A 104433-nucleotide genomic window follows, 5' to 3' on the forward strand; every position below is an offset into this window, starting at 1 on the left:
AGCTAAAGACATATCTGCTGCAACCAATGCGTTAGAGGCACCCATTGCATTTCGCTTAACGCACGGTACTTCTACAAGACCTGCTACAGGATCACACACGAGACCTAGCATGTTCTTAAGTGCAATCGCAAATGCATGAGAAGACTGTTCTGGTGTTCCACCCATAAGTTCCACGATTGCTGCAGCAGCCATCCCTGTTGCCGAACCAACTTCGGCCTGACAGCCTCCTGCAGCACCTGAGATGGAAGCATTATTTGCTACAACAAATCCAAATGCACCAGAAGTAAAGAGGTATCTTACCATCTGCTCTTCCGTAGGGTTTACTTTCTCACGTATCGCAAATAGCGTTCCGGGTACGACACCAGCTGATCCTGCTGTTGGCGTCGCGCAGATGGTTCCCATTGCCGCATTCACTTCGTTTGTTGCGATCGCTTTACTCACCGCATCAAGCATCGTATGACCTGACAAAGAGTTTCCAGATTTCATATAGTCTTGAAGAAGGACTGCATCTCCACCGGTTAATCCAGAATGAGAGCGAACGTCTTCTGTAATCCCACGTTCAACGGCCTGCTCCATGACAACGAGATTATTTTTCATTTGATTGTATACTTCTTCCCGCGTACTTCCTCTAAAGTCCATTTCCTGTTCAATCATAATTTCTGAAATTGGCTTATTTTTCGATTGTGCTAGTTCTACTAATTCTGCTACGTTACGAAACATACCCATTCCTCCTTTTTGCCTTAATCGCTAATTTTTGCGACTTGAATAATATTCGGTAACGACTCCACTTCATCTAACACAATTTGTGGAATGTTCTGATCAACTTCAATCGTCATTAGAGCTTCTTTCCCTTTTTCTTTACGAGATACATTCATGTGACCAATATTTATTTCATGTTTGGCTAACGTATTTGATACGCCTGCGATTGCTCCAAAACGGTCATTATGAACGACGAGTATGGCTGGACTATTCCCAGAAAGACCTAGCGCAAATCCATTCAGCTCTATGACCTCTATTTTACCTCCACCGATAGAAATGCCAACAAGCTCAAGTTCCCCCTTTTCATCTGAGAGATGAATACGGGCTGTATTCGGGTGATCGGTAATGGCATCTTCCTCTGTAAAACGAACTTTGATTTTCTTTTCCTTTGCGATTGTAAGCGCATTCACGATTCTCTCGTCGTAAGTGTCAAAATCGAGCACGCCACCGATCAGTGCTACATCTGTACCATGACCTTTATAAGTTCTAGCAAAAGAGCCGTATAGTGAAACTGTGATCGCCTTAGGCTCACGACCAAACAAATGCCTTGCCACACGACCAATTCTAGCTGCTCCAGCCGTATGGGAGCTTGAAGGACCAATCATAACAGGTCCAATAATATCAAATACACTGCGAAACTTCACGTTGCCGCCACCTCTCTGCTTGCTTTATTTAACAAAAGGAGTTCTATACAGAAAAAGAAAACCTGGCTAATGCCACGTTTCTTTTTCTGCAACTATTTCATCATTTTACTCCACGGCCATAATATACGCATAAATCGGTTGTTTGCCTTCATGAAGTTCCACTTCAACTTCTTCAAACTGTTCCTCAATATAGGCTACGAGGTTTTCTGCTTCTTCTGGCTCTGCGTCTTCCCCGTATATAACCGTTACAATTTCATCGTCTTCTGTAATCATCGAAGATAGAAGCGACTTCGCAACTTCCAGACGATCTTTTTCGGAAACGACGATTTTACCATCAGCAATTCCCATAAAATCGTCTTTCGCAATATCGATTCCGTCAATCTTTGTGTCACGCACCGCAAACGTAACTTGACCAGATTTGACCGCTGAAAGGCTTTCTTTCATCGCACTTTCGTTCGCCTCAGGATCCACAGAAGGGTTAAAGCCAAGGAGACTCGAAATGCCCTGTGGAACCGTTTTGGAAGGAATGACAATCACATTCTCATCCACAACTGAAGCAGCCTGCTGTGCCGTCATCACAATATTACTATTGTTAGGCAAGATGATAATGTTCTCAGCGTACACTTCTTCGATTGCTTTAATGATGTCTTCTGTGCTTGGATTCATCGTCTGTCCGCCTGGGATCACGAAATTAGCGCCAAGACTTTCAAAAAGCGCAGCAATTCCTTCGCCCATCGAAACCGTAATAATCCCGTATTTCTTACGTTCAGCTGGTTTCTCTTTCTGCTCTGGTCGCTCTTCTTTTACGATGGTTGAGTGCTGCTCGCGCATGTTCTCAATCTTAATTTTGATTAAGCTCCCGTAATTCTGTGCATACGTCATAATATTTCCGGGATATTCTGTATGCATATGTACTTTAACGAGATCATCATCAGAGACAACTAACAAAGAATCACCGTGCTTATCAAGTTCATTTCGAAATGCCTCTTCATCATATGGCGATGTAGCCAGCTTATCTTCTTCAAATTGAACCATAAACTCCGTACAGTAACCGAATTCAATATCCTCTGTCTTCATATGACCCTGTGCACTTTTGTGGTGCTCAGCGCGCACAAGCTCATCCATCTTCTCTTCATCAACGGAAGAATCAGGCGTTTCTTTTCCTTCTAGAACAGCTAGAAACCCTTCATAGATAAGCAAGAGTCCCTGACCGCCAGAATCAACTACGCCAACTTCTTTTAATACAGGAAGCAGATCGGGCGTGCGGTTTAAAGATTCTTTTCCTTCTTTCACAACAACCTGCATTAGCTCGACGACATCTGAAATTTTCTTGGCAGACTTCACCGCTTTACGAGCAGCATCCTTTGCAACGGTAAGAATTGTGCCTTCTACTGGCTTCATAACCGCTTTATAGGCAGAATCCACACCATTCTCAAGTGCAGCAGCTAATTCTACGCTTGTAATTTCAGACTTCCCTTCAATTGCCTTAGAAAACCCGCGAAAAAGCTGAGAAAGAATAACGCCAGAATTTCCACGCGCTCCCATTAATAAGCCTCTTGCAAAAAGAGAAGCAACGTCTCCTACTTTATCTGAGCTGCTGGACTTTACTTCAGCTGCTCCTGATGTAATCGTTAAGTTCATATTCGTACCAGTATCTCCATCTGGCACAGGGAAAACATTCAGCGCATCTACCATTTTGGCATTTTTTGAAAGGTTGTTTGCCCCTTCAAGGACCATATGCGCAAAACGCTTCCCATCAATCTTTTGAATCGTCACAGACTTTTCCTCCTAACTCCACTTAAGGGTTTGTCACTCTAACCCCTTGGACGTAGATGTTTACTGAATCAACTGATAGCCCGAGCATTTGATCAAGCTGGTATTTTACTTTCGTTTGGACATTGTGAGCCACTTCCGAAATTTTTGTGCCGTAGCTGACGATAATGTACATATCAATGTTAAGCTCATCTTCATCTTTTCGAACGACAATTCCTCTGCTAAAGTTATCTTTCCCCAACAGCTCAGTGATGCCGTCTTTTAATTGCTTTTGCGAAGCCATTCCAACGATACCATAACAATCAATTGCTGCGCCACCTGCAATTGCAGCAACTACTTCCGTCGAAATATCAATTTGTCCGTATTGGGTTTTCATTTCAATTGCCATTATATTTCCTCCCTTAGCGATTTAAGAATAAACCATTTGACTACTTTATCCTAAATAAAGAATGTGTTCATAAAATTATAAAGTAAAATAAATCCTTTGCAGAGCTAACGTTATTTTACTACAATATCACGTATAATAAAAGTTCATCATTAAAAACCTCTATTGTGATAAGCTTTTACTGTTAAGTTTTTTTCTTGATAAGACGTGTTAAACATCTTGCATTCACTAAACCTACATGATACTATAGTGGAGGATTTATCCTGCACTTTTTGTGCAATGTAGGACAGTAAGGAGGTAGAAACAATGGCTAAATGTGCAATCACTGGACGCAAGACTTCGTTTGGTAACAAGCGTTCTCACGCGTTGAATACAACAAAACGTAAATTTGGTGCTAACCTTCAAAAGGTACGCATCATGGTAGATGGTAAACCTAAGAAAGTTTATGTATCTGCTCGTGCTCTTAAATCAGGCAAAATCGAACGCGCATAGTAAACGTAAAAAAGCACCCACTATTGGGTGCTTTTTTTCATTTCTGCTACTCATTTTTTTTGAAGGACCCGAGCACTGCTCTCACAAAACCACCGAGAAATTTTGGCAATTTAATCGTATAAAACTTCATATTTCCCCCTCCTCAGAAAGTCAAAGATGGACCCCAGGATGAACAATATGAGAATATAAGATGCATTACTATTATATTCGCCGAAATCGAAATAGTACCTAAACCTGCTCGGCGTCCGAACTTCTTACCACCAATAGTATGCCGCTACTAAATGAATAAGACCCAATTTCCTCAACCAGTTCATTGCTAATACAAAGACTTGATCCCCATGAAATGTGCCTTTCTTCAAGTGGATAACGGTAACCAATTAACGTTAACCCCGTCACTTCCGGAGTAAAAGAAAGGAAAGACATATAAGGAAAACGATCGTCCTTTTGAGCGGAGTAAGTGCCTGGTTCTTTCATTTCTAACCGATTTAATTTATCTTCTATCGTAAGTTGTACGTTTGCTTTCACGCCTTTGATGAGCATTTGAACGTTCATCCAGCTATGATCAAGCCTTCCGCCGGTGACGCCAAACATTGTAATCGCCTCTGGTTTTTCATTGATCGCCCAATCAAGTGCAATTTCAAGATCTGTGTGGTCTTTTTCAGATGGATAAACGGTGAAGGGTAAATCATGCGTTTCCATCCATTTACGTTCTTCTACGCTCACGGAATCAAAATCCCCAAATCCATGTTCAGGAATAACACCATTTTTCAAGAGAGTATAGACACCGCGATCCACACCAATCCATCTAACGTCTTTTTCATTTAGAAGATGAGCAGGGAGGTCTTTTTCCGGTCCCCCTGCTACGATATAAATGTGCTTTGACTTCATCATTTATGCACCAGTTTTGGTGCTTGATGAGAGAGCAAAGCAAGCACGATAATGGAGACGGCAGCTGTGGGGAGTAAATAAGACGCGTTATAAAGGAATGAATATAAAGCCACCGGCGTCCCTTCTGGCGCCATATCGCCGAACCAGATGACACCAGATATAAAATGACTGACCAATCGAAGTAATGACCCCGTTAAGCATCCGAGAACGATCATTGCCAGGCGCTTTCTTTTTGGTGCCTCCGCTCGCACGCTAAAAATCCCTGCCATTCCTACAACCATGAAGGCGATCGGGTAATCTAGTAAAAATTGAATGGGGTGTACATAAAAGGGCGGGACAATTAGAGGTTGCAAAATACCAACTAAAAGTCCTGTCGTTAATCCGGCACCTAACCCCCTTCGATAAGCGATTAGAAATATGGGTACCATCGCAAGCGATACAGAGCCACCATTTGGCCAAAGTCTAATTGACAATAAATCTAGTATCACCCCAACGGCAGCCATTAAAGCGATTTCTACAAGCAAAAGCAGTCGATTATCTTTCTTCATGAACCCTAATTCCTCCAAACCTGGGTAAACCCTTATTAAAAAACAGCGGGAAGAGCCCCGCTGTTTTATGATTGCCGAATCTGATCAATGGCTAATTTGCGATCAGTTTGATTATAAATAGCTGATCCTGCAACGAGAACGGTAGCCCCTGCTTCAATACATGCGCGCGCCGTTTCAGCATTCACACCGCCGTCTACTTCAATTTCAGGTGTAACGCCTAATGAATCGGCAAGCTGTCTCGTCTCGGTAATCTTAGAAAGCACCCGTTCAATAAACGCTTGTCCTCCAAAACCAGGATTTACTGTCATCAAAAGGACAAGGTCAACATCTTCAATGACGTGTTTAATCGCATCGACAGGTGTTGCTGGGTTAATGACAACGCCCGCTTTCACACCTTTACTTTTTATTAGCTGAATCGTACGGTGAAGATGCGGACATGCTTCAGCGTGGACGGTGAGAATATCTGCGCCAGCTTCCGCAAATTCTTCAATGTACTGATCAGGATTTTCAATCATAAGATGAACATCTAAAGGCAGGGACGTGACCGGGCGAAGCGCGCGTACAATCGGTGCACCGATTGTAATGTTCGGAACAAAATGTCCGTCCATAACGTCAACGTGAATGTAGTCAGCTCCAGCTGCTTCAACATCTTTCACTTCCTCACCTAATCGAGCAAAATCTGAAGCTAGAATAGAAGGGGCGATTTTTATCATGTTAATACCTCCGTTTTTGATCCTTTATTTCTTGAAAAAAAGAAGAATAATGGTCGTAGCGATACGCCTTAATCTCTTCTTTCTCTACTGCAGTCTTAACCGCGCAACCTGGTTCTGATTGATGAGTACATGCTCGAAACTTACATTCGCTACTTTTCTCTTGTATTTCGGGAAAATAAAGCCATAGATCGTCTGCTTCAATCCCTCTAAAGTCAAGTGAACTAAAACCAGGCGTGTCAGCGACAAGGCCCGATCCAAAAGGAATGAGTTCAACATGTCTCGTCGTATGCTTTCCTCGACCAAGATGTGTAGAGATATCACTTGTGTCAAGCTCAAGGTCAGGGTTAATGGCATTTAAGAGGGAGGACTTCCCCACTCCAGATTGTCCCGCAAACACCGTAACTTTTTCTTGAAAATACGGTTCAATTTCTGCTACGCCCGAAAGACTCTGAGCTGACGAAACAATCACATCGTACCCTACATCCCGGTAATCATCCGCATAGGCCATGATTTCATTTTCTTCAGCATTTGAAACAAGATCGATCTTCGATATGCAGATGATCGGTCGAATATCACTTGCTTCAATATGAACAAGAAATTTATCAAGAAGCTGCGTATTAAAGGTTGGTTGAGTAGCTGAAAAAACAAGAAATGCTTGATCAACATTGGCTATTGGAGGACGAACTAACTCATTTTCTCTTTCTTTAATCTCAAGAACATAGCCGTCGGTTTTATTTTCTGCTTCATACACAACATAATCGCCTACAAGAGGGGTAATCTTTCGCTTTCTAAAATTCCCTCTCCCTCTACACTGATAAATTTCTTTATTCAATTCATCCTGCACGTAATAAAAGCCGCTTAACGCTTTAATGATTCTTCCATCTGCCATGTAGGACTCCTTACTCATTTTTTCCATATTTTTGTTTTGCTTCTTCGTACGTAATGGTTTTCGAGTTTTCTTTCTTTTCTTTGCCATCCACAAAGGTTTTATACGAAGCTTCCTCGCCAGGGTAGATCGTTAAATCGAAGTTAATTTCTTTTGTTTCTGTAATGGTTTCTGAGATTTCTTCCCCTTCTGTTGTCGAATCGGTATAAAGAATTTCAATTAAATGTTCTTCACCCTTTTTCACATCGACCTTAAAGGAGTTTGGAACAACAATCGCCTCATCTTCAGGTGATGGTTCTGGCTCAGGTTGTGGTTCTGGGTCCGGCTCAGGTTCTGGTTCTGGTTCTGGCTCGGGCTCTGGACCTTTCGATAAGGTTATCGTAATCTCATCACCTTTTCTAACTTCAGCTGCAATACTTGGCGATTGTGAGAGGACGGTACCTTCGTCTACTGAGTCACTAAATTCCGACTCATCATAAGAGAGCGTTAATTTCTTTTCTTGCGCATATTCCTCTACTTCCTCTTTCGTTCTACCTGTTAAATCTTCTAGGTTGAATGGAGGGTCTCCTAAACTAAACCAAATGACAATTGTATCCTCTGTTGGCAGAACCATTTTGCCAGCTTCAGGACTTTGATCAAAAATTTCACCTTCAGGAGTATCACGGTATTCCTCTTCGAATTTGATATTTTTGAATCCCTGTTCTTTTAATAAAGCTTCCACTTCATCTTTTTGTTTCCCTATATAATCGCCGAGCTCTGTTTTTTCAGCCCCCATACTCACATAAAGGGTAACTGTACTATCTTCTTTCACCATTGTTCCAGAAGTCGGATCCTGATTGATAACATCATCTTCCTCTACTTCTTCACTAAACTGCTCTTCTTTCTTTACATCAAGATTTTGTTCTATTAATGCGGATCTTGCTTCCTCGTATTCCATTCCCGTTACGTCCGGAACTTCCACATCACTCACATAGAAGAGGTCAGGCATAAATGTAAAAGCTAGTGCACCTGCGCCGCCAAGAAGCAAAAGGATGAGTAGCACAATGGAAACAATCTTCCCTGTCTTCTTTTTCTTTTTAGGCGGTGGATTGCTAGATTCATCATTTTGAACAGGTTGTTGAGGCATCGTATTTTCTGTCACACTTTGATGATCTGGAATGACAGGAGTGAGGATTTTTGTCGCTTCCTCATCATCCGGTTCAGGCGGTTTTTCATAAACTTTTGTCGGGTCAAGGGCCATGTCCAGCGCTTCATACATTTCTTGAGCACTTTGATAGCGTTGGACTGGCTCTTTCGCCATCGCCTTCATAATAATATGCTCAACATTTTTTGGTAAAGATGTATTAATTAGACTAGGCTTTGGAAAGCGATCTTGTAGGTGCTTTAGGGCTACAGATACGGGGGAATCACCTGAAAAAGGAAGTACTCCCGTTACCATTTCGTATAGCACAACACCAAGAGAATAAATATCTGATCGTTCATTTGCTAGTGCTCCCCGCGCCTGTTCCGGTGAAAAGTAATGAACAGAGCCAAGAACCGAATTCGTGTGTGTAATCGTTGCAGAAGTCATCGCCATGGCGATTCCAAAATCCGTTACCTTCGCATCTCCGTACTCATCAATCAGAATATTATGAGGCTTAATATCCCGATGAATAATGTGATTCTCATGGGCATGCTCAATCGCAGATGTCATTTGTTTCATAATATCTAGCGCTTCTTCAATGGGCAGAGCGCCTCGATCACGAATCTTTTGCTTCAGCGTTGTTCCTGCAACATATTCCATAACGATGTAGTAAAAGTCTTCTTCTTCCCCAACGTCATAGATTGACACAACATTCGGATGTGCGAGGCTCGTAGCTGATTCAGCTTCGCGACGAAATCGCTTGATAAAATCATCATCTTGTGAGAATTCAGGACGAAGCAATTTAACAGCAACGGTCCTATCTAGAATTAAATCTAAAGCTCGATAGACGATAGCCATCCCGCCGTCACCAATCACTTCAAGCAGTTTGTAACGTCCATTAATATGCTTCCCTAGCATGAGGATTCACTTCCAGAAGCTGAAGAGTTTTCAATAATCGCAACCGTAATGTTGTCCTCTCCACCTGCTTCGTTTGCTAATCGAATAAGCTCTGTTGCCTTCTCTTTAAGAGATCGGTCAGAATTCATCACTTTTTCCAAATCACGATCAGCAACTTTATTCGTTAATCCATCGGAGCAAAAAAGGGCTGCATGATGTTCATCCCATTCGAACGTATGAATATCTACTTTCACATCCTCATCAGTTCCTAGCGCACGTAAAAGAACGTTTTTTCGTGGATGATCTTCCGCCTCTTCTTCAGAGAGCTGCCCGCTTTTGACAAGTTCATTCACAAGAGAATGGTCACTCGTTTTTTGATCGAGTACCCGATCTCCGAATAGATAGGCACGACTATCGCCAACGTGACCGATTGTAATAAATTCATCCGTACAAACAGCGGCGACAAGTGTGGTTCCCATCCCGGCATATTCCGGTTTTTCTTTAGAAAAGCCAAGGATGGTTTCGTTTGCTTTACGGATGGTATGTAGAAGCCATGCTTCCGCTCTTCCCGGGCGAAATCCAGCTTTTTCTTCTTTCCAACATATTTCCATGGATTCAACTGCTAGTGCGCTTGCCACGTCACCTGCCTGATGACCGCCCATTCCATCTGCTACAATCACAAGGTATTCATCAAGATGATTGTGGAGAAATGTTGTGCTATCTTCATTGTATGCCCTTACCTGGCCTTGATCTGTCAATGCGATTGCTTGCATGTGATTACCCCGTCTCCTCTTATCACAAGAATGCGGGAAGAACCGCCTACTAAGAGGCGATTCACCAGCACCCAGCATTATTTTTTAACTAGACATGCGATATAAAATCCATCCGTGCCAAAATAATGTGGTAGAAGCTGTAGCTGTCCACCTTCACAGTACTCTGCTACTTTCTCAGGCAACCGGTTGGAAAGTGTTTGATCTAACTTAAATTCAGGATGTTCTTCCAAGAATTGTTTTACCACTTCCTGGTTTTCCGCTCCTTCTATTGTACACGTACTGTAAACCAATTTTCCACCTGGTTTTAAAAGAGAGGCCTGAGCTTCAAGTATCCCTTTTTGCACAACTGTAATGCGCTCAATATCTTCTTCTTTCTTGGACCATTTAATATCGGGCTTTCTTCTTAGTACACCGAAACCAGTACATGGGGCATCAACAAGAATGCGGTCAAACGATTTCGCTTTAAATCGCTCTCCTACATTCCGACTATCAAGCGTTTCCGCTTCAATGGCACGTAAGCTCAAACGCTGTGCCTGTTTCTTAATTAACTTCACTTTATGGGCATGAAGGTCAAGCGAATTCACGTGTCCTGAGCCGTTTAATCGTTCCGCAATGTGAGTTGATTTGCCACCTGGTGCCGCACACGCATCAAGAACTTTCTGACCTGGATCAACGCCTAGTGCTCGTGCTACCAGCATTGAACTTTCATCTTGAATCGTTAAATCACCACGTTTGTATACTTCTGTATCAAGAACTTTCCCCTGAATAACTTTAATCGCATCCTTGGATAAACTTCCTTCGACAGCCTCTACGCCTTCTTTTGAAAGATCGTCGATCGCTTGATTAACCGAAGTTCGTGTCACATTCACACGAGCCGTTACATAAGGAGCAAGCAGGTTCTCTTCGCACATCGCTTCCGTTGCTTCAACACCGAGCTGATCAATCCAACGCTGTACAAGCCAAAGGGGGTGGCTCTTTGAAATAGAGATGCGTTCTGCCACATCTTCAATGGCTTCAGGATCTTTCAGACCTTTTCGTTGTGTATTGCGGAGAACTCCGTTTACCATCCCACTAATCCCTTTATGACCACGTTTTTTAGCGATTTCAACCGCTTCATGAATGATCGCACGATCCGGTACTCGATCAAGATATACCATTTGATAAAGCGAAAGTTGCAAGAGCGAAATAACCCATGTCTGCATTCTCTTTCGATTTGTTAGAAAATCATCTAGGTAGAAATCTAGTGTATTCTTTCGCTGGATTGTACCGTAAACAATTTCAGTTAACAATCCTGTATCTTTACGACTTAGCTGATGCTTTTTAATCGTTTCGTTTAATAAAAGGTTGCTATACGCCTGGTTTTTATTAATCTTTTCAATTACATCAAGTGCTGCTTCTCTTACATTTGCCATACTATTCACCAAATCTCTCATTTTTCTCGAATGTTCTACCTTGTAAATACTGCGCAGAGGTCATGCGTTTCTTCCCTGCTGGTTGGATTTCCGTTAACTTAATGGCTGTTGTATTTCCAGTCGCTACAACAGGACCGTCCGCATCTGTGTAAAGAACAGATCCTGGTTCAGCTTTTTCAGCACTTTCCATTTTCTCTCCCCACCAAATTTTCATTACCTTGCCATTATATTGTGTAAACGCAACAGGCCAAGGATGTAAACCACGGATCTGGTTATAAATTTCTTCACCTGTCTTTGTCCAGTCAATTTTCTCCTGCTCACGCTTAATATTCGGAGCAAACGTTGCCTCTTCGTCATTTTGCTTCACTGGCGTTAACTCATGATTAAGAAGCTTTGGCAACGTTTCTTTCAAAAGTGCTGATCCAGATACGCTTAATTTATCATGAAGGCTTCCGGTATGGTCGCGTTCTTCAATTGGAACGATGGACTGAGTTAAAATATCACCCGCATCTAATTTTTCTACCATATACATGATGGTAATGCCCGTTTCTTTTTTGCCTTGGAGGATCGAATAATGAATCGGTGCACCGCCGCGAAGTTCTGGTAACAATGACGCGTGTACGTTAATGCAGCCGTGCTTCGGTGCCTCGAGAAGTTGATTCGGAAGGATTTGTCCAAAAGCAGCTGTTACAATTAAATCTGGTTTTAAATCCAGAATCGGCTGAAGTTGAGCAGGATCTTTCACTCTCTCGGGCTGGAGCACAGGGAGGCCGTGTTTTTCAGCGGCGACCTTAACAGGCGGTGGCGTGAGCACTCTTTTTCTACCTTTCGGACGATCAGGCTGCGTTACAACACCAACGATGGTGTAACCTTCTTCTACCAACATATCAAGTACGGGAACTGAAAAATCAGGCGTGCCCATAAAAACAATTTTAGTCATTACTTTCACGCTCTCCTTCCTGTTCAGGATCAACATAACGAATGACTTTCTCAGTAAACAATACGCCATGAAGGTGATCAATTTCATGTTGAATCGCTCTTGCAAAGAAGCCCTCGGCTTTCAATTTAAATTCTCTCCCAAAACGATTTTGCGCTTTTAATGTAACCGTATAAGGGCGCTCGACTTCCCCAAATAACCCTGGAAAGCTTAAGCAACCTTCAAGGTCGACTTCTTTCCCAGAAGTTTTTATAATCTTGGGGTTGATTAGTTCTAATGCCTCTTCTTCTCTGGTATCAACAACGGCAACCTGTTTGCGAATACCGATTTGCGGTGCAGCAAGACCAACGCCCTCTGCTGCGTACATTGTTTCAAACATATCATCGAGTAGCTGATGCAATTCCTTATCGAATTCCTCTACTGGATGGCATTCAACTTCAAGCACCTCATTTGGATGCATCACAATTTCTCTCATAGCCATGCGTATTCTCCCTTTCACTACATCATCATATAAGGTTGTGTATCAATGGATATCTGTAATCCTCCACGACTTATTTCCTTTGAAAAATGCTTTTGAATTTCTTTTAAATAATGCGTTAAATTCGGTTCAGTTTTGTATTTTATCATGCATTGATACCGATATCTATCTTTGATCCGTGGGATCGGTGAGGCTACAGGACCTAACACTACACTTTGTTTTGATAAGTGTTCCTTTAAATAAGCTGCAATTTTCTCTGTCACATCAACCGTTTTGGTTAACTCTTCATGCGAAACATTCACCATAGCAAGAAAATAAAAAGGCGGATAACCAAATTGTTTTCGAGTGACCATTTCACGCTGATAAAAAGACTGATAGTCGTGTTCGGCAGCCATTTCAATGCTGTAATGTTCTGGGGTATAGGATTGCACAATCACTTCACCTGGTAGCAAATGACGTCCTGCGCGTCCACTTACTTGCGTTAGCAGTTGGAACGTCTTCTCTGAAGCTCGGAAGTCAGGGATATGGAGCATCGCATCTCCTGCTAAAACGCCAACGAGAGTGACGTTTGGAAAATCAAGGCCTTTCGCGATCATCTGAGTACCGAGTAAAATATCGGCTTTTCCTTCTCCGAATTGATTTAAGAGCTTCTCGTGAGAGCCTTTTCGTCTTGTTGTATCAACATCCATTCGGACTACCCTTGCTTCCGGAAGGATTTTAGTCAATTCCTCTTCTACTCGCTGTGTTCCGGTACCAAAAAAGCGAATGTGTTCACTTTCACACTCCGGACACTGAGTGGGAAATCGTTCTTCATGACCACAATAGTGACATCGCATCGTTCCATTGATTTTGTGATACGTTAAACTAATGTCACAGTGAGGGCATTCTGCCACATAACCACAGTCTCGGCACATCACGAAAGTGGAATAACCTCGCCGATTTAAAAAGAGCACGGTTTGCTCTTTCTTTTCTAGCCGGTCTTTCAACTTATCGTAAAGGTCGTTTGAAAACATTGATCTGTTCCCCGCTCGTAGTTCTTCTCGCATATCAACGATCGCTACAGCTGGCATCGCCTGTTTGTTTACTCTATCTAACAATTCAAGAAGCGTATAGACGCCTTTCGAGGCACGTGCATATGACTCGAGTAATGGCGTAGCACTGCCAAGCACAACGGGACATTGATAATGCTCGCCGCGCTTAATAGCCACATCTCTCGCATGATAGCGTGGGTTTTCTTCTTGTTTGTAGCTACTTTCATGTTCTTCATCAATAATGATAATGCCGAGGTTTGTAAACGGTGCAAATACCGCTGAACGTGCCCCAACAACTACTTTCACTTCTTTCCGATGAATTTTTCTCCATTCATCATACTTTTCTCCCCGTGAAAGCCCGCTATGTAACACGGCTACTTCAGAACCGAATCGACTTTTAAACCTGGTCACCATTTGTGGTGTTAATGAGATTTCGGGAACAAGCACAATCGCTTCTTTTCCCTGCTCGAGGACGCGATGAATGGACTGCAAATAAATTTCTGTCTTCCCGCTCCCGGTTACGCCGTGAATGAGAAACGTCTCATGATGATGTTCGTTAATACTTGTCAGGATCGGTCTCATCGCTTGTTCTTGAAGATCGGTTAACTCTAGGGCCGTTGAAGGAATAAATTCACGGCCCTTATATGGATCACGGTAGAGCTCAACTTCTTCTTCTTTTAATATTCCTTTTGAGACGAGTGATTTGATCGTTGACCGAGTTGTATCAAGCATGTCCATAAGCTCTTTATAAGAAACAGAGCCTTCTTGCTCGATAAAATGCGTGATGATTTCCTGCTGCTTCAAAGCACGATTCCCCATCTTTTCCTTTTCAGCTTGAAGCTCGTCCTTTTGAAGTGCCGCCGATAATGAGAGAATGGTTTTAGGAGCTGTTTTCTCTTTTACATCGTACCGCACTTCAAGTTCATCATTTTTGATTGCGCGGTTTAATTCTTTATGGCTGAAATGCGAAAGAAAATCGTCCCACTTTATCCCGTTAGAAGAAGAAACCATCTTATACCACTGAGCCTCTTCATTCACACGATTTCCAAGAACAACGGTTTTCGTTACATTGGCTTTCATTGCTGCAGGCAACATTGCCTGCAGGGCTGAAACCGCGTAACAAAGCGTTTTTTCCGTCAACCAGAACCCGAGATCAAGTAATTCTTGTGTTAAGATAGGGGTAACATCTTTTACTTCACTTAATTCTTTTAATTTAGCATGCTCCGAATCATTCGCTACTGATATAACAAATCCCTGGATTTTTCGCGGTCCAAAAGGAACAACGACCCTCATTCCAGGTTCAATCATTTCTTCCCATTCTTTTGGAATCGCATAATCAAACAGGCGATCAGTTTGATTCGCCGGTACATCGACTATGACTTTCGCAATCATGAACGAGTCACGTCCAATCGCTTCACTTCATCGAGAATGCGATTCGCTGCTTCATGCTTTGATTGCAGCGGCAGTTCAACGCGCTCGCCATCTCGGTGGAGTAACGTCATGACATTTGTATCTTTATCAAAACCTGCACCTTCTGCTTTAATATTATTTGCACAAATCAAATCCAAATTTTTCTTTACGAGTTTCTTTTGTGCATATTCGTCTAACCGCTCTGACTCTGCTGCAAACCCAACAAGAATTTGATTTTTCTTTTGCTGGCCAAGCGTCCATAGTATATCTTTCGTCCGCTCCATCTCAATCACCATCTCACCTTCAGATTTCTTCACTTTTTCAGAAGCAATCTCAGCAGGTCGATAGTCAGCTACGGCTGCTGCTTTTATGACAATATCAGCCGTCTCAGCTGCATGTAGAACAGAGTCAAACATTTCTTCAGCTGTTATAACATCAATTCGCTTCACCCCTTGAGGTGTCGGGAGTGTTACTGGACCTGCCACTAGGGTAACTTCAGCGCCGCGTTTCGCAGCCTCTTCCGCCAATGCAAAACCCATTTTTCCAGAAGAGTAATTTGTAAAATAGCGAACAGGATCAACCGGTTCTCGCGTAGGGCCTGCCGTGACGACAACTTTTTTCCCAGCCAAATCGTTCGTATCGTCTTTAAAATACGTTTCTAACGTTGACAGGATATCTTCAGGCTCCGCCATACGTCCTTTACCGACATAGCCACATGCAAGTAACCCTTCTCCAGGCTCAAGGAAATGACAGCCGAACGAGCGGAGTACGTCCATATTTTTCTTAACAGCAGGATGGTCGTACATGTGAACATTCATTGCTGGCGCTACCCATACAGGAGCTTCGGTAGCAAGTAACGTCGTTGACATCATATCGTCCGCGATCCCATTCGCAAGCTTACCAATGATGTTTGCTGTAGCAGGCGCGATCAGCACGAGGTCTGCCCAGTCCGCTACGTCAATATGGGCCACTGATGTTGGGTCCTTTTCTTCAAAGGTATCCTTATAAATATCATTTCTGGAAAGCGTTTGAAACGTTAATGGTGTAACAAATTCAGTAGCTGATTTGGTCATTAACACCTTCACTTCCGCACCCGTTTGATAGAGCTTACTTGTAAGAGCGGCTGCTTTAAATACAGCAATCCCACCACTGACACAAAGCAATATCTTCTTTCCCTTTAGACTCATAAGTTTCACCTTCCGTCCAAATAGTTAACATAATATTAATATAGTTAATACAATGAGATGCATCGTCAATTCAAGAAAAAAATAACAACCTATTCTCATAGGTTGTTACGTCTCACTCAGTCTTCTATCATGCCGTCTGCAAGTAGTTTGCCATCAAGTACTTCTTCAAGTGCTTTCCCTACAGCCTTAACGGACTGTGGACGATCCACATAAACATTACCGGTTTGTTGAATCGTACGTGCGCGCTTTGCAGAAAGTGTAGCCAGTGTGTACTTTGAATCAATGCGGTCCATTAGTGAGTCAATCGATGGGTATAAAATCATTATTAAACCTCCGTTACATTCTTATATTTATGGGCAAGACGATCACGTCTTAAGTGCTCTGCTGTAATAATAGCACGAATTCGCTCACAAGCTAATTCTACTTGATCATTTTCAACGATATAATCGTATTCATCAATCAATTCGATCTCTTCTTTCGCAACACCCATACGGTTATCAATTAAATCATTTGATTCCGTACCGCGGTTAACAATGCGATTCCTGAGCTCCGTTAAACTAGGTGGCATTAAGAAGATAAAAGCACCTTCTGGAAAATGCTTGCGAACTTGCTTCGCTCCTTGCACTTCAATTTCAAGCAACACGTCTTTCCCGGACTGCAAGGTTTCTTCTACATAGTCAACAGGCGTACCATAGTAATTCCCAACATAGTGGGCATACTCAAGCAGCTTGTTATTTTCGATCATATCCTCAAATTCTTCATGAGATTTAAAGAAATAATCGACGCCGTTCACTTCCCCTTCACGCGGTTTGCGCGTCGTAACAGAAATGGAATACTGTACTTCGTCCGCATTATGCATGAAAGCTTTTCTTACTGTTCCTTTTCCAACACCAGAAGGGCCAGAAAGAACAATTAACAATCCACGTTCTTTTTCCATACTAACCTCCACTTTATAGATGCTACTCGTCAGAAAGCTCGTCTTTGTTCACGAGACGTTGTGCCACTGTTTCAGGCTGGACTGCCGACAGAATGACGTGGTCACTATCAGAAATAATGACAGCACGCGTTCTTCTACCATATGTTGCGTCAACAAGCATATTGCGGTCCCTTGCAACAGTAATAATTCGTTTGATTGGTGCCGACTCTGGACTAACAATTGAAACAATTCGATTCGCATTCACAATGTTACCGAATCCGATATTGATTAATTTAATACTCATGGTCGTTCCTCCCAGGAATCACGATTCTATTTTTACACCAGTAAGGTGATTTTAAACAAAGCGCTCAGGCTATTCAATATTTTGAACCTGTTCACGAACCTTTTCCACTTCGCTCTTAAGATCAACCACATGCTGACTGATCTTATGGTGTTGAGACTTGGAACCGATCGTATTCAGCTCCCTATTGATTTCCTGCACTAAGAAATCAAGTTTCCTTCCTACGACACCATCATTACTAAGAATATCATGGAATTGGTCGAGATGACTATGGAGCCTAATGATTTCTTCATCGATACTTGCTTTATCGGCAAGATACGATACTTCTGTTAGGATTCGGGCTTCATCAAGGGCTTCTAATTCTTTAAATCCTTCGAGTTTTGTGCGTATCCGTGCTTCAAATGCTGAAGTTACTTCTTTTGAAAGGGTTGAAATGGAAGTTAAAATCTTTTTCATTTCTTGAAGCTTATTCCTTATATCTTGCTCAAGGGCTTCCCCTTCAATCTGTCGCATTTCAACTAGTCGATCAACAGCTAAATTTAACGTAGCAAATACCACATGCTCCAACTGATCAAGCTGTTCCTCTTTCTCTGTTACTTGATAAACATCCATATTCAAAAGTGTAGAAGCAGACAAATCATCTTGCAAATCATATCGTTCAGAGGCTTGTTTTAAAATCGTTATGTATTGGTCGAGCAGCTTCCAATCCACCTTCACGTCCGATGAACGAAAACCAGCTCCCTCAATGGTTAAATATAGTTCAACTTTTCCTCGCATAATGTTGCGCTGAATGGATTTCTTCATCTTACTTTCAAGATGAAGGAGTGCTTTTGGCATGCGAAATGTACCATCGAAGTAACGATGGTTAACGGATTTTATTTCTACCGTTATTTGAATATCCTCACTCTCGTGCGATGCTCTTCCAAATCCGGTCATACTCTTAACCATATTATCACATCCAATAGCTATTCTAACCAATTGTACCACTTCATCAAACTGAAACAAAGGGATATCTCTTTCTTATCATCAATCTTAAATAGAAAAAACAGAGGGTGATTACCCTCTGCTGCGCTGTCTTCTAAATAGGGTGGTACCTGCTAATAGGAAAGTTGGAATGCTAGAAAAGACTAAAATAAGCATCCATTCTCTCATTGAAAGATAAGTTGTATGGAAAATCGGCTGAAGCGGTTCATAATAGATGACCGCAAGTAATAACCCAATGGATGAGAGAACTGCAAGTACAAGGGCTTTATTTTCAAAAGGGTTTCGATGAAAAATCGATCGTTCACTTCGACAGTCAAATACATGAATTAATTGAGCAAGTACGAGTGTAGAGAATGCAACCGTTTGTGCTTGGACAAGGTCATTCGGATTCTCACTGTAGCAAATCATAAAGGCGGCAAGTGTACAGGCACCGATCATGATACCACGAGAGATGATTTTCCATCCCAATCCCCTCGCAAAAACGCCCTCTTTCGGCTTACGCGGATCTCTTCTCATCACGTTCCCTTCTGCAGGATCAAGTCCAAGAGCCATAGCTGGCAATCCGTCAGTAACAAGATTTACCCACAGAATTTGGATCGGTACGAGCGGAAGCGGTAGCATCAGCAAGATCGCAAAAAGCATCACAAGAATTTCTCCAACGTTCGAAGCTAACAAATAGCGAATGAATTTCCGAATATTTTCATAGATGTTTCGTCCTTCTTCCACTGCCGCTCTTATCGTTGCAAAATTGTCGTCGCTTAATATGAGCGAGGATGATTCTTTCGCCACGTCTGTTCCTGTCATCCCCATTGAAATGCCAATATTTGATGCTTTGATCGCCGGTGCATCATTCACCCCATCACCGGTCATCGCAACAATATGTCCTCTATTTTGGAGAGCTTTAACAATTTTCAATTTATGTTCCGGCGATACGCGAGCAAAAACGTAGATGTCTTCCACCTGATTTTCTAGTTCTTCCACGCTTAATGAAGAGAGCTTACTTCCTTCCATTACTTTGCCCCGTTCAGGAAGAATACCGAGGTTGTGGGCAATTGCTTTTGCCGTCGTTACATGATCGCCTGTTATCATAATCGTCTTGATTCCTGCCCTTTTACAATCAGCTACGGCTTGCTTCACCTCTTCACGTGGAGGGTCAATCATCCCTTCTAAACCAACAAAAGTTAAACGAGATTCAGCTTGTACGCTATGAAGCATATTGTCTTCATTCTGGATTGGTTTAAACGCTACGGCGATCGTTCTTAAAGCTAATTCCCCAAACGCATTTAGTTGCTCTTGTATTTCTCGTTCATAGCTTTTACGGAGCGGCGCTTTTTTCTCACTCCATAACACAGATTCACACTGCTTTAGAACAATATCAGGTGCACCTTTTGCGATGACATATCGTTTCCCCATTGAATCTTCCACTACAATACTCATCATTTTCCGATTAGAGTCAAAGGGAAACTCCTGAATGATCGTAAATTCCTCTTCCCTCACATCTTCCGTTAAACCAGCCTTCATTGCAGCGGCAACGAGGGCTCCTTCGGTTGGATCACCATCAAGAACATATTCTCCGCTTTTCTCCATTACTCTCGCATTGCTACAAAGCAAACCAAATGTAAGGAGCTGTTTCAGCGATCGTTCTTCATCAGAATATACGCGAGTATTGCCTTTAAAAAAGTCACCATAAGGAGAGTAACCAGAACCAGTGACATCCCACGTCTCTCCGCCTGCCCACAGCTTTGTGACCATCATTTTATTCTGCGTGAGTGTTCCTGTTTTATCTGAACAAATAACGGTCGCACATCCGAGTGTTTCGACAGATGGAAGTTTTCGAACGATGGCTTTTCGTTTACTCATTTTCTGCATGCCGATCGCAAGGGCAATCGTCACGATTGCGGGTAATCCTTCAGGGATCGCTGCGACAGCGAGTGACACACCCGCTAAAAACATGCTATAGACATCGCGCCCCTGAATAATCCCCAGGACCACAACCAATGCCGTTAAAAGAAGCGCTGCAGCAATTAAAATTTTTCCAAGCTGCTCCAATCGATTTTGGAGTGGGGTTTCCATCGTCTCAGCGGATTGAATGAGGTGAGCAATTTTCCCCATTTCCGTCTTCATCCCAGTTGCTGTTACGACTCCAACGCCCTTCCCTTTTGTTACGAGTGTTCCCATAAAGCCCATGTTTTGCTGATCCCCCGGACCAGGTTGTTCCTCTCGGATTGGCTCAGGATGCTTGTTTACAGGTAAAGACTCACCTGTTAGTGCTGATTCTTCGATCTGCAATCCCTGACAAGTGAACAGACGTAAATCAGCCCCAATCCGATCTCCGCTCTCAATGCGAACAATATCCCCTACAACTGCATCTAATGCAGGGATGTTCGTCCACTCACCATCACGAAGCACCTTCATCTTTGGCGACGATAACTGTTTTAATGCCTGAAGCGATTTTTCTGCTTTCCGTTCTTGTACAAATCCAAGAATCCCGTTCATGAGTATGATCAGGATAATGGCGATCGCATCAAGATACTCTCCAAGTAATCCCGATATTAGCGTAGCCGCAAGGAGGACGACGACCATAAAGTCTTTGAATTGAGCTAAAAACATTAAGATCATTGATGGTCGTTCTGCTTCATCTAATTGATTTAGTCCAAAAATTTTTCTTCTTCTCTCTACTTCCTCGGAACTAACTCCCCCCTCGCTTGTCTCCAATTCCTCCAATACTTCTCCCTTTGTCATGTTATACCAGTTCATAAATCTACACCCCGATCCTGCACGTAATGTCGCTAATAATTCAACTATATTCAGACAAGCTCAAAAAAATGCTATACTAAGAATAATGTCTAGTGATAGGAATGTAGGTGAACGATATGTCTTTTGACGGTATGGTAATGAGAGCCGTTGCACATGAAACGAATGAACAACTAAAAGGTGGGCGCGTGACAAAAATCTATCAGCCCTATGCGACTGATCTATTACTCGTGATTCGTTCTGGTGGTAAAAACCATCAGCTGCTTTTATCAGCGAATCCCTCTTATGCTCGAATTCAAATTACGCAGGAATCTTATGCGAATCCAAAAGAACCACCAATGTTCTGCATGCTGCTTCGTAAGCATTTAGAAGGTAGTATTGTGGAAGAAATTAAACAAATTGAAAATGAACGTATTATCCACGTTACGTTTAAAGCTCGAAATGATCTTGGCGACTTAACGACAAGAACATTAGTTGCTGAAATTATGGGCCGTCATAGTAACGTGATTCTATTAAATGAATCAAACATGATTTTAGATAGTATTAAACACCTTTCTCCGTCTGTAAACAGACACCGAACGGTACTTCCAGGGCAGGACTATATCGCTCCACCTGCGCAAAACAAAGTTTCGCCTTTTGGCTTAACGAGAGATGATTTTTTAAGGCAAATTGATTTTAATGCAGGAAAATTGAGTCAGCAGCTCGTACAAGCTTTTGGTGGACTTTCACCGCTCATTGCAAACGAAGTGATCCATAGAGCCGGCCTTGCAAATCGCTCAACGCTACCTGAAGCTTTCTTCGATGTGTTTCAAAAACTAGAGCACCACGACTACGCGCCGCAAATGGTAACAAGCTCAAAGGAGTTCTTTTCAGTAGTTGAGCTTACCCACTTAGCTGGGGAAAAAAGAGCATTTGAATCCGCTAGTGAACTGCTCGACCGTTTCTATTATGGGAAAGCCGATCGTGATCGAGTGAAACAGCAGTCAAATGATCTCGAACGTTTTCTATCGAATGAATTAAAGAAAAACGAGAAAAAAATTAAGAAGCTATCACGTACGGTCGAACAAGCTCAGGAAGCTGACACGTACCAATTGCTTGGCGAGCTGTTAACAGCAAATATGCATCTGGTAAAACGAGGCGATAAGCAAGTAGAAGTTCAAAACTATTATGATGAAAACGGCGGAACGGTTCTGATTGAACTTAATCCACAAAAGACGCCGTCTGAAAACGCTCAAGCTTATTTTAAACGCTATAATAAAGCAAAGAATTCCATTTCCGTTCTTGAAGAGCAGATTACGATGGCTCATCAAGAAATTGCATATCTTGAACAGCTCATTCAGCAGCTAACTTCTGCATCACCTCGAGATATAGAGGAAATTCGAGAAGAACTTGAAGAAGAAGGTTACATTAAAAAGCGACGCAAAAAGAAAAAATCAAAACCAACAAAACCTCAGCTTGATGTTTACCTTTCTTCTGACGGAACCGAAATTCTTGTTGGTAAGAATAATAAACAAAATGAGTATTTAACGAACAAACTGGCCGCTCGAAGCGAAACGTGGCTGCATACAAAAGATATTCCTGGATCACACGTTGTGATTCGAAGTAAGGAGTATACAGAAGAGACGCTACTTGAAGCTGCTAATCTCGCTGCCTACTTCAGTAAAGCAAGTGAGTCTGGTTCTGTTCCAGTTGATTACACGGAAGTGCGTCACGTAAAAAAACCTAATGGTGCAAAACCCGGTTTCGTGACGTATGACCAGCAAAACACGTTATATGTAACACCTGATCAGGATCTTGTTTTTAGGATGAAGAAGTAAGTAAAAGGTTCCCGCTAAATTTAGCGGGAACCTTTTTTATAACGATGCAACTGTAATAATGGCTAAACCATCCAGCACTTCAACATGTTTTGTTTCCTTTGCACCTAGACCTTTTAGCTTTTCACTTAACTGATCTGGTGAGTAGCGGTGCCTTTTCGTTGAAACATTTGACCATTTTAGCAAAGAAGTTTGTTCAAAACCGCTCATATGATGCTTTTTTGCATATGAGAAGGCTGCCATTTGGTCCATTTGTACAGACGGATTTAACATCACAACCTTCCCGCCTTCTTTTGTTACGCGAATCATCTCTTTCATGCCAGCTTCAGGCTCAGGTAAAAGAAACATCACACACGTTGAAAGCGAGAGATCAAACGTGTTGTCTTCAAAAGTAAGGTTGCATGCGTCACCTTCTGAAAAGTGACTTTTATTCGACCGATTCAAAAAGAAAAAATTCTGTTTGCTTGCCTTCACCATTTCAGATGATAAATCAACACCAGTCAGCATACTCGCTTCCTCAACTCCACGAAGAAGAAGTCTTCCTGTTCCACACCCTACATCGAGTACGGATTTTTCTTCCCATGATCCGGAAGCTTGTTTTAATTCATCGTGAACAGCTCCTAGCCATTTGGTTCGAGCCATATCATCAAAAAAGGATACGAGTGAATCGAACTCTTCTCCCTGCATTTTTCTCATCTTACCCCTCCTAAACGGAGAGATCTTTCAACTGCTCCAACCATTCTGTTGAGGATGGGTTATCGCGCCAGTGAAGCAGTGATTGAACCTCTCTTTCTTCAATCATACCTGTTTCTACGGCACATGTTAATAATTCATCGAAATTGGTAAGCGTATCCCAGGCAATTTCCGCGCTCGCAAACTGCTCTGTTCCTTTTTTCATTCCATATGTAAAGATGGCGGCTACACCAAGCACGTTAGCACCAGCAGCTTCTAATTGTTTCACAGCATCGATCGCACTGCCTCCTGTTGAAACCAAATCTTCAATCACAACAACCTTTTGTCCTTTCTCTACTTTTCCTTCAATCACATTTCCTTTTCCATGACCTTTTGCACTTCCGCGGACGTATACCATCGGAAGATCAAGTAGGTCGCTTACCCAGGCAGCGTGAGGAATCCCAGCAGTTGCTGTCCCGGCAATCACTTCTACATCAGCGTATTTTTCTTTCACCATAGCGACAAGCCCACGCGCAATTTCCTTTCTTATTTTTGGAAAAGAGAGGGTTAACCGGTTATCACAGTAAATTGGTGATAATAAACCTGATGACCACGTAAAAGGGTTATTTGGCTGAAGGCTGACGGCTTCAATTTCCAAAAGTGCTTTAGCGATTGATTTCATGTGACTTCCTCCACTCTGATTTTAAGATGTCATATGCCGATAAAGGGTTTTTCGCTCCTGTGATACTACGTCCGACCACAATAAAATCACTTCCTAAAGAACGTGCTTTCCGTGGAGAGCAGACGCGATTTTGATCACCAGCCAGATCACCTTCTAATCGAATCCCTGGTGTTACCGTTAAGAACGATTCTCCGCATGCTTCTTTGATCATTGGAACCTCAAGAGCTGAACTGACAACACCATCAAGTCCGCTTTCCTTCGCAAGCTCTGCAAGAGACACAACACTATTCTTCATATCTGTTGCAATATGGAGTTCGCTTCGAAGCATTTCTTCTGAAGTACTCGTTAATTGCGTGACACCGATGCATAAAGGCCGTTTTTGTCCGCCGCGAGTACCAGCTTCTAGCCCTTCCAACGCCGCCTGCATCATCCGTGATCCTCCGCTTGCATGTACGTTAATTAAGTCAACACCTAGACCAGCAAGACCCTTCATCGCTTTATTTACTGTATTTGGAATATCATGTAGTTTCAAATCGAGGAATACGTGATGACCTCGCTGTTTTAATTCATCTACAAGCTTAGGTCCGTATTGATAAAATGCTTCCATACCCACTTTTACAAAAAGCTTCTCTCCTTCAAATTGCTTAAGGAAATCATTTAGCTCTTCCTTTTCCGAAAAATCTAGTGCGAGGATGATTGAAGATCCCATGACTTTTTCCAGCTCCTTCCTGTCAGCTCAGAAATATGGTGGACACCTAATTCATCCAACAAAGCAGGTAACGCATCAATAATACTAGGACAAGTGAATGGATCCACGAAGTTTGCCGTACCAACCGCAACAGCGCTCGCTCCTGCGAGAAAATATTCGATTACATCCTCCGCCGACTGCACCCCACCCATTCCAATAATCGGAATGTTGACTTGCTGACTCACTTGATGAATCATCCGAATCGCCACAGGTTTAATCGCCGGACCTGATAATCCTCCCGCTCCATTTGCAAGGATCGGCTTACCTGATTTTAAATCAATTCGCATACCGAGAAGTGTGTTGATCATCGTTAACCCATCAGCGCCCGCACGCTCAACGACTTTTGCCATCTGCACAATATCTGTCACGTTTGGCGAGAGTTTGACGTAAACAGGAACCGATGACACGTCTTTCACTGCTTTCGTGACCTCAAATGCCGTTTCAGGCACCGTTCCAAATGCGAGACCGCCTTCTTTCACATTTGGACAAGAAATATTCAACTCAAGCGCATGTACGTTCTCGGCTGTTGAGATTCGCTCTGCAACAGCCACGTAGTCTTCTATCGTCGATCCAGCCACATTCGCAATAATTGGCACGTTATAGTTCGATAGCCACGGTAACTCCTCTGTCATCACACGCTCAAGTCCTGGGTTTTGAAGACCAATCGCATTTAACATCCCTGATGTTGTTTCTGCGACGCGAGGGGTTGGATTACCGAAGCGCGGCTCATGCGTTGTCGCCTTCACCATAATCGCTCCAAGCTGATCCAGGCTATAAAACTGACTATACTCTTTACCAAATCCAAAGCAGCCTGATGCTGGCATGATCGGATTTTTTAGATCTAAGCCCGGAAGCTCTACTCGTAATCGGCTCATAGAACAACCTCCCCCGCTTGAAATACTGGCCCATCACTGCACACTTTACGATAAGCAAAGCCTGTTTCGTCTCCCTGTACGTGACAAACACATGCGAGACATGCACCAATCCCACACCCCATTCGTTGTTCAAGTGAGAGGTAAACACCTTTTTTGGCACGGTAATTTTCTAGTGCTTTTAACATTGGTGATGGTCCGCAGGCGAAAAGGTAGTCAGCGTTCATATCAATCTGGTTTGTTACAAATCCTTCTTCGCCATATGTTCCATCTGCCGTTGTGATTGTAACAGGGCCATATGCTTTAAATTTTTCTTCGTAGAAAACGACTGAACTTGTTTGAAAGCCGTGTACATGCTTTACTTTCACCCCGCGTTTTGTTAATTCTTGTGAAAGGTAATAGAGGGGGGGAACACCGATACCGCCTCCCACAAGTAGAGCTGTTTCGCCCTCCATTGTCCTCTCAATTGGAAAACCATTCCCGAGTGGTCCAAGGAGGTCAACTTCGACCCCTGGTACCATCTCCGCTAATACTTTTGTTCCTTTTCCTTCTGCACGATAAATCATTGTTAATTCATGCTGGTTAGGATCGACATGACAAATACTGATTGGGCGTCTTAGCAATGGATCTGAACCGAATCCCGTTTTAACATGAACAAATTGTCCAGGCTGGAAGCTTTCATCGATCTCCTTGTGAAAAACAACCGCTTCATAAATCGAAGCTGCTATTTCTTTTTGAGAAACAAGCTCGGTTTTTAACTGCTTCATGAACGAACCACTTCTTTTTCATGAAACTTCGGCATGCTTGTGCTCGTAAACGTCATCGTCTCTATGACCCGTAGCAACGCTTTTGCTGTATCAAGTGACGTGAAGCAGACAACGCCGTTTTCCACTGACTCGCGTCGAATACGGAAGCCGTCACGCGCAGGCTGCTTTCCTCTTGTGAGTGTATTAATGACAAATTGCGCTTGCCCTTCCCGAATGACGTGTAATAAATTCGGCTTTTCAGCTCCAATTTTATTCACCACTGTTACAGGAATTCCGAGTTCTCGAATGATGTGAGCTGTTCCTTCTGTCGCAAGAATGTGGTAGCCGATCGCATTGAAACGCTTCACAATATCGATCGCTTCTTCTTTATCTTTGTCCGCGATTGTGAATAACACTGAGCCGTGCGTTGGAATCTTCATACCGGAAGCAACTAGCCCTTTATACAGAGCTTTCTCCAGTGTGTAATCGCGACCCATTACTTCGCCTGTTGATTTCATTTCTGGTCCAAGCGTAATATCCACGCGACGCAATTTCGCAAAAGAGAAGACCGGTACTTTTACATACACATCGTCTCGTTCCGTTCCATACCCTGTTTCGTAACCAAGAGAAGGAAGTGATGCTCCTAAAATGACTTTCGTTGCGAGATTCGCCATTGGTACCCCTGTGATTTTACTTAAGAATGGCACGGTTCGACTTGATCGCGGATTAACTTCAAGCACATATACCTGCTCATTTTGAATGACATATTGGATATTAAGGAGTCCTTTAATTTTCAGTCCTCTCGCAAGCGTGATTGTTTGATCAATGAGCGTTTGTTTCACTTCATTTGATAAGCTTTGCGGAGGATACACCGCAATCGAATCCCCCGAGTGAATTCCTGCTCTCTCAATGTGTTCCATAATGCCTGGAATAAACACCGTTTTTCCGTCAGAGATCGCATCAACTTCAATTTCTTTCCCCATCAAATAGCGATCGATTAACACTGGGTGCTGTGGATTTACTTTAACCGCATTTTCCATGTAATGAAGCAGTTCGCTTTCCTTATACACAATTTCCATTGCTCTGCCGCCGAGTACATAGGATGGACGAACAAGGACAGGATAGCCAATTCGCTCAGCAATTGTGACAGCTTGATCAACGGATGTTGCTGTCTTTCCTTCTGGTTGCGGGATGTTTAGCTCAGCCATCGCCATTTCGAATTTATCTCGGTTCTCAGCGCGATCCATATCTTCTAAGGATGTTCCAAGAATTTTCACTCCTCGCGCTGCTAGTTCGTCTGCAAGATTAATCGCCGTCTGTCCTCCGAACTGAACTACAACACCTTTAGGCTTTTCAAGATCAATCACATGCATCACGTCTTCAACAGTTAGCGGTTCAAAATAAAGCTTATCTGAGATGCTGAAATCCGTCGATACGGTCTCCGGGTTATTGTTAATAATGATGGCTTCATATCCAGCTTCTCGAATTGCCCAAACGCTGTGTACAGTTGCGTAGTCAAACTCAATTCCCTGACCGATTCGGATTGGACCGGAACCTAGAACGAGCACACTCTCTTTCGATGTTTCGAGTGATTCATTTTCATCTTCATAAGTCGAGTAGTAATAAGGCGTTTCCGATTCAAATTCACCCGCACACGTATCAACCATTTTATAAACGGGACGGATCGCTTCTTGCGTTCTCAATTCATAAATTTCAAGCTCTGTCTGATTCCAGAGTGTGGCAATAATGTGATCTGTGAATCCTTTTTTCTTTGCTTCAAGCAAAAGGTCGAGACTTCCTTTGTTCTCTTTCAGCTTGTGTTCAAGCTCAATAATCCCTTGAATTTTCACGAGGAAGTAATGGTCAATTTTGCTCCAGTCGTGAATTTCTTTTATCGTTTTCCCTCTTCTAAATGCTTCTGCTACAACGAAAATGCGTTCATCATCTGCGAAGCGAATCCTTTTCTCCAACGTTTCGTCATCAAGGTTCACTAACTCTGGAATGGATAAATGGCTGACATTTGACTCTAGTGAGCGCACTGCTTTTAATAGCGACTCTTCTAACGTACGTCCGATCGCCATTACCTCACCCGTTGCCTTCATTTGCGTTCCTAGCTTACGATTCGCACTTTCAAATTTATCAAACGGCCATCTTGGAATCTTGGATACGACATAGTCTAAAGCTGGTTCGAAGCTTGCATATGTTTTTCCTGTAACCGGGTTTTTCATTTCTGCAAGAGATAGACCTACTGCGATTTTCGCTGCAAGTTTCGCAATTGGATAGCCCGTTGCTTTAGATGCAAGTGCCGAGGAACGGCTAACTCTTGGATTTACCTCAATGATGTAATATTGGAAACTGTAAGGATCAAGAGCAAGCTGAATGTTACAGCCCCCCTCAATTTTTAATGCACGAATCACTTTTAGCGCAACGTTCCGTAGCATCTGATAGTCTCGATCAGATAGCGTCTGACTCGGCGCTACGACGATGGAGTCCCCTGTATGAATCCCGACAGGATCGATGTTCTCCATGTTACACACTACAATCGCTTGATCCTGACCGTCACGCATCACTTCATACTCCACTTCTTTAAATCCAGCAATGCTTTTCTCGAGCAGACATTGGGTCACAGGGCTGTATTTCAGTCCACTTGAAACAATTTCTTCTAGCTCTTCATCATTGTTTACAATTCCCCCGCCTGTTCCTCCGAGCGTATAAGCAGGACGTACGATCACCGGGTATCCAATTCGATTCACAAATTGATAGGCTTCTTCGAGATTATGAATAATATCACTTTCTGGTACTGGCTCGTTTAGCTCATTCATGAGCGTTCGAAACAGATCACGATCTTCTGCCTGCTGAATCGCATCAAGTTTCGTACCCAAGAGTTCTACTTCATAGTCTTGTAAAACGCCCGCTTCTGATAATTCCATTGCCATATTTAGTCCAGTTTGCCCTCCAAGCGTTGCAAGAAGAGCATCTGGTCGTTCTTTTCGAATGATTCGGCTAACAAAATCAAGGGTAAGAGGTTCGATGTACACTTCGTCTGCGATCGTTGTATCCGTCATGATTGTCGCTGGATTCGAGTTTACTAGAATAACTTCATATCCTTCTTCTTTTAATGCCTGACATGCTTGCGTTCCTGCATAGTCAAATTCTGCGGCTTGCCCGATGACAATCGGTCCTGATCCGATCACAAGGATTTTCTGAATATCTGTACGTTTAGGCATATGTTTTTTCCCCCTTGAATGTTGTAATCATCGCGATAAAGTCGTCAAAAAGTTCATTGGAATCTTCAGGGCCAGGTGATGCTTCTGGATGATACTGCACACTGAAAGCTGCATACTCCTTATGTTTAACTCCTTCAATGGAGCCATCGTTTACTGCAACATGTGTGACAACTAACTCCGTATCCTCTAACGTTTCAGCCGCAATTGTATAGCCGTGATTTTGCGAAGTAATCGCCACGCGTTTTGTTGTTAAATCCATAACGGGGTGATTGGATCCTCTATGCCCGAACTTCATTTTTTCTGAATCAGCTCCACATGCAAGAGCAAATAGCTGGTGACCAAGACAAATGCCAAAGAGCGGAATTTTGCCAAGAATGCCGTGAATCATCTCTACAGCCTCGGGAACGTCTTTCGGGTCCCCAGGACCGTTACTAAGCATCACGCCATCAGGGTTTAGGCGAAGAATTTCTTCCGCTGATGTATTGTATGGGACGACTACCACATCACATTTCCGCCTTGTTAATTCTCTAAGTATGCCGTGCTTCATCCCAAAATCAACAAGAACGATGCGGAATCCACGACCTGGACTTGCATATGGTGCTTTGATGGATACTTGCTGTACTTGGTCTCTTTTCAATGGCGTATCTCTTAGGTCACGTGCAATTTTCTCTGGATCAACATCCATGCTACACATTTTTCCTTTTAGCGTTCCATTTGAGCGGATCAGCTTTGTCAGCTTCCTTGTATCAATGCCTTCAAGTCCAGGAATCCCTTTTACACGAAGCAGTTCATCCAGCGTCATTTCATTTCTCCAGTAACTCGGCACTTCCGTTGCTTCTTTCACAATAAGTCCGTGTACAGATGGGTTAATCGATTCGAAATCATCTCGGTTAATGCCGTAGTTTCCGATTAACGGATACGTAAGCGTAACGATTTGAGCACAGTAAGAAGGATCCGATAATATTTCCTGATAGCCAGTCATGCCAGTGTTAAAAACAACCTCGCCGCTTTTCTCTATGTCACTACCAAATGCTTTTCCTACAAAAATAGATCCATCTTCTAATATCAGCTGTCTTTTCATCATTGATCGCTCCCTTTTTCAAACACGATTTTGCCATTTACAAATGTGGCGGTCGGCCATCCTTTACACGTCCATCCAGTAAAAGGAGTGTTCTTTCCTTTGGAGATAAATAACTCTGGATTAATGTCCTCTTGCTCTGTCAAATTGATGATTGTCATATCAGCTAATGCACCTATATCGAGAGTGCCGTATTCAAGTCCAAAGGCATGCGCTGGTTTTACCGTTAGCCAATCAACAAGCTGCTTTAAGGTAAAGATCTCTTTCTCAACAAAATAGGTGTATAACAGCGGAAAAGCCGTTTCCAGTCCCACGATGCCAAATGGCGCTTTTTCCATTGACTGTGCTTTTTCATCCTTAGAGTGAGGGGCATGATCCGTTGCAATGAAATCAATAGTGCCGTCGAGCAGACCTTCAATAAGTGCCTCTCGATCTTCTTTTGAGCGAAGAGGCGGGTTCATTTTGTAATGCGTATCAAGTCCTGGTATATCATCTTCTGATAAAAGAAGATGATGTGGCGTGACTTCAGCTGTTACGTTAATGCCAGCCCGCTTCGCATCACGAACGGTACGAACAGACTCCTTCGTACTAATGTGGCAAACATGATAATGTACGCCTGCTGCTTCAGCAAGCAGAACATCTCTTGCAATATGTACCGCTTCACAAACAGACGGAATGCCGTTTAGTCCATTCACTTTTGAGAAATGACCCTCATGCACGCTTCCTCCGTTGATCAACGTATTTTCTTCGCAGTGGGCAACAATTGCTAGGTTACTAGCTGCCGCACGCTTCATGGCTTCTAGCATCATTCCAGCGTTTTGAACCCCAACCCCATCGTCTGTTAAGGCAAACGCGCCGTGTGTTTTTAACCCTTCAAAATTTGTCAGCTCTTCGCCTAGCTGTCTGGTTGTAATCGCTCCATATGGCAACACGCGAACGCTTGCGGTTTCTTTGATTCGATTCATTAACTTTTGCATCGTTTCTTCATTGTCAGGCACGGGCCTCGTATTCGGCATCGCCGCAATTGTTGTAAATCCACCTTTTGCCGCTGCTTTGGTTCCAGTCTCAATCGTTTCTTTATGCTCGCCGCCAGGTTCTCTTAGATGCACGTGAAGATCAACGAGACCTGGAGCTAAGAGATTCCCTTTTGCATCAAATGTTTGGTGCGCTTCTACTTCAATCTTTTTTGCGATTGTTTCAATTCGTCCATCCTCATTGATAAGAACATCCCGCTCGATCAAATCTCCAGCTTCGTTTAGTAGTCTCGCATTTTGGATTAACATTACACGACCATTCCTTTCTTAGTAGGTTGCAGAACCAGGTTCAAGCAGGCCATTCGTACATAAACACCGTTTTCCATTTGTTTAAAAATTCTTGAGCGTTCACATTCCACTAATGAGTTATCAATTTCAACGCCTCGATTGACTGGCGCAGGATGCATAATAATGCTATGTTTTTTCATACGTTTTTCTCGCTCTACTGTAAGCCCAAATGTCTGAAGGTAAGAATCTGTCTCGCTTCTCCTTTCATGACGCTCATTTTGAATGCGCAGTAGCATGAGCACATCCGCCTGTTCAACCGCTTCATCCATTGTGAGGTATGGGGTTTCATTCATTGTTTCATCTTGCCATTCACGTGGCCCTGAAAAACTCACTTTTGCGCCTAGCCTACTTAACACGTTAGCATTTGACCTCGCTACCCTGCTGTGCTTTATATCACCAGCGATTACGACGTTAAGCCCTTCAAATCGCTTGAACTCTTGACGAATCGTTAGGAGATCTAGCAGCGATTGAGTTGGGTGATGCCCGCACCCATCGCCTGCATTAATGATGGACATGGACGTTTTCTCAAGTAGCGGTTCAAAATACTTCTCCTCTTTGTGCCTAACGACGACAGCGCTTGCTCCGATCGATTCAAGTGTTTTAATGGTGTCGTAGAGCGTCTCCCCTTTTTGAACGCTTGATGATGACGTTTCAAAATTCAACACCTCATAGCCAAGTTTCTTCTCTGCTACCTCAAAGCTAAACCTTGTTCTGGTTGAGGGCTCGAAGAAAAGATTCGCGATAAACACTGGCTCCTGTCTTTGAATACTTTTTCCATTCTTGAAACGCTCAGCCTGCAGTAAAATTTCATGAATTTCATCTAATGTAAGAGAGGTCATATCAAGTAAATGCTTCACATCACTCACTCCATTTCGCTATTATTTTCCTCAAAAAAAAGCACCCTGAGCGTTGTCAGGGTGCAGAAGGATAGACGCGTTTTGAGTAAACGCATCTCTTTCCCACCCTTTTAGGTCTCTCTGTACCTTTTTAAAGGATGATGCTATGCAGCTGGTTCGTTATTTTCAAGATCTTCTTCAAACATTTTCTCAACCGATTGCTGTGAGCTTCCGCCAGGCAAAATGAGGTTCAGCGTAATACCAATGATGGTCGCAAGCGCCATTCCTGCAATTTGCAGATTATCACTGACCTGGATGAAGGCACCACCTACACCGATGACTAGGATTACGGAGGAGATAATCAAGTTGCGCTTTTCACCGAGATCAATTTTGTTATCAATCAGCATGCGTAGTCCAGATGAAGCAATAATTCCGAAGAGAAGGATTGAGACTCCGCCCATCACAGCAGTCGGAATCGTTGAGATAAGGGCGGTTACTTTTCCTACAAACCCGAACATGAGCGCAAGGACAGCAGCTCCTCCGATGACAAACACGCTGAATACTCGTGTAATCGCAAGCACGCCAATGTTCTCCCCATACGTCGTATTCGGTGGTCCGCCAAGGCAAGAGGCGATCATTGTTGCAACTCCATCTCCAAGGATGGAACGATGAAGTCCTGGCGTTTTCAAGAAATTTTTACCGGCTACTTTACTTAAAACCATTTGATCGCCAATGTGTTCAGCTATTGTGACGACTGCAATGGGTACCATGATGAACAGGATTTCCCATGAGAAGACATCAACCGGGTTGTAATCCGCAAACGGAATAATGAAGTCGGGCATTTGAAAGAAGGAAGCTTCTTTGACTGGTGTGAGATCAACGATGCCCATAAAGTAAGCAAATGTATATCCTGATGCAATACCGATCAAGATCGGGATCAGGCTGAAAAACCCTCTTAAAAACATTGAAGCAAGAATCGTAACACCTAGCGTAACAAGTGCAACGGTAAAGTGCGTACCGCTATAGGCTTCTGTTGCCGGGTTATTCATTGCCATGTCGATCGCCGTTCCTGCAAGACCAAGTCCGATAACCATGATGACCGGGCCTACGACGATCGGTGGAAGAAGCTTTAACAGCCAGTTTAACCCAAGTGCTCGAATGCCAATGGCAACTAATCCGTAAACAATTCCTGCAAAAAAGCTTCCAATCATGGCTCCTTCAGGTCCGTGTAAGGATACCGCTGATATGATCGGTGCGATAAAAGCGAATGATGAGCCTAGGTAAGCTGGAATTCTTCCTTTTGTGATTGCGAGGTACGCGAGTGTACCAAGCCCACTTGAAACAAGAGCGACGGCCGGATCAAGTCCGACGAGGAATGGAACTAATATCGTTGCGCCAAACATGGCGAATAAATGCTGTAAGCTTAATGTGAGCCAGCTTGATGGTTTTGGAACGTCTCGAATACCTAGTACTTGTTTCATGATGTTTTCCTCCTTGATTGTGCGTGTCCCGGCCATGCTTATAAAAAAACTCCTTGCATGGCCGCAAGGAGGTACACGCGTATCCTAACGGAACGCGGTTCCTCCCTTGGCCGTCTCTCTGGACGGAATTAAAGGGAGCACGATTTATGATTGTGTTAAGCTTACTTGATCAAAGTCGTCTACTTCTGTAAGGGCAACTTCAATGATTTCTTCTTTTGATGTTGGTACGTTTTTCCCTACATAATCAGGCCGGATCGGTAATTCTCGATGTCCGCGATCCACTAGCACAGCTAGTTGAATTTGTGATGGACGACCGAGATCCATTAAGGCGTCCATAGCTGCACGAACGGTTCTGCCGGTATAAAGGACGTCATCAATGAGTATGACTTTCTGATCACTCACATCTTTTGAGATGCTTGTGCCTTTAATTAGCGGGTCCTGATCTTCATTTTTGTGAGTTAAGTCATCACGGTACATCGTGATGTCCACTTCTCCTACTGAAATCGCTGAGCCTTCGATTTGCTCAATTCGTTCAGCTAACCTCTCAGCTAAATAGATGCCTCGAGTTTTAATTCCAACAAGCATTGTATTTTCAATGCCTTTATTGCGCTCAAGTATTTCATGCGCAATTCGTGTGAGCGCTCTTCGAATCGCCTGATCATCAAGCAAGATTCGCTTGTTTTCCATCATGATCGCCCCTCTCTCTATCTCGTTCTTAAGTAGTAAAAAACCCTTTTGCCATGAGGGCAAAAGGGTTTTGGGCATACAAATGTAGCGTTGCGCAGCCGATTTTCCTTTGCAGCCTCACGGGACTGTCGTTAAAGGGTATGCTGTTGTCTATAAAGAGTATCGCAAAGATCTCTCCTAATGTCAACCTTAATCTTGTCTAAGTCTCTTTAATAAGCGTTCAATATCCTCTGGAATAGGCGCGGAGAATTCAAGCCATTCTTCTGTTACAGGGTGACGGAAGCCAAGTACACCTGCATGGAGCGCTTGCCCGTCAATTGGCAGTGACTTTCTTCTCGGACCATATTTCGGGTCGCCTGCCACCGGATGATCGATGTACTTCATATGCACGCGAATTTGATGCGTTCGACCTGTCTCCAGCTTGCATTCAACATACGTATACTGTTTATAACGTTCAAGCACGCGAAAATGCGTAACAGCATCACGGCTATGCTCATCAGTTACTGTCATTTTTTGACGATCTTGTTTATCTCGCCCAATTGGCGCATCAATTGTACCTACATCGTGCTGGATATTGCCATGTACAATGGCTGTATAAAGTCTATTCACTGTTTTAGCTTGAAGTTGCTTTACAAGTGATTCATGTGCTTTATCGTTTTTCGCAACCATTAACAAGCCTGATGTATCTTTATCAATTCGGTGTACAATTCCTGGTCGAACTACCCCATTGATTCCACTTAAGTCATTTACTTGATACATAAGTCCGTTTACGAGCGTGCCGCTTGCGTGACCAGGTGCGGGATGGACAACCATGCCACGAGGTTTATTCACGACAAGAACATCTGCATCTTCATAAACGATTTCCAGGTTTAAGTTCTCTGCAACAATTTCTAATTCTTCAGGTTCTGGAACAGAAACTTCAATTTCATCACCTGGAGTTGCTTTATAATTACCTTTCACTGCTTCACCATTTACTTGAATGTTTTTTTCTTTAATCCAGGTTTGAACCTGGCTACGTGACCAGTCACTCTCATAAGAAGTAATGAGCTTATCAATTCGCTCACCTTTTTCTTCTTCTGCTACTTTAAATGTGAATTTTTCCATTAGTTTTCCCCTTTAGCCTGCTTACTTTCAAAAATAGTGCCGATAAAAATGAGAATAACCCCTACCACAAGGGAGGCATCGGCAACGTTAAAGATCGGAAAATCATAAGAGAAGATAAAGGTGTTCACAAAATCCACTACTTCTCCACGAAGGGCTCGATCAATAAAGTTCCCTATTGCGCCACCAAGTATGAGCGCGAGGGTTACACTAACGAAACGGCTATGTTTATACTGTCTCATATAATAGATAACCGCTCCAATAACGAAAATGGTAATGATATAAAAGAAAATCATCTGTCCTTGAAGGATTCCGAAGGCTGCGCCCCGGTTTCGATGAGATGTGAGAGATAGAAAACCATCGATTAATGTAATGTTTTCACCATATTCCATATACTTCACAACAAGCCATTTCGTCCACTGATCAAGTACAATGATGCCAATGGCTATGAGATATTTCCACACGAGCGCTCCTCCGATCAAATGTTACTTCCTATGAAAGTTTAGCACAGCTTGCTTCAGCAGACAATCGAAACTGAAGTTGCCATATTAAAAAGACGCTTTGCAGTGCAAAGCGTCTTTTCGTTTACTATCACGATTCGTAATGATTTTTAACAGTTTCAGCACAGCTAGCACAAAGAGTTGGGTACTCACTATCAGCACCAACATCCGTTTTCACTTGCCAGCAGCGCTCACACGTTTCTCCTTCAGCAGGTGAAACAGAAATCGCTAGTTCTTCATATACTTTCGCTTCTGTTGGAGCCTCAGCCTTCGTACCGGCAACTGTTGCTCCAGATACGATAAAGAGCTTCTCAAGATTTGTTACGCCTTCAAGCAACTCTTTCGCACCCTTATCAGCGTAAATATGAAGTTGAGCTGTTAATGATTTACCAATGACTTTCTCGTTACGCGCTTCTTCTAATGCCTTAAGCACTTCATCACGAAGTTCCATGACATGATCCCATTTTTGCTCAAGATCTGCAGTGCCTTCAAAGTTTTTCACTTCCGGCATATCAGAAAGCTGTACAAACTCTTCCTTCTCACCAGGAACATACTGCCAAACTTCCTCAGCTGTATGCGGGATAATTGGAGAAAGAAGTTTTGTTAACGCTACAGCCGTCTGATAAAGAACGGTTTGAATTGCACGGCGCTTTGGATGATCTTCATGCTCGATATAAAGCGTATCTTTCGCAATATCAAGGTAAAACGAACTCATTTCAATCGTGAAGAAGTTATGAATCGTATTATAAACCGTTAAGAATTGATACTCATCGTAAGCTTTCTTCACTTTTGAAACTAAGTTGTTCAGCTTAACTAGCATATACTGATCGAGCTCACCAAGATCTTCATACGCCACCTGATGCTGCGATGGGTCAAACCCTTCTAGGTTACCGAGCATAAAGCGGAACGTGTTACGAATCTTACGGTATACTTCAGCTACTTGTTTTAAAATATCATCTGATACGCGTACGTCAGCCTGATAATCAGCAGAAGATACCCATAGACGAAGAATATCCGCTCCTAATTGCTTCATCACATCGTTTGGTACCATTGTGTTTCCAAGGGATTTACTCATTTTCTTTCCTTCACCATCAAGGATAAAACCGTGACTTAGTACAGCTTTATAAGGTGCTTTACCTGTTACAGCTACAGCTGTAGAAAGGGATGAGTTAAACCAACCGCGATACTGGTCAGAGCCTTCAAGATACAAATCAGCAGGGCGAGCGAGATCACTTCGCTCTTCAAGAACCGCCTGATGAGATGAACCTGAATCAAACCAAACGTCCATGATATCCATTTCCTTGCGGAATTCACTGTTCGGACTGTGCTCAGAAGTAAATCCTTCAGGGAGAAGGTCTTTAGCATCCCACTCGAACCAGATGTTAGATCCGTGTTCACGGAATAGGTCTGATACGTGAGCAATTGTTTCATCTGTAATGATTGGCTCATTATTTTCGCCATAAAATACCGGAATCGGCACGCCCCATGCACGTTGACGAGAGATACACCAATCTTCCCGATCTTTCACCATGTTATGAAGGCGAATCTCGCCCCATGAAGGGAACCATTTCACATCGGCTACCGCTTGAAGTAGTTCAGGACGGAATTCCTTAATAGAAGCAAACCATTGTTCTGTTGCACGGAAGATGATCGGCTTCTTCGTACGCCAATCGTGCGGATAGGAGTGCGTGAAGAACGTAAGCTTTACAAGTGCGCCTGCTTCTTCAAGCTTCTCTGTAATCGGCTTATTCGCTTTATCATAGAACATACCTTCAAATCCAGGAGCTTCATCTGTAAAGACACCTTTTTCATCAACTGGACAAAGAATGTCTAACTTATACTTTCTTCCAATCAAGTAGTCATCTTCCCCGTGTCCTGGAGCCGTGTGAACGCAACCTGTACCTGCGTCAAGTGTGACATGATCACCAAGAATAACGAGAGACTCACGGTCATAGAACGGATGCTGAGCTGTTACGTATTCAAGCTCACTACCTTTCACGCGATTTACTTCACTGACGTTCGTCCACTCAAACTCTTCTTTTAACTGATCAACGAGTTCTGTTGCTACGACGTATTTTGTGCCATCAGCATTCACAACGCTGTACTCAAACTTCTCATTTAACGCAATCGCAAGGTTAGATGGGATCGTCCACGGTGTGGTTGTCCAGATGATAAATTTCTCATCTCCTGCAAGCACGCCTTTACCGTCTTTTACATCAAATGCAACATAGATGGAAGGAGAGCGCTTATCATGGTACTCAATTTCTGCTTCTGCTAATGCAGATTCAGATGTCGGAGACCAATAAACGGTTTTCTTATCTTTGTAGATATAACCGCGCTTCGCCATTTCACCGAACACTTTAATTTGCTGCGCTTCGTAACCTTTATGAAGCGTGATGTACGGGTTATCCCAATCGCCTCGGACACCAAGACGCTTAAACTGTTCACGCTGGCGATCCACTTGTTTTAATGCATACCCTTCACATTTCTTTCTAAATTCAGCTACCGTTAACTTTTTACGATCAACGCCTTTTTTTGTTAAAGCCTGCTCAATTGGAAGGCCGTGCGTATCCCAACCAGGAACGTAAGGAGCATTGAAACCGTTCATTGATTTATAGCGAACGATCATATCTTTCAACACTTTGTTTTCAGCGTGGCCCATATGAATGTCACCATTGGCATATGGAGGGCCATCGTGTAGCACAAACAAAGGACGATCTTTCGTTCTTTCCTGTACTTTTTCATAAAGATTGATGTTTTCCCATTCTTTTTGCATGTCAGGCTCTTTATTTGGTAAATTTCCTCTCATCGGAAATTTTGTCTTTGGCATTAAGAGCGTTTCTTTAAAGCTCATGAGGTTTCCTCCTTCAACTTATAACGACCAACATCCGTAGCGCGAATATCCCTGGCATCTCTTCCATCAAATGCAAAAAAACCTTCTCGTCCCCGAATAGGGACGAGAAGGTTTTTCCCGTGGTACCACCCAAATTAAGCTTTGCGCTCACTTTGCATTCGTAACGTGAATGATTCGCCGAGGCTTACTTATTGTTCAGCACGGGACTCCGGGATGATTTTCCCTAATTGCTTAACACCGGCTCCCACCATTCCCGGCTCGCTTTGTTAAGTAAGAATCAGGTACTCTTCCCTTCTTCGTCGATCGTTATTGCTATTACTAGAAGTATAGTGTAAATAAAATTAAGAAGTCAAGGAAATGACAAAAAAATAAATAAGTGCATTACGCTTTTTCTTCGATTTGTTCTTGCTGCTCTTCTTCCTCTTCTTCAAATCGAGCAACGAGACCATCCCAGTCTTCGTTATTAAGCATTTCAAGTTGTGCCTCAACTAGCATCCGGAAACGCGTGCGATAGACGGCTGCTTGTTTTTTCAGCTCTTCATTATCCATTGAAATCTTACGTGCTTTTGCAAGTGAATCATTAATAATACGATCCGCATTTTTTTCTGCTTCTTTTACAATAAGCTGAGATTCTTTTTTAGCATTTTGTCTAACTTCTTCTGCTGATTCTTGTGCAACTAAGATCGACTTGTTTAACGTTTCTTCCAGGTTAGAGAAATGTCCTAGTCGTTCTTCTAATAGTTTCACTCTCTCATTCAGTTCTTTCTTTTCTCTGATCACTGTTTCATAATCTTTAATTACCTGATCGAGAAATTCATTGACTTCATCTTCATCATAACCGCGGAATCCGCGAGTAAACTCTTTGTTATGAATATCTAATGGTGTTAAAGGCAATTCAGCCACCTCCGATTTACTCTCTTTTCATATACCCGGCTTAATCTTATTTCGACAGCGATTTGGATATTCCTTCTATTTGTGACAAACTATTTACGAATGTGATAGGTAATTCGCCATTTATCTCGCTTCGTTTTTCCATCAATGGAGACGATTTTACTTCTACCTGAACCTCTAAGAGACAAGTAATCTCCCTCTTTCACTTCGGCTGAAGGTTGACTCACAATCTTCCAGTTTAATTTCGCTCGATCATGTTCAATCATTGTACTTACTTTCCCTCTTGAAAGATTGTAAACTTCCGCTAGAACAGTATCTAATCTAAGACTTGTTACTGTACCAGCCTGTTCGTCCCATTCTGCCTCAGGTAAATGTAAAAACTCAAGTGAAATTTCTACTGGAGAAAGAGAAGCCTTACCAGCTTGCGTAAGGTTCAATTTCACGAAGTCTGCAATTTCCTTTGCTACAATAAGGTGAGCAACACTATCATTTATCATGATATCCCCAAATTTTTCACGTTTTATCCCTAGACCCATCATGGCTCCAAGTAAATCCGGGTGAGTCAATGATACGAACTTAGCTGGGTATGTAATTTCAAATGCTGTTATGTCGAAATCTTCACTTGAAGGCTCAAAGTAAGGTGGAACAAGAAGAGCCCTTTGACGTTCTGACCCTTCTACTCCCCCTGAGAAAAACACTCCCACATCAGGATGATTTCCTATGATTTGGTTCACCATATCCTGCTCTCTAGGATCTAGAAAATCGGTTAATCTGGGCGCATATCTTTCCTGAACCTCATCTTGCCATTGCAATACGCGATCAACAAATGTCCGTTCCTCAGGACGGTAATGCTCATAAATCGACATTAACTTACGAAACTAAAGAGAGCTGCAATTCCGTACTGAACGAATTGAAGCGCAAAAATCGCGACAATCGGTGAAATATCAAGCATGCCACCGATTGGTGGAATGAAACGACGAAATGGTGCAAGGTACGGTTCTGCAATCGAAGCAATCATCTGGCCAATGGAAGATTCTCTTGCATTTGGGATCCACGACATAAAGATGTAGATAATGAGAATCCACGTATAAATTTGTACTGCTGAAATTAAGATTGAAGCTATGTTCAAACTTTTCACCCTTTCTTACTTACTCGTCTTCATAAATTTCATCTGTGATGTTTCCTGAAATCTCAACGTTATCCGGTGTACATAAAAATGTTTCCGGACCGAGCTTTTGAATATCGCCACCAACAGCATAGACAGTTCCGCTTAAAAAGTCCACGATCCGTCTTGCCTGATCCTGCGGAATACGTTGCAAATTCATAACAACGGACTTCCGATTTTTCACATGATCTGCAATATCCTGAGCTTCAGCATACACTCTAGGCTCTACTAGCACAACTCTTGAGTTCTTATGAACGCTTTGGAGACTGACAACATTTTGCTTACTTTTGCGACTTGCCCTGGTCACTTCAGGTTCTTCTTCCTCCATATAGTCTTCGTGCTCCTGCTGCTCATCCAATTCTATGGTTTCATCATCAAGTTCAAAGAACTGTTTGAATTTTGTCTTAATACCCAATTCCCTGCACCTCCTGGAGAGCTTAATTTATTTTTCATTACCGACAAGTGACGAGCCAATCCGAACGTAGGTTGCGCCTTCTTCAACAGCAATTTCATAATCGTTCGACATCCCCATTGAAAGCTCCTTGCACGGAGCATGATGGAGTGAGAGCGTTTGAATCTGTTCTGCAAGCTCCCGAAGTTGTTTAAAGACAGCTCGAATTTCGTCTGGATTATTTGTATGGGGAGCCATCGTCATTAACCCTATTACTTTAATCGAAGAAAACTCTTGTAGCGATTCAATAAAAGGAATGGTAGCATCTAGTGATAGACCATGTTTCGATTCTTCTCCAGACACGTTTACCTGTACAAAACAGTTTATTTCTTTTTCGGCTCTCTTGTGTATTTCTTTAGCCAGAGAGCGACGATCAAGTGAGTGTATATAGTCTACGAAAGGAAGGACTTCTTTTACTTTACGAGATTGTAGTGTTCCAATAAAGTGCCAGGAAGGCGTAGATCCAAAGACTTCTACTTTCTTTAAAAGCCCTTCATCTCGACTTTCCCCAAGATGTGTTAACCCTGCATCAAGCGCTTCCTTTGTACGCTCTACGCTCACGTATTTTGTCACAGCTACCACATTTATACGTTCAGGATCGCGGCCAGACCTCTCCGCTGCTTCATTTATTTGTTTTTTTATTGTAGCTAGACTTTCCCTTACATTCACGTTAATGCTATACCTCCCCGAGTCCTATGTATGCCATCATTCTTCCTGTTTTCCCTTCTTCTCTTCGGTGAGAGAAAAACAGATTGCTACAACTTGTGCAGTAATTACTAATAGATAGATGACTCGTTTGAACACCAGCTTTAAGGAGTAATTCCCGATTAACTGATTTTAAATCAAGCTGATATTTCCCATTAGACGTCTGTTCGAACAGTGAGTCTGTATTTAAGCGTAACGCTTTAACATGATTGATCACGCCATCATTCACTTCGTAACAGCATTTCCCAATCGATGGCCCAATTACTGCAAAAATATCCTCTGGCTTTATGCCATCTTGCTTCCATGCTTCCATCATCTCTCCAGCAATATTCTTCGTCGTTCCTTTCCAACCTGCGTGGGCAAGTCCAACGCGATTCGCCTTTGGAGCATAAAAATATAATGGAACGCAGTCGGCATAAAGAGCCGTTAGAAGAATATCCCGATCATCAGTATATAGTCCGTCAACATCTGGAACCGCATCGAGATGATCTGTTGCTCCCCGTCCTTTATCCTTTGAAGTTATTTTAACAAGTGCCGCACCATGTATTTGTTCTCCTACGACCCACTTGCTTAGTGGTTGTCCAATATCGTTAGCAAGTCTCTGTCGATTTGCCAGCACATCTTTTGCATCATCAGGTACGTGAAATCCGAGATTCAAGCTAGAAAACGGAGTCTGGCTAACTCCGTTTCTGCGAGTCGAAAAACCAGCAATCGGTTGATCTTTCCGCTCAGCTTGACCTGGAAATTTCAGTTCCAGTGAAGTTTCCTTCATTGTTGCTTGAAATGGTTCTTTCGCCACAGTTGCACCCCTTTATACCATGATACAGTTTATACCTTATTTTATCATAATATGTTGGTGCTAAGGGATATAGATTGTTACATCTTTCTTACCTTACGATTCTTTCTGAAACGATTCGCCATCAGCCGTATCGTGATGTCGTACTAAAATCACATCCGAACCAATTTTTACAATGTTTCGCCAGGGAATAACGACATCGCTTTCTCTCGCAAATAACCCCATCATCTTTCCCGCTCCCGGAATCACAATCGCTTCTATTTTACCAGTAGTTAAATTAATTTCCAGATCAGCGATGTGACCAAGTTTTCGTCCATTTGATACGTTCACAACATCTTTAACCTGAAATTCAGAAATTTTTATCATGACGCACCCACCTTTCAACTCATTATATGAAATGCAGGCAAAAGAAAAGACCTGTTTCTCAGGTCTCATTCTAACTTTGAATATTTTTATTCATTTGATGGATTGCTGCCTTTTCAAGTCGAGATACTTGAGCTTGCGATATCCCAATTTCATCTGCTACTTCCATTTGGGTTTTTCCCTGGAAAAAGCGCATTTGTAAAATCATATTTTCCCGCTGATTCAATCGAGTCATCGCTTCTTTAAGCGCAATATCTTCCAGCCACTGGATATCCTTTTGCTTGTCATCACTAATTTGATCCATTACAAAGATTGGATCACCGCCATCATTATAGATGGGTTCAAATAATGAAACTGGATCTTGAATAGCGTCAAGGGCAAAGACCACTTCTTCTTTTGTTACCCCGAGCTCTTTTGCAATTTCGGTAGGATTCGGTTCTTTCGAGTTCTTCGTCATTAATTTATCTCTAATCTGGAGAGACTTATAGGCGATATCTCGTAATGATCGCGAGACCCGAATCGGGTTATTATCACGAAGATACCGACGAATTTCACCGATGATCATCGGCACTGCATAAGTAGAGAATTTCACGTTTTGCCCTAAATCAAAGTTATCTATGGATTTCATCAGGCCAATGCACCCTACCTGAAAGAGATCATCCACATATTCTCCTCGATTATTGAATCGCTGGATCACGCTTAGAACTAGCCTTAAATTTCCGTTAACTAATTCTTCACGTGCTGAGATATCCCCTTCCTGCATCTGCTTAAAAAGCACTCTCATCTTCTCATTTTTAAGCACAGGAAGTTTGGAGGTATCTACTCCACAAATCTCGACTTTATTTCGTGTCAACTCATTCCCTCCTCATCGGAGATGCTGTCAAAGTAAAGTATCTCCGCGAGTGGGAATTTTATGCATCTATTCTCTCAACATGCTTAGACCATTTTATTAAACTCTTTTCGAAGTCGCTTAATGATGCGCTTTTCGAGCCTAGAAATATAAGATTGAGAAATGCCAAGAAGGTCAGCTACATCTTTTTGCGTTTTCTCTTCCTCCCCGGCTAGACCAAACCTAAGTTCCATGATTTGTTTTTCTCTTGGATTAAGCGCTTCTAACGCTTTGACAAGGAGGCGCCGATCTACTCGCGCTTCAATCCCTCTCGTAATAATATCTTCATCCGTTCCTAGAACGTCAGATAGAAGCAATTCATTTCCATCCCAATCCACATTCAACGGCTCATCAAACGAGACTTCAGACCGAATTTTGTTGTTTCGTCTTAGAAACATTAAAATTTCATTCTCAATGCACCTTGACGCATAGGTGGCAAGCTTAATCTTTTTCTCAGGGTTAAATGTATTAACGGCTTTAATTAAGCCAATTGTCCCTATACTAATTAAATCTTCGATGTTGATTCCTGTGTTTTCAAACTTTCGTGCGATATACACAACCAGACGAAGATTCCGTTCAATTAAAATCGATCTTGCAGCTTTATCTCCTTTTGGTAATTGGATTAATAAATGTGCTTCTTCATCTTTCGATAGAGGAGGAGGTAGTGCTTCGCTTCCTCCTATGTAGTAAATTTCATCAGGTTTAATCCCTAGTTTCATTAGAATCCGCTGCCACCAGAGAACAACCTTAATTCTGAATTTCCCCATCCAAAACTCCTCCTTGATCGTCTTATAGTGATTTCTATGACGCAGTCGCCTTATGTCCTGTCAGCATTTTCGGATGAAGTATACACGTATAATCTTTTTCCCCAGAAATGGTATGAAAGCTTAGCCCAACAAGAACTTTTTTTATTGTGAATGACCGACCTTCTAATGAGATCATCACTTCATCCGGCTTTACAGCACACAAGAATTGGTGATCTTGTCCGACTGCTCGAAACGGAACGATCCGTAGCCTGTGTTCCCAACGTTCCCCCTCTCCCTCTTCTTGAAATTCAGTAATGTTTTTTGCTTTTTTAATGAATGCAGGTGAAAAATTTGATTCATGAACGGTCATGTCAAGAATCATCACCGGAGAGCCGCTTAATGGATCCTGCAGCTGATTGCCACTATCAATGAGACCCGTAGCTGATATATTCACCTCATCAATTCGAATGGTAACGTTTGCTAATTGATCAAAATGAATGCGTGCCGTTTCAAGGTTCTCAACTCTTTTCTTCGAAAAAAGCCAAACAAGCGGGAATCCTATCAGGACAAATGACCAGCTCACCGGATCTCCAAATCCCGTGCTCTTTGTCGCAATCGCACCATTAACGACCGTCATGTCCTGCTGAAAAAAGTAATGTGCTCCCATCATTCCCCCACCGATCATAAATGTCACAAAATAAAAGAGCAGCCAGCACTGAAAGAAACTACGAAATCGAGTAAATCCAAACGTCATGTATACGATCAAGACAGAGTAAAGCAATTTCATCAATGGCTGTGTCATAAAGCTTAAAGACGGAACAAAAAGAAAAAGAACGTAAAAAGAAGCAACCAATGCACCTGTCGCAAGTCTTCTTTTCTTAACACTTTTTTTTAGCAGTATCCCAGTTAGCGCGAGTAGCAAGTAATCAAAACAAAAATTCAAAAGCCAAATCACATCAAGGTATACTGCCACAGAGTGCCTCCCCCCTTGCGATTTTGATACTAAGTATAGACTAATTTGACAGATAAACCTGTCAGATTGTGCCGGTTAGGGTGAGGTTATTTTGGATAATTATCACTAGTTTTGTCAGCCATCATCTCGCTCTTAAAACTAGAAAAAGTCGTCCTTTTCAGGACGACTTTGATTAGATCGATTGATTTTCATAAGCTCCAACAGTTACTTCGACCCCAGAAGACGTTGGATGGAGCACCTCACATTGATACGTTGGAAAATGTTTTGCTAACGTTTGTTGAAGATACTCTGAAGAGCCACTTGGAGCAAAGACAATGAGTGTAGGTCCAGCTCCACTTAACGCAGCACCATATCCTCCATGACTGATAGCCATTTCATGGACTTGTTCAAGGTCCGGTACAAGGTGCTTTCGGTATGGCTGATGAAAAAGATCATGCGCCATTAATTTACCAGCTAACTTCCAATCGTTTTGGAGGGCTGCTCCAACAAAAAGATTGGCAATGCTACTCGCTTCCACAGCTTCTTCATAAGGTAGCATATTCGGAAGCACCGAGCGAGAATCCGTCGTTTTCAACTTATGGTTTGGAATTAAGGCGATCATTTCTAAATCCATTACCTTATGTGAGATCGTCTCTAAACCCTCTTGCCCTGTAGCAATGACTAAACCACCATAAAGAGAGGCAGCAACATTATCGGCATGACCTTCAAAAACTGTTGCAATTTGAACTTTCTCTTCAAGAGTAAGTCGGAGGTCCATTGCATAATTTGCTATTTCTACAGCGGCTACAATGGCTGCAGCACTACTACCAAGACCTCTTTCCAAAGGTAATTCGCTCCTCATCGTGACAGCGTGAGGCATCGGTTCTTTACCTTTTCCATACTTTCGTTCAATTTCTTCAATCGTTTGATAAATCATGTTTTCTTTTCCAGATGGAAAGCGATCATCAAAATCAATATAGTGAAAAGACCATTCTGACGAAGGTTCAATTTTTACGTATAAATGGCGGTCAATCGCTAGACCAATGGAATCAAACCCTGGTCCAAGGTTTGACGTACTTCCTGGAACTTTCAAGTATAAACATTCGTCTATGATCAATGGCTGACACATCCCTTAAGTTCTTCAAGAAACGCTGTTTTATTTGCTGCGACTACACGTGGTTTTGCAACCACATTGTCCATCGCCGTTGCAGGGTCTTTCAATCCATTACCAGTTAAAACAGCAACAACTTTTGCACCTTTCTTAATTTCACCTGTTGCCACTTGCTTCATCACGCCTGCAACGGAAGCACATGAAGCTGGTTCTGCGAAGACGCCTTCTTTTTTTGCAAGTTCTTGATAGGCAGAGAGAATTTCTTCATCCGTGACGCTATCGATCTTCCCCTTCGATTCAATAACAGCCTCTTCAGCCAAGTGCCAGCTAGCGGGATTTCCGATACGGATCGCCGTAGCAATCGTTTCTGGATTCGGAATAATTTTCTTTTGCACAATTGCCGCAGATCCTTCCGCTTCAAATCCACGCATTTGCGGGCGCCTTTCTTCTGAAACATATTCTTTAAATCCTTTCCAATAAGCAGAAATGTTACCGGCATTCCCCACAGGAATCGCGAGCACATCAGGAGCCTCACCGAGCTGGTCACATACTTCAAAAGCTGCTGTTTTTTGTCCTTCTAAACGATAAGGATTAACAGAATTTACGAGCGCAATAGGCTCTGTTTCAGCTATATCGCGAACCATTTTTAAGGCTTCATCGAAATTTCCATCAATCTCAAATATCTCTGCGCCATAGATCATAGCCTGAGCTAGCTTTCCAAGCGCTACTTTCCCTTTTGGAATAACGATGATACAACGCAAGCCTGCTCTTGCGCCGTATGCTGCCGCCGCTGCCGCGGTATTACCAGTTGAGGCACAAATGATGGCATCGCTACCTTCCTCTTTCGCTTTAGCAACAGCCATAACCATACCACGGTCTTTAAAGGATCCAGTTGGGTTCGCCCCTTCAATTTTGACGTAAAGTGAAATGCCCAGTTCGTCTGACAGCTGATCAAGCTTTAACAGAGGGGTATTCCCTTCGTTTAAAGTGAGTTGCGGCGTTTCCTTAGTCAGAGGTAAATACTCTTTATAATGCTTAATTAGTCCGTTCCAGCTCATTACATCCCCTCCACACGATAGCGACTCTTCACTTCTACAACAACATCAAGATCTCTTAATCGATTATGAACATCTTCAAATGCTCTTTGATTTGTTTCATGGGTGATGATTACAAGCTCAGCTGTTCCTTTATTGACTACAGGTTCCTGAATCAACTTTTCTAAACTTAGTCCGCGATCCTGGAAGAGGTGAGAAATTTTAGAGAAAGCACCCGGTTCATCTTTAACAATTAAGCGAATAAAATGTTTACTTTTGATCTGCTCGTCTTCTTTAAGCTTGCGATCATGTTGAGGAAGGATCACACTTTTTCCATTCACACCTAGTCTCATATTTTTAATAACTGCAACGAGATCCGATACAACCGCCGTTGCAGTTGGTAATTGTCCAGCCCCCGGACCATAGAACATCGTTTCACCAACCGCTTCACCGTAGACATAAACTGCATTATATTCATCGTTTACGGAAGCTAAGGGGTGCCTTGAAGGAAGCAACGTTGGTTGTACGGATAACTCGATGGAACCATCTGTTGAACTAGCAATTCCTAATAGTTTAATGGTGTAACCTAATTTCTTACTGTACGCAATATCATCTTCATCTACGCGAGTGATGCCTTCTACCTTGACATCATCTAAGCCGACTTTCATTGAAAATCCGAGCGTTCCTAGAATGACCATTTTCCTGGCCGCATCTAGCCCCTCTACATCTGCCGTAGGATCTGCTTCAGCAAAGCCTAGATCCTGCGCTTCTTTCAACACGCTCTCGTATGGGACATTGTTTTTTGTCATCTTGGTTAAGATGTAGTTTGTTGTTCCATTCACAATTCCCATTAGTTTTGTAATACGGTCAGAGGATAACCCTTCTACTAAACTTCTAAGAATCGGAATTCCGCCTGCTACACTAGCTTCATAGAAAAGATCACTTTCATTTTCTACTGCGGCACTTAGTAATTCTCTTCCGTGAATGGCCATTAAATCTTTATTTGCAGTGACAACGTGTTTGTGATTTTGTAGGGAAGCAAGAATGAATTCTTTCGCTTGATCAATTCCACCAATCACTTCAATCACAACATCAACTTCAGGATTATTGATGACTTCTTCTGGATCCAGTGTTAGTACACTGTCATCCAAATCGACGCTTCTTTCTTTATCCATATCCCTTACCAGGACTTTGGCTACTTTTACCTGACAGCCCACTCGCTGTTGCAATTCCTTTTGATGGGAGTCAATCATATGTACCACACCACTACCAACAGTTCCTAATCCTAATAATCCAACTGATACGCAATCCTTCATATTCTCTCCACTCCTTTTGTCCTTCTGGTGAGGACACTTGTTTTTATATAATGGACATTATACGTGTGATTGCCCATGAACACAACACCATTTTCAGAAAAAATATAATTTTATCTATGTTAACAAAAGTGAGAAGAAGAAAGCAACTGTCTATTTCTTATCGTAGACGCTAGGATTCGGATCCTATGCTTTTGAAGAAATCAAAGGGTGTTTATGAAAGAAAAAACTAAATCGCTCCAAAAAAAAACCAGCTCTAAAAGAGCTGGTTTTCATAATTAGCGACGGTTTCGTTTACGATTACGCAAGAACGTAGGGATGTCCAATGTGTCATTGGATTCGTCAGCGCGCGCGCCAAATTTAGATGGTTCAGGCTGTACTTCTTCTTCTTCATGCTTAGGTTGCTGAATCGGAGCGCTTTGCTTCGACTGAGCTGAAGGACGTGGAACCGTCTTTTTCTTGTTTTCATTCTCGTCAAATCCTGTCGCAATGACAGTAACGAGAATTTCGTCTTTTAAATCTTCATTAATAACAGAACCGAAAATCATGTTCACATTCTCATCAGATGCAGAAGAAACGATATCAGCCGCTTCGTTCACTTCATAAAGACTCAAGTTAGATCCACCCGTAATGTTCATTAGAACACCTTTGGCACCATCAATCGATGTTTCAAGAAGTGGACTGGATATAGCCTTCTTGGCAGCCTCAGAAGCGCGATTTTCCCCAGTTGCAATACCGATACCCATTAGTGCAGAACCTCGTTCTGTCATGATGGTCTTAACATCGGCAAAGTCAAGGTTAATGAGTCCTGGTACGGCAATAAGGTCAGAAATACCTTGAACACCCTGACGAAGAACGTTGTCCGCTTCACGGAACGCTTCAAGCATTGGCGTATTCTTGTCTACGATTTCGAGTAGACGATCGTTAGGGATAACAATTAACGTATCGACTTTTTCTTTCAGCATGGCAATACCAGTTACAGCTTGTGTTGAACGTTTCTTACCTTCAAAGGTAAACGGGCGTGTTACAACACCTACGGTTAAAGCGCCAAGCTCTTTTGCGATTTCAGCAATAACGGGTGCTGCTCCAGTACCTGTTCCGCCACCCATTCCTGCCGTGACAAATACCATATCCGCACCGCTTAATGCTTCCTGGATCTGTTCTTTGCTTTCTTCAGCAGCTTTCTTACCAATCTCAGGATTAGCTCCAGCTCCAAGACCTCTTGTTAATTTACCACCAATTTGCATCTTCACCTCTGCCTTTGCAAGGTTTAATGCCTGTGCATCCGTGTTAACGGCAATAAATTCAACACCTTGTACACCATTTTCAATCATACGATTTACAGCGTTGCTTCCGCCTCCGCCGACACCGATTACTTTTATCTGTGCTAATTGTTCCATATTCATATCAAACTCTAACATCTCAGGTCCTCCTAATCTTGTAATAGCCCTTTATTCAACAAATAGATTAAAGAAATTCTTCACTTTCTCTTTCATACCTGGTGAAGAAGATTTCTCACCTGGTTGAGGTTCGGCTTTTGTTCTACGCTTGGGCTTCACTTCTTCTTCAGGGTTAAGTGATGCTGCCACTTCTTTGCCCTGAATCTTCACGTTTTTATACGTGAATTGGATAAGACCAATGCCAGTTGTATATTGCGGTTCGCGTACGCCGATATAGTCAGGGACAGCAACACGTACGTTATGCTGCAGAATTTCACGAGCAAGTTCTAGTACGCCATCCATCCCGACCATACCACCGGTTAGAACAAATCCGCCCGGCAATTCACGAATTCCCATTCGCTTAATTTCGTCTTCAATCAATTCTAACATCTCTTCGATCCGAGGTTCTATAATATGAGCTAATTCGTACTGATTAAATTCTTGTTCAGCCGAACTGCCAATAGTCGATACAGTGAAAGCTTCCTCTTCTGAAGCAAGATCAACGAAAGCATTGCCGTGCTTAATCTTAATCCGCTCAGCTTCTTCAGTCGTTGTTCTAAGTCCTATCGAAATATCTTTTGTTACATGATCGCCACCAATTTGTAGAACAGATGTGGCTTTCAGGTTCCCTTCTTCAAAGATGGAAATCGTAGTAGAACCAGCGCCCATGTTAACGAGAGCTACGCCTAAATTACGCTCATCTTTTGATAAAGCCATTGATCCACATGCAAGCGGTTGTAGACAAATATCAGCAATTTCAAGACCCGCTTTTTCCACGCATCTTAACAAATTATGTAATACTGTTTTAGAACCTGTAATGATTGTCCCTTCCATTTCCAGGCGAACACCAATCATACCACGCGGATCCGTAATGCCATCCAGTCCATCGACAACGAACTGCCCTGGAATGACATCAATAATTTCTCGCTCAGGAGGGATAGAAACAACCTGTGCTGCATCAATTACTCTAGCAATATCTTCATCATGAATTTCACGATCCTCACTTGATACCGCCACTACCCCATGACAGGGCTGTAGCTGAACGTGATTGCCGTTAATCCCCACAATCACAGAACGAACTGATAAACCTACCATTCTTTCTGCGTTTTCTACTGCCTGTTTAATTGAACGAACAGTTTCATCTATATCCACAATCGATCCTTTGCGAATTCCATCGGAAGGCGCACTGCCAACTCCTAGAATATTTAAAGAATCGTTCGTCATCTGGCCAATGATTACTTTCACATTGGATGTACCGATGTCTAGACTCACATAAATCTCATTGCTGTTCATTCTCCTGGCACCTCCTTCAAAATGCTACCATGTTCAGGTATTAATAGTTTCTCTATAATAGGGTTGAAAAAATGTCCAACACCTTTATATACACAACATTGATTTGATTTAAACTTCCTCAAGTCTTGCGTCATGAAGTCCCGGGAAGAATGTGATATAAGGACTCTATTCCACAAATCCGGTTATTTCCCTTCTTTTATACGAGAATTACTCTTATTTTTTTGGGTAACAAACCCCTACTCTCCTCGCTTACTTTCTATTATTAAGAGGAGTCAGTCTAAAGCAGTGCGTAAGTATTAGTCTACACCATGTGAAAGCAGTAGAAAAGTCACTGTTTCACGTATTTAAAAGAAATTCGTTGTTTTCTTCCATTCTGCTATGTTATTTAGTGGTTTTCTGTGCGATACCCTGCTTATAACCGTTCGTTGATGAAGCTGATTCCCTGTCCATTAGAACAAGTATTATCAAACATTTTTATGAAGTCTCTTTTTTCTTTTCCTCATCCGCTGGAGCACCTTCGTATGGCTCAAGCCAACTCCCCTCATTCAAATAAAGGATTCCTTTGGCTTTCCCTTTCAACTTCTCAACGATTAAAGGGTAACTATTCATCTTCTCAGCAAAATCCGCAATGCTTGTTTTCACTTCATAGCCATCCGTCATATAGAGTGTTAAGTTAAACGCTTTATCTCCGTCTGGTGTGTAGTGAATCTCGGAAATACGATTAATAATACTTAAGTTTACCTTTCGAAGCTCACCAGCCATATCAGATAACTCTGTACTTTGATTCCACTGCATCAAAATCGGAGCGCTTACTGGTGTGTCCCCTTTAGGAAGTGAATCAAGAATCGCCCCTGATTGTAGAATAGGGAAATATTGACTTCCCTTTTTCAAGTAAGCGACACGCGCATTCTCAACTACCTCCACTTTTGCTGTCACAGGGAAATGTCTTGTAACAGTGACATCCGCAATCTCTTTCGACTGCTCTATCTTCTCCTCAACTTTCTCTTTGTTTAAATTCCAAAAGCTTACGCTATTATCAAGCTCGCTCAATTGAATGATTTCTTTATCAGAAACGTAATTGTTGCCAGAAACTTCAACGTTCCGAATATGACTTAAGGAAGATTGGAAGTATATGATCAGCAAAATTAAAAAGAAAAAGATTGATAGATATACGACCAACCTTCGATTAGCGCGCTGCTTCCGTTGCGCTTTCAGTGTGGGGATCCGGTCTTCAATTGTTACAACTTTGCGATCTTCCATTGTCTTGCCTCCGTCTCCGGTAATTGAACTTCTGTCTACCCTTAAGATGTAAAAATGCTTATCATGGCAACCGAACGGCATGATCCAGCAGTTAGTTCTTATTTCAATCATTATAGCATAAGTTTGACGCTTATTATCCACTTGAAGGAAATTCATCCCAGAGAAATATTATGATGCTTCTATAAGGAACTTTATCTTTTATCTATAAGGATTCCTCTACGAAAAGTGCCTAAATACAGTAAAGAAAAAAGCGCTCAGATATGAGCGCTTTAAGGCCGTCGTTTCCATTTAAAACTTTGCGTAACGACTTATATTTAGTAAAACCCCCATCGCAACAAGCATCAGGGTTAACGAAGAGCCACCATAGCTCAGAAAAGGTAAAGTAATCCCAGTTACTGGCATTAAGCCAGTTACAACACCGATATTAATCATCACTTGAATCGCAAGCATCCCAATTATCCCCACTGCCAGAAGACTTCCAAACAAATCCGGTGCCCGTAAAGCTATACGTATTCCTCTCCAAAGAAGGAGAGCAAACAATAGTATGACAAAGGTTCCGCCGATAAACCCCAGTTCTTCTGATAGAATAGCAAAGATAAAGTCCGTTTGCGGTTCTGGTAAATAATAAAACTTCTGTCTACTCTGTCCAAGACCAAGTCCCATTAAACCACCGGGACCAATCGCATAAAGAGACTGAATAATTTGGAAGCCGCTACCTAATGGGTCACTCCACGGATCCAGATAAGAAGTAATCCTAGCAATTCGGTATGGTGCAGACAATATCAGCACTGCAAAACCTGCTAAACCGAGCATGCCTAGCCAAACGAAATGGGCGATTCTTGCACCTGATATAAAGATCATGACAACACACGTTCCAACCATCACCGCACCTGTACCAAGGTCCGGTTGAAGCATAATCATACCAAAAGCAATAAAAACAAGACCAAGCGATGGAACTAGACCCTTTTTAAATGATGTGATTCGCTTCTGATTTTCAGATAAGAATTTTGCAAGAAATGCAATCATCGCAAGCTTAGTAAACTCAGACGGTTGAATCGAAAACGCACCAACGCCAAGCCAGCTTCTCGCTCCTCCTCGAACGAGGCCCACGCCAGGAATAAGGACCAGGATGAGCAGAATGAAGCAGATCAGCACCCCTACTTTAGACCACGTCCGCCACGTCCAATATTCTACGTTCATAACGAAGAACATGGCAGCCACACCTACCCCTGCAAAAAGAAGCTGTCTTTTTGCAAAGAAAAACGCATCGTCAAATTTATAGGAGGCCCACACGGCGCTTGCGCTGTAAACCATGATTAATCCAATTGCTAACAGGACGAGTGTTGCAGTTAAAAAGACCAGGTCTGGCGTTGATTTGGTTTTCGGCAATAGACCCACACTCCGTTACGTCGATTTTACCTAACCGAACTTACCGGATAAGCAAGACAACCCCTCATTAGAGTCTATGCATTGCCTCGATAAAGATGTCTCCTCGTTCTTCAAACGTTTTGAACTGATCCCAGCTTGCGCACGCTGGTGATAGAAGAATAACATCTCCCGTTTCGGATAGATCATACGCTGTTGAAACAGCTTCTTCTACATTATCGACAACTGTAACAGAATTCAGTCCTGCTTCATTGGCCGTCCCCTTCAATTTTGGAGCCGTTTGGCCGAACGTAATGAGATGCTTTACTTTTGATTTAAAGTAGGTGGATAAATCATCGAAGCCATTTCCGCGATCCAGTCCACCTGCAAGAAGAATGACAGGCTTATCGAATGAATCCAACGCTTTTTTTGTCGCGATTGAGTTCGTTGCTTTTGAATCGTTGAAGAATTTCCGACCACTCACTTCACCAACAAATTGGAGCCGATGTTTCACGCCGTGAAAATTGGTAAGTTCCTCATAAATTTTTTCATTCGAAACACCAGATAACTTCGCTACCGCAATAGCAGCAAGCGTGTTTTCAATATTTTGTTTCATCGAAAGCTCATCAATTTTAATTACTTTCTCCTCTTTAAAAACGATCCATCCACCCTCGATACTAACTCCGGCATCGAGTTTTTTTGTAGCAGAGAATGGAACTAACGAAGCTTTTGATGCTTCAGCAAACGAAGAAACTAGCGAATCATCTGCATTATAAACGGCAAAATCCTCACTCGTTTGATTTCGGAACATACGTGCTTTCGCTGCCGCATAAGCGTCCTTTGTACCATGGTAATCAAGGTGCGCTTCATAAATATTAAGTAGCACGGAAATGTGCGGATGGAAATTGACTGTTCCTTGTAGTTGAAAGCTTGATAGCTCCGTCACAAGCGTTTGATCTGGTGTTGCTTCGGCAGCTACTTCACAGACAACCGTGCCGATATTACCAGCAACGATTGGATTAGCCGGCGTATCATGTAATAGTTGACCGATTAATGTCGTTGTCGTTGTTTTTCCGTTTGAACCAGTAATCGCAATAAATGGTGCTTCAGAAACCTCACCAGCAATCTCTACTTCTGTTACGATCGGAATATTTTTCTTACCTGCTTCTACAAGAAGCGGATTTTGATAAGGAATACCAGGGTTTTTGACAATCAAGTCAATCCCCTCAAGTAGTTCGAGCGGATGTCCCCCACCAATCACTCTAAACCCTAACTGCTGAAGTTCTACTGCTTTTGGGTTGTTTGCAACTTCCTCTCGATCATTCACTGTAACGGTTGCGCCAAGAGAGCGAAGCAATTTGGCTGCAGCAAAACCGCTTTTCGCTATACCTAATACGAGTACTGATTTATTTTCATAGTTTACCTTTTTCATTACATCCACACCTCAAGATAGATTCCAAACGCTGCACAGATTAACCCTACTGTCCAGAATGTAGCGACTACGCGCCATTCTGTCCAACCAGAAAGTTCATAGTGGTGATGAAGCGGGCTCATTTTAAACACGCGCTTCCCTGTTGTTTTAAATGAGGCAACTTGAATAATCACTGACAATGTTTCAATGACAAAGACGCCACCAACGATCACAAGCAGGAGCTCAAGCTTGGTCATAATGGCAACAGCGGCAAGCGCTCCACCAAGAGCAAGCGACCCGGTATCACCCATGAATACTTTTGCTGGGTGGGCATTAAAAACAAGAAACCCGAGAACTGCTCCAACAACACTTACTGAGAAAATAGCTACGTCATACATATAAACTGCAGCTGCTAAAATGGCAAAAGCACCAAAAGCAATCGCTGCTGTACCAGCGACAAGACCATCTAAACCGTCAGTTAAATTCACCGCATTGGAAGCACCAACCAGCATCACAAACAGTAGAACAACATATCCTACGCCAATATCAAAACTAATTTCTGTACCAGGAACCCGAATAGCCGTATCAAATCCAATTGTTCTTAAACCAAAATAAACGAGAATGGCAATAACCATTTGACCTAGTAGCTTCTGCTTGGAAGTTAAGCCAAGGTTTCGTTTTTTCACTACTTTAATAAAATCATCTAAAAAGCCAATGAGACCATATCCAACAGTCACAAACAAAAGCAGCCAAATTTGAGTTGAAATTTCATCATATTTTAATGCAATAATGACGGTACCTAGAATAATCGCGAGAATAATAATTAAGCCACCCATAGTTGGTGTACCAGATTTCTTCTGGTGTGATTTTGGTCCTTCTTCCCGAATACTCTGTCCAAATTTAAGTCTTCTTAAATAAGGAATAAATACCGGTGATACAAGCACCGCTATAATAAAAGATGTTAGCAAACTAAAAATTAATAATTGTTCAATCACTGTACTGCCTCCTTATGATTCTTTCCCTAATGCCTGTAGTATGGTTTCGAGTCCTAGTCCTCTTGATGCTTTTAATAAAACAGCTGTTTGATCATCAAGTCGACCCGATAAATAGGATGCGGCATCTTCTTTGTTGTCAAAGGAAACAGCAGGTACTTGCGTTTCATTTTCCTTCATCCCATCATAAATCCATTTTGCTTTGTCACCAACGGTAATCACTTCTGTAATCGATGGTTTTACTGAGGTTGCAATGTCCCTGTGAAGAAATTCTTCCTGATCGCCAAGTTCATACATATCCCCAAGAATAGCGATTTTTTTATTAAACCCTTCTAATTCAGCGAGCGTTTCTAATGCTGCTTTCATTGAAGTTGGACTTGCGTTATACGCATCGTTAATAATGAGCGCACCGGTGGATAATCGAAATTGTTCAAGCCTCATTCCAGTTAATTTTAAGGAAGAGAGAGATTGTCGAATTTGGTCATCCGTCATCCCAAGCCTTCTTGCAGAAGCAATGCTATATACGGCGTTTTTAATATTATGTTTACCTAATAATGAAATTTCGAACGGCTCTTTTTCATTTTTTAGTGTAAACACATAACCATTTTCTCGCTTTTCTACGTGATCAATTTGAAGCTCATTATTGTCTTCGTAGCCGCATGAAATCACGTTTTTATGAGTTGGCGTTAGCAATGGCTCATCACCATCAATGACGAGTACGCCATCAGACTTGAGTCCTTCAGCTATCTCCATCTTTGCTTTAGCAATATTTTCACGGCTACCAAGTTGAAGTAAATGTGACTCACCAATATTTGTAATAACTGCTACATCAGGTTGTGCGATTTGGGTTAGAAGTGAAATTTCTCCAAGTCCACTCATGCCCATTTCTAAAATCAACACATCGGTGTCTTCAGGCATCGCAAGCACAGTCATTGGCAGACCCCAATGATTGTTTAAATTCCCTTGTGTTTTAAACGTTTTATACTTTGGACTAAGTACAGCTTCAAGCATATCTTTCACAGTTGTTTTTCCGTTACTTCCAGTAACTCCAATGACATAGGGTTTTTGCTGTTTAAGTACCTGTTTCGCGAGTTCTTGAAAGCCGACAGTCGTATCGTCTACTTCATAAACATTGATTTTGCCTTCCAAGTCTTTAGGAAAAGGCTTGTTTTTCTCCCAAAGTGTTCCCGTCGCTCCATTAACGATCGCGGCATCAATAAATCGATGGCCATCAAATACTTCACCCACGATTGGAACGAATAGTTTATTGGTACAATCCCTACGCGTATCCGTCGCCACACCTTCAAAGACCAGTTCGTGATCAACTGGTCCATGACTGATTTCGTTTAGTAATTTCGATGAGAATTTCATCCTTTTCGCTCCTTTATGGCTTGACGTGCAATTTGTCGATCATCGAAATCAAGAACTTGATCCCCGACGATTTGATAGGTTTCATGACCTTTTCCTGCGATTAGAACAACATCACCATCAACTGCATGTGTAATGGCGTGCTGAATCGCTTCCGAACGATCCGTTATCCTAATATAATGACCTTTTACACCTTCAACCATATCGTCTAAAATGAGTTCAGGGTCTTCACTTCGCGGATTATCTGATGTTAAGACGGCTGTATCAGCTAATTCCGTAGCAATCTTAGCCATAAGTGGTCGTTTCGTTCGATCACGGTCTCCCCCACATCCAACGACTGCAAAAACGTTTCCTTTTGCCATTTCTTTTACAGTTAATAAAACATTCTCAAGACTATCCGGTGTATGAGCATAATCAACGATAACAGGGAATTGTTGTCCCTCGTCGACTAGTTCAAAGCGACCAGGTACACCCGCGATTTTTTCAAGACTATTTAGAATATGATCTAGTTCCAATCCGTTCGCAAGACATGCAGCGATTGCTGCGAGTGCATTGTATACGCTGAATTTACCTGTAAGCATCAGTTTAACATCACGAATGTCTTCTGGCGTTAGTAAGCGGAATCTTGTCCCATTTGCAGAAAACGAAATTTCTTCAGCTCGAATATCTGCGTCACGATCAATGCCATATCTTAAAATATGCGCTGAAGTCATTTGCTCATATTGAAGAGTAGCATCATCATCTGCGTTAAGTACAGCGACCTTTTTTCTCCCCGTATCATATGTATTACCTAATTGTGAAAAAAGAAGACCTTTTGCCTGGCGGTATTCTTCCATCGTCCCATGATAATCTAGATGGTCTTGTGTTAAATTGGTAAATACAGCAATATCATAGTCACAACCTCTTACTCGCCCGAGCGTTAAAGCATGAGAAGAAACTTCCATCACGGCCGTATCTACGTTGCTCTCGCGCATTCTTGCAAATTGTTTTTGAAGCAACAGCGGCTCCGGGGTTGTGTTCTTAGTTTCAAATTCTTCATTGGCTATTTTCATATTAATCGTGCCAATTAATCCTGTTGTCTGCTTCTTATCGCTGTGAATCTGTTCGATTAAATGAGAAACGGTTGTTTTTCCATTTGTACCTGTAATGCCAATTAATGAAAAAGATTTCGTTGGGTGCTGATAAAAACAATTGGCAAGTTCTGCGAGAGCACGATGCGCATCTCTAACAAGAATAACTGGCACGGATACAGGAAGTTCTTTTTCTGAAACGAGCGCAACAGCCCCCTGTTGAACAGCCTGTTCGGCAAAATCATGCCCATCTACGGTATAACCCGGAATGCAGACGAAAAGACTGCCCTCTGTTACTTCTCGGCTATCACTTTCAATCGTGCTGATTTCGGGATTCCCTTTTCCTACCTGCTTATATGTAAGTAATGCATGGAGAAGATCGTGTAATTTCATCTCTTTCAAACCTTTCTAGTTTGCTGACATATTTTCAGAAAACAAGCCAAGAGCATACGCCTTGGCTTGTTCACTACTTATTGTACTCACCGGTCGCTTATTTGTCACCCATATAAAGCCGAATTTCTGAACCAACCGGTAATTTCACACCAGGTTCCGGCGCCTGAGCGACAACGATATCGCCTTCGCCACTTGAATCAATTTTCAAATTATACATGGCTTCACGAATTTCTTTTGATGACATTCCCACTAAATTCGGCATTTCGATCATCTCTTCATCTTGCCATGTCTTTTCTTTCTCAATCTGGTCTTCCCTTTTTTCAACGCCCATAACCGTCAAACTATCCTGGATAATGTTACCTACGATAGGTGCTGCAACAATACCCCCAAATTGAAGGGTATCTTTCGGATTGTCAATTGCCACGTACACAACAATTTGTGGATCATCAGCTGGTGCAAATCCGATAAAAGAGACAATGTGGTTATTTTTTAAATAGGCACCGTCTTTTGCCTTTTGAGCTGTTCCGGTTTTCCCACCTACACGGTATCCGTCCACGTAAGCGTTTTTTCCAGTTCCAAGCGCCACTACTGTTTCAAGTGCATGCCTTACTTCTTTTGATGTTTCTTCTGAGATTACCTGACGTTTCGCTGTAGGGGTGTTTTTGCTTACCACAGCTCCAGTTTCCGGATCTAGCCATTCTTTTGCGATATACGGTTCATAAAGTGTGCCACCATTTACAGCTGCTGAGACTGCAGTCACTTGCTGGATTGGAGTAACTGAAACTCCTTGACCAAATGCTGTAGTTGCAAGCTCTAGTGGCCCTACGTTATCAACATCGAATAAAATCCCACTTGCTTCACCCTGTAAATCGATGCCAGTCTTCTCACCAAAACCAAATTTGTCAATATAAGAAAAGAGCTTCTCCTTACCAAGACGTTCCCCCAGTAGCACAAAACCAGGGTTACAAGAGTTTTGAACACCTTCTAAAAAAGTCTGACTCCCATGACCGCCTGCTTTCCAACACCTTAACTTTGTTCCAGCTACTTCAATGCTACCCGGGTCATGAAAGTGATCATTTTCTAGATCAACTTCTCCTTCTTCAAGCGCTGCAGCGAGAGTAATGATTTTAAATGTTGATCCCGGTTCATACGTGCTCCAAACCGGTTTATTTTGGTTCCAAACGTCTGGAGAGACTTCTTGAAATTCTTCAGGATTAAAGTCTGGCCTTGAAGACATACCAAGAATTTCACCTGTATTTGGATCCATCGCGATGGCAGCTGCTCCATCTGGATGATAAGTCGCTTCAGCAATATCAAGCTCACGTTCCATAATCGTTTGGATTTTAGAATCAATTGTTAAGCGAAGATCGAGTCCATCAACAGGCTCTGTATAATCGTCTGCAAGGGATGGCATCCGCTTTCCTTTTGCATCGGCGTAATATTCAACCTGTCCCTTTTCGCCACTTAATTCTTCATCATAATAAAGTTCAATGCCTGTTAAACCTTGATTATCAATCCCACTAAAACCAAGAACATGCGCTAAAAAATCTCCATTTGGATAATGACGTTTGTTATCTTCAGCAATGTAGACACCAGCAAGATTCAACTTTCGAATTTCGTTTGCTTTCTCATTCGTCATTTTCTTGCCTTCAGGTCGGATCCAAACCATTGATTCATTCTGAGTAATTGTTTCATACACTTTTTCTTTACTTGTATTGAGGGAAGCTGCAAGAGCTTCGGCTGTAGCTGCTGGATTTTGAAGCTGTCTCGGTACAATCAAGACAGATGGAGCACTAATGTTCGTTGCGAGTGCTACACCGTTTCGATCAAGAATCTCTCCTCTACTCGGTTCAAATGGGATGTTTCGACTCCAAGAATCTTTTGCTTTCTCGCTAAGCCAACTTCCCATCACCAGCTGTACATAACCAAGTCGTACAACGACTACAGCAAAAACAAATAGTCCAACGATCAGAGCAATTACAAGTCTTCTTCGAACAGTGACATTCGAAACGCGCATAAACTCATCCTCCCTGATTATGCTCGTTCCACTATATGTTATTCGTTCGAGAGATAGACCTGCTAGTCCGTAATTGGTTCTGCTTCTTCCTCAGGTTCTTCCTGCTCAACTTCAGAAGAAGGTGACTTTAATTCAGCTACGAGGTAGTCGTCTTTTTTAATCGTGCTTCCCTTCTCAATTCCTTGCTTCGCCACGTAACCCGATCCCATTATATTTGGTTTCAAGTCGACCAGCTCAACAAGTTTCATAACATCGGCAAGCGACCATCCAGTTATATCAGGCATGGTTGCATGATCTTCCGTTTGCAAAATAATTCGTTCACCATTAAGAATTTTCGTACTCGGCCGCGGCGATTGACTAACAACTTCTCCCTCGCCAAGAGCCGTGACAGATAATCCTTTCGCTTCTAGTTGTTTCTTAGCATCTTCAACACTCATGCCCGTAACATCGTTTAATACTTGACCGGACTCTGTTTCTTCAGATTCCTCAGAAGTATTGTCTTTCTTGTCAATCGGATCGATATTTAAATACTGAAGGCTGTTTTTCATAACTGTGTTAAAAATGAGAGAAACCGGATCACTTCCTAGTTCTGGATACTCAAGTTCAGGCCGATCAACTGCCACATAAACGACTAATTCCGGGTCATCAGCTGGAGCCATCCCAATAAAGGAGAAGATGTTGTTTCCGTATCCACTCATATACCCTTTTGAGCCTTCAGAAATTTGGGCGGTACCTGTTTTACCGGCAATATCATAACCTTCTATATTATAAGGAGTACCCGTTCCATCAGTCACAACCGTACGAAGAAGATCACGCGTTTCCTTTGCGGTTTCCTTCGAAATGGGCTCTCCAGCTACTTTCGGCTCATGATTGAGTTTCACTTCATTTGATTCAGGATCAACAATTTTCTCAATCACGTACGGCTTCATCATTTTCCCACCGTTTGCAATGGCAGAAATCGCTTGAACTTGTTGAATTGGAGTAATTGTGGACCCCTGTCCGAAACCAGTCGTAATTCGTTCAAGCTCGCCACTATAGGTAATTCTAGATGACGCTTCTCCGGGAAGATCTATTCCAGTTTTTGCATCCAATCCAAATTTCGTTAAATAATCTTCATACTTCTCATAACCTAGCTTTTCTTTCACGAGAATGGAAGCTGCTACGTTGGAGGACTGACGAATTCCCTCATCAAAGCTAATCATCCCCCAACCTTCTCCACCGTTGTGATCACTTACTCGACCACCTGGTACAGAATATTGCCCTGATTGGAAAAGTTCGTCTCCATTATAAACACCTTCTTGAATCGCCGCCGCAACAGTAAAAACCTTCATCGTGGAGCCCGGTTCAAACGCAGTTAGCGCCATATTCGTATAGTTTGAGACGTCTCTTAAATTAGGATCAAACGTTGGTCGGTTTCCCATCGCTAAAATCTTCCCAGTATCTGGATCAGCGACAATCGCTGTCATACGCTCAGGGTTAAATTTCTCCTGCGCTTCGTTTAAGGCGTTTTCCATTAATACCTGTATTTTTTGATCAATTGTTAAATAAACGTCGTTCCCACTCTTAGAAGGGGTAATGTTTTCATTACCATAAGGAAGTTTAAACCCTTCTCGATCACTCTGGTACGTTTCTTTTCCTTCTTGAGGGATAAGATACTTGTTCAATTCCTTTTCTAATCCTAGTAGACCTTCCTGAACCCCTTCTTCATTTTCGTTTGTAAACCCAAGGAGATGGGAAGCAAACTCTTCGTTCGGATAAAGGCGCGTTTTCGTAGGAATGAAGCCAACTCCAGGTAAATCAAGTTTTTCAATTTCTTCTTTTTGTGTCAGACTCAAGTTTTTTCCAGATGCTCCGAACTCTACTTGAAACAACCCTTCTCTAGATAAGATTTCGGTAACGTCAGATTGCTCCATCTCTAGAATCGGTGCAAGTGCAGCCGCAGTTTTGGGAACATCTTTTACATGATCTTCATATTTTTCATCTAAAATCGCTCGCAGTGTAAAGGAAGGAATGTCAGTGGCAAGCGCGTTTTCTCCTGTGCGGTCATAAATGGTACCCCGATCCGCTTCAAGAATTTTGCTACGCGTCCATTTATCCTTTCCAAGCTCCATTAAGTCCACTTTTTCACCGTCGGAACCGGAAACTTCCTGCGTCCATTCAATATAGAAAAACCTTCCAATAAAAGCAAAAAAGAGCAGGACAAATAGTGACATTAAAATCGCTGCTCCAACATTAATATGTGAGTTCTTGTTTGTTTCTTTCATGATAGTGCAAACCTCCGAAATTATGATCCCTTGTTGATCACTTCTACGTTTTGATCATTTAGCTCCATGCCTAATTTTTCTTCGGCAATGTTCACAATTCGACCAGGTGCACTAAGCTCAGTTACTTTTACTTGAAGCTCTTCGTTTTGTTTACTTTGAACACGTTGGTCTGCTTCTGCTTGCTGCAGACTCGTATTCAAGTTATAAATTGTAGCGTAATTCGAAACCATAAAAATTGACGCTGCCACAAATGTAAGTACAAGCATCATCCAGAGCATTTTCTCTCCCTTTGTTATGCGTCCACGTTCTACATAAACCGCTTGCTTTTTTGTTTCAACTTGCTTTTGCGTTTGTTGCTGCTGCTGATACTTATACGCCAGGTTACTCATCATTTTCCCCCTTGCACTTTCTTATATTTTTATCTTTACATTTTCTCTGCCACACGAAGCTTCGCTGATCGTGCACGTCTGTTTGCTTCCTGCTCTTCTTCAGATGGTAGAATTGGCTTTCTTGTTACCAGCTTCATATCTGGCTGGTAAGCATCGGGAATAATCGGCATTCCAGGTGGAAGTTCTGGTCCTGAAGCTGCTTCTTTCATCGTCGTTTTACATATCCGGTCTTCAAGTGAATGGAATGTAATAACACTCATGCGTCCGCCTGGGTTCAAAATGGACATTCCGTCAATTAGAGCCTGCTCAAATACTTTCAGCTCATCATTTACCGCTATACGAATCGCTTGAAAAATTCTTTTAGCGGGATGTCCCCCTTTCCTTCTCGCAGGTGCAGGAATAGCATCTTTAATGAGATCAACGAGTTCAAATGTGGTTTCAATCGGTTTTAAGTCTCTTGCTTTTTCAATTTTGCGAGCGATTTGTTTTGAGAACTTTTCTTCACCAAATTTGAAAAAAATCGAGACGAGACGTTCGTACTCCCACTCATTCACCACTTCGTACGCTGATAAACTGGAAGATTGATCCATCCTCATATCCAGCTGTGCATCATGTTGATAACTAAACCCCCGCTCACCCTTATCAAGCTGCGGAGAGGAAACACCAAGGTCAAATAAAATTCCATCAACGCCTTCAACACCGAGGTCAGCTAACGCCTCTTTAATAAAGCTGAAATTTCGTTCGATAACCGTAAGCTTGTCCTCATACCCTGCAAGTGTTGTTTTGGCATTATCAATTGCCCATTGATCTTGATCAAATGCATAGAGATGCCCTGTGGTTAGCTGATCCAAAATCGCTTTTGAATGACCACCACCACCAAGCGTACAATCAACATAAATGCCATCTTCTTTAATGTTTAGCGCGTTTACTGCTTCTTCTTTTAGTACTGTAATGTGTTCAAACATAGCGACACCTTAACCTTCATTCCATATTGCCCTTCTACAAATCGAAATCCATCATACTTTCCGCGATTTCTGAAAAAGATTCTTCAGATGCATTGAAATACTCTTCCCAGACCGCTTTGTCCCAAATTTCCAATCGATTTGACACACCAATTACAACGCATTCTTTCTCAAGCCCTGCATACTGGCGTAATGTTCCGGCAATATTTACCCTGCCCTGTTTATCTAGTTGGCATTCAGTCGCACCAGAGAAAAAGAATCGGGTAAAAGCACGAGCATCTTTCTTTGTAAAAGGGAGTGATTTCATTTTCTCTTCAAGAACTTCCCATTCTGTCATTGGGTAGCCGAAAATGCATTTATCTAACCCGCGAGTGAGGACGAAGGTATCTCCAAGTTCTTCACGGAACTTAGCGGGAATAATCATTCTGCCTTTTTCATCAACAGTATGTTGATATTCCCCCATAAACATGGCTTCCTCCACCTCTCCCACTTTCTACCTCTAAGTTACCACAACTCCCCACTTTTCACCACTAAAAAATTAATTCGTACCACAACACAAAAATCCTGCTGTTCAGCAGGATTTTTCTTTAAAAATATTTGCTTTTTTAACAAATGGACGATATGCCAATCTGGGGGTGCCTGTCACCCCCCGCTATTTGTCGAATGAAATTATGTCTGATAGGGGTATATTGGCCAAATTCGAATGATATTAGCTAAATCCCATTTTTATTGGCCATTTCTCAAATCTATTGGCGAAACTAAGAAAAGCTGCCAGAATGATCCGGCAGCTTTTCACCTATATAGTTAGGAATCGAGATACCCACTCCAGCCTTTTTAATGCCTTCTTTCCTCTAAAGATAAATCACCTTATGCTTATCATTGAAGGGAAGTTCAAGTTCCATCATTTGATCCACAAAATCCAAACCATGCCAATTTAAATAATAGACAGCATTCCACTTACGCTCTTGCGGAGCTCCGTTGGGCTTTAATGCAAAGCCTATCTCATCGAATTTTGCCAGCGTATTTTCATGCTGATACTCGAGTGATTGATAGAGTTTTTGTTGAAGAAGGTCAAGCTGCCTTTGAAGAAACCGGCCATTTTTTTCCGCGAAGCGATTAAGTCCACGATCAACGGATTCGGTTAAATCACGAAGATTTTGATGTATTTCCTCCACTTTCAACTTAGCATCTTTAAATGTAGGCCCAATTCCCACATCATCTAACTGGCGCATATAAGTTTCTTTTAAGTGATCAATCCCTGATTTTAGGATTTCATCCTCTGATAAAGAGAGATCATCGACATATTTATGAATATGACGCTCAATAAGCGTAAATGTAAGTCGCGGCACAATGACAGGCATTTTTATTCCAAAAGTATGAAAGGCAGGCTTCAGTAAAGCCCAGTAAGCAAGTTCTCCCGGTCCAGCAACAAACCCTAGCACAGGAAACATGAAATCCTGCATGATCGGTCTTGTTACAACATTGTTACTTAAATCTTCCGGCTGACGTTCCGCTAATTCAAGCATTTCTTCTTTTGAGAATGAAACGGAAGTCGTTTTCCCCTCAAATCTCCCGTCAAGTCGTTCTAGTAAAATCCGCTCGCCATTTACCTTTACGAATAAATTCGCTTGTTGGTCATCAAGGTCAACTCCAATTGGATAATTCTCTTCACGGAGATGAGCCGCCTGAGTTAAAACCCCTTCATTGATTGATTCGTTTTGTTGAATCATTTGTTTAAACGCGTCCGTCTGAAGACGACGAAAATCTCGGTTACCTGAATCCACGAGTACAAGTCCATGCTTTGAAAAAAGCTTTGTCATGATGTAACAGAAATGATCAACGTACGTATTAGACTTCTCAGTTACACCTTCAAGAAACCCTTGTATCTCTTTCGTATAGGAGGTTTCCCCAAAACGTTTGAGCATGTCACGCGTCCAAGTATTGATCGCTTCATGATCAAGCGATATATCAGATAATGCCTGCTTTGTCATTTGTTTTTGAGGCACTGCTTCTTTCCGCTCGCGCCCTTCATCATACGAGTAAATATGATTCACTTCATGATAATCATGATCTTCCCCGGCTACCCAAAAAACAGGTATAACAGGAACGCCGAGCTTCTGTTCCTTCTCTTCTGCTAATTTAATAACGGATATTGCTTTATTAATTGTATAGAGAGGCCCGGTTAACACGCCTGCCTGCTGACCCGCTACAACCGTAACCGCTTCTGGTTGCTTTAACCGCTCAATATTTCTAAGTGCAGGTTCTTCCGCTTCGAATTGCTCATTAAATAATATCAAGTGTTGCGTCAGCTTAGTACGATCTTGATGACGTTCCATTAACTCCTTGTATCGCTGTTCATATGAAGAGTCGTCCTGGTATGTATAGTCAAAAAAAGCTGAGAGTGTTGGTTTCTCAGCAATATAATCTGTTGCAATTGCATTTGATCCTGGAAGGAATGTTTCTTTGAGTCTCATTAATATTTCTTCCTTTCTTGACACCGTTACTATTCCGCCTATTTAATCCTTTGTTAGTATATCAAACTTCCTCATCGCTACCAAAAAAAAAGCTTATGAGTTAGACCGAAATAATTCGGTGCACTAACCCAATAAGCAAAAGAAGAACATATCCTGTCGAGAACAGTAAAAAATTAAATCGCCACGCGCCTTTTATTACTTTATGAATATGAATGTCATCTTTTGTTTTCCAGTGCAGAACAGTAAAAGCTCCTGCGGCTCCAATAATCATTAATAAAATGACCCAGAGAAAAGACTTTCCAACTAATTCAATTAGAATAAAATGTACGCTTAAGATAAAAAAGATTGTAGAAAGATCTACTGCAAGACGAAAGGAGAATTTTTTCTTTCGTGTCATTTTTACTGTAATAATATAGACCAGGTACCATGCGAGCAGTGGGGCTGTCACGGCCGTTGCTACAATCCATGATAAGAGGTTTTCCATTTCATGAGACTCCCTTCTCTATCTCGTTACCATCTCAAGACCCTTCACGCTATCATAGACAAACCTTGAAAAAGGTACATGCTTGCCGCATGCTTCTGCTTCTTTCAATATATAACCGGTGATTGCATCGATTTCTGTTACTCTCCCTGCTGTTACATCCGCAAGCATAGAAGACGTATTGGCACTTGTTCGCCTGCATACAAGCTGCACATCGTTCCAAGAACGTTCAAATTCTAACTGGAGAACTCCGCACGTTTCTTTTACTATTTCTCGCATTAGACTATAAAACCTTGCATTATGCAAAAGCTCTCCATTTAAAACATGATAAATACTGCTCAGAGGATTAATTGCGCAGTTTATGACTAATTTTTTTGCAAGCATTGCGTACCAATCATTTTCATAAAAAATTGGAAAATCCTCGCTTGAAAGAGCTGTAACTCTATTCGGAACACCTGCATAAGTGCTAATTCTTACGACGCCGCTCCCCGTATGTTCAACTGTACTTTCATTGATCTTCCTCGCCCCATGCTCTACCACACCCACTAGTACATTATGTGCTAGCAAATCGATCGATGAAAGGTGACCCATTCCATTTTGGATAAACAGGAGATCAGGCAACTTCGAGCCTTGATATACGTTTTTAATCATCGCTACCACTGAAGGAATATGATTCGATTTGACAGCCACAATGAGTAAATCTGTATGCTCTGGACTCAAATGATCCGATACACGAACATCAATCCGCTGTGATTTATTTCTATTTATGTAGATGATGCCCTTTTTTATCTCATCAGCCTGATGCTTACGACGGCATACGACTGATATCTCATGTCCGTTTAATGCCAACTTGGCAGCCGCTAGTAACCCAATTGATCCGGCTCCAATAATCGTTACGTTCAACTTCTCCGCCACCTTCTCGTGGGATGTCTATCATATAAAGTTTAGCACACGTTGATCCTGTTGAAGAGAAAAAAATCCCTTAACAGTTAAGTTAAGGGATTTCCCAACATTTTATACAGGATAAACGGGATGTTTCTTAGCTGGCGCTTCCATTTCTTTTGTTTCATAATAACTTAACCGATCGACTAACACGTTACGTAATTCGCTACCAGGTACGATATCATCGACGATTAACTCTGATGCTAATTTATAAATGTCAATGTGCTCTTTATACTCCTGATGCTTCTCTTTCACATATTCGATACGCTCTTTAGGATCCTCAATAGCATTGATTTTGTTTGCATATACGGCGTTTACTGCTGCTTCAGGACCCATTACTGCAATCTGTGCAGTTGGAAGTGCAATACAACAATCCGGTTCAAAAGCAGGACCAGCCATCGCATACAATCCAGCACCATAGGCTTTTCTTACGACAACTGAAATTTTTGGAACGGTGGCAGAACTCATAGCTGCAATAAGTTTTGCGCCATGTCTTATAATTCCAGCACTTTCTACTTTCGTCCCAATCATAAAGCCCGGAACATCTGCAAGAAAAATCAGCGGAATATGGTACGCATCACAAAGCTGAATAAATTTAGCCCCTTTATCCGCTGAGTCCACAAAAAGCACCCCACCCTTTACTTTAGGTTGATTGGCAACCAGTCCTACAACTCGTCCATCAATTCGGGCAAAGCCCGTAACTAATTCTGGTGCAAAAAGTTTTTTCATTTCAAAAAAACTTTCGCCATCAACGAGGGCATCGATTAGATCATACATATTAAATGGTGCATTTTGATTTTCAGGTACAATTTCACTAATCGATTTCTCAAGAGAAGGAAGCTTACCTTCTAGACGAGGAGTCTGCTTATGGAAATTCCCCGGAAAATAACTTAAATAGCTTCTTCCAAGTTCGATTGCATGCTCTTCATTTTCAGCAAGTACATCTCCGCATCCACTCGTACTGCAGTGCATGCGTGCACCACCCATTTGTTCTAACGTTACTTTTTCTCCGATCACTTTTTCAGCCATCCTTGGAGAGCCAAGATACATCGAGGCATTTTTATCTACCATGATTACAATATCACAGAATGCTGGTATGTAAGCCCCACCTGCCGCTGATGGACCAAATAGCAAGCAAACCTGCGGTACCATCCCAGACATTTTTACTTGATTATGAAAAATCCTTCCGGCTCCGCGACGATTCGGAAACATTTCTAGCTGATCTGTAATGCGCGCGCCTGCTGAATCCACAAGATACAAAAGAGGTACTTTAAGATTCATCGCTGTTTCTTGAATGCGAATGATTTTTTCGACTGTTCGTGCTCCCCATGAGCCAGCTTTTACAGTGGAATCATTCGCCATTACACATACTTTCTCGCCATTTACGCTACCGATTGCTGTTACCACTCCATCAGCCGGTAGATCTTTCGCAAGATTATTTGCAAATTTTCCGTCTTCTGTGTATTCTCCATTGTCAAACAGAAGCTTCAGGCGATCACGAACAAACAATTTGTTCGTGTCCTTTAACTTCTGGTGATATTTCTCAGCACCGCCTGACTCAACCTCTGATGCTCTAGACGTTAAAAGCTCTTCTAGATGATTCATAGTAAAAATCCTCCTTCAGCTGGGATTAGATCGAGCGCTCGTTCAGAATACGCACTTACTTTACCGTAACGAGTACATCACCTTCGTTTACAAAATCGCCAACATTAACTTTAACCTCTGCTACGGTACCTTCTTCCACACCTTCAATTGGTATCTCCATTTTCATTGATTCAAGCATAACGAGCTCCTGTCCTGCAGTAATCGTATCTCCTTCACCAACCATTACATTCAAAACCGTACCCGCCATTGATGCTTTAACTTCTTGCATGTCTATCATTCCTTTTCAGTAAAGTTATTTTTTTACAAGAATTTTTGCTAAATAAGATGTTGAGTAGTTTCCTTGTTGAAAATTATTTTCTTTAAGTAATTGGGTAAATAGCGGTCCATTATGCTTAATCCCCGTAAGCGAAAATGCAGCAAAGAAATCGATACTTCTTTTCACCGCTTCTTCACGGCTGGCTCCTGACACAATGATTTTCGCAATCATAGGATCATAAAACGGGGAAACCGTTGACCCGCTTTCATAACCTGAATCAATGCGGACACCTTCTATTTCAGGAAATTGAAGCGCTTCGATCTTGCCTGGAGAAGGCATAAAAGAAGTGGGGTCTTCCGCATATAGTCTATGTTCAATACTGTGCCCTGTAGGTTTAATTTCCTCCTGTTTGAGTGGAAGCTCTTCCCCTTTTGCAACGTTAATTTGCCACTCGACTAAATCGATGCCGATAGTCTCTTCAGTAATAGGGTGCTCCACTTGCAATCTCGTGTTCATTTCTAGAAAATAAAAATTCTCTTCCTGGTCCATGACAAATTCGACCGTTCCAGCATTCGTATAGTTAACGTGTTTAGCAGCAAGTAAAGCAGCTTCACCTATTTGGCGGCGTGTCTCTTCAGATAAGAATGGTGACGGCGTTTCTTCTAGAACCTTCTGATTTCGCCTTTGAATCGAGCAATCGCGCTCATAGAGATGAACGACGTTTCCGTGGATGTCTCCTACAATTTGAACCTCGATGTGACGCGCATCGTCAATGAATTTTTCAACGAACATTGCGCCATTGCCAAAATAGGCTTTCGCACGGTTTTGACTAGATACGAATGCTTTCTCTAGCTCTTGATCATTTTCACAACGCTGCATACCAATTCCACCACCACCTGCTGCAGCCTTTAACATTATTGGATAGGTGATCTCATTCGCATAGGCAACGGCTTCTGTTACATCAACAATTTCTCCGCTACCTGGTACAACCGGGACTCCAGCTTCCTGCATTGTTTTTCTGGCTGTAATCTTATCACCCATGGCCTCTACAACTTCTGCAGAAGGTCCAATAAACGTGATTCCCTGCTCTCTGATCCTCCTGACAAATGAAGCATTCTCAGATAAGAAACCATAGCCAGGATGAATGGCATCAACATTTTCTTCTTTTGCCACGCGAAGAATTTCATCCTGATTCAAGTAAGACTTTGCTGCAGGTGGATCTCCAATCTCATATGCGACTGTTGCTTGCCTGACATATGGTAGATCCTTATCTGCACTCGAATAAACAGCAACCGTTTCAAGATCAAGTTTGTTGCATGTCCTTATAATACGTTCTGCAATTTCGCCACGATTCGCTATTAGGATTTTTTTCAAAGTATCGCCCCTCTCACCACAATTATGAATTAACAGGTTTGAAAACCCTTACATTTATCATATCATTAAATAGCCAGTTCGTTTCAATAAATATTCAAATTATTCCTTTTATACTTTGTTTTTTGAAATGAAGAAAAGTTTTGTGTTTTCGGTTATAATAAAAGAGGTAGAAGTTTTTACTTCTAATCATCTTAGAGTATAAGAAGCATGCTTGGAGGGGGCCGCTATGGTAGATCTAACAGTTCGTCCACTTGTCATTAACTACAAAACTCTAGAGGAGTTTAAGAAGTTTAAAGAGTTTGGTATTCAAGAACTTTCAATGTTGGAGGATCTTCAAGACAACATCATTGAGAATGATAGTGAATCACCATTTTACGGTATTTACTATGCGGATAAGCTTGTTGCTAGAATGAGCTTGTATCGTATCGATGGTAAATACGATCGCTATTTTGATCCACCACAGGATTATCTTGAACTCTGGAAACTTGAAGTACTTCCGCAATACCATAATCGTGATTATGGTTCCACACTTGTGAATTTTGCAAAGACCTTCAATTTGCCTGTGAAAACGAACGCAAGACAAGGGTCAGGTGAATTCTGGGAGAAGATGGGCTTCGAAGCAGTCACCTATCAACCCGAACGAGATCGCGGAGAAAATCCTTATGTATGGTATCCAGAAGGGGTAACTGAACAGGAGTAACGAAGAAATAGGAGCTTAAGGGCTCCTATTTCTTTATTTTCTCTAAATTACCGTTCGCATCCATTTGAAATCGCAAACTTCCCGCATCTTCTTCTTGAAAGATTACCATTTTCCTCGCCTTTTCCATAATCTCTAATAGGGATTGATAATCTTCCTGTACAGTGAGGTACTCTTTTTCTAGCTGATGAAGGTTTTGTTTTAGCATAAGGTTTTCAGCAAGCACTTCTTGTAGCGAAGCTTCACTTTTATTTGATTCAGATAGATAGCTTTTCGATGTAATTAACAGGCTAATAGCTTCATCGATTAAATCAATGCTTCGATCTTCTTCTACTGAAGCCGCTTTTGTTTCAACTTGCTGTTTCTTTTGTTCCTTCCGCTGCTTCTTTGCTAGTGCGATCGCCGCCTCATACTGTTTTCGAATAAGCGAATTCCATCGAAAACCACAAGCAGCTGAAGTTCGAGACAGCGTCTTTCCTACTTCTTCAAATGCCGCTAGTTGTGTACTTGATTCTCTAATATGACGTAACACAACCTCAGCTAATAATACATCTTCATCTTTCGACCAAGCATCCTGGCGAATCGGTACCACTCACAATCCCCCCAATAACTGTTTTACAGTCATCATATGCCTTTACTAGATATAGTAGACTCTTCTATTTAAGAAAGAATCTCTATTCTTATATCCCACTAGCAAAAGGGATGCGCATCTTTTCTTGATTCAGAACACGAAAAACGTCTTTACATGCTCAAGTTTCTGAAATGACTATCCCCGGTTTAAAAATGCCTCTACTGCTCGATGATGCTCCTCAGTAGCCCATAAGCATGCACAGCTTTTAATTTCTTCTTCAACTCGAAGGCGAATGAAATTGCGATCGAGACTATTAAGCCAGTAAGTTTTATATGCTGAGAGAATTAGAGGAGACCTCTTTAAAAGATTTTCTATGTAATGATAAGCCTCTTCTTTCCATGGAAGTTCACGAGTAACATAAGATAGACAACCGTTCATGAGTGCCTCCTCACTTGAATAACGATCAGCACTCATAAGCATCGTTAAAGCTTCCGAATGATTCATTCTTGTTAAGGCATACGTTGAGCCACCCCATCCCGTGGTTAATCCAATTGACCCTTGTATAAATCCCACTTGTATATTGGCTCGCGCAACGCGATAGTCGCATGCCATCGCAAGCTCCAGCCCACCACCCACTGCATGGCCGTTTAAAAGCGCTACAGTCGGTTTTTTGCAGAAAAACAACCGATCAAGGACATTCCCCATTTTACGCAGCATTGGATAGGCCTGATCTTCTGTCTGAAGTTCTTGAAATGCCCTCACATCCCCACCGCTACAAAATACTTTTTCCCCGCTACCAGTAAGTACAATATAGCTGACGCTTTCGTCTGCTTCGACCGTTTCAATTGCGTGTGTTAACTGATCCATTACCTCAAAATTAATCGCATTCCTTTGTTCTGGTCGATGAATGGTTATGATGGCTGCCTGATTCCGTCGCGCAACGATTACACTCGTCATTTCGCTCCACCCCTTTCAGAAAAATCAAATAATTAAGCACATAAAAAAACAGAGAGATTCCTCTCTCTGTTTCGCAAGATTACTTGCTTACTACGTTTTCACCTTTGTAATTTCCACACTCTTTACAAACACGGTGAGAAAGTTTGTATTCGCCGCAATTAGGGCACTTTACCATTCCTGGTACTTCTAATTTATAATGAGTACGACGCTTGTTTTTACGCGTTTTAGAAGTTCTTCTAGCTGGTACTGCCATTGTTTCCACCTCCTTAAAAAGTTAACAGTCTTACGGAAATCATGATCTAGTTATCTTCATTTTCCTTATTGAAAAAATCAGCTAAACCGGCCATACGAGGATCAACCTTTTCTTTCGGCTGTTCCTTCGTAATCACTTCCCAACCATTACCCGATTTTTTTGGCATTTCTTCCGATTCAGAGCTATATTTCACTACGCGAATCGGAATCTCCAAAAGTATATTTTCCTTAATATACGGAACTAAGTCAACCGTATTTCCCGAAACTTGATGAATTTCTTCATCTTCTACCTCAAAATCAACGCCATTTGTGTTTGCTTCAAGCACAAATGTCTCCATTGGGCGAAGTACGAACGGAAAATCAACATCTTCGAGTGTATTGGCACATGGTAGAACCATTTTGCCTTTCACTGTAAGATGAAAGGTAACCTTATTACCATGAAACGATGTTTCACCGGTAACATGAACTGGCGTAATCTCACGGATGTCTGGATTACGTTCCTTCAGTTCCTCTACATTCACTTCTTCGTCAATTGTAAGGCCTTTTAATTTATAGGACTTCAATTGTTCAATTGACCATTTCATCTGTGTATCACCTCAAGGCAACAAAAGTATTATAGCTACAAATTAAGCAAATGTCAATATTTTTTCTTTACACCAGTTGTTTCATTGAAAATCTTGGTATAATGTTTATCATACCAGAGAAAAAACCTTGAATTCAACTAATAAAAATGGATGTCCAATCAGATTGGATCGGAAGGAGTAACTATATGAAATCTGTTGGCGTTGTTGTGGAATACAATCCCTTCCACAATGGTCATCTCTACCACCTCCAAGAATCGAAAAAAGCCACTGATGCGGAAGTTGTTATAGCGGTTATGAGCGGCTCTTTCCTTCAACGCGGAGAACCGGCACTCGTTGATAAATGGACACGAACAGAAATGGCTATTAACAATGGTGTGGACCTTGTGATCGAACTACCTTACGTATATGCTACCCAAAAGGCGGAAATTTTTGCAAAAGGTGCCCTCTCTCTCTTAACCTCACTTGGCGTGGATACCGTTTGTTTTGGAAGTGAATCAGGTCAAATCGAAGAATTCAAAAAAACGACCTCTTTCATTCATAGCAACAAAAAGGAATATGACGAGCGAATTAAGTTTTATATGGGTCAGGGGTTTAGCTATCCGAAAGCAACATCGCTCGCTTTTGAAACGCTAGAGGGGCACGAAAACGTCCTTGATCTTTCTCAACCTAATAACATTCTCGGGTATCACTATGTAAAAGCGATTCAAGACCTGCATTCTCATATAGAACCGTTCACCATTTTACGAACCAAGGCGGGCTATCATGATAAAGAATTTGTTGATACACAAATTGCAAGCGCAACGAGTATTCGAACGGAATTGTTAAAAGGCAGATCTCTTGATCACATAAACAATTATATCCCGCACGCAACCTATGAAGCGTTACATCACTACCAACATACATATAACGAGTTCAACGGCTGGCACAACCTTTATCATCTGCTAAGGTATAAACTTCTTACGACAAATAGTGAAGATCTTTCATCAATCTATGAAGCAGAAGAGGGTCTTGAAAACCGACTCATCGCAATGGCGAAAAGAGCGCCAAGCTTTCAATCCTTTATGGAGCTTGTAAAAACGAAGCGCTATACGTGGACAAGAATTCAACGCTTTGCACTTCATATCCTTACACAGACAACCAAAGAGGAGATGAAACCCTCACTTGAAGGGAAGGCCCCGTACATTCGCATTCTTGGGATGACGAAATCAGGTCGCACATTTCTAAGACAAAAAAAAGGCTCTCTCTCTGTTCCCCTCGTCTCCAATATCAATCAAAATGAGCACCCATTTCTAACGATTGAAAGACGGGCTAGTCTCGTGTATGCGCTAGGCTACCACGGGCATCATCAAGAGAATTTTCTACAAAAAGAGTACAAATCTGTACCACTAATGAAGTAAAATAGGCCTGGCGGTTACCGCCAGGCCTATTCCTTTTACTTTTGTTTCAATTGTTTTAAGTACTCACGTGCATCATCAAACGTTTCGACTGGAACAACCTTCATATCCGTCTCAATATCTTTCGCCGCTTCCAGTGCATCATCATAATTAGAATGTGCCACTGGTGCAAAGAAAATTTCTGCCCCAGATCCATCTGCTGCTACAATCTTTTGCTTTATTCCACCAATCGGTCCAACTTCACCTTTATCATTGATGGTACCGGTTCCAGCGATTTCATACCCTTTTGTCCAATCTTCTTCCGTTAATTGATTATATATTTCTAGAGTAAACATTAACCCCGCTGAGGGTCCACCAATTTCATCTGTATTGATTTTAATGGAAGGATCGGTCTTGATTGTAGTCGCTGTGACAGGACCCGTAATGCCAACACCTACTTTTCCATCTTCTGTATTATAAGCCTCTGGAAACTCTGTAAATCCAAGCTCAACTTCTTTTTCTTTCCCATCTCTTTTGATCGTCAATTTAACTGTATCTTCCTTCTTATAAGCACCAAGTTGATCAAGAAGTTGCTCTGTTTCTTGCACCTTTTCTCCATCAACCTTCACAATCAAATCGCCTACTTCTAATTTCCCATCAGCGGGCATCCCTTCAATGATGCCAGTAACCAGCACACCTTTTTTCGTAATGGTAATATCTTTATTGGCTGCCTGATAAGCTACAATCGTAGCACTTGTCTGTGAGTTGGCCATGACGTCCAACTGTCTTTGATGATATTCTTCATCTGACTCGCCTTCACGCTTGATTAAATCTTCATCAATTAACTCATGGTATTCGTTGAATTGGGCCCAAATATACTGGATCACATTCGCTTCACCGACTCGAACAGTGGTTAGCATAAAATCGCCACCATCTTGAGAACCACCATCGACGTTAATCACTTCATCTAATACTCTCGCTTCTCCCGGCGTAGTGACATAATAGGGCAGGTCAATGAATGTAAAGGCCGCCACCAATACTAGGATGATTGCCCACACATAGGTGAATTTCTTGGTGCTTCGATTCATTTGTTTTTCTCCTTCCACACCTTCACCACCTGGTGAATTTGCTCAAGGTGGCGATAGGCTTCTTCCTCTCCGATTTTAATGATATCAAGTACGTTTGTAAAAGCTCGTGATTGAAAGGATTCCAAACCTGGTTTTATCATGACATCTGCATTAATCTCGTGTAGACGGACCATTTCGTTTTGCATAATATCAATACTCTGCATAATCACGTCGATAATGGAGGTCACATCAGGCTCTTTTTTTACATTCGATACGTCAACAGCAATAACAAGATCGGCCCCCATCTCCCTTGCAACTGAAACAGGGACGCGATCAATTACGCCACCATCGACTAAAAGTCGGTCTCCAATCTTTTCAGGAACCAATATTCCAGGTATGGCAATACTTGCTCTAACCGCTTGCGCAACCGATCCTGTTCGAAAAACAACCTTTTCTCCTTTAATGATATCTGTTGCTACGATTGCTAGAGGTGGATCCATATCCTCAATCTTTTTTCCGTGAGTTAACGTTTCAATTAAACTTCTCACTTTGTTCCCTGCAATAAATCCCATCTTTGGCACAGTAAAGTCTAAATAATACTTTCTCCGAAAAAGCGATGCCATTTTTTCCATAGTAGCTACATCATGACCCGATCCATATATCGCACCGACTAACGACCCCATGCTACTTCCGGCGATGAAATCAATAGGAATTTTCTCTTGGAGAAGTACCTTCAGGACCCCTAGATGCGCAAATCCTCTTGCTCCTCCAGACCCGAGAGCTAATCCAATCTTCGGACGGTTCATTAAGAACGCCTCCCTGTCTATACCTGCTTAATCATATGGTCTAATTGTGCCTCACATACGTATATTTTAATTATCGGACAGGTTAGAGAATCTTTTCATTGATTGCTTTTAATTAGAAAAGTAGGAGGGAAGCAACTATGAACGTTCAAGTAGCTAAAACGATAATGCTTGCTACGTCCGTAACATTCGTTGCTCTCGCCGTTATCTTATTTCCAGCGCATACATTAGAGGCATCAAAAAGCGGTTTATCCATGTGGTGGAACATTGTTTTCCCTTCTTTATTACCCTTTTTTATCATTTCTGAAATTCTAATTGGAATTGGCGTAGTTCGGTTCATTGGCATTTTACTAGAGCCCTTAATGAGACCTCTATTTCGCGTACCAGGTTCAGGTGCTTTTGTGTTTGCCATGGGCATTGCATCCGGCTTCCCAGCAGGTGCTAAGTATACCGCTCACCTTCGACAAAATCATGACATCTCTGCCATAGAGGGGGAACGTCTCGTCTCGTTTACGAACTGCTCTAATCCACTCTTTATTTTTGGTGCAGTAGCAGTGGGCTTTTTTCATAATCCGGCACTTGGTGTTATTCTCGCGATGGCTCATTATGCTGGTAATATTATGGTTGGATTTGTGATGCGATTCCATCACCCTGAAGACGCCCATACAACTGATGAGAAACGCTTTAATCAGTCAAGACTAGGCCTTGCATTTTCAGCTCTACATGAAACGAGGCTTTTGGAGCGTCGTCCATTCGGAAAAATGATGGGTGATGCGGTTCATTCTTCGATTAAAACGTTATTAATGGTTGGTGGCTTTATCATTCTATTTTCTGTTTTAAATGAGCTACTGGGTGTCATTGGGCTTGCAGGTTTACTTGCAGCAGCTCTCAGATCCATCCTCTTACTGTTCCAACTCTCACCAGAACTAGATATCCCACTACTATCTGGAATGTTTGAGATTACGTTAGGAAGTCGACTGGCAAGTGAAAGCTCTACTCCATTACTTGCTCAAGCAATCGTGACAAGCTTCATTCTTGCTTTTAACGGCTTTTCCGTCCAAGCACAAGTGGCAAGTATTCTAGCTGACACCGATATTCGGTTTAAACCTTTTTTTATGGCTAGATTGCTTCATGGTTTTTTTGCCGCTTTTCTAACACTTGTACTATGGAAGCCGATTTATTTGAATTATCTATCCACGGATAATGGATCACTTCCTGTGTTAAATCGAGAAGATGCTCCATCTTTTATCGAAAGTGTCTATTCCTTTTTTATACAAACAGGATCCTGGGTCACTCTATTTTCTTTACTTACATTTATCTTTCTTGTTGCTTACCGCACAGGCAAAGTAGAAAAAAGACCCCCGTTAGCTTAACGGGGATTCTGCATATTTTTCTCTGAGCGCATTTTCAACAATCTCAGGAACAAGATCTGAGACAGGTGCGTGGTATTTCGCTATTTCTTTTACAATACTTGAGCTTAAAAAGGAGTATTGATTGTTGGTCATCATAAAGAACGTTTCAATTTCATCTTCTAGTTTGCGGTTAATCGATGCAATTTTCATCTCATATTCAAAGTCAGACACCGCACGCAACCCTCGTAGAATCGTTGAAGCTTCCACTTTTTTGGCATATTCGATTAAGAGGCCATGGTGCGAATCTACGGTGACGTTTGGAATATCTTTTGTTGCTTCTTTTAATAACGAGACGCGCTCTTCGACTGAGAATAACGTTGACTTACTCTGGTTATTGAGGACGACAACTTTAATATCATCAAAAACTCTCGCACCTCGTTTAATAATATCCAGATGACCAAATGTCACTGGATCAAAGCTTCCCGGACATACTGCAATTTTTGCCATGACTATTCTTCCTCCTCAACATGCATCTGTTCATATGTATAAATGGATATCGTGGTTTTCCCGCTATATGTTTCTTCGCGAATCATCTGTAATCCGGCATATGATTCTGGGAGCTTCACTTCTTTTTTGTGTTCTACAACAATGGTTGCTTTGTTCTCTAATAACTGATAAGTCGTTAGTTTCTCAAGATCATGTAGAATCTGCTCTTTATGATAAGGAGGATCTAACAACACAAGTGAAAAGCGAATCTCTCGCTTTTGAAGAGCTTTTAGGGCACGTTTGGAATCATTACGAAAAACCTCAGCGGATTCGGTGTATTTTGTTTGCTCAAGATTCCATTTGATCGTTTCGATCGCCTTGATTTCTCGATCTACAAACACGCATTTCTCAATCCCACGACTTAACGCTTCAATCCCTAATGCTCCACTCCCTCCATAAAGATCAAGAGCTAAACCCCCTTCAAAAAATGGGCCGATGATGTTATAAATCGATTCTCTTACTTTATCTGTTGTTGGTCTTGTGGAAGTCCCCGGAACGGGCTTTATTTGTCTTCCTTTACATTCTCCTGCAATAATACGCATCTCTCTCACAACCTTATCGTTTCCATATTCCTACTTATCCTACCACAAAAAAGGGGAAAGCTAAAATCGATGTATAATCCATTTGGGGATGGCGATACTAAACGTAGTAGCATCGTTTAGAACGATGTTGCCAACCGCGGAAGAAGACTTACGTTTCCCCATAAGTTCTTCCTCCGGTTTCTCCTCTCCCATTTGCCTTAGCTTCACAGCTTAAGGCACCCGCAGGATTTCCTGCGGGTTTTTTTATGCTCAGAAGGTTCCTGATTCCTTTACCCAGGATCAAGGTCATGCATGTCAATGACCGGAACGCCGCCCCAGTCATGATGAATCCAATCCCCAAACGTCCCTTCAGTAATATCTGTATGACTAAACAAATAATCCTCTACCTCTGAGAGTGATTGATCTGAAAGCATTTCAGCCTCAGCTGCTGTGATGACACCATGTAGTACAAGCGCAGCAAGAATGTCAGCAATAATAAAGCCCTGTATGAGCTTTTTATCCATGGTTTCCTCTTTAGCATTTCTTCCTGTCCAGTATAGATAGAGCAACCCACCTACTAAACCAACCAGAAGCAGAATCGAGACCATCGAAGAACCTCCTTTCTTTTCATTCTAATGCAAACGCTTCATCCTTTCCATTAGAAAGAATTCATGCTACATTATGATTGGATTTCTGTTTAAAGGAAAGGAGAACAATCTTATGATTCAACGCTTTATCGAACTTGGTGAAGGCTATTCTGATATATATGAATTAGTTGAACTGGCAAGAACGAATTCCCATCGCGTTCACCGTTTACTCGTACTTAAAACCACTAAGAATAATAGGGAAGTTTTATCACCGGTAGTCGTCTTAAAACCTGCTGGAGAAGGAAACCTACAGCCTCTTTACATATCTAGAGAAGGTATTCCTGCAAAAGAGCCACATGTACAGCGCCAAGAACTTTTCGAAGCATTAAGCAAAGAGATCGAGACGCCAATCATCCCTATTGAAGTAAAACCTTCAAGTGAATTTAACGAAGTAGATCTTTATTTCAACTATATTATTGGTATTCTTCGCTTAAATAACTTGATCCCTCCGCTTCAGTAAGTTCAAAGAATGAACAAAAGCAGGAGCCAATGGCTCCTGCTTTTTATGATGGAATTTCTCTCGCTTCGTAAACTTTGCGATCAAGGATTGGGAGGACTTTTCTTTTTACATACGCTACGCTAATCAACAATATGAAACCCGCAAATAAAAAGAGCCCTCTTGTCCCTACCATCGCGACAATGGCCCCTCCCGTTACAGGACCAAGTAAGTTCCCTAAATAAACGGCGCTATTTGAGAAACTATACGTTCTACTTTCCATCCCTGCAGGCGATAGCGTCTTAACTAACGAATTAACTGAAGGTAACAAACCGCCTATACATAACCCTAACAAGAAGCGAAGGGCAATGAGTTGCCAAAGTTCTTGCACAAACGCCTGTGGTATCGAAAAAATCGCAGCCCCTATTAACGAATAATAGAGGACGTGGTGGGACCCTTTTCGATCTCCCACTTTTCCAAGTTTAGGAGAAGCCAGCATATTGGCCACTCCCATGACAGAAGCCGCAATTCCTGCGAATAAAGCCACATTCGAGCCTGTTAGCTGTTGCACAAAAAGTGGAATGAGTGGATTCATGCCTAAAAGCGCAAACTGTACAAGAAAACCAACAAGCATTAAAGACACCATAGGAGAATGAACCGTTACTTTTTTAAAATCTTTTATCGCGTTGCTCTTCTCTTTCTTAGCTGAAGGCTCTGGTTTTGTCTCTTCTTTCACTAGAAATAGTACAACAAACGCAGCAAGTAAAATAACAATACCCGTAATGTTAAAAATCATTCGAAAACCAAACGTTTCTGCCATTAATCCACCGAATAATGGACCACATATGGCACCGGCGACCGCCCCTGAATTTAGCGTACCGAGTGCATAACCAACGTGCTCTTTTGGTGTATTCGTTGCAACGAGAGCAATTGCGGCAGGAATGAATCCTGATACAACTCCATTAAGCAGGCGTAAACCTAGTAAAGACCAGGGACCTGTGGCAAATCCGGTTAAAATAATTACGATTGCCATACCGAAGCCAGAACGAAGTAGCATCAGCTTTCGTCCATGTCGATCTGCCATACGTCCCCAGAATGGTGAAAATAAAAAGGCTGTCAAAAAGTTCGCACCGAAAATGACGCCTGACCAGAGGCTAATTTGACTTTCCCCTTCTACACCAAGTTCCTGCACGTATAGAGGTAGAAAGGGCATAATCATCGTCATGGCACCAAGGACTAAAAATTGACTACCAAACAAAATCCACACATTTCGTTTCCAATTTTCCATTATGTCACTTCCTTTAATTCGACCATTATATACTTCGGTTACCGAAATAATCAACCATTTAGGTTCTCTAAAAAAGAACATAAAAAAAGCCTCCTAAAAGGATTGGCTTTTTAGAGACCCATTTTGTAATCATACTGTTTTGCTTTATCAGGCTTTGCGTTTTGATACTCAGTCTGCACCTCTGGACGCTTTGAAGGCTCTACTCGCTTTACAAAGTGAAGAGAGTTTAAGCGTTCTTTCGTTGTTTCCAATTGATCGAGATTAATATAAATCACGACATATTTTTGTTTTGAGGAAACGTAGTGAACATTTCCAAACCTTCTTAACTGTTTGGCATGCTTAAGTGACTGAATATAAACTGCCAGGCCAACTCGTTCTACAAACATGGCGCGTTTCCCCTTTACTTATAAACTCCACCCGCCTCTTGAACAGAGTGATGGTCATATACTGATGATTCAGTTACGATAGGAGTAGACCGTCTTTAAGAAAGGATGCTCTAAAATGAATCTTGATGAGATATGGAATCCATTTCTAAATCGACTGGCCGATTCAACTTATGTGAACACCGTATCAAAACAAACGATAACTGGTATTCCCTTTCTCTATCTTACAGTAAATTCGAATATCAGAAAAGCTGAGATTGAAATGTTAATTAAATTGGAAGCTGCTAGAAGCATGCGAGGGAAGCAATTAAGGATGGAATATTCCTTCGTTCGCGAAGAAGATCAGCTGCTTGTTTATCGCGTACGATTTCTAGTCCCCCAAGAAAAAATGTTTTGTTGCGGGAATCTTTGTCCTGACTGCATTCGCTTTCGAAATTGAAAAACCAGAGCATATGCTCTGGTTATCCACAACCGCAGCTGCCGCCTGAGCCGCAGCCTCCACCACACGATTGGTTATCAAAGAAAGGATTTCCGGAAGGAACTTTAATAGAAGGAGAAACTTCACCTGCTAATAGAGAACAAACCTCTACAAGAAGGCCTTCAAGCTCGGTCTCCGCTTTCTTAAATGCCGCAACCGCTTCGTGAAGGTCCATATCTCGCTTTGCTTCACGGACTTTCACAGTAATCGTCATAAAGTCAGGATGATAACGCCCGAAACGTTGAACTTCATCATAAAGTTCTTTCATTTCTGTGAAGCGTTTAATCAAACGCTGCGCCTCCCGATCTTTCGATAACTGCTTCTTTGCCTCATGATATTCATGAGCTACCTCTGAATCTTTTATCAAAAATCCAAGCTCTTCAGCCTGATCTAAAATCATTACACTATCTAGAGTAGCAATCATACTTACACCTCCACCCTTATCTTACCACTTCTAGGAACCCCCTGACCAGTCCTCTACTATAGTAGTAAAGTGAATACCCACGATTTGGTTATTGACTTTTTATGTAATCAGCTCTATAATTTTCTAGATTTATATGTTTTCATCTAAGAAAGGAAGACAAAGAAAACCGTGAAACTTATTACGTTCAATCCATTTCGAACTCTTGGTATGAATGGCGTGTCTTATGTTAAACCCGATCATATGTTTAAAGATATTCATGTGATTAGAGAAGCAGATATGCTCTTATTTCCCGAAAAGTGGCAAGTGAATTCTCTAGTCTATGGGTTAAATAAAAAGATTTTCCCTTCGATCCAATCCATTCAACTCGGCTTCGATAAAGTCGAAATGACGAGAGCATTTTGGTCGCTTTCGCCAGATCTTATGCCTTATACTGAAATAGCTGGAAGGTCCAATGAGTCCATTGAACGCATTCTAAATACGTTCCCTTTTCCTTTTGTAGCAAAAGAAGTGAGAAGCTCAATGGGGAATGGGGTTTTTCTTATCCGTACTGAGGAAGAGTTCCGCTCTTATGCAGAGCGCAATGAGGTTCTCTACGTACAAGAATACTTACCTATTGAAAAAGATCTCCGTGTGGTTTATGTTGGGAATAATGTCGTGTCAGCCTATTGGCGTGTTGGGGGCGAGTCGTTCCTAAATAATGTCGCACAAGGTGGGAAGCTTTCTTTTCATAACATACCTGAAGAAGCGCTTCAGTTAGTCGATCAGACAGCCAAAGCGCTTGGCATTAACCATGCCGGTTTTGATATTGCTTATTCAAACGGCAACTATTACTTCCTTGAATTTAATTGTTTATTTGGCAACAAGGCTCTTATCCAACAAGGGATTCAAGTGGAGAAATTGATTTTCAACTATATTCAAGAACAATTTCCACCGCTCGTTCCGCCTACAACACCATTTAAACAAATATCCTAATCAAAAGCCTCCAAAAGAGGCTTATTTAATTTCCACATTCATTTCCTTTAGCGACAAATACCTTCCACCATCTTCTCTCATAATATCAAGACGTATGGAGTGCTTCCCTTCAGGTAAATTTCGTAAGACGAATGCAGCCCGCTCAACCGTTTGATACTTTTCACCATCCAAATAAACATCTAAGTATCCATGATACTCTTTTGTCCGATTTCCTTCATCAAATGAAAAATTCGGAATCAAGCATTCTATAAATACATTAGGGCCCTTTACGCGATGGTTTACAACAACTGGCTCTGTGTTTTCTTTCGCTGAAACATTCTCTTGCAGCGCTTGACTGAACCCAACTACTGGTACACAGCAGCTAATCATCAATAGTAGAACAATCAGGTGCCTTCCTCCACGTTTTACAAACATACTCATCCACACTCCTTCTTTCCTAAGTGTGCCCAGGAAAGAAAAGAATAATAAAAATGACCCTAATTTTTTAATTGGGTCATTAAAGCAAGCATCATATTCACCATATTTAATTGGTTCTGAAAACGGTCTACTTTCTGAGGAAAGGTTTGACCGTAAAACGTTTTTGACGCTTCTTCAAACTCTTTTAAGGCAAACGGTTCTCTACTTAACCTACGATACCAAACAGGCTGGTTCCTTAAAAATATAACAAGGTCCTGACGATTAGCTAAAAACTCCTGTACTTCTTCACGCATCGCTACCCCTCCTAGTCATGTCGAAACGGAAACGGAGAACGGGACTGAGTGTAAGGAGGAGGCTTTGGTTTAGAACGAAATTGTGATAAAACCTCTTGAATGGAATAAACGGCTCCGCTGAATTGCTCAATCCCTTTTTGAACCTCTTCAAAATTCATTTGTTTAATCGCACCGAGCATACTACCAATTCCTTTTTCACTTGCAACTTCACGATCATCTTTCTGCTCTTCTTCATACCAACTTGGATCATCTTCACCAAAAAGCATCCACTCCTCAAACAACTCTTGAAGCGTTTTTTCATTCTGCTTCACTTTTTTCAATACGTGAGGATGAGCTTTGACGAATGTTTTAAATTCCTGAACTTTTTGACTTCCTTTTTCCTTTGCTTCAGGCAAATTCGCCACCTCCACTTCAATCAAATCTAAATGGTCTTACTACATCATAATTAGACTTTTAACAATTGTGCGCCTATTTATTGGGGAATGCGACCATTACTGGTAAACTGAAATGGATGGTAATTCTTGAAAAGGAATGATTCTTATAATGGACACTCAACTACATCAGCTTTTCTCTGCAATTTTAGAAGAAGCAAACGAGGAAGAAAAACAATCTCTTCTATTCTTATTAGAAGGGGTGAAAAAGAAGCAGACAGATGACTATAAAACCTATTTGGCTGGATTTATGGGAATTAAGAGCAAACTCCTCAATGAGAATACATACGAAAGTATCATCCCTGTCAGACAGCTTGTTCATAATCCTCTAAAAATGGTACACGGTGGCATCACGGCATCCTTAATCGATATTGCTATGGGTTCCCTCGTTCACCAATTACTGCCTTCTAATCAGGCAGCAGTTACTTCCGAGTTGAACATCCACTTTTTATCCAAAGGCGATGGGAATGAATTAAGGTGCCGCTCTCACATCGTTTTTAAAAGCGCTTCTAGGTGGGTGGTAAAAGCAAACGTTTATCGCGATGATGAAACCATTGTTGCCACAGCCACCGGTAATTTCATGGTTATCCCTAGAAAGGTTTAATAAAATTTTGTGTATAGTAGTCTCGGAAAACGCCAACTCCAATTTCAGTAAATTCTTCATTAAGAAGCGCTTCCCGATGACCTTTACTATTTAACCATCCAATCATCGCAGCCCCCGCGTCAGGATACCTGGCTGCGATATTTTCTCCTGCATAACTATACAGTACATCCCCTTGTTTTAATCGATCAGAAAGCTCTCCTTCAGATGGAGACGTATGTGAAAAATAATTATTTTCTTCCATATCTTTGCTGTGGCCTAATGCCACGTTTGCTACTTCATCGTTATAACCCAGAGGCTTCTTGTCTGAAAGGTTACGAAGGACATTTGTCATGGCAAAGATTTGCTTTTCCATTGCCCCCTGAACATTCTGCCATTCTTCTCCTGTCAATTCCTCTGGCTCCAGCAATTCACCACGGTATGAAACGGCATAAGGCCTTTGTTTCACAAGAACACTCGGCTCTGCAATTCGAACCGCCCTTAAACTTCCATTAAATTTATCAAAATAATATTGGACATATAAATTGTCGTGTATGGAAACTAAAGGTTTAAGCTGTTGTTCTTCTTTTGTAAGCTGAAAACGATAATCATAGGCATTCACTTTTACTGGAACTTGCTCAAGGGGTTTCTGTTCTTCGAAAACAGCTGCAGCCTGCTCCCCCATTGGATATCGTTCACCCGCATCCACATCTCCCATAAAGAAGATTGTCACAACGCGATTGTCTTCAACACCAACTTGTAGATAGGCAGAATTAGACTGTTCGTAAATCCACCAATCATAACCGTATGAACTTGGGTCGATTCGGTCAGGCTTACCAAGATTGGCTTCTACAGCATCTACCCCTTTGCCTAACCACTTTTCAATACCCGTTAATTCAGGTAAAGGTTCATCTTTCTTAATGGCTTGCTCCTGATTCTCCGAATTTTTTATTGTGTCTTCTAACACGAACTTCTCTTCATTAATGATTCGTTCTACTTCTGAACCAATATGACTCCATTCGATTTTCTCGTAAACGTTTATTCCTATCACGATCACGATAATCAACAAAGCGAACCGAATGAGATTTTTCATATTCCAGTCGCCTCCATTTCGTTGTATCTATTATGCCTTATCCCTTGTAGAAACTGCAACGATTACACTGATTTAGGTTTATAGCCTAAACACGTTCTCGCCTATTTCTTGCTGGTACCAAAAAAAAGAAGAGCACCTGGCTCTTCTTTTTATGCATTCATTTTTTCTTTTAATTGGAAGTAAGAAACAATACCTACAAAGCGTTCTCCATCTAAAACAATCACTTCTGTTAAGCGCGATTCATTCATTAGTTCTGCTGCTTGCTCCGGTTTCATATCTGGTGAAAGTGTCATGGATGGTTTTTCCACAAGCCCTTCCACTTTTGTTGTTCCTGCCTGATTATCTGCAAACCCGCCAACCGCAATGGCACGATCCGTTACAATTCCAACGAGGTTTTCTCCATCACAAACCGGGACGATCGTTACATTTTCTTTCTTCATAATAGCAGCTGCTTCTGCTACGCTATCTGAGGGTTTTGCCGGAGTGACGTGTTGTGCTAAATCTCCAACTGAAACCATGCTTCTTTGTAGTGCAGAACCTAGTTGATCACGTAGGATTTCTAGTTTCTTGTAGCATGTGTTTAGAATGGTTTCTGGAAACTCTTCATCATATTCTACACCATGTGGGTAGTAATGCTTTCCAAGATAAGGCTTGCCTAGTTTGATGACGGCATACGAAGATTCAACCATGCCTTCAATTGCAACACCTGGTACTCGAAGGTAGTAAACATCTCCATTCGTCATATCCTCAAATTTATAATCGTATGTAACACGCTCATAATCCCATTGTCCAGCAAGAACTAAACCGTTTTCATGCATGATATGATCAAGAATCGAAAATTGAACGATCGTAGATTCTAGACCAGTTTTATCAAATTTCATAATTCCTTTGCCTCCTTTGTAATTCACAACATGTTCACTCTTTAATAATAGTATAACGAGCAGTGTAGTTGCAATGTTTACTTGGTTTAATCCCCATTTATACTCCATTTTTAGCATGTCCAAAGGAAACAATATCAAACGAATTTTAAATGAAGTACGATTATTATTTTTTCTTCTGGTCAAACTACGATTGAAAGGAGATGATCATTTGAAAAAAGCAATCCCATTCTTACTCGTATTTCTGCTCGTAACGGTGCTTTTCCTTCCAGACGTTGCACATGGTCAAACTACATATACTGTAAAATCTGGAGATACTTTATGGAAAATTTCAAAGCGCTATCGAATTGGTCTTACCGAAATCATTCGTGCAAATCAACAATTCGAAAATCCAGATCTGATTTATCCTGGTGATCAAGTAAACGTGCCAACTGCTAATCCCTCAATTGAAAAGTCAAAAGATGTAGGGCATCAAGTGATGGAGTTAACGAATAAAGAACGCGCGAAAAACGGCCTTTCGCCTTTAACCTGGAATTGGCAAGTTGCCCGAGTAGCAAGATATAAGTCTTCTGATATGAGAGATAAAAATTATTTCTCTCATCAATCTCCAACGTACGGCTCTCCGTTTTCCATGCTTGAAAATTTTGGCGTGTCCTATAGAAGTGCTGGAGAAAATATCGCTGCAGGGCAAGCTACACCTGAAGAAGTGGTAAAGGCGTGGATGAATAGTGAAGGGCATCGAAAAAACATTTTAAATCCAGGGTATACTCAAATTGGCGTTGGATACGTTACAGGTGGTTCATATGGATATTATTGGACACAAATGTTTATTTCAAAGTAAGGTTATACAAAGAAACTCCCTCCACTTAAGGAGGGAGTTTTTTTACTCTTCATTTACTTGAAGATTTAAGCCTGAAACTACCACATTTACCTCATCGACTTGTAAACCAGTCATTTTTTCAACATCATTTTTAATTCTCTCCTGTAGAACAAAACAGGTATATGGAATAATCTCGCCAAAATCAATCGCTACTTCGACCTTTAATGCTAATCCTCCATCTTCATGAATGTTTTCATACTGATAAGAAGAACGCTTTCCTTTTCCGACCATTTTTCTCAGCGTTTTTTTTACAAAGCAAACACCTTCTGTCTCCTTTATCGCAACCTCTAAAATGAAATCGATCACGTTTTCTGAGATGGTCAGGCTTCCTTGATGAAGTGGCTTTCTCATGACGTTCCTTCCCCCCTCTAGCCTTCTCTTTTAATACTATATGAGTAAGAGAAAATGAATTATTCGTCAAATAATTCATTTCTCTCTACTGGTAAAGCGTATAAGTCCGTACTATAATAGAGAAAGATGGTTTGACTTAGAAAGGAGAACAAGATTGCCGAAGTTCCTCACAAAACGATTCTTACTTATTTTATTGGTCATTGCGCTTTTAGCAGTGCTTGCTTTCTGGATCTTACCCGTCTCCATCCCTCTTATTCTCGCGTTTCTCAGCGCTCTTGCCCTTGATCCAGCTGTTAAACTGATTCAAAAGAATACGAAACTGAAGCGGTATTTTCCAGTTATTATTGTGTTCACTTTGTTTGTTATCCTTATTGGGTTATTAGGCTATTTTCTCATAACAAAGGTCATTACTGAAGGGATAGCGTTAGTAGAAAATTCCCCACTGTACATACAAAATATTACTCAGATGTGGGATAGTATGGAATCGAACATGGAAGCTGTTTCAAAGAGTTTCCCACCTGAATTTGTTCAGGAGTTTACCAATCAAGTTGATCGTTTCCTCGAAAATACGAAGAATACAATCAGCAGCATCGATTACTTGAAAATCATTACCATCATTGTGACAGGTATTCCAAATTACTTAGTCAGTATCCTCGTCTATTTAATTGCACTCTTCTTATTTTTAATGGACTTACCAAGACTTAAGAAGAAATCTTATTCTTATTTATCTGAACAAACAGCAGAAAAAGTACAATTTATGACAAGTCGTTTGTCATACGTGATTTTTGGATTTTTTAAAGCCCAGTTTCTTGTGAGTATCATTATTTTCGTTGTTAGTTTAATTGGCTTGTTAATAATCACACCAAAAGTGGCCCTACTAATGGCTTTCATTATTTGGGTCATCGACTTCATCCCAATCATTGGTTCCATTGTCATTCTGGGTCCGTGGGCCATTTATTATCTATTAACAGGCGACATCGCAACAGGAAGTCAAATGGCGATCCTAGCCGTCGTACTGCTTGTTATACGTAGAACAGTTGAACCCAAAGTCATGGGTCGACACATTGGACTTTCTCCGTTGTCTACGCTTATTTCAATGTATATCGGCTTAAAGCTTCTTGGTATTATGGGTTTTATCATTGGACCGATTCTTCTAATTGCATTTAATTCAGCAAGAGAAGCAGGGCTTATTAAAATCAATTTCAAAGTTTAGTCAAAAGCGCAGCATATGCTGCGCTTTTTTTGTATAAAAAAAGAAGCTGTTCCTGTGAACAGCTTCTAAGTAAATCAATTACCAAATCATGCCCATTAACGCAACGACACAAGTCCCAGCTACGAAGACTCCAAAGAATATCCCCCATGCAGGATACTGATGCCCCTTGTGGCTTAAGTGCATGAACATATAAAGTTGAAACACCAATTGAATACCTGCCAGAATCATGATGAAAATAACGGTGAAAGCATCCGAGATCGCATCGCTAGCTACTGCAACAAACGCAATCATCGTTAGGAAAATCATCATGGCAAAGGAAACAATTTGTTGCTTAAATTCCTTTTCATGTGCAATCTTGTGATGAATGTCGAGATGACTTTGGTCGTGCTCTGACATCGTATCGTGACCTTCATGATGTGCCATTAAATTAACCCACCTTTCCCATTAGGTAAACGACTGTAAAGATGAAAATCCAAACAACATCGATAAAGTGCCAGTAGAGAGCAAAGAGATAAAACTTTGGTGCTGTATAAAGGTCCATTCCTCTTCTTAAATTACGAATAATGAGAAGCGTAATCCAGGAAATCCCCATAAATACGTGAGCTCCGTGAGTTCCTACAAGCGTGTAGAAAGCAGATCCCCATGCGCTACTTTTAATCGTATGCCCATATTCATGTACATAGTGATTAAACTCATAAATCTCTAGTCCAAGAAATCCAAGTCCTAGAAGTCCAGTCACCACAAACCAACCAATCATACGCTTAAAGTGGTTTGTTTTAAGAGCCATTGTTGCAAATACCGACGTTAAACTACTTGTTAATAACAGCATTGTTGCAATAAAAACAAGGGGAAGTTCAAATAGTTCATTTGATGTAACTCCACCGTTTGTTGCATTTCTTAGTCCTAAGTATACCCCAAAAAGCGAGGCGAAAAGCACGGTTTCGCCTCCAAGGAAGAACCAGAAACCAAGAAATTTATTTTTACCATCTAGCGTAGCCCGTTCCGGATTGGCAGGCAACTTAGTCATTGCTTCGTTCGATTTCATTTGCCTTCCCTCCCTTCAGCAGGCAGGTCTTCTTTATGGATATGATATCCATGGTAATCAATAACTGAGCGTAAAATCATTGATAGCGCTGCAAGAGCGAGCCCACCAATAGCAAGCACCCAGTTGGAATAAATCGCAGAAAGTGCTGCGGTAAACAAGCCTAAAGATAAGAGTACAGGTAAAATAGATGAGTCAGGCATATGAATATCATCCAATGGTTCAGCTGCAACCATTTGTTTATTACCTGCGCGTTTTTCTAACCACCATGCATCAAGACCACGAACAAGTGGCGTTTGCGCAAAGTTATATTCTGGAGCAGGAGATGAAATCGCCCATTCAAGCGTACGACCATCCCATGGATCATTTCCAGCTTTTTTACCTTTAACCGATGTTTGAATAATGTTCCAAACCATAATGATTGTAGCAAGTCCCATTAAGAATGCACCCATCGTTGCTGCGAAGTTTGCCTCATCAAGACTTTGACCAGATAAATACGTATACACTCGACGCGGCATTCCCATAAGACCTAAGAAATGCATTGGGAAGAACGTAAGGTGGAAGCCAATAAAGAATAACCAGAAATGAAGCTTTCCAAGAAATTCGTTTAGGACTGTTCCGAAAATTTTCGGCCACCAGTAATACATTCCAGCAAAGAGACCAAACACAACCCCACCAACGATAACGTAGTGGAAGTGAGCAACTACGAAGTAACTATCATGGTATTGATAGTCAGCAGGTGGCACACTTAGCATGACCCCTGTCATCCCACCAAGTACGAATGAAGGAATAAATCCTACAGCGAAAAGGTTAGCTGTTGGGAAACTTACCTTTCCTCCCCACATGGTGAATAGCCAGTTAAAGATTTTTACCCCAGTAGGAACAGCAATTAACATCGTTGCAACCGCAAAGATGGAGTTTGCAATTGGGCCAAGTCCAACCGTAAACATATGGTGAACCCATACCATGAAACCTAAGAAACCAATAAGAGCTGTTGCGAAAACCATTGCTGAATAACCGAATAGACGTTTACGTGCAAATGTCGCAATGATTTCAGAGAACATACCGAAAGCTGGTAGAACAAGAATATAAACTTCCGGGTGCCCGAAGATCCAGAAAAGATGTTCATAAATAATTGGATTTCCGCCTGCTTCAGCTGCAAAGAACTGAGAACCAAACAAACGATCAAACATAAGAAGCGCAAGACCAATTGTAAGTGCAGGGAAAGCGAAAAGAATAAGACCAGATGTAATAAAACTCGACCATGTGAACAACGGCATACGCATAAATGTCATGCCTGGTGCTCGCATGTTAATGATCGTAACTAGGAAGTTAATTCCCCCAATTAACGTTCCAATACCTGAGATTTGCAGTCCAAGAACATAAAAGTCAACCCCGTTCCCTGGACTAGTTGTTGATAGTGGAGCATATCCGGTCCAACCTGCATCCGGAGCGCCACCGAGGAACCAACCAAGATTAAGTAGAATCCCGCCTGCTGTAAATAACCAGAAACCTAGTGAATTCACAAATGGGAATGCTACATCTCGTGCCCCAATTTGGAGCGGAACAATGGCATTCATAAACCCAAATATAAGCGGCATGGCTGCCAAGAAAATCATTGTCGTCCCGTGCATCGTAAGTAGCTGATTAAAAGTTTCAGCTCCAACGAAATCAAATTCTGGGTAAAGCAACTGCACCCGCAATAAGATTGCTTCTATACCACCGAGTAGAAAGAAGAAAGCACCGGAAGCGAGATAGAGAATCCCGATCTTCTTATGGTCAACGGTAGTAAGCCAATCCCATACAGGATTTTTCTTTTTATAAGCATGTGCTGACACGAATGAAACCTCCTTATTTCCGATGACTATTCTTCAACTTTTAGACCTTGTAAGTAAGCAACGAGAGCATCTAGCTCTTCATCATTTAGCTGATCACCAAACGCAGGCATGTTATTACCTGGCTTGAATTCAGATGGATTGCTGATCCATTCTTTAATGTTCTTGTCTGTGTGATCAAGAACGCCAGCAACTCGTTCACGATCCCCAAAGTTCGTTAAGTTTGGACCGGTGTTACCGCCTTCACTACCTACAGCGTGACATCCAATACAGCTGTTTGCGAAGATTTCTTCCCCTTGAGCCGCTTGGTCAGAAGCTGCTTGTGAACCGGCTTCTTTCATGCTTTTTGCCCATGCTTCAAAGTCTTCTTTTTCTTGAGCGATTACTTTAAAGTCCATCAATGCGTGTGATGGTCCACATAGCTCAGCACACTTCCCATAATATGTACCAGGTTCCTGAGCATTTAGCCACATTTTGTTCTCTGTAGCTGTATTCGTATCCATTTTACCACCTAGAGTTGGTACCCAAAATGAATGCGTTACATCTTTCGAAACGAGTTCAAAATAAACTCTTTCCCCGGTTGGAATGTGTAAATCCTGAGAAGTTTTCACTTCAAGATCCGGATATTCAAATTCCCACCAGTATTGGTGTGCTGTTACCTTGATAACGGTTGCACCATCGGGTACTTTTTCAGTCCCCTCATCCAATGCAAACGTCGTCATAACTGTCGGTACCGCAAGGATCAAAAGAAGAATAATCGGAACAACTGTCCATAGAATCTCAAGAACTACGTTACCTTCCGTTTGCTCTGGAATTTCATTGTCGCTTTCACCACGTCGTCTAAAACGAACAAGCACAACTGTATAAATGAGTGCTACTACAACGAAAACCCCGATCATGATGTAAAGGCTTAACATCATGAGATTAAATTGCATTTCAGCCCCTTCTCCCTTAGGGAGCATAGCTGTTAGCTGTTCGTTCCCGCAACCCGTAAGCGCTAACGCAATTACCGATAGCAGTGGTAAAAAACGCCAAACATTTCTCCAACGTTTCATTTGCACCTTAAACCTCACTTTCATAATAGCTTTTACTCAAATTTGAGTTATAGGAAGACAAGGAGGGCATCCCTACCCACCCTGTCTGACCATACATAATGATACTTTTAAGGATTAATATTTACTGCAATCATGACAATGAATAGGATTGTAATATAATTGAGCGAATATACAAACATAATTCGCGCCCATTTAATATCATCCTTCATAAAAAATCCTGCTATTCCAATTGCAAGCCAACCGAAGCCCAGAATGGATGCAACGGTAATGTATACAGGACCAAAGCTGTAAAGCAATAGTGACACAGGCACAAGCGCTGCCGTATATAATACAATTTGGCGCTTGGTCATTGGAAATCCTGCTACAACAGGTAACATTGGAATTCCTGCATCTCGGTAATCATCAACCCGTTTCATAGCGAGTGCAAGGAAATGAGGCGGCTGCCAGATAAACATAATTAAGAACATGCCCCATGCAACTGGGCTTAAGTTTGGATCAATGGCTGCCCAACCAATTAGTGGTGGTAGTGCCCCTGAAAACGACCCAACAACCGTATTTAATGAAGTTGTCCGTTTTGTCCACATTGTGTAAAGCACAACGTAAATCACAAGGCCCAGTAGACCCAACAGTGCCGCCATCGGTTCGACGATGAGCAACATAATCGTACCTACTATAGCTAGCCCGAGACCTACAAATAATACCTGGTTTGCAGGTATTTTACCGGTTACAGATGGACGAGTATTTGTTCTTGCCATCACCTGATCAATATCCCGGTCAATGTAGTTATTTAACGATGTCCCCCCGGCAACAACAAAAGCTGTTCCCAACATCGTAAGAATAAGGACCATTGGATTACCGAATAGATCAAACCCTGCTGCAACAGATGCAACCCATAAACCAGTAAATGCGGTAATTAAATTATCAAATACAATCCCTAATTTCGTAAGTGTTAAGAAGTCTTTCCACGTACCAGTAGGATTTGCTTCTGATAGTGGGCCTGGTTCCATAACCCGGTTTGAAGCTTCATAAGCCGTTCTCGCTTTACTCAATCTACACACCTCCTTTTTCAATCAACTGATCTAAATCAGTGTCTCTGTCATTCTTGGTAGACAATCTTATTAGAAGACTGTGTAAGCCCTGTTTGTTATATGCTATCACGATTACCCCTCCAGGTTTCTTCCATACTGTTATGCAAAATGTAAATCAATCTTCACATCTTACAATGAAATCATGTTAACAGCTATGGTAAGATAATGTTGGTTTTGTGAAAGGAAGCAGTATCCGCAATCCTTATCCATTATAAACGAATCTAATTGTTTTGTATACGTCGTTTCGTAATGGTTCATCCTTTCATTCGTACAATGATGTCGTAGCCTTTCACACTTTCATTGTACTATGATTTACACACAATTAGATAAGAAGGTGTTATTTGTGAATAAATTGTTGAAATTCTTCGGGATCCTGACCTCGTTCGGTATGCTACTTGTTCTCTTAATGGGAGCCGTTGTTACGAAAACAGGTTCAGGTGACGGTTGCGGTAACTCCTGGCCTCTCTGCTATGGAAAAGTTCTACCTGAGGCACCAGAGATTGAAACGATTATTGAAGTAAGTCACAGGATCGTTTCAGCAGCTCTTGGTCTCCTAGTGATTATTCTTGCAATCTGGACGTGGAGAAAAATCGGACATCTGCGAGAAACAAAATTTCTAGCGATCGCTTCCGTATTTTTAATTGTCTTCCAGGGGTTGCTCGGAGCTGCTGCAGTTGTTTGGGGGCAGTCAGATATTATCCTTGCTTCGCACTTTGGCTTTTCACTGGCTAGTTTTGCAAGCGTCGTTCTTTTAACCATTCTCGTGTTTGAAGCTTCAGGTAAACAAAAAACGCCATATGTTCCTAAACGTATTCGCATTCATTTATATGCGATTACCATTTATTCGTATGTTGTCGTTTATACTGGTGCGCTAGTTCGGCATACAGGTGCTAGTATGGCTTGTGATCATGTCCCATTCTGTACTGATGGTCAGCTGCTCGCTTTTTCTGGACCACAGGGAATTCAAATGTTGCACCGGACGGCAGCTGTCTTCATTTTTGTTTGGTTGCTTTATATTCTAATAATTGGATTACGAGAATTTAAATCTAAAGGTACGATGCGTACCGGCCTTATTGTTGCTTTTACTTTTATTTGTTTACAGGCTTTGAGCGGTATGCTTGTTGTCGTTTCAAATTTAAATTTATTTCTTGCTCTTTTCCATGGACTTTTTATTTCCGGGCTCTTTACTGTACTACTCTACCTTGTCATGCTTTCTCTCCGCAGTGGCAGACAATAGAAAAAAAGCTGCGCAAAAAATGCGCAGCTTTTTTCTATTCGTTCATTTCTAACAATAAATCTCCTGATTCAATACCCTCACCATTTACTACATGGATATGTTCCACAATTCCACTTCGAGGAGCCTGAACAGTTGTTTCCATTTTCATTGCTTCAGTAATCATGAGGTGATCACCTTTATTTACTCTCTCACCCTTCTCAACAAGTACCTTTATGACTGTTCCAGGCATTGTTGCTCCAATGTGGTTAGCATTGGTGCGATCTGCTTTTGGTTTAGCTGCTATCGCAGTTTTAATATTTTCATCCTTAATCACAACTTCACGAGGTTGGCCATTCAACTCAAAGTAGAGCGTACGCTTCCCTTCAATGTTTGGCTCACCAATTGATACTAACTTCACAATTAATGTTTTACCTTGTTCAATCTCTACCTCTATCTCTTCTCCCAGACGCATTCCGTAAAGGAAGGTTGGCGTATCAAGGACAGAAACATCTCCAAACATTTCCTGAACTTCTTCATATTCTAAATAAACTTTCGGGTAAAGCGCATAGGATATGAGATCATGACTTGTGACTTGACGATTTAATTTATGGTAAAGCGTCTCTTTCAAATCTGTAAAATTAACAGGTTCGAGCAGTTCACCCGGTCGGGTGGTAATTGGTTCTCGCCCCTTTAGAATGATTTGCTGAAGCTCTTTCGGAAAGCCTTGATACGGTTGTCCAAGGTAGCCTTGAAATAGCTCAACAACGGAATCAGGAAAATCAAGCGTTTCGCCACGTTCATAAATGTCGTCCTCGGTCAGACTATTTTGAACCATATAAAGTGCCATATCACCAACAACTTTTGAAGATGGTGTTACTTTAACAATATCACCAAACATCTCATTAACTCTTCGGTACATCCGTTTAACTTCATCCCAACGTTCTCCTAAACCAACACCTTTTGCCTGTTGCTGAAGATTACTATATTGCCCACCTGGCATTTCATGCTCATACACTTCCGTGTGGGGGGCTGTCATGCCGCTTTCAAAGCCGCTATAGTATTTTCGCGTATCTTCCCAGTAATGAGACAATTGTTCTAGCGCTTGAATATCAATGTCAGGCTGCCTTTCTGAACCATCCATTGCATAAAATAAGGAATTGGCACTCGGTTGAGAAGTTAACCCCGCCATTGAGCTTACAGCTACATCTACAATATCCACGCCTGCCTCAATGGCTTTAGCGTATGTATAGATTCCGTTACCGCTCGTATCATGTGTATGGAGGTGGATCGGAATAGAGACGGTTTCTTTTAATGTAGATATAAGTTCATAAGCAGCTTGAGGTTTCAGAAGGCCCGCCATGTCTTTTATACCAAGAATATGTGCTCCAGCTTGTTCTAGCTCTTTCGCAAGCTCTTGATAATAGGATAGGTTATACTTTGATTTAGAAGGATTAGAAATATCTCCTGTGTAACAAATCGATGCCTCAGCTACCTTTCCTGTTTCACGAACCGCCTCAATTGCTTTTGTCATACCTTCTACCCAGTTCAAACTGTCAAATATACGGAATACATCGATACCTGCATCGGCAGACTTCTGAACAAATTCACGAATTAAGTTATCTGGATAGTTTTTATAACCAACGGCATTCGATGCGCGTAGTAACATTTGGAACATAACGTTCGGCACTTGCTTTCTCAGTTTTATTAAACGATCCCACGGATCTTCTTTTAGGTAGCGTAAAGAAACATCAAATGTGGCTCCGCCCCACATTTCCATTGAAAATAAATTTGGCATCATTCGTGCTGTCGGACCTGCAATATGAAGTAAATCTGTTGTACGCATTCTTGTAGCTAAAAGGGATTGATGTCCGTCACGGAATGTCGTGTCGGTCAGAAGCGTCTTCTTCTGATCTTTCACCCATTGTACAAGTCCTTCTGCGCCTTCTTCATCTAAAATTTGCTTCGTTCCTCGAGGGATTTCTTCACTGTATTTTAAATGTGGCACCCTTCTTTTTGAAAATGCTGGTTTTTTCTTTTTATCAAGGCCAGGAAAGCCATTAACTGTAATGTTTCCAATATAAGAAAGCATCTTTGTTCCGCGGTCTTTTCGTTTTGGAAACACAAACAGTTCTGGTGATGAATCAATAAATGACGTATCATAAACGCCTGATCGAAAATTTTCATGCTTCATCACATTTTCAAGAAACGCAATATTCGTTTTAATTCCTCTAATTCGAAATTCTTTCAAGTTTCTGACCATTTTAGAAGAAGCATGGTCAAAACTCAATGCCCACGTTGAAAGCTTAACAAGCAATGAGTCATAATAAGGTGTAATAACCGCGCCCTGATATGCATTTCCTGCATCAAGACGTACACCGAAGCCACCACCTGATCGATACGCCATAAGCTTTCCAGTGTCTGGCATAAAGTTATTTTCTGGATCTTCTGTTGTGACACGACATTGGATGGCATATCCGTGACAATCGATCGCATCCTGCTCTGGAATACCAAGACGCTCACCATGGATATGTTCGCCTTCTGCAATCATGATTTGTGACTGCACGATATCAATTCCCGTAATCATTTCGGTAATGGTATGTTCAACCTGCACACGAGGATTTACTTCAATAAAATAAAACTCTCCAGTTTGATTCACAAGGAATTCAACTGTTCCCGCGTTAACATACTGGACATTCTCCATCAGTTTCACGGCAGCTTCACAAATTTCTTTCCTAGAATCTTCACTTAACGAAACGCTTGGCGCTACCTCAACGACTTTTTGATGGCGACGCTGAACAGAGCAGTCTCTTTCATAAAGATGTATCGTGTTTCCATGCTTATCTCCAAGAATTTGCACTTCAATATGCTTAGGATTTTCTACAAATTTCTCAACATAAATGTCATCTGCCCCAAAAGCTGCCTTCGCTTCTGATTTGGCACGATCATACGCGTCCGCTAGCGCCTCCTGACTTCGAACAATACGCATGCCTCTTCCCCCGCCACCGAGTGCGGCTTTGATCATGAGAGGGTAACCATTCTCTTCAGCAAACGCCTTTACTTCATCAAGTTCATGGACAGGGCCATCAGTTCCTGGAATAACCGGAAGGCCTGCTAAAATGGCTTGTTTTCTCGCCTCCACCTTATCTCCAAACATTCTTAAGTGCTCAAGCTCGGGCCCAATAAAGATAATGCCTTCTTCTTGACAGCGTTTGGCAAATTGAAGATTTTCAGAAAGAAAACCATAACCTGGATGGATGGCATCAATATTGTTGGTTTTAGCAATTTCAATAATACCTTCAATATCCAGGTAAGCATCAATAGGCTTTTTATCTTCTCCTACAAGATAGGCTTCATCTGCTTTATAGCGATGATAAGAACCACTGTCTTCTTTTGAGTAAATCGCGACGGTTCGAATGTTTAACTCCGTACAGGCGCGAAAAATCCGAATAGCGATTTCCCCACGGTTAGCAACAAGAATTTTCGAAATAGCTGTCATCATAATTCCTCCTTAAGCTAAAGCTCCATTTGAACGCTACTTTCTTTGTTGATATAGCCTGTTTTTTGCTCTTTTCTTATATTTACAAACGCGGAAACGTTTATTAATATCCCTACTGATATCATAAGTAAAATTAACGATGAGCCTCCGTAACTAATAAACGGAAGCGGAACGCCTGTAACCGGTAACCACCCAGTAATAGCCCCAAGGTTAACGGCTGTTTGAACGCCAATCATACCAGAAATTCCTATCGCTAGCAGACTGCCAAAAGTATCCTTACATCTGATTCCAATAACGAAGCCTTTAAAAACGATATAGCCTAGCAAACCGATAACAAATACGACGCCTAACAGCCCTAACTCTTCAGCGACAATCGCCATAATAAAATCTGTATGAGGCTCAGGAAGAAAACCGTATTTTTGTATACTTTGACCAAATCCTTGACCTGTAACCCCACCAGAAGCAATCGCAATATAGGAGTTAATGAGGTGGAAACCACTATCTTCTGGATCTGAAAAAGGATCATACGCTCCTGTGAATCTGGAGGCTTGTTCAGGTGAGAGGGACATCCAGGCTAAGCCGAATACGATGCCTCCGATGACGATGAGACCCAGAATATGGCTCCATTTCATACCAGAGCAAAAGATCACAATGCCAGAGGTTAAGGCGATAATCATCGCTGTACCAAGGTCAGGCTGTGAAGCAACTAATGCAAAAATCAAGCCAATCACGAGAAGTGGCGGCATCGCTCCTCTTACAAAATTAGAAATATAAGCCTGCTTTTTTGAGTAAATGGCAGCCAGGTAAATAATTAATCCAAGTTTGACAAACTCAGATGGCTGAAAGCTAAAGGATCCAATTTCAATCCAACTCTGGGCATTATTCGTTGTAGATCCAATTACTTTTACGAGTAATAGGGAAATAACGGACAATCCAAGGATGGGCACAATAAATTTCCGATAAGCTTTATAAGGAAAGATCATTGCAAGGACAAACATAATGAGGGAAGCCGCTAGCCAAATCATTTGCCTATTAAAGAAATAAGCACTATTTGTCTCGTGTCGCATAACCGCCCATACCATGCTTGCACTATAAACCATCACAAGTCCAAATCCGCACAAAAGTAACACACTGATGATTAACGAGTAATCATAATGTTTAAATAATTTTTTAATCATAGACGTCATCCTACCTGTTTATTTTCTCTTAAGAAGTTTGTACCCGCTCACAGTTAGCTTTATATGGTCGTTTAATGACGAAGGGTTCCAACATCCTGCGGATTTAAGCGGGCACGCTCCGCTTTTCTTGTCCAGCTTCGACTCGCAGAAACTACGATATTTCGCTCTTTCACCAGAACACAAAAAGCGTGTTCTAGTTCAATAGCTCCAATATCTCCGTTTCTCAACGCTCGTCTCCGCTTTTCTTGTCCAGCTTCGACTCGCAGAAACTACGATATTTCGCTCTTTCACCAGAACACAAAAAGCGTGTTCTAGTTCAATAGCTCCAATATCTCCGTTTCTCAACGCTCGTCT

104 protein-coding genes and 1 other annotated feature (1 of these 105 cut by a window edge) are annotated in these 104433 nt (G+C 41.8%); of the genes, 12 read left to right on the forward strand and 92 right to left on the reverse strand.

Annotated features, from left to right (window positions below; all coding sequences use genetic code 11):
- From sdaAA to LC090_RS12410, 4 genes are all read right to left on the reverse strand, one after another.
- Positions 1–720, reverse strand: partial view of an L-serine ammonia-lyase, iron-sulfur-dependent, subunit alpha gene (gene sdaAA / locus LC090_RS12395; protein WP_226658324.1) — the 5' portion only. 168 nt of this gene lie to the left of the window's left edge; the window shows 720 of its 888 coding nt (coding positions 1–720); it begins with the start codon at positions 718–720; the stop codon falls past the left edge of the window.
- Positions 721–740: 20 nt separating this feature from the next.
- The gene (gene sdaAB / locus LC090_RS12400) at positions 741–1403 is read right to left on the reverse strand and encodes an L-serine ammonia-lyase, iron-sulfur-dependent subunit beta (protein ID WP_226658325.1); all 663 of its coding nucleotides are present in this window, start codon (positions 1401–1403) and stop codon (positions 741–743) included.
- A 105-nt stretch (positions 1404–1508) separates the two neighbouring features.
- The gene (locus LC090_RS12405) at positions 1509–3179 is read right to left on the reverse strand and encodes a DAK2 domain-containing protein (protein ID WP_226658326.1); all 1671 of its coding nucleotides are present in this window, start codon (positions 3177–3179) and stop codon (positions 1509–1511) included.
- Between the two features lie 22 nt (positions 3180–3201).
- Positions 3202–3564, reverse strand: coding sequence for an Asp23/Gls24 family envelope stress response protein (locus tag LC090_RS12410; protein WP_224600152.1), 363 nt, complete (start codon positions 3562–3564; stop codon positions 3202–3204).
- Between the two features lie 303 nt (positions 3565–3867).
- Here LC090_RS12410 and rpmB point away from each other — a divergent pair, with 303 nt between their 5' ends.
- Positions 3868–4053 (forward strand): 50S ribosomal protein L28, encoded by a 186-nt coding sequence (rpmB, locus tag LC090_RS12415; protein ID WP_098443343.1) that lies wholly within the window; start codon positions 3868–3870, stop codon positions 4051–4053.
- Between the two features lie 46 nt (positions 4054–4099).
- Here rpmB and spoVM read toward each other — a convergent pair whose 3' ends face one another.
- From spoVM to LC090_RS12500, 17 genes are all read right to left on the reverse strand, one after another.
- A complete protein-coding gene (gene spoVM / locus LC090_RS12420) occupies positions 4100–4183 on the reverse strand; it encodes a stage V sporulation protein SpoVM (RefSeq protein WP_048309835.1) in 84 nt (27 codons plus the stop codon).
- Between the two features lie 98 nt (positions 4184–4281).
- Positions 4282–4944 (reverse strand): thiamine diphosphokinase, encoded by a 663-nt coding sequence (locus tag LC090_RS12425; protein ID WP_226658327.1) that lies wholly within the window; start codon positions 4942–4944, stop codon positions 4282–4284.
- Entirely contained in the window at positions 4941–5489 is a 549-nt protein-coding gene (thiT, locus tag LC090_RS12430; protein ID WP_226658328.1) for an energy-coupled thiamine transporter ThiT, read from the reverse strand. Before thiT ends, LC090_RS12425 begins: the two co-directional genes overlap by 4 nt.
- Before the next feature lie 65 nt (positions 5490–5554).
- Positions 5555–6202, reverse strand: a complete 648-nt coding sequence (gene rpe, locus LC090_RS12435; protein WP_226658329.1) for a ribulose-phosphate 3-epimerase — start codon at positions 6200–6202, stop codon at positions 5555–5557.
- A 1-nt stretch (position 6203) separates the two neighbouring features.
- Positions 6204–7091, reverse strand: coding sequence for a ribosome small subunit-dependent GTPase A (rsgA, locus tag LC090_RS12440; RefSeq protein ID WP_226658330.1), 888 nt, complete (start codon positions 7089–7091; stop codon positions 6204–6206).
- Positions 7092–7101: 10 nt separating this feature from the next.
- A complete protein-coding gene (pknB, locus tag LC090_RS12445) occupies positions 7102–9129 on the reverse strand; it encodes a Stk1 family PASTA domain-containing Ser/Thr kinase (protein WP_226658331.1) in 2028 nt (675 codons plus the stop codon).
- Positions 9123–9881 (reverse strand): Stp1/IreP family PP2C-type Ser/Thr phosphatase, encoded by a 759-nt coding sequence (locus LC090_RS12450; RefSeq protein ID WP_226658332.1) that lies wholly within the window; start codon positions 9879–9881, stop codon positions 9123–9125. The genes pknB and LC090_RS12450 overlap by 7 nt, the downstream gene beginning before the upstream one ends.
- A gap of 77 nt (positions 9882–9958) precedes the next feature.
- Positions 9959–11293: a 16S rRNA (cytosine(967)-C(5))-methyltransferase RsmB gene (rsmB, locus tag LC090_RS12455; protein WP_226658333.1), complete on the reverse strand. Its 1335-nt coding sequence runs from the start codon at positions 11291–11293 to the stop codon at positions 9959–9961.
- A 1-nt stretch (position 11294) separates the two neighbouring features.
- Positions 11295–12233 carry a methionyl-tRNA formyltransferase gene (gene fmt / locus LC090_RS12460; protein WP_226658334.1) on the reverse strand — a complete coding sequence of 313 codons (939 nt, stop codon included), beginning with the start codon at positions 12231–12233 and terminating at the stop codon, positions 11295–11297.
- Positions 12226–12711 (reverse strand): peptide deformylase, encoded by a 486-nt coding sequence (gene def / locus LC090_RS12465; RefSeq protein ID WP_226658335.1) that lies wholly within the window; start codon positions 12709–12711, stop codon positions 12226–12228. Before def ends, fmt begins: the two co-directional genes overlap by 8 nt.
- Before the next feature lie 17 nt (positions 12712–12728).
- Positions 12729–15131, reverse strand: a complete 2403-nt coding sequence (priA, locus tag LC090_RS12470) for a primosomal protein N' (RefSeq protein WP_226658336.1) — start codon at positions 15129–15131, stop codon at positions 12729–12731.
- On the reverse strand, positions 15128–16336 hold the full coding sequence (coaBC, locus tag LC090_RS12475) for a bifunctional phosphopantothenoylcysteine decarboxylase/phosphopantothenate--cysteine ligase CoaBC (protein WP_226658337.1): 1209 nt from the start codon (positions 16334–16336) through the stop codon (positions 15128–15130). Before coaBC ends, priA begins: the two co-directional genes overlap by 4 nt.
- Before the next feature lie 116 nt (positions 16337–16452).
- Complete coding sequence (gene rpoZ / locus LC090_RS12480) at positions 16453–16659, reverse strand: DNA-directed RNA polymerase subunit omega (protein ID WP_255648087.1); 207 nt, start codon at positions 16657–16659, stop codon at positions 16453–16455.
- A 2-nt stretch (positions 16660–16661) separates the two neighbouring features.
- Positions 16662–17273, reverse strand: coding sequence for a guanylate kinase (gmk, locus tag LC090_RS12485; protein ID WP_159782329.1), 612 nt, complete (start codon positions 17271–17273; stop codon positions 16662–16664).
- 22 nt (positions 17274–17295) lie between these two features.
- Entirely contained in the window at positions 17296–17556 is a 261-nt protein-coding gene (gene remA / locus LC090_RS12490; RefSeq protein WP_159782328.1) for an extracellular matrix/biofilm regulator RemA, read from the reverse strand.
- A 69-nt stretch (positions 17557–17625) separates the two neighbouring features.
- A complete protein-coding gene (locus tag LC090_RS12495) occupies positions 17626–18501 on the reverse strand; it encodes a YicC/YloC family endoribonuclease (protein ID WP_226658338.1) in 876 nt (291 codons plus the stop codon).
- A 108-nt stretch (positions 18502–18609) separates the two neighbouring features.
- Positions 18610–21294, reverse strand: a complete 2685-nt coding sequence (locus LC090_RS12500; RefSeq protein WP_226658339.1) for a calcium-translocating P-type ATPase, SERCA-type — start codon at positions 21292–21294, stop codon at positions 18610–18612.
- A gap of 116 nt (positions 21295–21410) precedes the next feature.
- Here LC090_RS12500 and LC090_RS12505 point away from each other — a divergent pair, with 116 nt between their 5' ends.
- Complete coding sequence (locus tag LC090_RS12505; protein ID WP_226658340.1) at positions 21411–23108, forward strand: Rqc2 family fibronectin-binding protein; 1698 nt, start codon at positions 21411–21413, stop codon at positions 23106–23108.
- Positions 23109–23144: 36 nt separating this feature from the next.
- Here the strand turns inward: LC090_RS12505 and LC090_RS12510 are convergent, their stop codons facing one another.
- The 46 genes from LC090_RS12510 to LC090_RS12735 all read right to left on the reverse strand — a co-directional run bounded on the left by LC090_RS12510 (position 23145) and on the right by LC090_RS12735 (position 73682).
- Positions 23145–23801, reverse strand: coding sequence for a class I SAM-dependent methyltransferase (locus LC090_RS12510; protein ID WP_226658341.1), 657 nt, complete (start codon positions 23799–23801; stop codon positions 23145–23147).
- Between the two features lie 10 nt (positions 23802–23811).
- Entirely contained in the window at positions 23812–24459 is a 648-nt protein-coding gene (gene pyrE / locus LC090_RS12515; RefSeq protein WP_226658342.1) for an orotate phosphoribosyltransferase, read from the reverse strand.
- A complete protein-coding gene (pyrF, locus tag LC090_RS12520) occupies positions 24443–25168 on the reverse strand; it encodes an orotidine-5'-phosphate decarboxylase (RefSeq protein WP_226658343.1) in 726 nt (241 codons plus the stop codon). Before pyrF ends, pyrE begins: the two co-directional genes overlap by 17 nt.
- Complete coding sequence (locus LC090_RS12525) at positions 25141–26082, reverse strand: dihydroorotate dehydrogenase (protein WP_226658344.1); 942 nt, start codon at positions 26080–26082, stop codon at positions 25141–25143. The genes pyrF and LC090_RS12525 overlap by 28 nt, the downstream gene beginning before the upstream one ends.
- Positions 26079–26846 (reverse strand): dihydroorotate dehydrogenase electron transfer subunit, encoded by a 768-nt coding sequence (locus LC090_RS12530; RefSeq protein WP_226658345.1) that lies wholly within the window; start codon positions 26844–26846, stop codon positions 26079–26081. Before LC090_RS12530 ends, LC090_RS12525 begins: the two co-directional genes overlap by 4 nt.
- Complete coding sequence (gene carB, locus LC090_RS12535; RefSeq protein ID WP_226658346.1) at positions 26843–30052, reverse strand: carbamoyl-phosphate synthase large subunit; 3210 nt, start codon at positions 30050–30052, stop codon at positions 26843–26845. Before carB ends, LC090_RS12530 begins: the two co-directional genes overlap by 4 nt.
- A complete protein-coding gene (locus tag LC090_RS12540) occupies positions 30045–31133 on the reverse strand; it encodes a carbamoyl phosphate synthase small subunit (protein WP_226658464.1) in 1089 nt (362 codons plus the stop codon). The genes carB and LC090_RS12540 overlap by 8 nt, the downstream gene beginning before the upstream one ends.
- Positions 31133–32413 carry a dihydroorotase gene (locus tag LC090_RS12545; protein WP_226658347.1) on the reverse strand — a complete coding sequence of 427 codons (1281 nt, stop codon included), beginning with the start codon at positions 32411–32413 and terminating at the stop codon, positions 31133–31135. Before LC090_RS12545 ends, LC090_RS12540 begins: the two co-directional genes overlap by 1 nt.
- Positions 32413–33309 carry an aspartate carbamoyltransferase catalytic subunit gene (locus LC090_RS12550; RefSeq protein ID WP_226658348.1) on the reverse strand — a complete coding sequence of 299 codons (897 nt, stop codon included), beginning with the start codon at positions 33307–33309 and terminating at the stop codon, positions 32413–32415. The genes LC090_RS12545 and LC090_RS12550 overlap by 1 nt, the downstream gene beginning before the upstream one ends.
- Before the next feature lie 143 nt (positions 33310–33452).
- On the reverse strand, positions 33453–34805 hold the full coding sequence (locus LC090_RS12555; protein ID WP_425590652.1) for a solute carrier family 23 protein: 1353 nt from the start codon (positions 34803–34805) through the stop codon (positions 33453–33455).
- 108 nt (positions 34806–34913) lie between these two features.
- Positions 34914–35456, reverse strand: coding sequence for a bifunctional pyr operon transcriptional regulator/uracil phosphoribosyltransferase PyrR (gene pyrR / locus LC090_RS12560; protein WP_159782315.1), 543 nt, complete (start codon positions 35454–35456; stop codon positions 34914–34916).
- Between the two features lie 189 nt (positions 35457–35645).
- A complete protein-coding gene (locus LC090_RS12565; RefSeq protein ID WP_226658350.1) occupies positions 35646–36560 on the reverse strand; it encodes an RluA family pseudouridine synthase in 915 nt (304 codons plus the stop codon).
- On the reverse strand, positions 36560–37021 hold the full coding sequence (gene lspA / locus LC090_RS12570; protein ID WP_226658351.1) for a signal peptidase II: 462 nt from the start codon (positions 37019–37021) through the stop codon (positions 36560–36562). Before lspA ends, LC090_RS12565 begins: the two co-directional genes overlap by 1 nt.
- Before the next feature lie 127 nt (positions 37022–37148).
- Complete coding sequence (gene ileS / locus LC090_RS12575; protein WP_226658352.1) at positions 37149–39911, reverse strand: isoleucine--tRNA ligase; 2763 nt, start codon at positions 39909–39911, stop codon at positions 37149–37151.
- Positions 39912–40006: 95 nt separating this feature from the next.
- Positions 40007–40217: a binding site (T-box leader), on the reverse strand.
- Positions 40218–40292: 75 nt separating this feature from the next.
- A complete protein-coding gene (locus LC090_RS12580; protein WP_098443316.1) occupies positions 40293–40805 on the reverse strand; it encodes a DivIVA domain-containing protein in 513 nt (170 codons plus the stop codon).
- 89 nt (positions 40806–40894) lie between these two features.
- Complete coding sequence (locus LC090_RS12585; RefSeq protein WP_226658353.1) at positions 40895–41668, reverse strand: RNA-binding protein; 774 nt, start codon at positions 41666–41668, stop codon at positions 40895–40897.
- Positions 41668–41931: a YggT family protein gene (locus LC090_RS12590; RefSeq protein ID WP_224600183.1), complete on the reverse strand. Its 264-nt coding sequence runs from the start codon at positions 41929–41931 to the stop codon at positions 41668–41670. Before LC090_RS12590 ends, LC090_RS12585 begins: the two co-directional genes overlap by 1 nt.
- 19 nt (positions 41932–41950) lie before the next feature.
- Positions 41951–42382 (reverse strand): cell division protein SepF, encoded by a 432-nt coding sequence (locus tag LC090_RS12595; RefSeq protein ID WP_226658354.1) that lies wholly within the window; start codon positions 42380–42382, stop codon positions 41951–41953.
- Between the two features lie 27 nt (positions 42383–42409).
- The gene (locus LC090_RS12600; RefSeq protein ID WP_226658355.1) at positions 42410–43087 is read right to left on the reverse strand and encodes a YggS family pyridoxal phosphate-dependent enzyme; all 678 of its coding nucleotides are present in this window, start codon (positions 43085–43087) and stop codon (positions 42410–42412) included.
- A 7-nt stretch (positions 43088–43094) separates the two neighbouring features.
- Complete coding sequence (gene pgeF, locus LC090_RS12605) at positions 43095–43922, reverse strand: peptidoglycan editing factor PgeF (protein WP_226658356.1); 828 nt, start codon at positions 43920–43922, stop codon at positions 43095–43097.
- A 93-nt stretch (positions 43923–44015) separates the two neighbouring features.
- Positions 44016–44285: a YlmC/YmxH family sporulation protein gene (locus tag LC090_RS12610; protein WP_098443312.1), complete on the reverse strand. Its 270-nt coding sequence runs from the start codon at positions 44283–44285 to the stop codon at positions 44016–44018.
- A gap of 70 nt (positions 44286–44355) precedes the next feature.
- The gene (gene sigG / locus LC090_RS12615) at positions 44356–45135 is read right to left on the reverse strand and encodes an RNA polymerase sporulation sigma factor SigG (RefSeq protein ID WP_194221351.1); all 780 of its coding nucleotides are present in this window, start codon (positions 45133–45135) and stop codon (positions 44356–44358) included.
- A gap of 83 nt (positions 45136–45218) precedes the next feature.
- Entirely contained in the window at positions 45219–45938 is a 720-nt protein-coding gene (gene sigE, locus LC090_RS12620; protein ID WP_226658357.1) for an RNA polymerase sporulation sigma factor SigE, read from the reverse strand.
- A gap of 34 nt (positions 45939–45972) precedes the next feature.
- The gene (spoIIGA, locus tag LC090_RS12625; RefSeq protein WP_226658358.1) at positions 45973–46890 is read right to left on the reverse strand and encodes a sigma-E processing peptidase SpoIIGA; all 918 of its coding nucleotides are present in this window, start codon (positions 46888–46890) and stop codon (positions 45973–45975) included.
- Positions 46891–47062: 172 nt separating this feature from the next.
- Positions 47063–47986 (reverse strand): homoserine kinase, encoded by a 924-nt coding sequence (thrB, locus tag LC090_RS12630; protein WP_226658359.1) that lies wholly within the window; start codon positions 47984–47986, stop codon positions 47063–47065.
- Positions 47983–49038, reverse strand: coding sequence for a threonine synthase (thrC, locus tag LC090_RS12635; RefSeq protein WP_226658360.1), 1056 nt, complete (start codon positions 49036–49038; stop codon positions 47983–47985). Before thrC ends, thrB begins: the two co-directional genes overlap by 4 nt.
- On the reverse strand, positions 49038–50330 hold the full coding sequence (locus LC090_RS12640; RefSeq protein ID WP_226658361.1) for a homoserine dehydrogenase: 1293 nt from the start codon (positions 50328–50330) through the stop codon (positions 49038–49040). The genes thrC and LC090_RS12640 overlap by 1 nt, the downstream gene beginning before the upstream one ends.
- A gap of 275 nt (positions 50331–50605) precedes the next feature.
- A complete protein-coding gene (gene ftsZ, locus LC090_RS12645; protein ID WP_226658362.1) occupies positions 50606–51748 on the reverse strand; it encodes a cell division protein FtsZ in 1143 nt (380 codons plus the stop codon).
- 30 nt (positions 51749–51778) lie between these two features.
- Positions 51779–53059: a cell division protein FtsA gene (gene ftsA, locus LC090_RS12650; RefSeq protein ID WP_098443304.1), complete on the reverse strand. Its 1281-nt coding sequence runs from the start codon at positions 53057–53059 to the stop codon at positions 51779–51781.
- 474 nt (positions 53060–53533) lie between these two features.
- Positions 53534–54319, reverse strand: a complete 786-nt coding sequence (locus LC090_RS12655) for a cell division protein FtsQ/DivIB (RefSeq protein WP_226658363.1) — start codon at positions 54317–54319, stop codon at positions 53534–53536.
- A 288-nt stretch (positions 54320–54607) separates the two neighbouring features.
- Positions 54608–55708: a stage V sporulation protein E gene (gene spoVE / locus LC090_RS12660; protein WP_226658364.1), complete on the reverse strand. Its 1101-nt coding sequence runs from the start codon at positions 55706–55708 to the stop codon at positions 54608–54610.
- Between the two features lie 67 nt (positions 55709–55775).
- On the reverse strand, positions 55776–57116 hold the full coding sequence (gene murD, locus LC090_RS12665; protein ID WP_226658365.1) for a UDP-N-acetylmuramoyl-L-alanine--D-glutamate ligase: 1341 nt from the start codon (positions 57114–57116) through the stop codon (positions 55776–55778).
- Positions 57116–58090, reverse strand: a complete 975-nt coding sequence (gene mraY / locus LC090_RS12670; RefSeq protein WP_226658366.1) for a phospho-N-acetylmuramoyl-pentapeptide-transferase — start codon at positions 58088–58090, stop codon at positions 57116–57118. Before mraY ends, murD begins: the two co-directional genes overlap by 1 nt.
- A gap of 12 nt (positions 58091–58102) precedes the next feature.
- A complete protein-coding gene (locus LC090_RS12675) occupies positions 58103–59458 on the reverse strand; it encodes a UDP-N-acetylmuramoyl-tripeptide--D-alanyl-D-alanine ligase (protein WP_226658367.1) in 1356 nt (451 codons plus the stop codon).
- Complete coding sequence (locus LC090_RS12680; protein ID WP_226658368.1) at positions 59455–60918, reverse strand: UDP-N-acetylmuramoyl-L-alanyl-D-glutamate--2,6-diaminopimelate ligase; 1464 nt, start codon at positions 60916–60918, stop codon at positions 59455–59457. The genes LC090_RS12675 and LC090_RS12680 overlap by 4 nt, the downstream gene beginning before the upstream one ends.
- Before the next feature lie 97 nt (positions 60919–61015).
- Complete coding sequence (locus tag LC090_RS12685) at positions 61016–62935, reverse strand: stage V sporulation protein D (protein WP_226658369.1); 1920 nt, start codon at positions 62933–62935, stop codon at positions 61016–61018.
- Positions 62936–62997: 62 nt separating this feature from the next.
- Positions 62998–65199, reverse strand: coding sequence for a penicillin-binding protein (locus LC090_RS12690; RefSeq protein ID WP_226658370.1), 2202 nt, complete (start codon positions 65197–65199; stop codon positions 62998–63000).
- A gap of 20 nt (positions 65200–65219) precedes the next feature.
- Positions 65220–65591: a cell division protein FtsL gene (gene ftsL, locus LC090_RS12695; RefSeq protein WP_224600201.1), complete on the reverse strand. Its 372-nt coding sequence runs from the start codon at positions 65589–65591 to the stop codon at positions 65220–65222.
- Between the two features lie 32 nt (positions 65592–65623).
- Positions 65624–66553 carry a 16S rRNA (cytosine(1402)-N(4))-methyltransferase RsmH gene (rsmH, locus tag LC090_RS12700; protein WP_226658371.1) on the reverse strand — a complete coding sequence of 310 codons (930 nt, stop codon included), beginning with the start codon at positions 66551–66553 and terminating at the stop codon, positions 65624–65626.
- Positions 66554–66587: 34 nt separating this feature from the next.
- A complete protein-coding gene (mraZ, locus tag LC090_RS12705; protein WP_224600203.1) occupies positions 66588–67019 on the reverse strand; it encodes a division/cell wall cluster transcriptional repressor MraZ in 432 nt (143 codons plus the stop codon).
- A gap of 382 nt (positions 67020–67401) precedes the next feature.
- Positions 67402–69024, reverse strand: coding sequence for a bacillithiol biosynthesis cysteine-adding enzyme BshC (bshC, locus tag LC090_RS12710; protein ID WP_226658372.1), 1623 nt, complete (start codon positions 69022–69024; stop codon positions 67402–67404).
- A 100-nt stretch (positions 69025–69124) separates the two neighbouring features.
- Entirely contained in the window at positions 69125–69508 is a 384-nt protein-coding gene (locus tag LC090_RS12715; RefSeq protein WP_226658373.1) for a DUF3397 domain-containing protein, read from the reverse strand.
- Positions 69509–69526: 18 nt separating this feature from the next.
- Entirely contained in the window at positions 69527–70408 is an 882-nt protein-coding gene (locus LC090_RS12720) for a 2-dehydropantoate 2-reductase (RefSeq protein ID WP_255648089.1), read from the reverse strand.
- Between the two features lie 111 nt (positions 70409–70519).
- Positions 70520–72052: an acyl-CoA carboxylase subunit beta gene (locus tag LC090_RS12725; RefSeq protein WP_226658375.1), complete on the reverse strand. Its 1533-nt coding sequence runs from the start codon at positions 72050–72052 to the stop codon at positions 70520–70522.
- Between the two features lie 55 nt (positions 72053–72107).
- Complete coding sequence (locus LC090_RS12730; protein ID WP_226658376.1) at positions 72108–72320, reverse strand: biotin/lipoyl-binding carrier protein; 213 nt, start codon at positions 72318–72320, stop codon at positions 72108–72110.
- Positions 72321–72344: 24 nt separating this feature from the next.
- A complete protein-coding gene (locus LC090_RS12735) occupies positions 72345–73682 on the reverse strand; it encodes an acetyl-CoA carboxylase biotin carboxylase subunit (protein ID WP_226658377.1) in 1338 nt (445 codons plus the stop codon).
- Positions 73683–73908: 226 nt separating this feature from the next.
- Between LC090_RS12735 and LC090_RS12740 the strand changes: the two genes are divergently transcribed.
- Positions 73909–74382, forward strand: a complete 474-nt coding sequence (locus LC090_RS12740) for an N-acetyltransferase (protein ID WP_226658378.1) — start codon at positions 73909–73911, stop codon at positions 74380–74382.
- Positions 74383–74407: 25 nt separating this feature from the next.
- Here LC090_RS12740 and LC090_RS12745 read toward each other — a convergent pair whose 3' ends face one another.
- The 4 genes from LC090_RS12745 to LC090_RS12760 all read right to left on the reverse strand — a co-directional run bounded on the left by LC090_RS12745 (position 74408) and on the right by LC090_RS12760 (position 76743).
- Positions 74408–74971, reverse strand: coding sequence for an RsfA family transcriptional regulator (locus LC090_RS12745; protein ID WP_226658379.1), 564 nt, complete (start codon positions 74969–74971; stop codon positions 74408–74410).
- 174 nt (positions 74972–75145) lie between these two features.
- Positions 75146–75907, reverse strand: a complete 762-nt coding sequence (locus LC090_RS12750; protein ID WP_226658380.1) for an enoyl-CoA hydratase/isomerase family protein — start codon at positions 75905–75907, stop codon at positions 75146–75148.
- A 79-nt stretch (positions 75908–75986) separates the two neighbouring features.
- On the reverse strand, positions 75987–76160 hold the full coding sequence (gene rpmF, locus LC090_RS12755) for a 50S ribosomal protein L32 (protein WP_098443283.1): 174 nt from the start codon (positions 76158–76160) through the stop codon (positions 75987–75989).
- A 46-nt stretch (positions 76161–76206) separates the two neighbouring features.
- The gene (locus LC090_RS12760; protein WP_160919243.1) at positions 76207–76743 is read right to left on the reverse strand and encodes a YceD family protein; all 537 of its coding nucleotides are present in this window, start codon (positions 76741–76743) and stop codon (positions 76207–76209) included.
- 185 nt (positions 76744–76928) lie between these two features.
- Here LC090_RS12760 and LC090_RS12765 point away from each other — a divergent pair, with 185 nt between their 5' ends.
- Positions 76929–78140, forward strand: a complete 1212-nt coding sequence (locus LC090_RS12765) for a nucleotidyltransferase (protein WP_226658381.1) — start codon at positions 76929–76931, stop codon at positions 78138–78140.
- A 35-nt stretch (positions 78141–78175) separates the two neighbouring features.
- Here LC090_RS12765 and LC090_RS12770 read toward each other — a convergent pair whose 3' ends face one another.
- Complete coding sequence (locus LC090_RS12770; RefSeq protein WP_226658382.1) at positions 78176–79204, reverse strand: SepM family pheromone-processing serine protease; 1029 nt, start codon at positions 79202–79204, stop codon at positions 78176–78178.
- Entirely contained in the window at positions 79201–79989 is a 789-nt protein-coding gene (locus LC090_RS12775) for a patatin-like phospholipase family protein (RefSeq protein ID WP_226658383.1), read from the reverse strand. Before LC090_RS12775 ends, LC090_RS12770 begins: the two co-directional genes overlap by 4 nt.
- A 137-nt stretch (positions 79990–80126) precedes the next feature.
- On the opposite strand from LC090_RS12775, the gene ylbJ reads away from it, so the two are divergent.
- The gene (gene ylbJ / locus LC090_RS12780; protein WP_226658384.1) at positions 80127–81359 is read left to right on the forward strand and encodes a sporulation integral membrane protein YlbJ; all 1233 of its coding nucleotides are present in this window, start codon (positions 80127–80129) and stop codon (positions 81357–81359) included.
- Here ylbJ and coaD read toward each other — a convergent pair.
- The 3 genes from coaD to LC090_RS12795 all read right to left on the reverse strand — a co-directional run bounded on the left by coaD (position 81351) and on the right by LC090_RS12795 (position 83013).
- Positions 81351–81845 (reverse strand): pantetheine-phosphate adenylyltransferase, encoded by a 495-nt coding sequence (gene coaD / locus LC090_RS12785; protein WP_226658385.1) that lies wholly within the window; start codon positions 81843–81845, stop codon positions 81351–81353. The genes ylbJ and coaD overlap by 9 nt on opposite strands.
- 2 nt (positions 81846–81847) lie before the next feature.
- Positions 81848–82426: a 16S rRNA (guanine(966)-N(2))-methyltransferase RsmD gene (rsmD, locus tag LC090_RS12790; RefSeq protein WP_425590653.1), complete on the reverse strand. Its 579-nt coding sequence runs from the start codon at positions 82424–82426 to the stop codon at positions 81848–81850.
- Positions 82427–82695: 269 nt separating this feature from the next.
- Positions 82696–83013: a hypothetical protein gene (locus LC090_RS12795; RefSeq protein ID WP_226658387.1), complete on the reverse strand. Its 318-nt coding sequence runs from the start codon at positions 83011–83013 to the stop codon at positions 82696–82698.
- Between the two features lie 112 nt (positions 83014–83125).
- Here LC090_RS12795 and LC090_RS12800 point away from each other — a divergent pair, with 112 nt between their 5' ends.
- A complete protein-coding gene (locus tag LC090_RS12800; protein WP_226658388.1) occupies positions 83126–83512 on the forward strand; it encodes a DUF7147 family protein in 387 nt (128 codons plus the stop codon).
- A 43-nt stretch (positions 83513–83555) separates the two neighbouring features.
- Here the strand turns inward: LC090_RS12800 and LC090_RS12805 are convergent, their stop codons facing one another.
- Both LC090_RS12805 and LC090_RS12810 read right to left on the reverse strand, forming a co-directional pair.
- A complete protein-coding gene (locus LC090_RS12805; protein ID WP_226658465.1) occupies positions 83556–84776 on the reverse strand; it encodes an MFS transporter in 1221 nt (406 codons plus the stop codon).
- Positions 84777–84886: 110 nt separating this feature from the next.
- The gene (locus LC090_RS12810) at positions 84887–85162 is read right to left on the reverse strand and encodes a YlbG family protein (RefSeq protein WP_098443273.1); all 276 of its coding nucleotides are present in this window, start codon (positions 85160–85162) and stop codon (positions 84887–84889) included.
- Between the two features lie 115 nt (positions 85163–85277).
- On the opposite strand from LC090_RS12810, the gene LC090_RS12815 reads away from it, so the two are divergent.
- A complete protein-coding gene (locus LC090_RS12815; protein ID WP_226658389.1) occupies positions 85278–85598 on the forward strand; it encodes a hypothetical protein in 321 nt (106 codons plus the stop codon).
- Positions 85599–85620: 22 nt separating this feature from the next.
- Here the strand turns inward: LC090_RS12815 and LC090_RS12820 are convergent, their stop codons facing one another.
- Positions 85621–86061, reverse strand: coding sequence for a YlbF family regulator (locus LC090_RS12820; protein WP_226658390.1), 441 nt, complete (start codon positions 86059–86061; stop codon positions 85621–85623).
- Positions 86062–86229: 168 nt separating this feature from the next.
- Between LC090_RS12820 and LC090_RS12825 the strand changes: the two genes are divergently transcribed.
- On the forward strand, positions 86230–87033 hold the full coding sequence (locus LC090_RS12825) for an ATP-grasp domain-containing protein (RefSeq protein WP_226658391.1): 804 nt from the start codon (positions 86230–86232) through the stop codon (positions 87031–87033).
- A 21-nt stretch (positions 87034–87054) separates the two neighbouring features.
- On the opposite strand, the gene LC090_RS12830 is transcribed toward LC090_RS12825, so the two are convergent.
- The 3 genes from LC090_RS12830 to ylbD are packed head-to-tail and all read right to left on the reverse strand — an operon-like array spanning position 87055 to position 88138.
- Complete coding sequence (locus LC090_RS12830) at positions 87055–87453, reverse strand: hypothetical protein (protein WP_226658392.1); 399 nt, start codon at positions 87451–87453, stop codon at positions 87055–87057.
- A gap of 56 nt (positions 87454–87509) precedes the next feature.
- Positions 87510–87743, reverse strand: coding sequence for a YlbE-like family protein (locus LC090_RS12835; protein WP_224600227.1), 234 nt, complete (start codon positions 87741–87743; stop codon positions 87510–87512).
- Between the two features lie 11 nt (positions 87744–87754).
- A complete protein-coding gene (gene ylbD, locus LC090_RS12840; protein WP_226658393.1) occupies positions 87755–88138 on the reverse strand; it encodes a YlbD family protein in 384 nt (127 codons plus the stop codon).
- 148 nt (positions 88139–88286) lie between these two features.
- On the opposite strand from ylbD, the gene LC090_RS12845 reads away from it, so the two are divergent.
- Complete coding sequence (locus LC090_RS12845) at positions 88287–88778, forward strand: PaaI family thioesterase (RefSeq protein WP_226658394.1); 492 nt, start codon at positions 88287–88289, stop codon at positions 88776–88778.
- On the opposite strand, the gene LC090_RS12850 is transcribed toward LC090_RS12845, so the two are convergent.
- Together LC090_RS12850 and LC090_RS22260 are read right to left on the reverse strand one after the other, a co-directional pair.
- On the reverse strand, positions 88765–89847 hold the full coding sequence (locus LC090_RS12850; protein WP_226658395.1) for a CAP domain-containing protein: 1083 nt from the start codon (positions 89845–89847) through the stop codon (positions 88765–88767). The genes LC090_RS12845 and LC090_RS12850 overlap by 14 nt on opposite strands.
- Positions 89848–89996: 149 nt before the next feature.
- Complete coding sequence (locus LC090_RS22260; protein WP_425590654.1) at positions 89997–90728, reverse strand: YugN family protein; 732 nt, start codon at positions 90726–90728, stop codon at positions 89997–89999.
- A gap of 208 nt (positions 90729–90936) precedes the next feature.
- Between LC090_RS22260 and safA the strand changes: the two genes are divergently transcribed.
- The gene (safA, locus tag LC090_RS12865; RefSeq protein ID WP_226658396.1) at positions 90937–91566 is read left to right on the forward strand and encodes a SafA/ExsA family spore coat assembly protein; all 630 of its coding nucleotides are present in this window, start codon (positions 90937–90939) and stop codon (positions 91564–91566) included.
- Between the two features lie 42 nt (positions 91567–91608).
- Here the strand turns inward: safA and LC090_RS12870 are convergent, their stop codons facing one another.
- Complete coding sequence (locus LC090_RS12870; RefSeq protein ID WP_226658397.1) at positions 91609–91956, reverse strand: Asp23/Gls24 family envelope stress response protein; 348 nt, start codon at positions 91954–91956, stop codon at positions 91609–91611.
- 154 nt (positions 91957–92110) lie between these two features.
- Here LC090_RS12870 and ytvI point away from each other — a divergent pair, with 154 nt between their 5' ends.
- A complete protein-coding gene (gene ytvI, locus LC090_RS12875; protein ID WP_226658398.1) occupies positions 92111–93169 on the forward strand; it encodes a sporulation integral membrane protein YtvI in 1059 nt (352 codons plus the stop codon).
- 78 nt (positions 93170–93247) lie between these two features.
- On the opposite strand, the gene LC090_RS12880 is transcribed toward ytvI, so the two are convergent.
- From LC090_RS12880 to cyoE, 5 genes are all read right to left on the reverse strand, one after another.
- Entirely contained in the window at positions 93248–93592 is a 345-nt protein-coding gene (locus tag LC090_RS12880; RefSeq protein ID WP_226658399.1) for a cytochrome C oxidase subunit IV family protein, read from the reverse strand.
- 4 nt (positions 93593–93596) lie between these two features.
- Positions 93597–94214: a cytochrome c oxidase subunit 3 gene (locus LC090_RS12885; RefSeq protein WP_226658400.1), complete on the reverse strand. Its 618-nt coding sequence runs from the start codon at positions 94212–94214 to the stop codon at positions 93597–93599.
- Complete coding sequence (ctaD, locus tag LC090_RS12890) at positions 94211–96049, reverse strand: cytochrome c oxidase subunit I (protein WP_226658401.1); 1839 nt, start codon at positions 96047–96049, stop codon at positions 94211–94213. Before ctaD ends, LC090_RS12885 begins: the two co-directional genes overlap by 4 nt.
- Positions 96050–96075: 26 nt before the next feature.
- Positions 96076–97101, reverse strand: a complete 1026-nt coding sequence (gene coxB, locus LC090_RS12895) for a cytochrome c oxidase subunit II (protein WP_226658467.1) — start codon at positions 97099–97101, stop codon at positions 96076–96078.
- Between the two features lie 107 nt (positions 97102–97208).
- Complete coding sequence (gene cyoE / locus LC090_RS12900; protein ID WP_226658402.1) at positions 97209–98150, reverse strand: heme o synthase; 942 nt, start codon at positions 98148–98150, stop codon at positions 97209–97211.
- Positions 98151–98532: 382 nt separating this feature from the next.
- Between cyoE and LC090_RS12905 the strand changes: the two genes are divergently transcribed.
- Positions 98533–99426, forward strand: coding sequence for a COX15/CtaA family protein (locus tag LC090_RS12905; RefSeq protein WP_226658403.1), 894 nt, complete (start codon positions 98533–98535; stop codon positions 99424–99426).
- Between the two features lie 34 nt (positions 99427–99460).
- Here LC090_RS12905 and pyc read toward each other — a convergent pair whose 3' ends face one another.
- A complete protein-coding gene (gene pyc / locus LC090_RS12910) occupies positions 99461–102901 on the reverse strand; it encodes a pyruvate carboxylase (protein ID WP_226658468.1) in 3441 nt (1146 codons plus the stop codon).
- A 17-nt stretch (positions 102902–102918) separates the two neighbouring features.
- The gene (ftsW, locus tag LC090_RS12915) at positions 102919–104079 is read right to left on the reverse strand and encodes a putative lipid II flippase FtsW (RefSeq protein ID WP_226658404.1); all 1161 of its coding nucleotides are present in this window, start codon (positions 104077–104079) and stop codon (positions 102919–102921) included.
- Between the last annotated feature and the right edge of the window lie 354 nt (positions 104080–104433).

Origin of the sequence: Guptibacillus hwajinpoensis, from assembly GCF_020524165.1 — a bacterium.
Lineage (GTDB): Bacteria > Bacillota > Bacilli > Bacillales > Guptibacillaceae > Guptibacillus > Guptibacillus hwajinpoensis_D.

Bases quoted from the DNA above. Each gene is read 5' to 3' on its own strand.
- LC090_RS12410 (WP_224600152.1), bottom strand. From the start codon at position 3,564: ATGGCAATTGAAATGAAAACCCAATACGGACAAATTGATATTTCGACG.
- rpmB (WP_098443343.1), top strand. From the start codon at position 3,868: ATGGCTAAATGTGCAATCACTGGACGCAAGACTTCGTTTGGTAACAAG.
- spoVM (WP_048309835.1), bottom strand. From the start codon at position 4,183: ATGAAGTTTTATACGATTAAATTGCCAAAATTTCTCGGTGGTTTTGTG.
- LC090_RS12425 (WP_226658327.1), bottom strand. From the start codon at position 4,944: ATGATGAAGTCAAAGCACATTTATATCGTAGCAGGGGGACCGGAAAAA.
- thiT (WP_226658328.1), bottom strand. From the start codon at position 5,489: ATGAAGAAAGATAATCGACTGCTTTTGCTTGTAGAAATCGCTTTAATG.
- rpe (WP_226658329.1), bottom strand. From the start codon at position 6,202: ATGATAAAAATCGCCCCTTCTATTCTAGCTTCAGATTTTGCTCGATTA.
- rsgA (WP_226658330.1), bottom strand. From the start codon at position 7,091: ATGGCAGATGGAAGAATCATTAAAGCGTTAAGCGGCTTTTATTACGTG.
- pknB (WP_226658331.1), bottom strand. From the start codon at position 9,129: ATGCTAGGGAAGCATATTAATGGACGTTACAAACTGCTTGAAGTGATT.
- LC090_RS12450 (WP_226658332.1), bottom strand. From the start codon at position 9,881: ATGCAAGCAATCGCATTGACAGATCAAGGCCAGGTAAGGGCATACAAT.
- rsmB (WP_226658333.1), bottom strand. From the start codon at position 11,293: ATGGCAAATGTAAGAGAAGCAGCACTTGATGTAATTGAAAAGATTAAT.
- fmt (WP_226658334.1), bottom strand. From the start codon at position 12,233: ATGACTAAAATTGTTTTTATGGGCACGCCTGATTTTTCAGTTCCCGTA.
- def (WP_226658335.1), bottom strand. From the start codon at position 12,711: ATGGCTATGAGAGAAATTGTGATGCATCCAAATGAGGTGCTTGAAGTT.
- priA (WP_226658336.1), bottom strand. From the start codon at position 15,131: ATGATTGCGAAAGTCATAGTCGATGTACCGGCGAATCAAACTGATCGC.
- coaBC (WP_226658337.1), bottom strand. From the start codon at position 16,336: ATGAGTCTAAAGGGAAAGAAGATATTGCTTTGTGTCAGTGGTGGGATT.
- rpoZ (WP_255648087.1), bottom strand. From the start codon at position 16,659: ATGATTTTATACCCATCGATTGACTCACTAATGGACCGCATTGATTCA.
- gmk (WP_159782329.1), bottom strand. From the start codon at position 17,273: ATGGAAAAAGAACGTGGATTGTTAATTGTTCTTTCTGGCCCTTCTGGT.
- remA (WP_159782328.1), bottom strand. From the start codon at position 17,556: ATGAGTATTAAATTAATCAATATCGGATTCGGTAACATTGTGAATGCG.
- LC090_RS12495 (WP_226658338.1), bottom strand. From the start codon at position 18,501: ATGGTTAAGAGTATGACCGGATTTGGAAGAGCATCGCACGAGAGTGAG.
- LC090_RS12500 (WP_226658339.1), bottom strand. From the start codon at position 21,294: ATGAACTGGTATAACATGACAAAGGGAGAAGTATTGGAGGAATTGGAG.
- LC090_RS12505 (WP_226658340.1), top strand. From the start codon at position 21,411: ATGTCTTTTGACGGTATGGTAATGAGAGCCGTTGCACATGAAACGAAT.
- LC090_RS12510 (WP_226658341.1), bottom strand. From the start codon at position 23,801: ATGAGAAAAATGCAGGGAGAAGAGTTCGATTCACTCGTATCCTTTTTT.
- pyrE (WP_226658342.1), bottom strand. From the start codon at position 24,459: ATGAAATCAATCGCTAAAGCACTTTTGGAAATTGAAGCCGTCAGCCTT.
- pyrF (WP_226658343.1), bottom strand. From the start codon at position 25,168: ATGGGATCTTCAATCATCCTCGCACTAGATTTTTCGGAAAAGGAAGAG.
- LC090_RS12525 (WP_226658344.1), bottom strand. From the start codon at position 26,082: ATGAGCCGATTACGAGTAGAGCTTCCGGGCTTAGATCTAAAAAATCCG.
- LC090_RS12530 (WP_226658345.1), bottom strand. From the start codon at position 26,846: ATGAAGCAGTTAAAAACCGAGCTTGTTTCTCAAAAAGAAATAGCAGCT.
- carB (WP_226658346.1), bottom strand. From the start codon at position 30,052: ATGCCTAAACGTACAGATATTCAGAAAATCCTTGTGATCGGATCAGGA.
- LC090_RS12540 (WP_226658464.1), bottom strand. From the start codon at position 31,133: ATGAAAAGACAGCTGATATTAGAAGATGGATCTATTTTTGTAGGAAAA.
- LC090_RS12545 (WP_226658347.1), bottom strand. From the start codon at position 32,413: ATGTTAATCCAAAATGCGAGACTACTAAACGAAGCTGGAGATTTGATC.
- LC090_RS12555 (WP_425590652.1), bottom strand. From the start codon at position 34,805: ATGGCCGGGACACGCACAATCAAGGAGGAAAACATCATGAAACAAGTA.
- pyrR (WP_159782315.1), bottom strand. From the start codon at position 35,456: ATGGAAAACAAGCGAATCTTGCTTGATGATCAGGCGATTCGAAGAGCG.
- LC090_RS12565 (WP_226658350.1), bottom strand. From the start codon at position 36,560: ATGGAAAAATTCACATTTAAAGTAGCAGAAGAAGAAAAAGGTGAGCGA.
- ileS (WP_226658352.1), bottom strand. From the start codon at position 39,911: ATGAGCTTTAAAGAAACGCTCTTAATGCCAAAGACAAAATTTCCGATG.
- LC090_RS12585 (WP_226658353.1), bottom strand. From the start codon at position 41,668: ATGTCGATTTATGAGCATTACCGTCCTGAGGAACGGACATTTGTTGAT.
- LC090_RS12610 (WP_098443312.1), bottom strand. From the start codon at position 44,285: ATGATAAAAATTTCTGAATTTCAGGTTAAAGATGTTGTGAACGTATCA.
- sigE (WP_226658357.1), bottom strand. From the start codon at position 45,938: ATGGGGAAATTCAGAATTAAGGTTGTTCTCTGGTGGCAGCGGATTCTA.
- thrC (WP_226658360.1), bottom strand. From the start codon at position 49,038: ATGAGCTGGAACGGACTAATTAAGCATTATAAAGAGTATTTACCTCTG.
- LC090_RS12640 (WP_226658361.1), bottom strand. From the start codon at position 50,330: ATGAAGGATTGCGTATCAGTTGGATTATTAGGATTAGGAACTGTTGGT.
- ftsZ (WP_226658362.1), bottom strand. From the start codon at position 51,748: ATGTTAGAGTTTGATATGAATATGGAACAATTAGCACAGATAAAAGTA.
- ftsA (WP_098443304.1), bottom strand. From the start codon at position 53,059: ATGAACAGCAATGAGATTTATGTGAGTCTAGACATCGGTACATCCAAT.
- LC090_RS12655 (WP_226658363.1), bottom strand. From the start codon at position 54,319: ATGGAAGATCGCAAAGTTGTAACAATTGAAGACCGGATCCCCACACTG.
- murD (WP_226658365.1), bottom strand. From the start codon at position 57,116: ATGAAAAAGGTAAACTATGAAAATAAATCAGTACTCGTATTAGGTATA.
- LC090_RS12675 (WP_226658367.1), bottom strand. From the start codon at position 59,458: ATGAAATTCTCATCGAAATTACTAAACGAAATCAGTCATGGACCAGTT.
- LC090_RS12680 (WP_226658368.1), bottom strand. From the start codon at position 60,918: ATGAAATTACACGATCTTCTCCATGCATTACTTACATATAAGCAGGTA.
- LC090_RS12685 (WP_226658369.1), bottom strand. From the start codon at position 62,935: ATGCGCGTTTCGAATGTCACTGTTCGAAGAAGACTTGTAATTGCTCTG.
- LC090_RS12690 (WP_226658370.1), bottom strand. From the start codon at position 65,199: ATGAAAGAAACAAACAAGAACTCACATATTAATGTTGGAGCAGCGATT.
- ftsL (WP_224600201.1), bottom strand. From the start codon at position 65,591: ATGATGAGTAACCTGGCGTATAAGTATCAGCAGCAGCAACAAACGCAA.
- rsmH (WP_226658371.1), bottom strand. From the start codon at position 66,553: ATGTTTGAACACATTACAGTACTAAAAGAAGAAGCAGTAAACGCGCTA.
- mraZ (WP_224600203.1), bottom strand. From the start codon at position 67,019: ATGTTTATGGGGGAATATCAACATACTGTTGATGAAAAAGGCAGAATG.
- bshC (WP_226658372.1), bottom strand. From the start codon at position 69,024: ATGAGACTCAAAGAAACATTCCTTCCAGGATCAAATGCAATTGCAACA.
- LC090_RS12715 (WP_226658373.1), bottom strand. From the start codon at position 69,508: ATGGAAAACCTCTTATCATGGATTGTAGCAACGGCCGTGACAGCCCCA.
- LC090_RS12725 (WP_226658375.1), bottom strand. From the start codon at position 72,052: ATGAATCATCTAGAAGAGCTTTTAACGTCTAGAGCATCAGAGGTTGAG.
- LC090_RS12730 (WP_226658376.1), bottom strand. From the start codon at position 72,320: ATGCAAGAAGTTAAAGCATCAATGGCGGGTACGGTTTTGAATGTAATG.
- LC090_RS12740 (WP_226658378.1), top strand. From the start codon at position 73,909: ATGGTAGATCTAACAGTTCGTCCACTTGTCATTAACTACAAAACTCTA.
- LC090_RS12750 (WP_226658380.1), bottom strand. From the start codon at position 75,907: ATGACGAGTGTAATCGTTGCGCGACGGAATCAGGCAGCCATCATAACC.
- rpmF (WP_098443283.1), bottom strand. From the start codon at position 76,160: ATGGCAGTACCAGCTAGAAGAACTTCTAAAACGCGTAAAAACAAGCGT.
- LC090_RS12760 (WP_160919243.1), bottom strand. From the start codon at position 76,743: ATGAAATGGTCAATTGAACAATTGAAGTCCTATAAATTAAAAGGCCTT.
- LC090_RS12765 (WP_226658381.1), top strand. From the start codon at position 76,929: ATGAAATCTGTTGGCGTTGTTGTGGAATACAATCCCTTCCACAATGGT.
- LC090_RS12770 (WP_226658382.1), bottom strand. From the start codon at position 79,204: ATGAATCGAAGCACCAAGAAATTCACCTATGTGTGGGCAATCATCCTA.
- LC090_RS12775 (WP_226658383.1), bottom strand. From the start codon at position 79,989: ATGAACCGTCCGAAGATTGGATTAGCTCTCGGGTCTGGAGGAGCAAGA.
- ylbJ (WP_226658384.1), top strand. From the start codon at position 80,127: ATGAACGTTCAAGTAGCTAAAACGATAATGCTTGCTACGTCCGTAACA.
- coaD (WP_226658385.1), bottom strand. From the start codon at position 81,845: ATGGCAAAAATTGCAGTATGTCCGGGAAGCTTTGATCCAGTGACATTT.
- rsmD (WP_425590653.1), bottom strand. From the start codon at position 82,426: ATGCGTATTATTGCAGGAGAATGTAAAGGAAGACAAATAAAGCCCGTT.
- LC090_RS12795 (WP_226658387.1), bottom strand. From the start codon at position 83,013: ATGGTCTCGATTCTGCTTCTGGTTGGTTTAGTAGGTGGGTTGCTCTAT.
- LC090_RS12800 (WP_226658388.1), top strand. From the start codon at position 83,126: ATGATTCAACGCTTTATCGAACTTGGTGAAGGCTATTCTGATATATAT.
- LC090_RS12805 (WP_226658465.1), bottom strand. From the start codon at position 84,776: ATGGAAAATTGGAAACGAAATGTGTGGATTTTGTTTGGTAGTCAATTT.
- LC090_RS12810 (WP_098443273.1), bottom strand. From the start codon at position 85,162: ATGTTTGTAGAACGAGTTGGCCTGGCAGTTTATATTCAGTCACTTAAG.
- LC090_RS12815 (WP_226658389.1), top strand. From the start codon at position 85,278: ATGAATCTTGATGAGATATGGAATCCATTTCTAAATCGACTGGCCGAT.
- LC090_RS12820 (WP_226658390.1), bottom strand. From the start codon at position 86,061: ATGATTGCTACTCTAGATAGTGTAATGATTTTAGATCAGGCTGAAGAG.
- LC090_RS12830 (WP_226658392.1), bottom strand. From the start codon at position 87,453: ATGAGTATGTTTGTAAAACGTGGAGGAAGGCACCTGATTGTTCTACTA.
- LC090_RS12835 (WP_224600227.1), bottom strand. From the start codon at position 87,743: ATGCGTGAAGAAGTACAGGAGTTTTTAGCTAATCGTCAGGACCTTGTT.
- LC090_RS12845 (WP_226658394.1), top strand. From the start codon at position 88,287: ATGGACACTCAACTACATCAGCTTTTCTCTGCAATTTTAGAAGAAGCA.
- LC090_RS12850 (WP_226658395.1), bottom strand. From the start codon at position 89,847: ATGAAAAATCTCATTCGGTTCGCTTTGTTGATTATCGTGATCGTGATA.
- LC090_RS22260 (WP_425590654.1), bottom strand. From the start codon at position 90,728: ATGAAATTTGATAAAACTGGTCTAGAATCTACGATCGTTCAATTTTCG.
- LC090_RS12870 (WP_226658397.1), bottom strand. From the start codon at position 91,956: ATGAGAAAGCCACTTCATCAAGGAAGCCTGACCATCTCAGAAAACGTG.
- LC090_RS12880 (WP_226658399.1), bottom strand. From the start codon at position 93,592: ATGGCACATCATGAAGGTCACGATACGATGTCAGAGCACGACCAAAGT.
- LC090_RS12885 (WP_226658400.1), bottom strand. From the start codon at position 94,214: ATGAAATCGAACGAAGCAATGACTAAGTTGCCTGCCAATCCGGAACGG.
- coxB (WP_226658467.1), bottom strand. From the start codon at position 97,101: ATGAAACGTTGGAGAAATGTTTGGCGTTTTTTACCACTGCTATCGGTA.
- pyc (WP_226658468.1), bottom strand. From the start codon at position 102,901: ATGACAGCTATTTCGAAAATTCTTGTTGCTAACCGTGGGGAAATCGCT.
- ftsW (WP_226658404.1), bottom strand. From the start codon at position 104,079: ATGATTAAAAAATTATTTAAACATTATGATTACTCGTTAATCATCAGT.